Origin of the sequence: Campylobacter sp. RM5004 (assembly GCF_022369455.1) — a bacterium.
GTDB lineage: Bacteria > Campylobacterota > Campylobacteria > Campylobacterales > Campylobacteraceae > Campylobacter_E.
Genome location: NZ_CP059599.1, coordinates 919808 through 1035150, shown reverse-complemented (window position 1 = coordinate 1035150; position 115343 = coordinate 919808). Strand labels below are relative to the sequence as shown.

Here is a 115343-nt window from a genome sequence, read left to right as displayed (position 1 = left end):
TTAGCGCATGAGTTAGGGCATTTTAAGAATAAAGATATTTTAAAAATGCTTTTTATAAGTGGATTAAATCTTTTAATAACTTTTGCAATTTTTGGGTATTTTTCAAGTTTTTTTGAAAATCAGTTTAATTTAGAAGGCTTTGTTTCTAGCTCATTATTCGCCTTTATTATGGTAGGTTCAGCAATATCGTTTGTTTTAAGTCCTATTTTAAATTCTATTTCAAGAAAGAATGAATTTAATGCAGATAAACACGGAGCTTTAAAAACAAGTAAAAGCGATATGATAAATGCTTTAAAAGTATTAGCAATTCACAATAAAGCCTTGCTAGATCATAACGCTATTTATGAAGCTATATACAAAACTCATCCAAGTTTAAGCAAAAGAATAAGTGCTCTAAATGATAGTAACTTTTAATGAATTAAAAAGCTTAGTTGGAGATTTAATTGCTAAGCAAATCATTATGGAGTATTTTTCATTTTCATTGCTTGAATACTCACTTGCAAGGTCAAACACTATAAGCGAAAATGATAGAAAAAACTTAATAAATATTGCAAATTTATATTTAAATAATATGCCTTTGCAATATATTTTCAAAAAAACTTATATAAAAGATTTAGAATTTTTATGCGAAAACGGAGTGTTAATTCCAAGGTGTGATACAGAAATTTTAATTGATTTAGCGACTAATTATATAAAAGAACATAATGTAAAAAATGCTTATGAAATAGGCTTTGGTAGTGGAATTATTAGTATATGTTTAAAGCTTTTTACAAATATTAATATAAAAGCTTGTGATATAAATAAAAAGGCTTTAGAGCTAGCTTGTAAAAATGCTAAAAAACATAATGTAGATTGCGATTTTCATCTAGCGGATTTTAATGTAGTATCGTTTAAAAACTATGAATTAGTGGTATCAAATCCACCTTATATTAGCACAGATTATGCTTTAGATGAATATGTAAAAAAAGAGCCAAAAACAGCACTTTATGGCGGTAAAAAAGGCTATGAATTATTATTTAAAATTATTAAAAAATGTTATTTAGAAAATGTAAAATGCTTAATATGTGAGTTTGGATACGAACAGAAAGAAGTTTTGAGAGAGTATTTAAAAGAATATAATTTTAAAGCTAGTTTTTACAAAGATTTAAATGGATTTGATAGAGTGTTTATAGCAGAAAGGTTAGATTATGAGAAAAATTAATGATTTTTTATTAGCAGGAATAATTTTTATTGAAATTTTTATAGGAATTGTAGTTGCTCCTATTATATTTTTTCCAAGTGAAATTATAGGAAATGGGATTTTAAGTCATTTAGAGAGTGGTTTGCTAATGACCCAAGTATTTGTAAAATTTAATTATTTGTTACTTTTTGTAAGCTTTTTTAATATTTTTTATGAAATTTTTACAAATAAATTAGCTAGTTTTAGAATAATTTTAAGTTTTTTAATAGTAATTTTGGCTTTAATTTTTGTTTTTTATTACACGCAAAATGTTTTAAATATGCAAGAATTAGGCATAACTAATAGCGATGAGTTTAATGCAAACCACAAACAAAGTGAAATATTATTTAAAGTAATGGTAGTTTTACAATTTATTTTATTCTTTACTAAGAAAAAAGAAAAATGATGTATAATCGGCAAAATTTAAAAGGAGTTTAGCATGCAAATTAATAGTAGTATTCAAAGCAATGTGTTAATGGCTCAAAATAAACCTATTCAAAAAGTTGAAGATACTTCGGCAGAGCAAGTAAATGAGAAAAAAATAGGTGAAGAAAAATTAGGCGAGAAAAAATATCAAGAAATTTCAAATTTACAAGATGATATGATTTTAAAAGCCATGAATAATGCTAATAAATCTGATTTAAAAGAAGACTTAGCAAAAATTGAAGATAGCTTAAAAACTGCAACAAATAATGACAGAATGAAAAGCGAAGATTTTTCTAAGTTAAATGCTGATTTTTTAAAACAAAACGAAGAAAGTTTTAAAAACGCACAACAAGTTAGCTTAAATCAAAGTCAATTAGCTTCATTATTAGCTTAATCTAAAGGGCTTTTTGCCCTTTATAATTCCTATTTCAAATTCCTTATTATTTATATCTATTTCTTATTTAATGATACTTAAAGTAACACTTGTATTTAAAAGTTTGTATTTTAAAATTAATAATGTTTTATATTTTATTTTCGTTATATTTATATGACTAGAATTGTAAGAATTTTATATCAGGAGAAAAAATGAAAAGAGAAGAAATAAAAGAATTAATAGATATGTTTGCACAAGCAAATATAGGTAAAATCAAAATCAAAGAAGGAGATTTTGAAATAAGCCTAGAAAAGCAAGGAACTGTTGTTGAATGCGCTCCAATTCCTGCAGCTATGCCACATGCAGCACCTGCTCCAATAAATGTAAATGTAGTAAATGAAGCTCAACCGGTTAAAAATTCACACCCAACAATTACAAGCCCAATGGTAGGAACTTTCTATCAAGCACCAAGTCCAGGGGCAGCACCATTTGTAAAAGTTGGTCAAACAGTAAGAAAAGGCGATACTATTTGCATTATTGAAGCAATGAAGATTATGAATGAAATTGAAGCTGAGTTTGATTGCAAAATTGTAAGTGCATTAGTAGAAGATGGACAACCTGTGGAGTTTGGAACAGAATTATTTGCAGTTGAAAAACTATAAGTAGGTAATTATGAGAGAAATTAAAAAAATATTAATTGCAAATCGTGGTGAAATAGCACTAAGAGCTATTAGAACGATTAAAGAAATGGGAAAAGAAGCGATTTGTATATATTCAAGTGCCGATAAAGATGCTTTATACTTAAAATATTGCGATGCAAGTATCTGTGTTGGTGGTCCAAAGTCAAGCGAAAGTTATTTAAATATTCCATCAATTATAAGTGCTGCAGAATTATGTGGTGCTGATGCGATTTTCCCAGGTTATGGATTTTTAAGTGAAAATCAAAATTTCGTTGAAATTTGTGAGCGTCATAATATTAAATTCATTGGTCCAAGCGTAGAAGCTATGAATACTATGAGTGATAAAAGTAAAGCTAAGCAAGTTATGAAAAGAGCAGGTGTTCCAGTAATTCCTGGTAGTGATGGAGCTATAAAAGATGTTAATATGGCAAAAGAACTAGCAGAAGAAATGGGTTATCCTGTTATTTTAAAAGCTGCTGCAGGTGGTGGTGGCCGTGGTATGCGTGTGGTTGAAAAAGCTGCAGATTTAGAAAAAGCATACTGGTCAGCAGAAAGCGAAGCAACAAGTGCGTTTGGTGATGGAAGAATGTATATAGAAAAATATATCAAAAACCCACGCCATATAGAAGTGCAAATCATAGGAGATAGCTTTGGTAATGTTATTCATGTAGGAGAGCGTGATTGCTCTATGCAAAGAAGACACCAAAAACTAATAGAAGAAAGTCCTGCGAAGATTTTAACTCCTGAAACAAGAGCGAAATTACTTGAAACTGCAGTAAGAGCTGCAAAAGCGATAGGATATGAAGGTGCTGGAACATTTGAGTTCTTATTAGATGATTATCAAAACTTTTATTTCATTGAAATGAATACAAGACTTCAAGTTGAGCACTGCGTAAGCGAAATGTGTAGTGGTGAAGATATAATCCGCCATATGATAAATGTAGCAGAAGGAAAGGCTCTACCTAAACAAGAAGAAATAAGCTTTAAAGGTCATTCAATTGAGTGCAGAATTACAGCAGAAGACCCTAAGACATTTACTCCTTGTCCTGGAAAAATCACAAGATATTCAGCTCCGGGTGGTGCAAATGTAAGAATGGAAAGCCATATTTATCAAGATTATTCAGTTCCGCCGTTTTATGATAGTATGATTGGTAAGCTTGTAGTTTGGGCTCCAACTAGAGAAATGGCAATTCATAAAATGAAATGTGCTTTACAAGAATTAATTGTAGGTGGAATTAAAACTACAAAAGATTTTCATATTTCTATGATGGAAAATCCTGATTTTATTAATAATAAATTTGATACAAACTATTTATCAAGAAGATAATTCCTAAATGAAATTCTTTAAGAATTTCATTTAGCTAAACAACATGAAAGAAATCAATTTTTTTAAACTATCTTTAAATATCTACTTAGAAATGCTGCTAAGGTTTAGCTCGGTAGTTATAAATACTATTATGATTAGCAGATACAATGTATTTTTAATAGGAGCTATGAGTAGTGCGAATCAAATCTTTATAATAGCTACTACGATTTTTTCATTCTTATCAATTGGCTCTAGCGTATTAATCTCTCAAGCACTAGGAGCAAATAACAAAAATCTAGCAATAAAATCAGCTCATATAAGCTTATCTTTTAATGTGATTTTAGGAATATTTATATTTTTTATAATTCATTTTTTTGATTTTAAAATGCTTAAATTACTCAATGTTCCTGATGAGATTTTTAATTATTCTTTGATTTATTTACAAACTATTGCTTATGTAATCTTGCTTGATTGCGTAAATATAGCATTATCATCTGTAATTAGAACCTATGCAAAAGCAAAAGAGCTTATGATAGTTTCACTTGTGATGAATGCTGTTAATATAATTTTTAATGCGATATTTTTGTATAAATATGATTTAGGATTATTTGGCGTTGGAATTTCAAGTATTATTTCAAGAATTGTTTGCCTTATTATGCTTGTTTATATTTATTTTAAGATCGCAAAATTACGCATATACTTTAAGTTATTTTTCAATATTAATAAAGATATTTTTAAAAAGATTTTAACAATAGGTGGCTTTAGTGCAGGTGAAAACCTACTTTGGTCGGCTCAATATATGGTGGTTTTTGCTTTTGTTGGCTTGCTTGGAAAAGACGCAATGAGTATTCAGAGCATATTTTTTCAAATTTCAATGTTTATTTTTACAACAAGTTCGGCTTTAAGTGTTGCAAATGAGATAATCATAGGAAGATTAGTAGGGGCAAAAGAATACGAAAAAGCGTATAAACATAGCTTTGTAATTTTAAAAATAGCAATAATTTTAAGCTTTATTTTTGCTAGTTTTGTATTTATATTTCAAGATTATATTTTTAAAGCACTTGATTTAAATGATGATTTGATTAAGATTATTAAGCCACTTTTCATTATTTCTTTTGTTTTAGAGGCTTCAAGAGCTATGAATATCGTTATGGTAAATTCGCTTAGAGCGAGCAGTGATGCTGCATATCCGTTTTATATGGGAATTATTTTTATGTGGGGAGTTAGTGTTCCTTTGGCTTATATTTTAGGAATACATTTTGGCTTTGCAATGGTTGGGATTTGGAGTGCCTTTGTAGCTGATGAGTTCTTGCGTGGGCTTGCAAATACATATCGTTGGAAGAGTAAAAAATGGCAGAATAAAACAAGCTAAATAAGGATTAGATCTTGCAAAAAGAACAAATTATATACAATATTTAAAGCTTTGTTTTTATTAAAATATATTATTGTTGTTATGTTTTTTACGATAATTTTAAGTCTTTCAATAGGTGGTTTTATAGCATTTATTGCTTTTGTTTTACCAATTTTGCTTGTAATTCTTTATTTCCTAACTTATGTCACTTATAATAAGAAAAATTGTATGCTATGATGAATACTTTGAAATAATTAGGATTTTTAGAAAGACAAGGGTGAATTACTCTATTTTGTAAGTTGTAGAAAAGTTTTTTTAAATAAAGATTTGTATTTATGTTATAACTATGTAAAATTTGTTACTATTATCAATTGCTCTATATTTAATCCAAATGAGTTAAAAAAATTTTTAGAATTATTAAATAATAAAGGTATTAATGAAGAAATTTCAGACATTGATGATAGCTTATTTTATAGTCTTTTTGCTTTAATCAAAAAAGCTAATTCCTATTTTAAATTCCTTTGAAAATCACTAGAATTTGAAATAGGAATTTAAATATTAAAATTGATAATTGTTTTATTAAATGCTATGATACGAAAAACAATCAAGGTTATAGTATGAAAAAAACATTAGAAATCTTAAAAATACTTTTTATGATTTTTGTAATAATTGAAATAGTGATTGCTTTTTACTCAGTTTTTGCAGGTGTTATTTTTAGCATTGGCTCAGATGTAAATGTAATTTATTCAATTATTGTTTGTTTTTTTGCAGCTAATTATTTTATTTATGAAAATTTAAGTCAAATAATAATTTTATTTTACAAAGGATTTATACTTTATCCGCTAATTTATCTTCAAGCTTTTATAATCATATTTTTTATAATACTTTTCTTTAAATTAAGAAAGAAATTTAATAACAAACTTGCTTTTACTTATAGCGTAATACCTGTGATAATAATATTTGCTTTATATAATTATTTTTTTAGAACCATACCTGATTATTCAAGTAAAACTCATGAAAGAATAGTAACTCTAAGTGATTATAAAAAATATCAGCAAGGCTATTGCTTAGAAGAAAATAGGATATTACCTAAAGATGAACTTTATAAAAGAGTAGTGATTGATCATTTTGTAAAACAACAAGAATACAAAAAGATATATACGAAAATACGCTATAACAAAACTTGTGAGTGTGGATACTATATACACAAAGATATTAATTTAGCTAATTACAAAGATTACTTAAGAAAAAATGTTTATTCTAAAGAATATGTTAATTACGATGAATTAGAACCGGTTGATTATACTAATTATATAGTAGTTAAAAATAATATAGCAGGATTTACTAAGCCTATTATCTCCTTTGATAAAGGTGTTATTTTTTATACAGATATAGCTTTTGATTTTCAAGATGATACATATGGAATTTATAAATTATTTCTTCTTGATGAATTTGATGAGCGTGAAGATAAAGAAAAAGAGTATAAATATAGACTTAGAGTTTTTAATCATGAGTTTTTATCATACGAAGCTGATATAAAGAAAAAACGTAGTTATAGACGTAAATTTGATAATTGTGGTTATTCAAACCTAAACCCAGAAAAACAAGCAAAAGAAAGCTTAGAAGAAATAAACTTTAAATAAAAGGAGAAAGCATGGCAAATTTTAGATTAGATTTAAATGGTGATTTTATAAATATTAGAATTATATAAACAAAATAAATCTCATAACAAAGTAATTATAAAACTTCTAATTCCTATTTCAAATTCCTTAAAAAATTATGAGAATTTGAAATAGGAATTTAGGTTAATATAAAAAAGTTTTTATGGTGGTAAGATATCTTGGATCTTACTTTAAAGCTAAGAATAAAACATATAAAGCAGTCACTATAAATCTAATAGATGATAATATAAGGGGTGATTTTTCGCAATTACAGTTAATAGAAGAAAAGTTTAATAAGGAGAAAGTTTGAGCGAATATTTAACTTCTAGTAATTTTACGCCTTTATTTTCTTTAAAAGATAAAAACGCTTATATTACTAGCTTGGTTCATTGTAGTGCTTTGTTTATTTGCTTTTGTGTTTTTATGTATATTGGTAATTTTTGGTTTCTAGTATTAATTTATTTATTATTGCTGCATATTTTGATGAGCGATATTTGCATTGTAAGTTTAAAAAACCTAATATTATATATTTTCATAAGGATTTTATTCATTTTGTTAATCATAGTTGTAGGCAAAGAGATGAGCTTAATGAAGAAGAAAAAACAATATATTTAAAAAATGCTAAAATCTATAAAACCTGCCTTAATATTCAAAGCAAACAACAATTATATAAATTAAATAATTTTTTAAGTATATTTTATATTTTTATGAGTGTTTGTAATTTTATACTTTTAGTATTTTTTAAAAATATTTATAAAATTTTTACTTTAAATTATCAAAGATTTTATGATACTTTATTAATAGAAGATGATGAGAATATTATTTGTATTTATACGGACAAATCTAATTATTCGCTTTTGTATGAATATTTTTTAAATAATTTTAATATTGATATAACAAAGCTTGATTTTAAAATCAAGCCCTTTTTCTTTCATTCGCATTTGGTTTATAAATACACTAAAAGCTAAGCTTATGAAAGCTATTTAAAATCCAAATTCCTATTTCAAATTCTTTTAATTTTCTTCCATTTTTTTTGACATTCTATAAATGAATGAAAAAATTTCGGCTACTGCTTTATACATAGCAGGTGGGATTTCTTCTCCTAATTCAAGTTTACTTAAAACTTCGCATAATTCTTCATCTTCTTTAATTGGTATTCCGTTTTCGTTTGCTAGTTTTATAATGCGTTCGGCTATTTCGCCACTACCTGTTGCCATTACTTTTGGGGCGTTGTTTTTTTCTTTGTTATAGCCTAAGGCTAGAGCTTTTTTAATTTTATTCATATTTTTTTATCAAATCCTATATTCATTTTATATTCTTCTTCATATTTATTTTCTCTAAGTTTGCTAATGAAGAAATTAGAAACTATCAAATCCGCTTTTCTTAAGTCCTTTTTAAACATTTTTGCATGATTTATCAAAGTTTGCCTAAAAACATCATTTTCTATCATCATATTTATATCTAAATATTTATCTTTATTTAGTCCAAGCATTATATTTAAAGAGCCTAATTTTTTAAATTTTAATTTAATTTGAGCGTAAAATCTATCTTCACTATCACTTCTAAAACTTATATTTGATTCATCTAAATCATCAATAGAGTAGGGCAAATAAGTATTAACTTCGTTATTTGCTACTGAAATAATTTGGTTTAATTCAATTTGATTTAATAGTTTTTGGCTCATTTCATAAGCTACTTTATTATCCTTTGCTAAAGCCATTTTGCTAGTTTGAAGCAAAATCGCCTTTGCATCATTTGATACGGCTTTGCTTATATGCTCGTTATTTCTAGGGCTTATGTTATCCATATCTTTTTTTGCTTGATTTAGATGGGTTTTTAATCCTTTTAGCTCGTTTGTGCTTACATAATTTTTAAAACTTTCTTCGTTTTTTAGATTTGCACTAAGTAATCTTGTAAGGTTTTCAATTTTGTTTTGTAGGCTTAGATTTTCTGCATTTAATACATTGCTTATAATTTGATTTTGATTTATTACTTGCTTGATTTCTGGATTTGAAATTAGCTTTAATTCTTCTTTAATATCTTGAGATTTTGTGATTTCTTGCAATGCTTTTAAATCATTTTTAATCTCATCATTTGTTTTTATAATAGGTTTTTCGCTTGTTTTTATCTCTTCTTTGTTTTGTGGTAGTTTGATTTGCTCTTTAATATCTTCTTTTGTGATTGTATTTGTTTTATTTTCTTGAGTTTTATTTAAGGTATTTTCTTGTTTTATTTCTACTTTTTCATTTAGATTTTTATTAATATCGCTTAATTTATTAAAAATTTCGTGATTATTTTTAAGAATTTCTTTGATATTTTCAAGCTTATTTAAGATATTGTTTTCCCCATTTGGCTTTTTATAATTATTATGCATATTTGCTGGGTTATTTACTAATTCTTTCGCTATGTTTTTAATATCTTGCAAACTTGATTTTAGGCTTGCTAGTTTTGGCAATATTGTTTTTAATTTATCATTTTTAACTTCTATGTTTATTAGATTTTTTATTTCGTTATTGATTTTGCTCTCTAGCTTATTTGCTACTTCTATTAGCTTTAATGGTTCATTGTTTTTTTGCAAATACGCTCTTGCGTTTTTTAATAATTCAAATGTTTTTATAATAGAATTATTAGTATTTGTGCCTTTATTTTCTAGTTTTTCATTTATAAAATTTTCAAGTTTTAAAAGTGATTCTTTAGCGTCCATTTTCTCTTGTCCAAGCTTAAAAATCTCACTTTTTAACTCACTTGTTTTAATGTTTTTCATAAAAGAAATTAGCCTAAAGAAGCTTTGTGGCAATACTTGTTCGTTTAGATTAGCTCTTAATTTACTTTCTAAAAAAATACCAGAATTATTCAAGGCTTGAAATAATGCTTTTGAATCTTGCATTTTGGTATTTAATAAATTATCAAGCTTTTTTACAAAAACTTCTAAATCTTTATCCTTGCTAAGTATTGATTTTAATTCCTTTAAATCTTCGGCTATATTTTTAGAAATATTAATGTTTTTTGCATTTTCACCTAATTGATTTAAATCTTTACTAGCTTTTATGCTATCTAGTAATTTATTTACAATTTTTTTAATGCCAAGCTCAAGAGTTTCATCTTCGCTTATGGCTTCGTTTATTAAAGAACTTCCTTCTTTTATGGGTTCTTTTATATCTTTAGTATTATTCGGTTTTAGGTTTGCACCTTGTTGCTTTAGTCCTAAGTCGCTATTTACTAAAGAATTTAAAGTAGTGTTAATATTATTCATCATTGCCTAAATGAACGAACTGGCTAGGTTTTTGTTCGTATTCAATTCTATTTGCTGCATCTATTTTTGGCTGAGTTAGCGTAAAAACACCTAAGCCAAATAATAAGATGATATAAACTAAAATATAAGCATTTGCACCAAAAGTATTAATTGCATATCCTAAAATTATAGGAGATACAACAGAGCTTGATACATAAGCAAACATCAGCGTTCTTCCTATTTCAAGTATTTGTGAGCTTTCTTTTGCTCTATCGCTTGCTCTTGCAAGTGCTAATGCGTAAATGCAAAAAAGCCCCATTCCAAGAAAAAAGCAAAAAATAAAAATAGCTATTTTATTACTAGCTAAAAAATATAAACCAACACTAGAAACAAAAGCAAGGCTTACACAAAATAAAATAGCAATTTTTCTTCCATAAACATCAGATAATCTTCCCATAAATAACTGAGCTATAAATCCACCAAGCATAGCAGTAAAAATAAGCAATGAAATATCTTGAATATTATAATTTAGTGCTAGAAAATATGTTTGCGACATAGAAAAAAACCCATTCATCAAAAATCCACCAACAAAAGCAGCTATAAAAGCTAATTTTGATACATTGAAAATATTTGGAACGCTGATTTTTTTTCTTTCTTTTAGTTTTGGCTGCTTTATTTTTAATAAATTAAGTGGCAAAGAACATAATAAAATAACCAAAACCGCAATTATAAAAACATTATTATAACTAGGCTTTAAATACATTAATAATACACCTATGGCAAAGCCTGAATAAAATACTATTTCATAAATTGATAGCATTCTTGAACGGATTTCGTTTTTTGATTTTTGATTTATCCATGATTCAATGATGATTAATAATGTATAGTATGAAAATCCTATGATAAATCTTAAGATTGCCCATAAATATATATCTTTAATCACTATATGAAGTATGGTTGCGATTGCAAATAATGAAGTAAAAAAACCAAAACTTCTAATATGTCCTACTTTTTGAATTAAAGTATGAGATGCAAAAGTGCTAATTAATGCTCCTAAATATATGCAAGAACTAATTAAGCCTATGTAAAAATCGTTATAACCTAATTCTTTTAATAATATAGGATTAGTGCTAAGTAAAAACGAGTTGCCTACAAATAATAAAAGTGAAGCGAATAATAAAGCTTTTAAAGAATTTATAGTTTTAACCATTTTTAGCCTTTAGTATCGTAATGCTTAATAATATCAATATTGAGCTTACAAAAAATGCACTAACATGAAAAAGATTATTCTTAATTAAAATTCCAGTTAGAATTATAAAAATAATATATGCAAAAATTTTATATAAATTTATAAATACATTAAAATGTTTTAAATGTTTTAAGCTTTCTTTTATGCCTTTTTTTGGTAGTTCAATTTCTAAAGGATTATATAAAAAAAATCTTGGCATACAAGCTATTTGAAACTTTGGTAAAGATTTTTTTAGTTTTATATAGCTAATTAATGGTATTAAAGTATTTGCAAAAAATGCTAGTTGAATGCTAAAAAACGCACTCAAACTAGCAAATATTAAGCATAAAATTGCATCTAAGATTATTAAAGATATAAGAAATTTATACATAAAACATAAGCTTTGCACAAAGCACAATTAATATTGCTAAAGTTAAAGCTAATGGATGAATGATTTTATTTAAAGGATTTGGTTTTTTAAGAATAAATTTATAACTTAAACTAAGTGCAACCATGATAAAAATCAAACAAGCAAAGAAAACTTTTAGCATAAAAATTTGTTGAAAGGTAGTATCAAAATATCCGATTTGACTACCAACCCATTTACTCATCATCATTCCGCCTGTAAGTAGCAATAATAGCACACAAATAGGCATGATTTTAATAGCTTTTTTAGTAATTACTTCCTGAACTTCAGTTCTTAATTCCTGTTTTAAATTCTTTTTAGCTTTACTAAAAATAACAACATCAAAAAACAAATAACCAACAAAAATAATCGCACAAAAAACATGAATAATAAGTGCAAATGGATATAAACTTTCCATATTTTTCCTTTCGTAATTTTTAAATGAGATTATATTTGTCTTTTTTGTTTGTTTTATTGATTTGGCTTAATTATTATAAAAGTTTATTAATAATTATTCTAGGGCATTAAGCCCTAGAGTATTAATCTACTTTAAAGTTTTCAATTTCATTAAAGTTTAGGTATTTGTAGATATTTGCTTTTTTGCTATCGTTTAATTTATCATTTACAAGCTCTAAATATTCGCTTGGATTTGGTAAGCGTCCTAAGATAGCACAAACAGCGCCAAGCTCAGCACTTCCTAAATAAACTTTAGCTCCTATTCCCATTCTGTTATCAAAGTTTCTTGTGCTTGTACTAAACACAATTGCTCCATCATTTACACGAGCTTGATTACCCATACATAAGCTACAACCAGGAACTTCAATTCTTGCTCCTGCAGCACCATAGATTGAGTAATATCCTTCATTTGTTAGTTGAGCTTTATCCATTTTTGTTGGAGGTGCTATCCAAAGGCGAGTTTTAAGCATACCTTTACCTTTTATAATCTCACCTAAAGCTCTATAATGTCCTATATTTGTCATACAAGAACCTATAAATATCTCATCAATATTCTTAGGGCGATTGCTATCAGCTAAAACTTCGCTTAAAGTTGCAACATCGTCAGGATCATTAGGGCATGCTAAAATAGGCTCTTTTACTTGATTTAAGTCTATTTCAAAGATATGCTCATACTCTGCATCTTTATCAGCTCTTAATAAAGTAGGGTTGTTAAGCCATTCTTGCATTCTTGCTTTTCTTCTTAAAAGCGTATTTTTATCATTATAACCTGCTTCAACCATTGCGTCAATTAAGCTTATATTTGATTTTAAGTATTCAGCAATGCTTTCTTTACTAAGATTAACACAACAAGCTGCCGCACTTCTTTCAGCACTTGCATCGCTTAATTCAAATGCTTGTTCTACTTTTAGATTTTCAAGTCCTTCAATTTCTAAGATTTTACCTGCAAAAATATTCTTTTTGCCTTTTTTCTCAACCGTTAAATAACCTTCTTTAATCGCTACATAAGGGATTAGATTTACTAAATCTCTAAGAGTAATTCCAGGTTGTAATTCACCTTTAAAGCGAACTAAAATGCTCTCAGGCACGTTAAGTGGCATAGCCCCTGTAACAGCAGCAAACGCTACTAAACCTGAGCCTGCAGGAAAGCTTATACCTATTGGAAATCTTGTATGTGAATCAGCACCTGTTCCAACCTCATCAGGCATAGCAAAGCGATTTAACCAGCTATGAATAACACCATCGCCAGGCTTAAGCGATACTCCACCTCTTGAACTCATAAAACCAGGTAGAGTTTGATGAGTATTTACATCGCTTGATTTTGGATAAGCTGCAGTATGGCAGAAGCTTTGCATAACAAAATCAGCATTAAATCCTAAGCTTGCAAGCTCTTTTATCTCATCTCTTGTCATTGGTCCTGTTGTATCTTGTGAGCCAACGGTAGTTGTTTTTGGCTCAATATACATTCCAGGAACAACTCCATCTAAGCCGTAAGCACGACCTAACATTTTTTGAGCTAAGGTATAGCCTTTAACTTTAACTTCAGGTTGAGCTGGTTTTTTAAATATTTCTTCTTTTGGCATTCCTAGAACCTCTCTAGCTTTAGCGCATAATCCACGACCTACAATTAGCGGGATTCTACCACCTGCACGAACCTCATCTAAAAGTGTATTAGGTGTAAGTTCAAAAGTAGAAATTACCTTTCCTTCTTTTCTTATTTCGCCTTTTTCAATATCTATTATAAATTTATCATCCATTTCAAGGCTTGTTACATCACAAACAATAGGTAAAGCTCCACTATCTTGGGCAGTATTAAAGAAAATTGGAGCAATAGTTTGACCTAAAATAACACCACCTGTGCGTTTATTTGGAACTCCTTTTATATCTTTACCTAAGTGCCATTGAACTGAATTTATTGCTGATTTACGGCTTGAGCCAGTTCCTACAACATCACCTACATAAGCAACTTCAACTCCTGCTTTTTTAAGTTCTGCGATTTTTTCAATACTTCCTTCTTGTCTTCTTACAAGCATTGCTTGAGCGTGTAAAGGAATATCACTTCTTGTAAATGCTTCACTAGCAGGGCTTAAATCATCGGTATTTGTTTCGCCATTTACCTTAAAGCAAACGCATTCAATTTGCTTTGCAACTTCAGCTCTTTTGATAAACCATTCAGCATTTGCCCAGCTTGTAAGAACTTTTGTAGCGTATTTATTACCATTTTTATGTAATTCAGCAACTTTATCAAAACCATCATGAACGAAAATAATATCTTCTAAAGCATTTGCGGCAAGCTCAGTGATTTCATTATTTTCTAATGCTTTTAACAATACTCTTACATTGTATCCACCTAGCATTGTGCTTAGCATTGAAATTGCTTCAGCTTTTGATATACAGGTGCATTTGCTTTTATCAAATAAGATTTTTTCTAAAAAATCACACTTAATTAATGCCGAATCATCAACACCAACACCAACACGATTAGCTAATAAATCTTTTAATTTTTCACTATTGCTATCGTTATTTTCTAATAACTCACATAATTTCTTAGTTTGCTCTACATTTAACGCTAGTGCAGGGACATTTAAAGCCGCACGCTCATCAACTAATTTTTGATATTCATCTAAAAATGCCATGTTAACTCCTTTAAAATTTTTAAAAATTGTAGGTTATTTAAATAATGAATTAGTATAATTTTACGAAAAATGAATAGGGTCAATATCTATTGTTACTTTTTGTAACTTTTTATAATGGCTTGCTAATTTACTTAACAAAATTTTCTTACTTGATCTAATCAATACATAATATCTGTATTTTTTATCAATCTTTTCAATGGCACATTTTCCATAGCCAATAATTTCGTAATCATCGTAATTTTCTTTACTATTTTTTAGATGGTTTGCTAGTTCATCACACAAATTAGAAGCTTCCATTTCATTTGTTGATGATATTATTAGCCTTAATAATCTTTTAAATGGTGGATAATTATTTCTATATAATTTCTCATCTTCTAAGAACTCATCATAATTTGTTAGATATTTTTCAAAAAAATCTTTATTTTGAGTATTGATTAAAACTTTTGCTTTTTTGCTTCTTCCTGCACGACCTGCTACTTGAATAGCAAGTGCAAGTGTATTTTCACGAGCTTTAAAATCAGGATAGAATAAATACTCATCAAGACCTAAAATCGCACAAAATGTAACATTTTTATAATCATGTCCTTTTGAGATGAGTTGAGTTCCTACTAAAATATCTATATTTCCTAATTCAAATTCTTCTAAGATTTCTTTTAATTTTGTGTTTGAGCTTAGCTCATCGCTATCTAATTTAGCTATTCTTGCACTAGGTAGGGCGATTTTAAGATTTTCGCATAATTGTGCTGTACCTATTATTTTACTCTCAAGCATCGTGCTACCACAATTTTCGCAAGTGTTTTTTAAATATTCTTTTTTACCACAATAATGGCACTTATAAGTTTTATTGTGTAAGCTCATAGGAACAGAACAATTAGGGCAAATTTTTCTTGTATTGCATTCTTTGCAAACTACTTGCCTATAATTTCCACGAACTGGTAAGAAAATCATACTTTGTTCTTTTTTCTCTAAATTTTCTTCTAATAAATCTAGTAAATATGGACTTATTATTTCATTATCGCTATCAAAAAGAATTTCTTTTTCGCTTTTAAAATAAGTTCCTTTCAGTCTAAACTTATTAATATTAGTATTAAAAAAACTTTGAAGACTTGGTGTTGCAGAACCTAAGACTATTTTAGCATTTGAAATACTAGCAAGATAAATGGCTAAATCTCTAGCGTTATAACAAGGATATTTTGAAGATTTATATGAATTATCGTGTTCTTCATCTACAATAATTAAGCCTAGATTAGTAAATGGTAAAAAAAGTGCTGATCTTGCTCCGATTACTAAAGGCTTATTTCCTAATTCAAATTCTATTAAATCTTTTTGTTTTTTTGCCTTAGTTATCTTGCTATGCCAAGTTATGAATGAATCTTTAAAATATACTTTCATTCTTTTTTGCATTTGCGGAGTTAGGCTAATCTCAGGCATTAAAAACAAAGCTTGTTTGCCACTTTTTATACATTCATCTATTAATTTTGCGTATATTTCGGTTTTTCCACTGCCTGTATCTCCAAAAATTAAATTCATTTTATTTTCTTGAATACTCTTTAAGCATTGTTCTTGTTTTTCGTTTAGCTCTATGTTAATTTCGCTACAAATTTTAGTTGTATTTTTTTCTAAATTTTTACTAAAAACAAAGCTATCAAGACATAATGAAATATTAGCAGCATAGTATCTACTCATAAAATTAGCTAATTCAATTTGAGTAGGGCTTAGGCTATCATCGTATATTTTAATAATTTCTTTTGTTTTAAATTCAGGTTTTTCACATTTAGAAATTATAACTGCTTGAACTATTTTTTTACTAAGTTCAACTTCAACTTTAGTGAATAATTTTATTTCTAAAGAGCTTTCGTAGGTTAATTCTTCTAAATTATGACCTAGGATAGCTACTTTATAAAAATACATTATATTGTTGCGGGTTCAAAGCAAGGTATTAGATTATTAATTGAATCAATTCTACTTTTGTTACAACCATTGCAAGTTGCTTTTGCGCATTCGAATTTACCAGTTAAGCTTTTGTAAATTAAATTGAAATAAATATTGCTATTAACAGAATACTTATAGATTAAATAAATTCCATCTTGAGCTCTATCACTAACGCTTGTTAGATAGTTTCCGTAATCTAATTCAGGGTCATAAGTAGCACTAGGTGTACTTCCATCTAATATATACCAAGGTATAATTGTGGTGCTAGTTTTTTCTTTTAAACCAAGAAAAAACCAACCCTTATCCTCATCTCCTCTATCTAAACCATCTTTAAATAAATTTGTAAAAATTTTACTAGCATCTGCTGCTTTTTTTTCAAAATCGTTATAGCTTTCGTTTTGACCTATGATTATATTTTTAAGCAATTGATTATTAGCTTTAGAATTAATTGTATCAATTCCTGTTTTTAGGCTTGTTAATTCAGTTTTAAATCTTAAATCAAAGAATTTAGGTAAAGCAACTGCTGATAATACTCCTATTATTACAATGGCAAATATTAATTCAATCATAGTAAAAGCTTTTTTCACTTTATTTTCCTATTTTTAATTTATTACACTCACTAATATTATTACAAATTAAACTTTTATTAGTTTGTGAATATGCAAAACTTATGCTCTTTTTATTATTAAAATGAAATGTTATAGTGTTTTCTCCAGTGCCATTATTTACTGAAGTCCAACAAGGCGCATTTGATTTAGAAGAATTGCATTCTGCTAATTTATTAAACACCAAATTTTCACTATCCGTAACTACCCCAGTCTTATTTCCAAAATATATATTTTTAGGGAATTTTTTTGAACCTGTTTCATAAAGCATACTTTGAGAATATTGCTCTAAATTAGTGATAATTAAAGCGTGTTGTTCTTTTAGTTTTAAAGCATAAGCATCATCACGACCAGCGAATAATTTCGGTATTGCAACTCCTGCTAAAGTTCCTATAATTACGATTACGAAAATAATTTCTATCATACTCATAGCTTTTTTCATGCTTTATTCCTTTTTAATACTCGCTTTTAGCTTCTTCGTTTAAATCACTGCAAGGTAAAACTTTACCACCAAAATGACTATAACTTTTTAAGCAATTAAATTCACCTTTATAGTATTGAAATATATAGCCAATATTTGTTTTTTTAGGATTTGGATAGTATATAAAAACTTCCCCAGTATTTTTAGACCAACCATTCCAGCTTTCGCCTTTCCCACTTTTAACAGCACTTGCTACATTGCCAAATAAATTACCACTTGCAAAATTGCATTTTCCAGCCCAGTCTAAATTCGCCTTATCACAAAGTGTATTCGGGTAAGTTTTTTTGCCTGTTTCAAGATATTGATTACCAGCGTAAGCTTCTATTCCTTTTCTAATTGCTTCAACTTGTTCTTTTAGTTTAACTATTTGAGCGGTTTGTTTGTTTGCCATCATTTTAGGTATTGCAATCGCTGATAATATTCCTATAACTGCAATTGCAAAAATCATTTCTATCATACTAAAGGCTTTCTTCATCTGCTTTTCCCTTATTGTTAAGAATATTAAGTATATTTAATAGTTCTTCTTGTTGCTTTTTTAAACCTGCTTTAAGCTTTATATTTTCTTCTTCTAATTTCTCAAATTCTTGCATTAATTGAAAGTGTGAGTAACACTTTTTAAGGTATAAATTAATAAATTGTGGAATTTCAATATTGCCATTACTAGGATTAATTTTCTTAATATCATCATTTAAATAAGCTAAAAAATCCTTAGTCGGAACATTGAAATTATAACCCCTAGCTCCTAGGGTTATCGTAAACTTAGTTGTTTCCAAGTAGTTGCTCGATTGATCTTAATGTTTCTTCTTCTATTAGATTCTTATTCAATAATTCTTCTTCTAATTTGCTTATTTCATAAGCCTGTGCTTCACATTTTGCTTTTGCTTGTGTTAGTTCATTCATAAGTCTTTCATTTTCACTAACAAGGTATTTATATTTTTCCATTAATTCAACTATTTTTTGGCTTAATGTGTTTGTTATGTTATCGCTCATTTTGTTTATCCTTAGTAAAATTTTAAAGCTATGATTTTAATTATTTATAGTTAATATAATAAGAAAAAATTGTTTTTTAGGATAAAAATGTTAGAACTAACAAGTAATTACACACCATCACCAGATCAAAAACAAGCAATAGAAAAAATTGTAAAAGGTATAAAGAATGGTAATAAATATCAAACTCTTTTAGGAGTTACTGGCTCAGGTAAAACCTTTACTATGGCAAATGTTATAAATGAACTTAAAATGCCAACACTAATAATGAGCCATAATAAATCACTTTGCGCTCAATTATATAGCGAATTTAAGGGCTTTTTTGCTAAAAATCATGTGGAGTATTTCATAAGTTATTATGATTATTATCAGCCTGAAGCTTATATTCCAAGAACCGATACATTTATAGAAAAAGATAGTGCAGTTAATAGCGATTTGGAAAGACTTCGCCTAAGTTCAACTGCTTCGCTTTTAGCTTATGATGATTGTGTTTGCATTGCAAGTGTAAGTGCAAACTATGGTTTAGGAAATCCTGCTGAATATATAGGAATGGTAGAGTTTTTTGAAGTAGGTAAATGCTATAAACAAAAAGAATTATTACTTCATCTAGTAGCTATGGGATATAGTAGAAATGATGCGTTTTTTGATAGGGGAAATTTCCGTGTAAATGGAGAAATAATAGATATTTATCCAGCTTATTATGAAGATGATGCCATAAGACTTGAGTTTTTTGATGATGAATTAGAAAAAATCTATAGCTTTAATACATTTGATAATAAAAAAATCAAAGATTTTAATAATTTCGTTCTTTATGCTGCAAATCAATTCATCGTTGCAAAACCTACGCTTGAAAAAGCTTGTATAGATATAAAAAATGAGCTTGATGAAAGGCTTGAATATTTCAAAAAGCAAGGCAAATTACTTGAAGCTCAAAGGCTTGAGCAAAGAGTGGAATTTGATTTAGAAATGCTAGAAACTACCGGAATGACTAAAGGAATAGAAAACTATTCAAGGCATTTAAGTGGGCTTAATGCAGGGGAGACTCCTTATACTTTATTTGATTATTTTAAGATTAAACAAAAGCCGTTTTTAGTAATTGTAGATGAAAGCCATGTTAGTTTGCCACAATTTAGGGGAATGTATGCAGGAGATAGGGCTAGAAAGGAAGTTTTGGTTGATTATGGCTTTCGTTTGCCAAGTGCTTTGGATAATCGCCCATTGCAATTTGATGAATTTATTAATAAAGATTGCTTTTTTTTATTTGTTAGTGCAACTCCGGCTGAATTAGAGCTAGAGCTTAGTGGCGAATGTGTATATCAGCAGATTATGCGTCCAACGGGACTGCTTGATCCTGAGATTAGTATAGTTGATAGTGAAAACCAAATAGAGCATTTATACGATGAGATTAAAAAGGTAATCGCAAGAAATGAGCGTGTGTTAATTACAACACTAACTAAAAAAATGGCAGAAGAGCTGCAAAGATACTACACAGAATTAGGAATAAAGTGCAAATATATGCACTCAGATATAGATGCGATTGAACGAAATGAATTAATAATTGGTCTTAGAAATGGCGATTACGATGTTTTAATAGGTATTAACTTGCTTCGTGAAGGACTTGATTTACCTGAAGTTAGTCTTATAGCTATTTTAGATGCTGATAAGGAAGGCTTTTTACGCTCAACTACTAGTTTAATTCAAACAATGGGAAGAGCAGCAAGAAATGTCAATGGTAGAGTGATTTTATATGCTAAAAAAATCACAAAATCAATGCAAGAAGCAATTGATATTACAAGTGAGCGAAGAAGTCTTCAACAAGCTTATAATAAAGAGCATGGAATTATTCCAAGAAGTGTTGAGCGAAAATTAGAGCATACATTAAAACAAACTGATGAAACTCTTAAAAAGAGCAAGATAGAAAAAATGCCAGCAAATGAGCGAGCAAAATTAGTAAAAGAATTAAGAGAAAAAATGCACCTTGCAGCAAAAGAGCTTGATTTTGAACAAGCGGCATTTTATAGAGATGAGATAAAAAAACTACAAAAAATATAAAAGAATTTGAAATAGGAATTAGGCTTTTGGGATAGGGTATAAAGGAATGAAATGGCTTTTAAAAATGATTTTATTTTTTTAATTAAAAATATACTTTTTTATACAGCTTGGTTTTGCTTTTTTGTAGCTTTTTTCTATCTAGGTGATATTATCTATTGGTTTTGTACTTTTATTTTTTATAGAGCATATCTTTTTACAACTAAAAATGATGTAAAAAATCAAATAATCTTTAAAGATAAATTTTATTTAATTTTAAAAAATATTATGTTTTACATATCTTGCTTGTATTTTATGAAAATTATATATGTTATGTGTCTTTATAATGATATTGCTTATAAAAATGTTCAAATTACTGCTAATATTGTATATGTAATAATTTCTGGCATTGTATATTTATATCTTATTAGAGTTTGTAAGAACTATAAGATTTATTTTAAAATATATTTTATTTTATTTTTTGCTATATTTTGTGCTTATTGGTATTATAATGATTATATAAAACAACCAAATGCTTTTATAACAAAGATTTTACAAGCTAAGTTAGAACCTAGAAAATACGAAAATGGTTATTTTGTAAATGATAGTAGTATCTATGATGATATAAATAATCAAATCAAAGGCAAAAGTTATAGTGAAATAAAAGAAATTTTAAAGCAATATGATTTAGATACGAAAGAGCCAGATTATTTTTATTGCTATAAAATGATTTTAGGTGAAGTAATTTATATTTATTTTGTACTTGAAAACGATAAAGTTATTAATATCATAATACATAAATTATCTAAAAATTTAGCAAAACACAATAGGGTATAAGCTAGAAGGATATAGTAATGGCTTTTAAAAATGATTTTATTTTCTTAATTAAAAATATGCTTTTTTATCTAGCTTGGTTTTGCTTTTTTGTAGCTTTAGCTTTGTTTTATTTAGTTTATATAAATCCACTAAGCTTTAATAATCAATTAGATTTCATAATTTATTTTATAATTTCAAGCCTATGTTTTATGCTTTATTATATAATTTCTAAAAGATTAAAAAACTTTGAAATATATTTAACAGATAGATTTTATAGTGTTTTAAAGTATTTATCATTTTATGTAATGTTTATTGCTTTAGCTAATGCTTTGTTTAATCTTTATGTAAAAAATGATTTTATTTTAGATCTTATTTATGCGGTTTTGTTTTTCATAATTTATAAGCTTTTTAGTAAGAATGTAGTTAAAAATCAAGCATTTGCTTTGGCTTTATTATTGGTATTTTGTGCTTATAAATATTATGATTATTTTTTAAAACAGCCAAATGAACTTGTAATGCAGATTATAAAAGCTAAAAAGATTAATTTTGATGATTATTTATTGGTAGATGATATTAACTTAATTAAAACTCTTAATGAAAATATAAAGGATAAAAGCCCTTATGAAGTTTATGAATATTTTAAAGAATTTAAAATGCCAAGATGTTATAAAAACGCTAATATTTGTTATAAAAATGTAGTGTTTGGCAAGACAATTTTCATAACTTTAGTTTATAAAAATAAAAGAATTGAAGAGATTTTTTACAAAGCAAATTCCTAATTCAAATTCCTTGCAAAATCCTTAGAATTTGAAATAGGAATTTGATTAAATAATTTTAATAATTATTTTTAGATATATTATTGCAATTTAAATAAACGGAGCGATAAATGTATTCTAAGCTGATAGAGTTTATAAGAAAATCATTATATTATTTGTTTGTACTTCTTTTTGCATTAATAATTTTAATGATTGGTATTGTTTCTATGGCGATATATAATTTTTTTCAACCTTACGATCATAGTGATTTTGTTAAAGTAACAAAGGAATTAAAAAAAGTTGAAGAAATTTTATTAAAGCAAGGATATAAACCATATTATGATTTTGGTGACAGCAGAACATATAAGGTAAATTACAATGAACTTGGATATGGTTGCATTATTGATGAGTTGCAAAAACAAAAATACGCTATTCAAAATTTTTTTGTGAGATACCTACAAACGCATTTAGAAAAAATCAATAATTATAAAAGTATAGATGAAATAAAAGAAATAAAAAAATTTAGCAAAGATTTATTAAAAACTTCACAAATATATGAATTTAATTATGAGCTAACAATTGATGGCTTTGAGCATTTTTATGATAAAAATTCTTTTATTTTTAAAGATGGAAAATTATTTGTAAAATATTATTACTTTGATTTTAATAATAATTTACTTGAAGAAAATTATGAGTTTTTAATAGATGATTGTGGTTATATTGAGCGTATGTAATAAAAGAGATAATTTGAAAGTAATTAATAATTATTAGGATTTTAAATGTTTTTTAGAATAGTTAAATTAATAAAAACACTGATATTTGTTATAGGTTTATTATGTTTAATACTTGCTTTGTGTTATTTTGCATTAACTTATTTTATAAGTAATAACACCGACCCATTAAAAGAATTTAATGAGCTTAAATCAAAATTATATAGAATTGAAGCAGACCTAAGTGAGAATAATTTAAGCTATTATGATTTTAATACCGATAAAACTTATAAAATAGATTATAATAAATTCGGCTATAAGTGTAGAATTGAATACCTAGAACGACAAAAACTCGCTATAAAAGATTATTTTAATCGTCATGCAAATGTAGAAAAATTAGAAAAAGTTCAAAATTATAAAAACATAGATGAAATAAAAGAAATAAAAGAATTTAACAAAGACTTATTAAAAACTTCAAAAATAAATAATTTTAATAATGAGCTAGTAATAAAAAATGATAAATATTTTTATGATGAAACTTCATTTGTTTTTGAATCTGAAAGATTGTTTGTGAAGTATTATTACTTTGATGAAAATAATGATTTTAAAGAAATTAGTGAAGAGTTTTTTATAGATAGTTGTGGTTATATTGAAAATAGATATAAAGCAATAAGTTCTAAAGGTAGATTTAGATTATAAAAGATAGTTAATTCCTATTTCAAATTCTTTTTAAAATTAATATAAATAAGGAGCGAAAATGAAGAATGATAACGAAGCTATATTTATAATGACTAGAAAAAAATCGCTTTTTATTTATTACACACTTGCTATTATTGTGCATTTAACAATGCTATTATTTGGCATTGGCTCTATACTTTTAGAAAGTATTCTTGCAAAAATCGTTGGTATATTTTTAATATTTTTTACTTTTTATGGATTTTTTTACTTGTTTGATATTAAATTTATTGTTTGTTATAAAGATTATTTTGCAATTAGGCGAGCATTTTTTATGCAAAAATTTTATTATAATGAGTTTAAATCTTATTTGCCTAATTGTGGTGTTATGTGTTCTTTGATGTTAAAATTTAAAAAATTTAAATTACCTTTACATATAAATCAAGAATTGTTTTCTCAAGATGAGCTTAATAGTTTCATTGAAATTTTGCAAAACCACAATATCAAGCGTTATAATTGGTTTGATTAATAGTTAAAGGTATGGTTTAATGAAAATACTTAAATTATTTAAAACTGTATTATATATAATGATTTTTTTTAATCTTTTTTGTTGTTGGTTTTTTAGTTTTTTTAAGTTATGGCAAAGCTGATAGTGAGATTATAGATACTGTTAGTTTATCTATTGATAAAATACAAGAAATTCTTGTTGAAAATAATTATTGCAAATCTAAAGAAGATTGTGATAATAAAGCTTATATTTTATAGATTTGGCTTTTAATAATATTTATTTAGATATTTATAATAATGTAGATAAAGCTACAAGCAATGAAATTTGCAGTATGATGAAAAACATAAAAGCACAAAATAAGCATATAGATTTTTATCTTGAGTTTTTTGAATATTCTAAAGATGAGTATTATCAAGGATATAATAACAATAATCAAGCGATAAAACAAAAAGTATTTTATAAGTGCAAATATTAATTGAAATATAGATTTAATAAGAATTAGCCTAAAGCTAATTCCTAATTCAAATTCTTTAAGCTTTGATTAAAAATATCTTTAGCATGAATGTAAGTTGTATCAAATACCCTTAAATTATCAAAATCACTTTCGTTAATTAGTAGTGAAATCTCAGTGCAGGCTAGTAAAACTCCTTGAACTTTATGTTTATTTACGATATTTATAAACTTTTCTTTGCTACTTTGCATTATCAAATCTTTGCAAAGTTCATTAAAAATAATATCATTTATCGTATTCATATCATCATTATTTGGAGTGATAACATTCAAGCCCTTTAGCTCATTTTTATAAAAGTCTTCTTGCATAGTGTATTTAGTGCCTAGCAATAAAACATCTTTTATATTATTAAGGTTTAGCTCATCAAGGCTTGAATGGGCTATATGGATGAATTTTGCCTTTAAATCTTTTTGCAATTCATTTGCAACTTTATGCATAGTATTTGTGCAAAGTGCGATTATATTTGCACCAGCTTTTTCTAATCTTTTTGCTTCTTCGTTTAATAAACTTGCAGCTTTTTGCCACTCATTATTATGTTGATATTTTTCAATCTCATCAAAATCTACGCTTGATATTAAAATCTTTGCACGAGATAAAGAATTATGATGAGTTTGGCTAAACTCATTTATTAATTTATAATAAGTTATAGTACTAGCATAACTCATCCCACCGATTAAACCTATCAAATTAGCCCCTTACAGCAGCATTGATTAAATCTATAAAGCCATCTACATTAAGACTAGCCCCACCAACCAAAACACCATCACAAAGCCTATTAATCTCAGCAATATTGCTAGAATTAACACTACCACCATATAAAATAGGTTGTTTTGTTTTGCTTTTTAGATATTGCATAATTTTTTCAATATCTTCTAATTTTGCAGCGCTTTTGCCGATACTATAAATTGGCTCATAAGCTAGAATTAATTTATTGTATTTTAAATCAATTGCATTAAGTTGCTTTTCTAAAAACTCTATGCTTTTGTTTTTTTCATAAGTAGCAAAATCTTCTCCTATGCAATAAATTACTCTTAAATCATTTTCAGCACAAAAATCAAATTTTTGTGCCAAAAATTCATCATTTTCGCCCAAATTTCTTCTTTCACAATGACCTAAAATAATAGTTTTTATCCCAAATTCTTGCAAGTGAGATAATCCTATTTCTCCTGTAAATGCTCCATTATAAGCTGGGTATATATTTTGTGCAGCTTGAATGAAGCTAAACTCACTATCAATAAATGAAGTTGCGCTCGGAGCAACTATAACTTCTAGGTTTGAAAAGTCGCTAAATCTAAGATAAGCATTAAGCTTTTTTGCATATTCAGCAAAGCCTTTTCTAGTGTGATTACATTTAAAATTTGCAGCAATAATCATTAATATTCTTCCTTCAATATAAGTGGTTTTATAGCAGGTAATTCTTTACCCTCAATTAGTTCTAAGCTAGCTCCACCGCCAGTAGAAATAAAGCTAAAATCATCAGCATCTCCTGCACGATTTATAACATCGGCAGTATCTCCACCACCAGCAACGCTAGTTGCGTAAGAATCGCTTATATAGTGGCTCATTTTAAAGCTACCTTTAGAAAATTTATCAAACTCAAAAACTCCCATAGGTCCATTCCACCATATAGTTTGAGCATCACTTAAAATCTCTTTAAATAATATTGAACTAGCAGGTCCAATGTCAAGCCCCATCCAGCCATTTGGTATTTCTTGAACGCTAACTTTTTTAACAACACTATCATTTGAAAAGCTTTGAGCTGCAAGCACATCAACAGGTAAATATAGCTTAACTCCAAGTTCTTTTGCTGTTTGCATAATTTGTTTAGCGTCTTCAATTAAATCATCTTCTACGATAGAATTGCCTACATTTAAGCCATTTGCTTTAAGAAAAGTAAATGCCATTCCACCACCTATGATAATTTTATCTACCTTAGGAAGTAGGTTGTGTAAAGCTTGTAATTTTCCGCTAACCTTACTACCGCCAACAACAGCTACGAATGGTCTAGCAGGTGATTTTAATAAATCTTGAGCGAAATTAAATTCTTTTTGTAGTAAAAATCCAGCACAAATTTCTTTAGCAAATCTAGTAATTGCTTCAACGCTTGAATGCGCTCTATGACAAACCCCAAAAGCATCATTGCAATATACATCACACATTGAAGCCAAGCTTTTAGCTAGTTCTTCATCATTTTTTGTTTCGCCTTTAATAAATCTTAGATTTTCAAGCAATAAAACTTCACCTTGCTTTAATTCACTAGCTTTAGCCTTAGCATCATCTCCTATTACATCGTTTGCCATAATTACTTCAGTTCCTAGTAATTTTGAAAGTCTTTTTGCAATAGGTTTTAATGAATATTTATCGCTTACTTCTTTTGGACGACCTAAATGGCTTGCAAGAATTACTCTAGCATCATTATCAAGGCAGTATTTAATAGTAGGAATAGCAGATTTTATTCTTCTATCATCACTAATATTTCCGAATTCATCTTGAGGAACATTAAAATCACATCTAATAAAAACACATTTATTTGTTAAATCAACATCTTTTATGGAAATTAAAGGCATTTTACAACTCCTTGCTAATATGTTGAGCTAGTCTATTTAATTGATACGAATATCCGTATTCGTTGTCATACCAAGCTAGAACTTTTACAAAATCTTCATCAATTATTTGAGTTAAATCAGGAACAAAAACACAACCATAAGTGCTAGTGCAAAAATCACTTGAAACGCAACAATCATAATCAATTGCTAATATTTCGCTCATATTTTTACTAGCTTTTATAAAGGTTTCGTTTATTTCTTCTTTTGAAGTTTTTTTATCTAATAATAGTGTTAAATCTAGCATTGAAACATTTGCTAAGCTAGTTCTTACGCTTTGACCATCAACCTTACCTAAAAGATTTGGTATAACTTTTCCTATTGATTTAGCTGCGCCTGTGCTTGAAGGAACTAAGTTTAGTGCTGCTGCACGACCCCTTCTAATATCTTTAGGGCATTTTGTATCGCAAAGCTCTTGAGTTGCTGTATAAGCGTGAATTGTATTCATTAAGGCTTTTTTAATACCAAAATTTTCATCTAAAACTTTTGCCATTGGTGCAAGGCAGTTTGTGGTGCAACTTGCGTTTGAAATAATTGCTTCACCTTTATAATTATTATGATTTACATCCATTACAAACATAGGAGTATTATCTTTTGGTGGTGCTGACATGATTACTTTTTTAATACCATTATCCAAATAAGCTTTAGTTTTTTCTTGTGTTAAAAAAGCTCCCGTGCATTCAAAAACTAAACTAGCTCCGTATTTAGCAAAATCAATATTTTCAATCTCTCTACTTCTAATTATTTGAATTCTTTTATTTCCTACTATTAATACATCTTCTCCATCATTATCAATTTCTTGATTGAAATTCCCATGAACACTATCGTATTTTAGAAGATATTTAATATTTTTCATATCCCACGAGCAGTTAATTGCCACCAAATTTAGCTTGTTTTCGCTAAGAATTATTCTACTAAGACATCTTCCGATTCTTCCGAATCCATTTATCGCTACATTTACTCCCATTTTTAACCCTTTATTTAAAAAATTTGAGATAATACTAATAAAAAAAGGTTAAGAGATTTTGAAAATAGCAATTTTTGGCGGTAGTTTTGACCCTGTGCATTTAGGTCATGAAAAAGTAGTAAATGTAGCGTTAAATACATTAGATATTGATAAGCTTATAATATTACCTACTTATATTAGTTTGTTTAAAGAAAATTTTAGTGCAAGTCCTGAGTTAAGAATTTCATGGCTTGAAAAAATTTTTACAAAAAGTGACAAATTAATAATAAGTGATTATGAGGTTAGACAAAATAGACCGGTTCCTAGCTTTGATAGTGTAATGTATTTTAAAAATTTACTAAATCCTAGTTTAATTTATTTTATAATAGGAGCTGATCATTTAAAAACTTTACATAAATGGCATAATTATGAAGAATTATCAAAAAATGTTGTTTTTGTAATAGCAAGTAGGGATAATATTTTTATACCTAATGATTATTTAAAGCTTGATATTAACGAAGATATATCATCAAGTTTTATAAGAAATAATTTAGTTTTAGAAAAAGTTAATCCAAAAATAAAAGATGAAGTAAAAGAATTTTACAAAGGAAAAAAATGAGTAGAAACGAAGAAATAATAAAGCTTTTAGATGAGAAAAAAGCTGAAAATGTAGAGCTAATTAGCTTAAAAGGAAGTGAATATTTTGTAGATGAAGTAATAATAGCTACTATGATATCAAGTAAGCAATCTATTGCTTTAATAGAAGATATAAAAGAATTAATAAAAAAACATAATAGCAAAGTATATTATGAAGAGTGTGCTGATGAGTGGAGTGTTCTTGATTTAGGAGATTGTTTAATACATTTAATGAGTTCTGCATATAGAGATAGATATCAAATTGAAAAATTTTTGCTTGAGTTTAAGCGTTAAAAGTTTTTTTGTAGTATCGCGTTTATTATTCAAGGAGAAGTTATGGCTAAAAGAGTTTTAATTAAATTTTCAGGCGAAGCTTTAGCGGGTTCGCAAGGTTTTGGCATTGATACACATATTTTAAAATTTATTGCAGAACAAATAAAACAACTGGTAGATGAAGGCACACAAATAGGTATAGTAATCGGTGGTGGTAACATTATTCGTGGTGTTAGTGCTGCAAAAGATGGTATTATAAAGCGTGTTAGTGGCGATCATATGGGAATGCTATCTACTGTGATTAATTCTATTGCTATGCAAGAAGCGCTTGAAAGCTGTGGGATTAGTGTAAGAGTTCAAAGTGCTATTCAAATGGAAGCATTTTGTGAAACTTTCATTATGAGAAGAGCTCAAAGACATTTAGAAAAAGGTAGAGTTGTAATTTTTGCAGCTGGAACGGGAAATCCATTCTTTACAACAGATACTGCAGCAGTATTAAGAGCTATTGAAATTAATGCTGAAATGATTATAAAAGCAACAAAAGTTAATGGTGTATATGATAAAGACCCTATGAAATTTGAAGATGCAAAAAGATATGATGAATTAAGTTATGAGCTTGCAATGGGTGATGATATTAAGGTGATGGATGATACAGCAATAGCACTTGCAAAAGATAATAAACTTCCTATTGTAGTTTGCAATATGTTTGAAGAAGGTAATATTTTAAAAATTATTAAAGACGATTTTAGTAATTGCTCAATAGTAAAAAATCAATAATTTTAAAGGAATTTATATGAGAACAGAACAAATAGCAGCAAAAGCATTAGAAAAAGTAGGAAATGATAGATATATTTTATCTTTAATAGTAGCAAAGAGAGCTAGAGAGTTAAGTGATGGTGCAACTCCTTTAGTAAAAGTAGAAAAAGGTAAAATGAAGTTTAGCGATATTGCAATGTTAGAAGTTGCAGAAGAAAAAATAATTTTTGATGGTGTAATTAACGAATAATACAATGAAAAATATTCTAAGTTTTGAAACATTATTAGAAGATGTTAGATACTGCAATGATTTAAATAAAGCTAAGGAATTATTATATTCTTTATTTTCAAGCACTCCTATGCTTGAAAAGGCTTTAGATTTTTGTATAAAATCTCACGAAGGACAATTTAGAAAGAGTGGAGAACCTTATTCTATTCATCCTATTTTAGTGGCTTGTTTTGTAGCTTTCTTTTCAAAAGATGAAAGCATGATATTAGCTGCATTATTGCATGATGTTGTAGAAGATACAGAATGCACTCAAGAAGAACTTATGAATATGTTTGGTCATTCGGTTGGCATTTTGGTTGAAGGTATGACTAAAATTGTTGAAATTCGTGGGGATAATCTAGCTAGCTCAGAATCTAATGAAAAACTTAGAAAATCAGCAATGACTTTTAGAAATATGCTAATGGTAAGCATTGAAGATAGTAGAGTTTTATTAGTTAAATTATGTGATAGACTACACAATATGCTAACTCTTGATGCTTTAAAAGAAGCAAAACAAAAAAGAATTGCGGAAGAAACCTTAATGGTTTATGCTCCGATAGCTCATAGATTAGGGATTTCAAGTATTAAAAACTATTTAGAAGATTTAAGCTTTAAATACTTAATGCCAACTGAGTTTAAGGAGATTGCTGATTATTTAAAAGCAAATAATGTTCAATTACAATTAACCTTAAATGATTTTATAGAAAAAATCATAAATCTTATGCGTGATAATGGATATATTGAAGATGTAGATTTTAAAATAGAAAAAAGAATTAAGCATGTTTATTCAATATATTTAAAAATGCAAAGAAAAGGCGTTAGTATTGAAGAAGTTCTTGATTTATTAGGTATTAGAATATTAGTAAAAGATGTAAAAGATTGTTATATTGTTTTAGGACTTTTACATGTTCATTTTAACCCACTTGCTTCAAGGTTTAAAGACTATATTGCATTACCAAAACAAAATGGCTATCAGACAATTCATACAACTTTATTTGATGCCCAATCAATTATTGAAGCACAAATTAGAACTTATAAAATGCACGAAACTGCAGAATTAGGAATTGCAGCTCACTGGAAATACAAAAATGACAAAGAAGACTTTAAGGCTGATTGGGTTAGCGATATTGCTACAAATAATTCTTTAGAAGAAAAGGACAATGATTTAGAATTTTACGAATACGCAAAAGATAGTTTGTATGTAGAAGATATTGCAGTATATTCACCAAAAGGCGAGATTTTTACACTTCCTAGGGGCTCTACTGCACTTGATTTTGCTTTTGAAGTTCATTCACAAATTGGTCTTAAAGCAAGCCATGCTTATATTAATAGAGTTAGATCGCCATTACTTACAAGCCTTAAAAATGGAGATATTGTAAGAATAGAAATTGATGATAATGCAAAGCCAAGATGTTCGTGGCTTGATAGTGTTGTAACAGCTAGAGCAAAGGCTATGATTAAATCACATTGTAAGCAAAGAATTTCAAGTATAGATCAAAAAGTAGGCTTAAGATTATTGCAAACTATTTTTAGTGCTGATGAAGAAAAAATTAATACTTGGATTAATAATGAAAAATTATCAAAAATTGTTAAAAAATGTGCAAGCGATAATATAACTTTAAGCAAAGCAATTGATAGTTTAAAAAAATACGCAAAAAGAATTTGGCTTGTAAAAAACTATGATCTAAAAAAACAAAGAATTGAAAATCTTGTGGTTTATTCAAATTACAAAATCAATAATATAGATTTTGATTATTGCTGTAATCCAAAAAGAGGAGATGATATTATTGCTTTTAAGCATAATCATTCTGTTACTATACATAATAAATTATGTGAAAGAGCAAGTAAATTAATGGAAGATAATAAGGCAGAAATGGTTCTTATAAAATGGTCAAAACATGCGCCTAAAAATTACAAAATGATTTTTTCACTAGAAAACAAAAAAGGCACATTATTAGCTTTATTATCAGAATTATTAAAACTTCAAATTAATATAAGCAGTATTAATATTTCTAAAAATACCGATAGTTTATTAGAATATTTTGAAATAATTTTTGAAGTTCCTGATAATCAAAATATTGAAATAGCAAAAGAAAAAATTAAATCAAAATGTAAAATCTACGAATTTGTATCATTAAATGATGCTTATAGCGAATAAAGGATAGAAAATGAATTTAAATGAAATATATGAAGATTTAGAACGTGGAGTTTCTGAATTTATAGATTTAGAAAAAATAAAAAATTTAATCAAAAACTATTATGAAAAAGGCGAACATTTTTACGTAAAAGCAGGGTTTGATCCAACAGCACCTGATTTACATTTAGGTCATAGTGTGGTTTTAAACAAGATGAGATTTTTACAAAATCATGGAGCTATTGTTCAATTTTTAATAGGTGATTTTACAGCTCAAATAGGTGATCCAACAGGCAAAAGTGCAACAAGAAAACAACTAAGTAAAGAAGAAGTTTTAAAAAATGCAAAAACTTATGAAGAACAAGTTTTTAAGATTTTAGATAAAGATAAAACTGAATTAAAATTTAACTCAACTTGGTTAAATGAATTAGGTGCAGTTGGTATTGTTGAATTAACTTCAACTTTTAATGTAGCTAGAATGCTTGAGCGTGATGATTTTACAAAAAGATTTAAAGAACAAAGTCCTATATCTATTAGCGAATTTTTATATCCATTATTACAAGGGTATGATAGCGTAGCATTAAAATGCGATATTGAAATGGGTGGAACTGATCAAAAATTCAACCTACTAATGGGAAGAACTTTACAAAGAACTTATAATACAGGTAAAGAACAAGGTATTATAATGATGCCATTATTAGTTGGGCTTGATGGTGTGAATAAGATGAGTAAAAGCTTAGGTAATTATATAGGAGTTAGCGAAGAACCTAATACTATGTATGCAAAAGTTCTTAGTATTAGCGATGAGCTTATGAAAAATTATTATGATTATTTAAGTTTTAAAACTACAAAAGAAATTAATGAAATATTTGAAAGCATTAACAATAATTCTTTACATCCAAAAATAGCTAAAGAAAATTTAGCTTTAGAAATTGTTGAAAGATTTTGGGGTAAAGAATTAGCTCTTAAGGCTAAAGAAGAATTTGATAATATTCATAGCAAAAATGAACTTCCAAGTGATATTGCTGAGTTTAGCTTTAATGAAGAGCAATGGATTGTAAAATTAATGCAGGATACTAATCTTGCAAGTTCAGGAAGTGAAGCAAGAAGAGCGATAAAAGCTAATTCAGTTAGCGTTAATGGCGAAAAGATTAGTGATGAGCAATTAAAATTAAATAATGGTGAATTTATTATTCAAGTTGGAAAAAGAAAATTTGCAAAAGTAATGATTAAAGGATAAAAATGAGCTTACCAGAATTAAAAATAAGAAATTTTACTTTAAAAGTTCCTGTATTTCAAGGTGGAATGGGACTTGGAATTAGTTGGGATAGATTGGCTGGTAATGTTAGTTTAAATGGTGCTTTAGGAATTATTTCTTCAGTTGGAACAGGTTTTTATGAAAATAGAGCTCATATAAATAAAGAGCTAAATGGAAAGCCTTACGGAAGTGAAAACTTTTATTCAAGCAAAGGTTTAAAAGCAGTAATTACTAATGCAAGAAAGATTTGTAATGATGCACCACTGGGCTGCAATATAATGCACGCTTCAAATGAGTATGAAAGAATAGTAAAAGATGCCTGTAATGTAGGCTTTAATGCGATTATTAGCGGTGCAGGACTTCCTACAAATTTACCTGAATTTACAAAGGATTTTCCAGAAGTTGCACTAATTCCTATTGTATCATCAGCAAAAGCACTTAAGATAATTTGCAAAAGATGGACTCAAAGATATGATAGATTACCTGATGCTGTTGTATTAGAAGGACCACTTAGCGGGGGTCATCAAGGCTTTACCTACGAGCAATGCTTAGACCCTAATTATCAATTAGATAGATTAATACCTGAAGTAAGAGCAGAGCTTGATGAATGGGGAAATAATATTCCTTTAATTGCAGCGGGTGGAATTTGGAATAGGAATGATATTTTACATGCAATTAGCTTAGGTGCTAATGGGGTTCAAATGGGAACTCGCTTTATAGGAACTCATGAGTGTGATGCTGCACTAGAGTTTAAACAAGTATTGCTAAATGCTAAAAAAGAAGATATTGAATTATTAAAAAGCCCAGTAGGTTATCCAGCTCGTGGAATTAGAACTAATCTTCAAAAAATGATAGAAGAAGGCACAGCTCCAAAAATATCTTGTGTAGCAAACTGCGTTGCACCATGTGAGCGTGGTAGGGGAGCTAAAAAGGTAGGCTATTGTATAGCTGAAAGACTTTATGATGCTTATAGTGGAAAAGTTGAGAGCGGATTATTCTTTACAGGTGCTAATGGTTATAGATTAAATGAATTAATTAGTGTTAAAGAGTTAATTGAAAAATTAGTTAATGGCGAAGATGAATAAACTCTTTTTGCTAATTTTTAGTATTGCTTTATTTGCTGGAAGCTTTGATGAAGATTTAAAAAATTTTGATAAGAATTTTCTAGTTTCTAGCAAAACAGAGCAATTAGCAACTCATCAAAAACTTAAAACTATTTATATAAAAAGTATAATTTCAGGCGATTTAGATACTAAAAAAGAAGTTTTAAAAAGAATAGTTTTAAGTTCAAATATATTAAAACTTGATTCTTCTACTTATCAAAAAGAATTAGAAGAATTAGGGATTAATGCTAAAAAACTAAGTTTTAAGACAAACGATACCAAAAAGCCTATACAAAAGCCAACCGATACTGCAAAAGTTAGCGAAAAGATAGTTCAAACTAATAATAATTTTTATATTACAAAAATCATTAAAGAAGATAATAAAATTAATTTTAATATTAAAGGTGATATTGATGAAAAATCAATATCTTTAAGCACCTATAATACCAAAGAAATAAACAATAAAATCCTTGAATTTGATGGCATTTTAGATGCTAAAAAAGAAACCTTTATTGATAAAAATTATGAAATAAGTATAGTGCAATTTAATCCGAAAAGAATTAGAATTGTAGCTAGAAGTAAAGATGAAATAGATATAAAATATAATATTGATAATGGATTTAATATAGAAGTTTTATCAAAAACACAAAATATAGTAAATAAAAAAGAAGAAAAACCATCGGTAAAAAAAGAAGAAAAACCAGCAAATATTCAAAGCAAAAAAACTGAAGAAATAATCAAGTCTTCATTAAAAATAGAAGAAAAAAATCAAGAAAAAGCAGAAACAAAAGGCACTAATAACATAAGTAAAGTTACAAAAACAAATAATGGTATTAAATTTAATATAAGCTACGAAATAGAAAATATCAAAACAATAAACTATGGAACAAATCAAATAATTGAGTTTGATGGAGTGTTGTTAGGTGGTAGAAAAAACTATGATTTTAAAAATTATTCTATTAGTATTCTTCAATTTAACCCTAAAAAAACAAGAGTAGTTTTATATACTAAAGCACAGCAAAAGCTATTTTTTAATATTGATGATAATGAAGTTGTTTTTTCTACTGAAGAATTAAAATCAAGTAAAGCGAGTTTTAATAAAGCGAATTTATTAATTACAATTGATGCAGGGCATGGTGGGAAAGATACAGGGGCAAATGCTTTTGGAAGAAATGAAAAAGATATTACCTTATCGGTAGCATTAAAGCTTAGTAAAGCATTGAAAAATAAAGGCTATAAAGTATTTTTAACAAGAAATAAAGATATATATATAGGTCTTCGTGACAGAACAAAAATGGCAAATGATAAAAAGAGTGATTTGTTTATAAGCATACACGCAAACTCAATTGCTGATAAGTCAAAAACAGATAAAATTTACGGCATAGAAACATATTTTCTCTCACCAGCAAGAAGTGAAAGAAGCAAAAATGCTGCAGCTATTGAAAACAAAAGTGATATAGAAGAAATGAATTATTTTTCTAAGCAAACATTTTTAAACTTTTTAAATAGAGAAAAAATAATATCGTCTAATAAACTAGCCATTGATATACAAGGCGGGATTTTAAGTTCAATTCCTAAAAATTATCTTAAAAAAGATGGCGGGGTTAAAGAAGCACCATTTTGGGTGTTAGTTGGAGCTTTAATGCCTGCTGTATTGATTGAGATAGGCTATATTTCTCATCCTATTGAAGGGAAAAATATAGCAGATAGTAAATATCAAGATTTTTTAGTAAATGGTATTGTTAATGGAATAGAAAATTATTTTATTAAGAACAAATAAAGGAGAATTATATGAGAAAGGCTAATTGGGTACTAAAAAACGATGAAATTTTTTCTTTAGATTTTGATGATTTTTATTACAATATTAAAGAGCCTTTAAAAGAAAGAAATGGCATTTATGTTGAGAATGCTTTTTTAAATGCAAATAATAAATTAACTATATTAGAATTAGGTTTTGGTCTTGGGCTTAACTTTTTTTTAAGTGCAAAAAAAGCAATAGAACAAGGAATAAAACTAAATTATGTAGCAATAGAAAATCATTATCAAAGCATTGAAGATATTAAGTTTTTTTGCAAAAAATTTAATATAGAACTAAACAAAAGCTTCATAAACGACTATCCGCCTTGTAAAAATGGTATTTATAGAATTGAATTTGATGGAATTACTCTTGATTTGGTTTTTCAAGATGTTGATGTGGCTTTAGATGATTTGGATTTTTTAGCTGATGTTGTATATGCTGATGGATTTTCTCCTAGTAAAAATCAAGAAATGTTTTCAATCAATACTTTAGAAAAAGTAAAAAAACTTTTAAAACCAAATGGTAAATTAATAAGTTATAGTTCAAATTCTAATTTTAAAAAAGCTCTAATTGAACTAGGTTTTGAAATAAATAATATAGAAATAGGCATTAAAAGAGAAAGCACTTTAGCAATATTAAAAAATAAAGTTCAAAAAGAAGAGCTTGATGGTTATTTTCATAAAAATTACCTAGAAGTAAATAATATCGCAATAATAGGTGGTGGAATAGCTGGTGCAACTTTGGCTTATGAATTATCAAAATTAGGTAAAACTATAAGCGTATTTGAGCAAAGCCATACTTTAGCAAACGAAGGCAGCGGTAATAAAATCGGCTTATTAACAGCTCTTATACAAAATCCTTCAAGTTTATTAGGAGAATTTAGCCAGTTTTCGTTCTGGCATAGTTCAAAACTATACAAAAAATTAGGCTACAAATTAGAAGGGGTTTTAGAACATGCTTACACAAAAGAACTGCAAGATAGATTTAAAATGCAAAAGGATAATCCTTTAATTAAATTACATTTTGATTTTGCTTTTTTAAAAGACGGCGGAACGCTAGAGCCTTGTAAATTAGTTCCTAAAATATTTGCCTTATCAAATGCTAGGATATTTTTAAACTACAAGCTTAATGGCTTTAGAGAATTTTATGATAGAGTAGAATTAGATTTTGAAAACAAAACAATGACTTTTGATGCAGTGATTTTTGCAACAGGAGCTTATTCTAAAGAAATATTTAATAATCTTCCTTTATCAGTAGTAAGGGGTCAAGCAACTTGGCTAAAAAATCAAGTAAAATACAAACACCCAATAAGCTCAAAAGCCTATATTACAGGCGCTAAAGATGGCATTGTGTTATTAGGTGCTACTTATGATAGAAATCTTATCGCAGATGCTAGTAGTGTTTATGATGAAGTTAATATTAATAATTTTAAAGAGATTTTTAAAGCTGATTATTCTCATTTAATTATAGGAAATAGGGTAGGTTATAGAAGTTATTCATCGGATAGATTTCCTATCGTAGGAGCTTATTTTAATGAGAATAAATACAAAAGCACTTATAAAGCTCTTCAGTTTGATAAACACAAACCTCAGACTAACGCTCCAAGAAGTAGGGTGTTTGTTAGCACAGCTCATGGCTCAAGGGGACTTGCAAGTGCCTTAACATCGGCTAGATTAATTACTAGTTATTTTAATAATACACCTAGCGGAATGTTTAAAAGATACGAACACGCACTTCATCCTGCTAGATTTTTAATAAGAGATTTAAAAAAGGGCTTAGTAAAATAAGTCCTAATTCCTATTTCAAATTCCTTGCAAAATCCTTAGAATTTGAAATAGGAATTTGATTAAATAATTTTAATAATTATTTTTATATATTATTATAATTTAAACTATTTATTTATTAAGGCTAAATATGCAAGTAAATTACAAAAAATATTTAAAAATCATTTTAAAAAAAGTAATAGCTTTTATCTTTACTATAATTTTTCTTATTATAGGAAGTTTTTATGCAATGGTTAGCGAAACTCAAAAAGAAACTTTTGACATACAATATAGTAAAAACCCAGAAGCTTCTGCTAAATTTGTAAATGCGATGGAATATAGAATTGTTATTGAATTATTGCATACATATTTGAATTATGATAATTTTATAATGGTATTTCTTATAAATCAAATGAATGATAAATTTAAAGAAGGTAAAGAGCTTTTACCAAAAGATAGCATAGAAGATATTTTATGGTGGATGATTTTAAATAGAAATATGTTTTTTAAAAGTGATGATTTATCGTATGCTAAGTATGTTGCAAATACTTATAAAGATGAATTTTTTAATGAGATTTATTCAATGATTGAACGCTTACCATATGGGAAAAATTATTTTGATAATATTGAGCTAAATCAAAATCGCTTTGCAACTATGTTAAAGCTTGTTTCAATATATACAGATTTAGACACTGATAGATTTGTATATTATTTAAAAGAAGAATCAAATAAACATGATGAAGTATATAAATATTTAGATATGGCTTATAAAAGATACTTTGATTCGCAAAAGTCAAAGGAATTTTTTTATGCTTTATATATAAATACAGTGATTATGCTTCATGCTAAAGATATATACTTAAATTTACAAGGTGATGAAGACGGAAAAATGATTGAACCAGCAATAATCCCACAAGATATATGTTATAAAAAAGATATATTTGAAATATACGATAATTTTCAAAAAATTATTGATTATGTAAAAACTACAAAAAATTATTCTAGTTCTTTTACTGGAACAAGTTTAGAAATATTAGAAGTTTTAGAAAATTCTTGTCCTAATGAAAAAGAATTAAGAAAAAGAATAAGAGCAGAGATTGATGAAATTAATGAAAATAAAAAACATAATAAATAAAAGAAAGTAGGGTATAAAACTTCTAATTCCTAATTCAAATTCCTTGAAAAATCATGAGAATTTGAAATAGGAATTTGAGCTTATATAAAGGAGTTTAAATGTTTAAAAAGACTTGCTTATTGCTTATTCTAGTTTCGTTATTAATTGCTGGATTATTTGATATATTTCATAAAGATAAAACACCAAAAACTCCTATATATACTTTATTTGATTTAAGTAAAAAAGGCACTAAATTTGAAATAATCTTTAAGCCACAAAGAAAAGATATAGGAGAGCATTTAGGGTTTTATGCTTTTTATCCTTTGCGTTTTGAATATGGTGAAGTAGGTAAGGATTTTTATTCAGTTGATTTATACGATCAAAAAACAGAAAGCAATATACGAGATAATCCTTATTATCCACTTGCACTTGATATTAAAATTTATGAGCTTACTAAAGATGGTGATGAGATATTAGTATTTGATAAAATCGCTACGCCAAATGCAAATACAAATGTAGGCAGTCGTAGAACTATGAGTATAAAAAATGAAAAAGTTTTTATGGCGGTAAGATATCTTGGATTTTACTTTATACCTGAGAATAAAACTTATAAAGCAGTCATTACAAATCTAATAGATGATGATAATATAAAGGGTGATTTTACAAAAATCGCAATCACAGCTTATAGAAGAAAAGTTTAATAAGGAAAGTTATATAGCTAATCCAAAGCAGATTTTAAAAAGAATTTGAAATAGGAATTTTAAATAATTTATAACATTAAAGCCTAATGAAATTAAAGCTTTTAAAGCAAATAAGGCTATACAAAAACCTTTTAAGATAAAATAAATCCAAATTCCGTTTTTAAATTCCTTTAAAAATTATGAGAATTTGAAACAGGAATTTGCTTTAGTCGTTTTTTAAATTATTTGCTATTTTTGCAGCTAATTTGAGTTTATCATTATCAAAGTGTGTATAAATCCTAGAAGTATTTAACGATGCGTGTCCCAAAGCTTCTTGAACTAATAGCAAATCTTTTTCTTTTTTATAAAGTAGGGTAGCAAAGCTATGCCTTAGCATATGAGCTCCATTTTTTTCTTTTCTAATGCCTGCTTGCATTAAAACATTTTCAATTAGTCTTGAAATATATGCTTGAGTTAGCGGTTTGCCTTGCTTGTTTGTGAATAAATAATCATCAGGACTAGCAATTTGCTTGAAATATTCTAAATGCTCTTTTATTGAATTTACATTAAGCAAAACAACTCTATATTTATTACCTTTAGCATGAATCCTAAGGCTAATCAAATCATTTTCATAGCTAATATCTTTTAGTCTAAGCCTTAAAACCTCATTCACACGAACACCTGTAAATAATATTATTTTAATTGCAAGTTTGTTTCTATCGCTATTGCTTTTGTATTGAAAATCATTTAAAGTGCTTAAGAATAATTTCATTTGTTCTTCACTCATGTATTCAGGAAGTTTAGTTCCCGAGCTTGAGTTTAGTCCAGACCAGTTTTTAAGCTCAATTTCATAATAATGGCTTCCTTCTTCGTCTTTGTTTTGTGAGCTTAGGTATTTAAAGAAATTAACAATAGCTATTTTGTAATTTTTTTTACTTGCATCACTTAAACCTGCAGTAATAGTTGATAAAATTTCAATTACTAGTTCTTCATCAATTTGTTTTAAAGAGTAGGGCTTATAATGAATGATTTGCTCATAAAACTTTTTAATAGGGTTAAAGTATGTATTTATTCCTATCATTCCAATATTCCTTGCTTTTTTAGCTAGCTCATCTAATTCTTCAATATTATGTAAGGTATTTAATGCAATATTAATTTCTCTTAATTCTTCAGCTTTTTCTAAAAGTTTATTAGATAAGGAATTTAATTTATGTTTTAAATACCTTGCAATCCAAAACAATAATGAATTAGAAAAATTATCTTCACAATCAAGCGGGTGTTTCATATATGTCCTTTAAAGTATTTATTTTAAGATTTTATAATGATAATATACTTAGATTAAGATTATTAAAAATTTTTATTGTTTTCAATACTTTTTTAAATCATAAAATAATTTGAAAATTATAAGTATTTTAATATGATTATTTTACATATAATTATACATAAAATAATATGATAAAAATATGATTTATACTAATTTTCGTATTTTTAATACATAATTTTAAAAATACTGCAATTCTAATGAATATTTATTAAATTATTTTGAGCAAATATATTTGAAAATAAAATATTTGAAAATTAAAAAATATCTATTTGTAATTTAATTGCATTCATAATAAAATAGAATACTAATAAATCAATCTATAAATCAATTTAAATTATTTAAACTAAAAAACAATAAAGAGCACAAATAATACATCTTTTTCTTGGATCAAACCTATTAAAAGAGTAAAAAAGTTAAAATGTGAAAATTATAGTTTTCAATACTAATTATAATTTTAATAATAAATTCTAAGTTAGCCATTAAGCTAACTTATTAATCTTGCTTTTTGCTTTGATATTTTGCCAATTCGCTTTTTTGCATTTTTAAAATATGCTCTTCTGTTACTATTACATGAAAAACAGCTTCTAAAACACAAACATCTCTTATATAGGCTTTTACAACTACTTCTCTTTTTTTACTATTATCAAATTTAGCATTTGCTTCATAAGTTAAAACATCTCCAACTTTTGCTGGAGCATAAAAACTTGTCCTTGAGCCAATTACACAAGTATTTTTCTTATTAATTGCAGCTTGCGCTACATAAGCAGCAGATGAATAAATAAAACCATTATGTGCTAGACCTTCGCTATCGCATATAAGCTCAGAAGTTATTTTTAATTGTAGAACAGCCCTATTTTCTTCTATTTCTGTTATATATCCGCTTAATTCATTGTTAATAGAAGGACAAGCTTCAATATTTGTTTTTACTTCACCTTCTGTTGTTTCTACTTTTTCTTCTGCCATATCAAACCTTTAATTTTACATAAACTCTTTTTGGTGCAGGATAACCTTCTTTGGTAAAATCATCATCAGCTAAAAAGTCTTCTAGACTAAACCCATCTATCCATTCGGTTTTTCTTTGTTCTTCAATCGTTGTTTTGCAAGTTGTTAAAACTTCAAAATCTTTGAAATTAGCTTTTTTACACCAGTTTTTTAAAGCACTTATTGTCGGTATAAAATACACATTAGACATTTTTGCATAACTTGTATCAGGAACAAGTGCAAAAGGTTGCTCGTTTTCAATATATATAGTATCAAGAAACACTACTCCATCTTTATTTAAACTTTGTTTGATTTGTTTTAACATTTGAACTGGATCACTTCTGTGATAAATTACACCTAAGCAAAATATTACATCAAATTTATGTTTATAATTGGGAACATCAGCCACACCTAAAAGTTCAAAATCTATGTTTGTTTTAAATAAAGAATTTAAAAATTGAAATTGTTCATAACATCTTTTACTAGGATCAAAGCCAACGATTTTTGTAGGTTTAAAGTCAAGCATTCTAAACATATAATATCCATTATTACATCCTATGTCTGCTACTACTTTATTTTCAATACAGCCTAAATGATCTTTTAAAAGATTAAATTTTACATTACTTCTCCATTCGCTATCTATGAGTAAATCATTAATCTTAAAAGGTCCTTTTCTCCAAGGCTTTAAAGATATTGCTTTTTGCAATATTTCTTCATTATTTAAACTACCATCAACAATTTCAACAATATCACCAAAATTTAATTTCATTTTAGCCTTCATGTCCTAAAATTTTTGCACAAAACTCTATATAAACATCATTTGCCTTATCTTCTAATAATGCATCGTTTTCAAACATAAATTTTTCTATTTGATAGCTATCAATATTGTTTTTTTCTAATAATATTCTTAAAGCTACAATTTCTTTGCAATAATTTACAACGCTATTATGAACTGCACCTCTTGGTGCATTTTGTAATACATCAATTAATTTTTCTTCAGGGGTTGTTTCAAATAATTTATCAAATTCATCCATTTTATTACCTTTAATAATCACTATATATTTGATTTTTATGTTTGATTTTTTTATATTGATTTTGTTTTTTAATTTTTTCTAAATTGTTATACTTATTAATTAATTCTTCCTTACTTAATTCAGAAAAACAACATAAATTTACAAAATTTTCAAGCTCTTTAGAATAAGAAGAATCAAGATAAGTAGGTTCGCATTTATTGATTAATTTTATATTTTGCTCTATGCTTAATTTAAATAATTCTTGAGAAAAATTTTCTTTTTTTAGAGCTAAAACAAAGCGGTGAGCAACTTTTTCAAGTGCTCTTAAATATTTAACACGCTTTGCTTTATCATTCATATTACTTGTTAGCTCTTTCTATATACTCGCCTCTTTGAGTATCTACTCTAATTACTTCACCTTCTAAAACATGGAATGGTATTTGAACTACTGCTCCACTTTCTAAAGTTGCAGGTTTTTTATTTGAGCCTTGAGTGTCACCTTTAAAGTTTGGCTGAGTTTCAACGATTTTTAACTCAACAACTTGTGGAACTTCAACACCTATAGCTTTTCCGTTGTGGAATAATACACTAACATTCATTCCATCAATCATCCATTTTCTACTTTCACCTACATCTTCTTCACTGATCGCAACTTGCTCGTAAGTTTCAGTATCCATAAATTGGCAGAATTCACCATCATCATAAAGATATTGCATTTCTTTTTCTATAAGATTTGGAGATTCACACTTATCGCCTGCGTGGAATGTTTTTTCTAAAACCTTACCATTTACAAAAGACTTGATTTTTATTCTTACAAAAGCAGGACCTTTACCAGGTTTTACGTGTTGGTATTCAACAATTTTATATGGAATACCTTCTATTTCAATTTTTAAGCCTTTTTTTAAATCACCCATTGAATATGATGCCATTTTATTTCCTTTTATTAAATTAAATCCAAATTTCTTCAAAATTAGAATTGATATTATAACTTTTTAAGCTATCTACTAAGTAATGTAGCAAAGAAATGTTATTTGTATCAATCACTATTTGTGAATATTTTTTATTATTAATTAAAAAATATTTAAGGTTTAAATTAGATATTGTTTGCTTAACACAAAACATTGAATATGTGTCACTTTTATCAATATTTAACTTAAAAAATTTCTTTTTACTTAAATTTCCTGTATCTTGCAATTCAAAATGAATATAAAGCTCATTAGATATAGGAAAAAAATCATTTGAATTAGTATTTGCTAATTTCAAATACCAATCATTATTAGCAATAACCTTTTTAATACTCTCTACTTTTTCATCTATAATTTTAGAAATCTGTATATCTTTTGGATTTACAGATTTCAATACTAAAATAAGTGATATTATCAAAATACTTGAGATAATACCGAATATTAAATAAAGTAAATTACTTTTCATTATTATTGTAATTGGTCTTTAATAATATCTCCAATTGTTATTTTATCATCAGAATTAAATTTCTCTAAATCTTCGCGAGTTTTGATGATGTTTAATTTTTTCACACTTAGACGGATTTTTCCATTTCTTGTAAATATTAAAGCTCCTTCAATTTCATCTCCAATATTAGGTTTAGTTTCTCCTAAATCTTCATTTTTAATTAAAGCTTCTACTTTATCATTTACCTTAACAAAAACTCCGAAATCTTTAATATCACTTACTACACCTTTAATAATATCACCTAGTTTGTGATCTTTTGCAAATAATGCACTAGGACTTTCTTCTAGGTGTTTAACGCTTAAAGATATTTTTTGATTTTCTGAATCTATTTTTCTTATTTTTACTTTAATTTTATCACCAACTTTGTAAACTTTTTTGCAAGTTTCATTTTCTGTCCAAGAAATATCATCATTTAATAATAAACCTTCAACATTATCAATTTTTACAAATGCACCAAAATTAGTAATTGTGCTGATTTCACCTTCTACTATATCTCCAACTTTAAACTTCTCACTAAAACCATCAAATGGCTTTGGTAATAAGCTTTTTAAAGATACTCTTAAGCGGCGTTTTTCACAATCTATTTCAATTACTTCAACATCAATTTCTTGACCTTCTTTTAAATAATCTCTTGGATTTTTAACATTTTTATCCCATGAAATTTCACTAATATGTAAAAATCCTTCTATATCATTTCCTAAATCTACAAAAGCACCATAATTTTCAATGTTAGAAACAACTACTTTTAAAACATCACCTATTTCTAAACTGTCTTTAATTTCATCCCATGGATCACTAAGAGCTGCTTTGATTGATAATGATATGTGTTTTTTCTCTTCATCATAACCAACAATTTTTACAACTACTTTATCACCTTCTTTATAAAGAGTGCTAGGATTAACTGGCCCTTTATAAGAGATTTCACTATAATGCACTAATCCATCAACGCCACCGATATCAACAAACATACCATAACTTGTAAGTTTTCTTACAACACCTTCTTTTAATTCAGTGTCATTTACTATATTTGTAATTAGTTCTTTTCTTTTTTTGCGTTCTTCATCGTTCGCTTTTTTCTTAGAAACTACAATGCTTTGTGTTTCTTCATCAATTTTTAAAATTTTAACTTTAATTTTCTTGTTCATTAAAGTATTTAATTCTTTATGTGAGCATTGAGATTTTGGTAAAAAGAATTCTACCTCATTAGCATCTACTGCTACAAAACCACCACGGTTTTTACCTATTACTTTAACATCAAAAATTTCATTATTATCTTCATTATAATTTTTTATAAATTCAACAACTTTTTCTTTTCTAAGTGCTTTTTTGTAAGATAAAATTCTACGACCATTGCTACTACCAACGATAGTAACTTTAATAGTGTCATCTATATTGAATAATAATTTGTCATCTTTTGTTATTTCTGCTATATTTAAAACGCCTTCTGATTTGTCTTGAATATCAACAAAAACTTCATCACCTTCAATTTTAATGATTTTACCTTCAATAATTGCAATATTTTCAGGGTTTTTTTCGCTTTCAAACTCATCTAACATTGTCGCGAAATCAATGTTTTCTAAATCTTCTAAATTGTTATGAGCTCCATTTAACTTAGCCATTTTGGTCCTTTTGTAATAAAATTAATCAAATTAAGAAATGATTATGCCCTATTTTATCACTATTTAACTTACAAGTAATAAATATCTATGAAAAATTTTCAATTTTTTTTACTACTTTTTCAATAATCCAATCAGGCGTACTAGCTCCAGCACTTACTCCACATAGTTTTTTATTATTAAACCATCTATAATCTAATTCATTTTCATTTTCAATTAAGTAGCTATCTTTACAATGTTCTTTTGCAATTAAAAATAATTGTTTTGTATTAGAACTATTTTTCCCACCTACTATAATCATTACATCACTTTTCATAGCAAGCGACTTAATTGCTTCTTGGTTTTTAAAGGTTGCATCGCAAATTGTATTAAAAACTCTTACTTCTTTTACTTTTAACATCAAATAATTTGCAATTTGCATAAATTTTTCTACTTTTTTTGTTGTTTGACTAACCAAAGCTACTTTATTTTTAAATTTTACTTCGTTTAATTCGTTTTCATCTAAAACCACATAATTATTAGTAGTTGCGTAACTTCTAACACTTTTTACTTCAGGATGATTACTATCTCCAAAAATTACTATTTCATACCCTTCACTACTCATTTTTTCAACTATTTCTTGTGGTTTTTTAACAAAAGGACAAGTTGCATCAATAATTTCTCTGCCACTTGTTTTTAAATTATCTAAATCTTGTTTGGTAATTCCATGTGTTCTAATTATTGCTTTTTTTTCATTTCCTAATTCGCTAATATCATTTAAGGTATTAACATTAAAATCGTTCTTTAATCTTGTTATTTCATCATTATTGTGAATTAATGGCCCAATTGTTGCAGCATCTTTTGTTTTTTCTGCTTGTTTGATAGCTCTTTTTACACCAAAACAAAATCCATAACTTTTAGCTAATTCAATTTTCATTATTAATACCGAAATTATTTAAAATATCATAAAAATTAGTAAAAGACGCATCTACACATTTCGTATCATCTATATTAATTTCATAATCTTTTGCTAGTAAAGAAAAGCTCATAGCAATTCTATGATCCGCAAAGCTTTTTAAATTAAAATTGTTTCCTTTAACGCTTTTTCCAATAACGCTAAATCCGTCTTCAAATTCTTCGTATTCAACGCCTAAAAGTTTATAATTTTCAAGCACTGCTTTTATTCTGTCGCTTTCTTTTACTCTTAATTCTTTTGCATTTTTTACAATAGATTTTCCATTAGCGTATAAAAATGCTATTGAAAGTGCTGGTATTTCATCAATTAGCCAAGAAATATTTTCGCTTACTTCCACTGCTCTAAGCTCAGAGCTTTTGATTGTAATATCCCCTATACATTCATAATTATTTTCTTTAATTTCATATTTAATATTAGCTCCCATTTTTTCTAAAACAACAAAAGCTTCAATTCTAGTTTTATTTAACAATACATTTTTTAATTTCAATGTAGAGTTTTTGCTAATAGCACATAAAACTGCAAAGAAAAATGCTGAAGAAGGATCGTTTGGCACTTTTATTGAGTATGGCTTTAATTTTTGAACCATTGGCTCAACCCTAACTACATTATTTTCTACTTTTATAGGTGCATTCATTAGTTTTAATAGATTTTCAGAATGATCTCTACTTAATTCATCTTCGCTAACTTCACAACCATTACTTAACAATCCAGCTAAAATTAAAGCAGTTTTTACCTGAGCTGATTTTAAATAATTATGGTATTTAAAGTACTTTATATTTTTGCCTGCAATTGCCAAAGGTGCGTAATTTGCTTCATCTCTTCCGTAAATATTTGCACCTAAATCATTTAATATAGCACTAACTCTTTTCATAGGTCTTTTATTTAAATATTCATCTCCGCTTAAAACAAAAAAACCTTTAGAGCTAGCTAAAAAACCTATAAGTAATCTCATTAAAGTTCCTGAGTTACCGCAATCAAGAACTACATTAGGAGAAATTAATTCTTCAGGCGGAGTTATTATTAATTCATCTTCTTTAATTTGAACTTTTGCACCTAATTGCTTTATTACTTCTAAAGTATGCAAGCAATCTTGCGCATATAAATAATTAACCACCCTACACTCGCCGTTAGTTAGTAAAGAAAACAAAGCAGCTCTATGTGATATTGATTTATCGGCTGCTATATTTTCTAAAACTATATTAAATTCTTTTTTTATTGTTGGAATTTTCATCTTAACTTTAATCCTATTTTTTCTAATTCGCTGATTATTTGACTAATTTCATTATTTACATCATCATTTTTTAATACTTTTTCATCATCTACAAAACTAAAATTAATACTTAAACTTTCAAAATCTTTTAAGCTTTCATCTTGATATAAATCTATGATTTTAAACTCTTTTAGATTTTTAATATTTAGATTATTAATTAAGTTTTTAATAATTGAATAATCATAGTTTTTAGGTACTAATATGCTTAAATCTCTTGTTGTTCCTTGGAATTTAGAATAAGATTTTGCTTGAATGAAATCATAAACTAAAGCATTAAAATCAATTTCACACAAATAAGTAATAGGTAGTTCTAATTCATTTTCTAAATGTAAATCAAGTCTTCCAACTACTCCGATTTTTACTCCATTTTTATAAATATCAGCTCTTTCAAATTCACTAAATAAATGAAAATCGCTAGTTCTTAATTCAAATTCTTTTAAAATTGTCTTTAATTCACTTAAAAATGTAAAGAAATCAATATTTTTTGCTTTTGCATGATTTTTAATATTTGAGCTTTCATTTAAACCTGAACTAATAAAAGCAATTTTTTTACTCTCATTACCTGCTTCATCAAAAGTGCTGCCGATTTCAAATAATTTAACTGATTTTCTTGAGTTATTAAAGTTAAATTGAGCTTGCTTTAATAAAGTAGCCATAATAGAACTTCTTAAAGTATTCATATCACTTGTAATAGGATTTATAATTTCATTTTTAATATATTTTAATCCTAATTTTTCTAAGAATTCTTTACTATCAAATACATAACCAACGCTTTCAAAATATCCACTCATTAAAGCTCTTTTTCTAAGCTCTAAAGATTTTTGATAATTTAAATAAGTTTTATTTGTTCTATTTGATTCATAAAATTCTAAAGGTTTTGGCTCTATATTATCAATTCCTATCATTCTTACAATTTCTTCGCAAATATCTGCCGAATTGCTTATATCGTGTCTATAAAAAGGAATTTTAAGATATATATTATCTTCTGCAATACTTAGCTCAAAGCCTAATCTTTTTAATATTTTTACAACATCGTTTTTCTCACAAGTTTGACCTATCATTTTTTCTAATTCTAAAATATTGCAACTTATTGAAAGCTTTTCTTTGGTTGGAGTGTTTTGGCATGAGCTTCCATAAATTTTAATATTTTTATCAAGCTGTAAAAGATTAAATAAATAATCAATTCCAATATTTAGCTCAGGCTCACTACCCCTAAAGCTTCTATAAATATCAGTATTTTTATAGTTTTTGTGAGTATTTGCTATAATGTTTGGATTTACATAATTAGCTACTATTAATATCTTCTTACTTTCATTGCTGATTTTAAATTCTTCATTTTGAGTAATTCCTAAAACAGCTAATTCTTTGTCTTTAAATCTAATTGCAAATTCTTTATTTTCTTTTGTTTTAACATCAAGGCTAATTTGTTCGCATTCATCACATATTTTGTTTAAATCAAAAGCATTAAATAATACACCGCTTGCATGGGTTGAATATGATAATAAATTTTCAATAGAATTTGATTTAAGCTCTTCAATGCTTGCTAATCTTAATTTTACTTTTAAAGAATTTTCAATATCTTCTAATAATTCAATGGCTTTTATACTTACATTACCATCTATTCCATCGCTAAAATGAACATTTAAAATTCTTCTAATGCCTTCTGCATTATCAATATCTTTAAAAGCTTTTCTTTCTTTTAGATTGATGTCTAATGCAGCACTTAAATCCCTAGCAACTCCATTTATACTAAGGCAATCCCCACGATTAGGAGTAAGTTCAATTTCAATTAATTCATCATTAAATAAAGAATATTCACGAAGTTCTTTTCCTAAAACAAGCTCTCCTATACTATCATCTAAAACCATTATTCCATCATTGATTTTTGCAAAACCAAGCTCGGTTGATGAGCATATCATACCATTACTCTCAACTCCACGTAATTTGGCTTTTTTAATAGTAATTTCACCTATTTTAGCACCTTCTAAACTAACTGCTACAAATTGTCCTGCTTCCACATTTTTAGCGCCACAAACTATTTGTAAAGTCTCATTACCAACATCTACTTGGCATACGCTTAATTTCTCAGCATCTGGGTGTTTTTCTTTGCTTAAAACTTTTGCTACTACTACTTTAGCAGGAGCTATTAGAGTATGAACGCCATCTACTTCTAATCCTATACTATTTAAAGTTGTTACTAATTCATCTGTACTTATATTTTTTAAATCTATAAATTCATTCAACCAATTTTTACTAATAATCATTTAAATTGCTCCAATAATCTTAAATCTCCTTCAAATAACGACCTTAAATCAGGAATTTTATGAAGTAACATAGCAAATCTTTCAACACCTAAACCAAAGGCATATCCACTAACATTTTTATAACCTACATTTTTAAATACATTAGGATGCACCATTCCACAACCCATAACTTCTATAAAGCCTGTTTTTTTACATACTCTGCAACCACAACCGCCACAAAATACACAAGAAATATCAACTTCAGCACTAGGTTCAGTAAATGGAAAAAAGCTAGGACGAAATCTAACTTTAACATCACCAAACATATATCTTAAAAACTCTTCTAATACATATTTTAAGTTAGCAAAAGATATTTTATCACCCTCTTCTACTACAAGCATTTCAATTTGATGAAACATCGGTGTATGAGTCATATCAAAATCTCTTCTAAACACAGCACCAGGTGCAATCATTCTAATAGGTGGATTTTGTTTTTGCATTGTTCTTATTTGAACTGGACTTGTTTGTGTTCTAAGTAGCATTTTATCAATGAAATAAAAAGTATCTTGCATATCTCTTGCAGGGTGAGATTTAGGTAAATTTAAAGCCTCAAAATTATGAAAATCATCTTCAATTAATGGACCTTCTTCTAAGCTAAAATTTTGTCTTACAAAATAATCAATGATTTTATCCATTGTGCTCATTACAGGATGAAGTGCCCCTGAACTTGATTTTTCATCAAAATAAGCAAAGTTAAAAGCATCTTTTTTTGCTTTTGCTTTTATAAACTCATCTTTTAAAACCTTTTGTTTTTGAGCAAAATTATCATTAAATTCATCTCTTAGCTTATTTAAAATTTCTGCTCTTTGTTTCTTTTCATCGCCTTCTAAGTCTTTTAACTTAGCAAATTCACTTGTTAAATATCCTTTTTTACCAAGAATTTGCACCTTAATTTGCTCTAATTCTTCAAGCGAAGAACAATTATTTAAACTTTTTAAAATATCTTCCAAGAGTTAGCCTTTTTGTTGATTTTTTACAATTTTAGTGTAAATTACATAAATAAACGATTAAAATTATTAAAAAAGGAAAGAAAATGAGTGATTTAAATGTTTTTGAAAGAATTGTTATCGGAGAGCTTCCTTCAAGTAAAGTATTAGAAAATGATGAATTTTTAGCTTTTCACGATATTGACCCAAAAGCTCCTGTTCATATTTTGATTATTCCTAAAAAAAGATTTACAAGTTTTCAAGAAGTTGATGGTGCTACTATGGCTAAAATGACTGATTTTATTCATGAAGTTGCAAAATTACTAGGCCTTGATAAGAGTGGTTACAAACTACTTACAAATGTTGGAGCTGATGCAGGACAAGAAGTATTTCATTTACATTTTCATATGTTAGGTGGGCTTAAATTATTCATACCTAAAGTAGAAGAAAATAAAGAAGCTTTATTTTAATTTCCTAATTCCAATTCCTAATTCAAAAAAAGAATTTGAATTAGGTTTATTATCTAAAACTATACAAAATTACAATAGCAAACAAATATAATAAACCTAAATAGCTTAAACAAGCTATATATAATTTAAAGAATTTGAATTAGGAATTATTTTCGTATTTTATTAAATCTTTAAATCCTGCTTCGCTAAAACCTTTTAATCTTAATTGACAAGATTCGCATTTACCACAAGCTAATTCATTGCTATCATAACAACTATAGCTAAGCTCTAAAGGTGCTTTTAAACTCATTCCAAGTTTTACGATTTCAGATTTTTTAAGTTTAATTAGTGGAGTAATGATTTTTATATTTTCTCCACTTCCTTCTTTAATAAATGCTGCAGTTTTTTCTACAAAATCTAAAGTAGTGTCAGGATAATTGCTAGAATCTTCGCTAACTAAGCCTGTATATATAGCACTTGCATTAAATCTTTGTGCAATTGCTGCTGCAATACTATAAAAAATACCATTTCTAAACGGCACATAAGTATTAGGCACTTTTCCGTTTTCTCCTAAAGTGCCTTTTGGAACTTCTAAACTAATATCTGTTAGGCTTGAGCCGCCGATTTGTTTAAAAAAATCCATATCAATTGCCATTTTTTGTATTTTATAAAAATCACAAATATCATTAAATGCTTTTAGTTCTCTTTGTTCTGTTCTTTGATGATAATTAAAGTGAATTGCAATAACCTTATAACCATCACGAATAGCACAAGCTGTGCTTACACAACTATCAAGCCCACCACTTAAAATACTTATAGCAATTTTACTCACTTATATTCCTTAACAAACTCAGCTATTTTTTCTATACCTGCTATAATATTTTCCATTGAAGTTGCATAAGATATTCTAAAATAACCCTTCATACCAAAACCACTTCCAGGAACACAAGCTACTTTTTTCTCATCTAAAAGCTTAGCACAAAACTCAACATCATCAGGATTAATGCTAGAGCAATCTATGAATAAATAAAATGCTCCACTAGGTTTTGAAAGTAATTTAAGCCCTTTAATATCGCTTATCATTTCACAAGCTTTATCTCTTCTTTTCTTAAATTCTTCTTTCATCATAGCAATATCACTATCAATTTCTCCTACTAAAGCAGGAATTGCAGCTGCTTGAGTAATACTGCAAATATTACTCGTGCATTGTCCTTGAAGATTTTTCATAAGTTTATTTAATTCTTTATTTTTACTTGCACTATAACCAAAACGATAGCCTGGCATAGCAGCACACTTGCTAAGTCCATTAATAGTAACGGTGCGATTTAGTGCATCTTCACTTAAACTTGCAAAAGCTACAAATTCTCCATCATAAACTAATTTTTCATACATTTCATCAGCTAATACTACAATATTTGTGCCTTCTAAAACTTTTGCTAAAGCCATTAATTCATCTTTAGTATATAAAGCACCGGTAGGATTGCTAGGGTTGTTTAAAATTAATATTTTTGTCTTAGGTGTAATAGCTGCTTTTAGTTCTTCAACACTTAATTTGAAATTATTTTTTGGAGTTATGATTACAGGAACTCCGCCAGAATACTTAACTTGCTCAGGATAAGTTACCCAGTATGGAGCTGGAATTATTACTTCATCGCCATCACAAACAAGAGCTTGAATGGCATTAAATAAACTATGCTTTGCTCCGACATTTGCTATAACTTCGCTTATTTCATAATCTAAATTATGATCTCTTTTAAGCTTGGTGCAAATTGCTTTTAAAACTTCAGTAGTTCCTGCAACAGGAGTGTATTTACCACAACCATCATTGATAGCTTTAATTGCTGCATTTTTTACTATTTGTGGAGTATCAAAATCAGGCTCTCCTGCACTAAAACTAATAACCTTAACGCCTTGTTCTTTAAGTAATTTTGCTTTAGCTGTGATTGCTAAAGTTATTGATTCTTCCAAACCTTTAATTTTTTGTGAAAATTGCATTCTCTCTCCTTTTAAATTTTCTTTAAATATCCATTATCGTGCATAAATATAAAAAGCTCTCCTAAAATATGCTTTTTAGTCTTTTCGTTTATCAATTCTGAAGAATTGATTTTATCTTGAATTTTTTCATCAATTTCACGAATATCATAATCTAAATCTTCTAAAATATCTCTAATTGATTGACTTTCAATAATGCTTTCAATCTCATAACCTTTTTCATCTATATCAATGCTTACTTGTGTTGGATGAGTAAATAAGTTATGTTTCATTCCTAAAACTTCTTGATAAGCTCCAACTAAGAAAAATCCTAAGAAATAATCTTCTTGCTCAACATCAACATCGTGTAAAAATAATGGTCTTTTATTAGCATCATAAGAAATCTCGCCATCACTATCACAAGTAATATCCCAAATACTAGCTGATCTTGTAGGCGGAGTGTTTAATCTATCAAGTGGCATTACAGGGAATTCTTGTCCTAAGCCCCAAAAATCAGGCAAGCTTTGAAAAATTGAAAAATTCACTAAATATCTTTCTTGAACTTCTTTTTGAGTTCTTAATAAGTGTTTTGGACTAAGCATAGAAACAGCTTTTTTGCCTATTAAATGAACTAAGATTTCAGCATTTGAGCGATCTTGTAAATCTACATAACCCAAGTCAAATAAAGTTAAAATACTATCTAAATGATCATAACTATCGTGCATATATTCTACTGCGTTGCTAGGTTTTATGTTTTTATACAAATCGCATAATTCATCTATTAATTGTGGATTTTTTTCTTTTAGTTGCATTTTGCTTTCTGAGTATTCTTGAGAAAAAAGCTCAAGCACAGGAGCAACTAAAACAGCATGAGAGCCACTTACAAAACGACCACTTTCTATGTAAATATTAGGCTCTATTTCTTGCTTTTGTGCTGCTAGAGTTTTTAGGATAAATACAATATCGTTTGCATATTCGCTTAAAGTATAGTTTCTTTGTGAAGTTTTTTGAAATTGAGAATATTCAATAGCTAAACCACCACCTATATCAATATTTTCAAGATTATTTGCACCCATTTTGCGTAATTCAAAATAGATATTTCCTGCTTCGCTTAGAGCTTTTTTAAGTGGATGAATATCATTTATTTGTGAGCCTATATGAAAATGTATCATGGTAAAGCAATCTAGCAAATCATTTTCTTTTAATAATCCTACTGCTTCAATTAATTCAGTTGAAGTTAATCCAAACTTAGAATTAATTCCACCACTTTTAGCCCAAGTGCCACTTCCTAAAGAGTGAAGCCTTACTCTAAGCCCTATTTTTGGTTTTATCCCAAAACGCTCTTTTGCTGTTTTAATAATTACTTCAAGCTCATTAATACCTTCAATAGTTAAAGTTATATTATGCCCCATTTCAGCAGCGATAAAACCCATAGTAATTAATTCTTTATCTTTAAAGCCATTAACGGTAATTGGAGCGCCTTCATTATTATAAGCCATAGCAAGAAGTAATTCACCTTTACTTCCAGCTTCAAGACCGTAATTTAGATTTTTTCCAAGCTTTACAAGACTTTTTACAAAGCCTGGGAATTGATTTACTTTTAATGGATAAACAGCATTAAAGCTCCCACGATAATCAAATTCTTTTATAGCGTTATTAAAATTTGTATAAATTTGTTCTATTTGTTTTTTGATTAAATGATTAAATCTTAAAATTATAGGACCTTTATAACCATCATCTAAAAGAGTGTTTACTATATCAATAATAGCAGGCTCACTTCCGTATTTTAAACAAACCTTTCCATTTTTTATAATAAAATTATCATCTCCCCAAATATCTATGCCATAATCGTTCATAAAATTTCCTTTAAAACTTCATATTTTATGCTTTTTTGTTCGCCACTTTCTAAGTCTTTAAAAAACACTTCATTTTTACTAGCTTCATCGCTACCGATTGCTATAAAATATTTATAATTTTGTTTATCAGCTGTATTTAAGTGTTTTATTAGTTTTTTTGCATCATAGCTTAGGTTTATTATTTTACCTGCTTTGCGTAGATCATCAACTAATTTATAAGCAAGTTCTAATAATTCTGTATCAAGCACACAAAAATAAGTATTTTGTGGTTTTTGCTCTGTTTTTTTGCTTTTTAAAATATCCATTACACGCTCAACACCCATAGCAAAACCTACTCCGTAACTCTTGGCTCCACCTAAATACTCAACCAAATAATCATATCTTCCACCGCCTGCTATTGCTGCCTTTGCACCTATTTCGCTACTTTCAAACTCAAAAGCTGTTTTTGAATAATAATCAAGCCCACGAACTAATCTTTCATCAATTACAAAACTAATTCCATTATCTTTTAAAATTTCTTGTAATTTAGCAAAATCAGCCCTACTCTCATCATCTAAAAACTCACTTAATTTAGGTGCATTAACTAAATGTTTTGAACAATTATCGTTTTTACAATCTAGCACTCTAATTACATTCGTAAGCCTTCTTTTTGCACAATCTTCGCAGAATTTAAAATCGGAATTTGATTCAACCTTTGTTAAATAATCTCTAAGTGCTGCTCTATAATTTTGTAAGCATTCAGGCGAGCCTAAAGAATTAATTTTAAGAGTATAAGCAATATCAAGCTTTTCAAAAATCCTAGCAAGTATCATAATAACACTAGCATCTTCATAAACACTTGCTATATTAAAACATTCTAAGCCAAATTGATGAAATTCTCTATATCTTCCACGTTGTGGTTTTTCATAGCGAAACATTGAACCATGATAAAACCATCTTTTAACAACTCCAGCTTTATCCATTTTACGCTCAATAAAAGCTCTTACAACCCCAGCAGTTCCTTCAGGTCTAAGACATACGCTATCTCCACCTTTATCTAAGAACTCATACATTTCTTTGCCTACAATATCGCTACTTTCTCCTACGCTCCTTTTAAATAAAGGAGTAACTTCTAAATGCGGCACTTCAATATAGCTATAACCATAAGTTTTTGCTACTTCTTCGCTAGTTTTTATAATCTTTTCATAAATTAACGCATCTTCATCTAATAAATCATTCATTCCTTTAATTGCATGTATCATTTATATACTCCTTAATAATCTTATTTATTTCTTCTATACTTAATCTTGCATCTATATTTAAAACATTAATATTTAAAGCTTTTATTATTTTTTCATAATTTTCTTGAACTTTTAAAAAGTATTCTATGCCTTTTTGCTCTATCATATCAAGAGATTTATTTGCTAATCTATCTTTTAATAAATCTTTATCGCCTTTAAAAAATATTATATGATTTGGCAAAATATTATTAGTTGCAAATAGATTAAAATCTAGCAATTGTTTATAATCACTATCAACTTCATAAGCTAAATGCGATATTAAACTTCTATCAGCTATTATAAATTCTTTTTTAAAATCAATCGTAGAAAATAACTCAGCTCTATCTGCTAAAAATAAAAACATTCTAGCTCTTTTGCTCATTTTTTCGTTTAATATCAATTCTCTTAATTTTATTCCTAGCTTAGTTTCGCCTGGCTCTTTTACAAAAATTGGCTGGAATTTAAAATAGGAATTTGGCAAAGATTTTAATAGCTCAATTTGAGTGCTTTTACCTAAAGTATCAATTCCTTCAAATGCGTAATAATTCATTTTAAATCCTTTAAAATACTTGCAGGAACTAGCTTTGAAATATCTCCACCATGAGCTTTTATACTTCTTACAATTGAGCTTGATATGAAAGCATTTTTAAGACTTGGCATTAGATAAATAGTATCTATTTCTTCGTTTAATTCAGCGTTTGCATAGTGCATTTGTAATTCGTATTCAAAATCACTAACCGCTCTAAGTCCTCTTACTATCGTAAAAATCTTTTGCTCTTTTGCAAAATCAACTAATAAATTATCAAAGCCTATTACTTCTACATTTAAATTTTTTGTAGCACTTCTTACTAAATTTAATCTAGTTTCTAAATCATAGCTAGGTTGTTTTTTATCATTTTTAGCAACTGCAATTACTAATTTATCAACTATCTTAAGTGCTCTTGTAATTACGTCTAAATGTCCGTTAGTGATAGGATCAAAAGTCCCTGGATAAATTGCTTTTTTCATTCGCTCTTCCATCTTTTAAATTTTTTATATTCAACACCAAGCAAGTCACACCATTTTCCTATTACAAATTCTTTAAAAGAACTCTTTGAATATTTAGCATAAATTGCAGGGGCTATTATACAGCCTAATTTATTTAATTTTAAAATATTTTTAAGCATTATTTCATTAAGTGGCATTTCTCTTGGTGCTATTATTATTTTTCTATTTTCTTTAAGATTTACTGCAAGACTTCTTAATATTAAAGTATCGCTAAAGCCATAACTAGCCTTTGCTAAAAAATCGCTACTTGCATAATAAAAAGCCGCATCAAGCTTAAAGCTTCCACTTGAAACAGAAGCAGCTAAATCATCGTTTTTTAAAAGAGTAATATTTGTATTTTTTATATATTTTTTTAATTTTTTATTGTTTTCTTCTTTTAAAACTTTTAAAGCACCTTTACTAAGGATTAAATATACTTCATTTTCTTTGCTTAAAACTTTTGCTAATTTTAAAGCAAGATTAACCCCACTAGCTCCATTGATTGCTACTAAAAATCTCATTTTATTAAAACCTGTTTTTCATTTATTATTTCGCCTGTTAGATTATGTCCTTGAGTATTTTTAAGGCGTATTTTTTGACCTTTTACACCACTTTGTAAAGCTATTAAGTCAATAAAAACACTCAAATCCCCATCATCTAAAATCCCCACAACATTATCATCTTTATTGATTAAATAATTTGGCATAAGCATTGAATACTTTACAATGCTTCCTGCATTTGCTTTGGTTTTAAATCTAATTTCTTGATTTAAATCCCTTAAAGCATTAAAAGGAACTTTAGAAAAATCAATCTTTTCACTTTTTAAATCAAGAATGCTTATAAGCTCATCTTTTAAAACATTCTTTTTAAGTATATAAACCTTACTTAAAGCTTGTAATTTAAAAGAAATTTGCTTAGTTTCTTCGCCGCAATTTACTTTAAAAAAGCCTTGCTTACTAAGAGCTGGGTAGCTAATTATTTTACAATTATTATTAAGTTCAGGTTTAAAACTAAGGCTAGTAACTTCTAAAAAACTATCTTGTTTTTTCCAATGTTTTATCAAATCTTCGCTTATATTATTTGCAAACAAGCTAAGGCTTAGTATAAATAGGCTAAATGCTTTGTTCATAAACTCTTACTTTTTCACCTTGTTTTATATCACAATCAATATCGCAAATTATATAATGAGTGCATTTACTTAGCGGACTAATTTGACCACTGCTAAGCTTTGCGTTATTAAAAGGCACAAAACAATCATCAATAATATTACCTATTACAATGTTTTCTTTAGCATTTTTAATGCTTAAATCTTGTGAAATAGGACATTCGTAAGATAAATTCCTAAATGAAATTCCAAGCATTTTATAAATAATTTTTCTAGCATAAATTAAAGCTCCTATATAAGCACTCATAGGATTACCTGGTAAAACTAAAATATATTTATTATCCTTATGATATAAGCTAACAGGGCCTGCAGGCTTCATTTTTACCTTTGTAAAAATAGGAGTAAAGCCTAATTCGTTTAAAGCCTTTTTGATAAAATCAGCATCACCTACACTTGCAGCTCCAATGCTTACTACTAAATCAAAATTATCAAAAGCACCTATTAAAGCATTTTTAACATACTCATATTCATCTTTTAAAATACCCAAATAAGTTGGCTTTGAAAAATCTTTAAATGCTGAAAAAATACCATAAGCATTAGAATTATATACTCCAAACCCTTTTGAATATGGCTCAATGATTTCTAAGCCACTTGCATAAATTCCTACTTTAATTTCTTTTAATACTTCAATATTAAAAACTCCGTTGCTAGCTAACATCATTATGATTTCATCAGTAATTACACCTTTTTTAATGATTAAATCACCTACTTTGTATTCTTCGCCTTCATATCTTATAGCTTCGCCTACTCTTAAACTATCGCTTGTAGCATACATTAAATCATCTTTAATGATTGATTTTTCAACCATCAAAACACTATCAGCACCTTTTGGTAACTTTGCTCCTGTCATAATCTTAACGCATTCGCCACTTTTAATTTCGCATTCACTCATATCGCCTGCAAAAATAGTTTTTATAACCTTAAGACCTTTGTTAAACTCACTTGATTTTAAAGCATAACCATCCATTGCTGAGTTTGTAAATAAAGGAGCATTGCATTTAGCATAAAAATCATTTGCTAAAACTCTTCCTTTTGCTTCAAATAAATTTATTATTTCGGTATTGTTTATTTCTTTAATTAATTCTATATTATTTAAGGCATCTTGAATTTTCATTCTTCTTCCTTTAACTCGGTAATATCTGCACCTAATTTGCTAAGCTTTTCGCATAAATTCTCATATCCACGCTCTAAGTGATAGATTCTGTGAATATAAGTTATACCTTCTGCTGCAAGTGCTGCTAGAATTAGTGCTGAACTAGCTCTTAAATCAGTTGCCATTACATGTGTGCCTTGTAAATTAGAGTTTTTCACATTAGCGATATGTCCATTTAGCTTAATGTTTGCTCCCATACGATTTAGCTCGCTTACATGCATAAAGCGATTTTCAAATAATCTTTCATCAATAATGCTTTCTTCTTTTGCTTTAAGACAAAGTGCCATAAATTGTGCTTGCATATCAGTTGGAAAGCCTGGATATTCAGAAGTTTGAATATTTGCTGCTTTATAATCTGATGAAAATATTTTTATAGAATTATTTAAGCTTTCGTATTTAATACCCATTTCATCAAATTTAGCAAGTAATGCACCTAAATGCTCAGGAATTATATTTTTAACTTCTATATTTGATTTTGTGATTGCACCTGCACAAAGATAGGTTCCTGCTTCTATTCTATCAGGAATAATTTCGCAAGTAAAATCGCTCTTTAAACTATCAACTCCATTAATTTCTAAAGTATTTGTTCCTATTCCTTTAATTTCTACGCCAGCTTTTGTTAAAAAATCGCATAAATTAACTATTTCAGGCTCACAAGCTGCATTTATAATAGTGGTTTTACCTTTTGCATAAACTGCAGCTAAAATTGTATTTTCGGTAGCTCCTACTGAGATTTTATCAAAATGTATTTTTGCCCCAACTAATTTTCCACTAGCTTTAACATAGCCATCAACTAATTCAATCTTAGCTCCCATTTTTTCTAAAGCACTTAAATGCAAATCAATCGGACGCTGACCTATCGCACAACCACCTGGAAGTGATACTTCGCAAGTATTAAATCTACTAAGCAATGGTCCAAGCACTAAAATACTTGCACGCATTTTGCGAACAATATCATAAAGAGCTTTAGTATTAAAAACATTGCTTGAATCAATTGTAACGCTATGATTATTTAATTCATAAGTTGCACCTAAATTCTCAAGTAATCTTAACATTGTTTTAATATCTGATACTAAAGGAAGATTTGTTAAAGTGCATTTTCCTTTAATAAGCAAAGCAGCAGCAAGTAGCGGTAAAGCAGCGTTTTTAGCTCCGCTAATCTCTACACTTCCACTAAGTTTTGCATTGCCTTGTATTTTTAAATATTTCATTCTTTATCCTTTTGTATATAAAATCCAGCCCAAGTTTGAGTAACAGGCATTAGTTCTATTCTATTTATATTTACATGATCTTTTAGATTAATTATACTCATAATAGTATCGGCTATATCATCAGCGCTTAAGTATTTTGTATTTTCATAAACCTTATCTGCTGCAATCTTATCGCCTTTAAAACGAACTTCGCTAAATTCAGTTTTGCATAAACCTGGTGCAATATCAGTAATTTTTATATTATTTTTTCTTACATCATTTCTTAATGCGTGAGAAAATTGTCCTACGAAAGCCTTAGTTCCTGCATAAACATTCCCACCAAAATAAGGGTTATTAGCAGCAACTGAACCAAAATTAAATATATGTCCGCCGTTTTCAAGCATTCTAGGTAAAATCTCATGAGTTATATATAAAAGACCTTTAATATTAGTATCTACCATAGTTTCCATATCTTCTATACTTAAATTATGAAATTCTCCAAGACCAAGTGCTAGTCCTGCTGAGTTAATTAAAACATCTATTGTTTTAAAATCATCAGGCAAATTATCAACAGCTTTTTTAATAGCTTTATAATCTCTTACATCACAAGCGATAACGCAAACATTATCTTTATAAGTTTTTTCTAATTCAACTAATTTTTCTTTGCGTCTTGCAAGAACAACTACTTTATAATTATTTTCTAAAAGTTTTATAGCACATGCCTTACCAAAGCCACTACTTGCACCAGTTACAAAAGCTGTTTTCATTCTTCTTTCTCCTTTAATCCTAGTTCTTTTAAATATTTTATATTTTCTTTATTATCGTAAATAATTGCGTAATCAAGAGCATTTAAACCAAAATTATCGCTAACTTTATAATCTGCATTATTTTCAATTAATAATTTTAGGGTTTTTAAATCAGCCAAAGATGCTGCATGAATTACTAAGGTTTTTGATGGATGAATATACGAGCAAAAAGAAATATAATAAGGAAGATTAGTTTTTAACTCTTCTTCGCTTTCAATTTGCTGTAAATTAAGATTTGCTCCATATTTGATTAATAATTTTATGGTTTTAATATCGCTTATTTCTACTGCATAAAAAATCGCACTTTTTCCAAAACCATTCAAATAATTTACATTCGCATTATTTACCAATAAATATTCTAAAGCTTCGTAATAATCAAGCGCATAAAAAATAGCACTCTCATAGCCTGAATTTATATTAGTATTATTTTTTGTTAAAAACTCAATTATTTTCATATCTTTTTTATCAAGCAATGCTAGTTTTAATAAAAAGTCTAATTGATAATAATTAGGGCTAATTTCGTTAAGATAAGCGATACTATCTTCAGCATTATCAATTTTTAAAAATTCTGTATAAATATCATCTAGTTTTATAAATTTATTTATTGAACCAAATGCTCTCATTCCAAATCTTTGAATGAAGTTTTCGCATGATTTTTCATAATTTGTTTTTGATAATTTTATGAAATGCTCTTTATGCAATTTACAAAAATTATTCGCTTCTTCATTAAACTCATCAAAAAGTCTTTTATTCCCTAAACTCTGATAAGCCCAGTATTTAAAATATTCATAATATTTATCATAATCTTTTATAGGTTCAAGATTTTTATCATTGTAAGCTTTGTTTAAATCATTTACATAATTATCTAAAATTACAAAATAATCATGTCCATTGCATTCAACATTTCTTCCGCTTATTGTTTCTGCTAGTTTAAACACCTTTTCATCACTTAATTCCTTTGAAAAAACAAAAGCACTAATTAATAAAAATATAATCTTTTTCAATGCAAATCCTAATAAATTAATGGCTAAAACTTTAGCATTATTAAATAATTATTTGGTAAGAATTTGAATTAGGAATTAGCTTTTAGTTTTTTTGTAAAAATATATTAAAAGTAAGCATGCAAACATAAAAGCCGAGCAGATAAAAAAGACTTTTGCTTCATAAATATTATAAAAATATCCACCGCTTAAGCTCCCTAAAAAAGCTCCTATTCCAAAAAAACTTTGATTAATTCCAAATATTCTTGAATTAATTTGCTTTGGGATATTTTTGCGAATTAGTGAATAGATACTAGGCATAATTGAGCAAAAACTAATGCCTGTAATAAAGCGAGTAATACAAAATAAAATATAATTATTACAAGTAAAATAATGTAAAATTAAGCAAATTAATAAGCAAAAAACACTTATTAAAATAAGATTGATTTCTCCATAGATTTTTGCTAATTTTGAAAGCCTTGGAGCAAATATTGCACTTGCAATTCCTGCAAGGCTAAAGCAAAATCCAGTTGCAAGTTCTTTATTTTCAACCAAATTTGATACAAAAAGTCCGATTATTGGACCTATGAAAGTTTGAGAATATTGAACCAAAAATGAAGCTATACATAAAATAATTACGAAAAAATATAAATTACGATCAAGGCTTATTTTTTCTTCTTTTTTAATAGGGCTAAATTCTTCTTTTACAAAAAATAATATAAGTAAAAATATGCTAATTAATAAAAATCCAGATATTGCAAACTGCACTCTAAAATCAAAAAAGTGCATTAAAACCCCACCAAACAAAGGTCCAAGCAGTGAGCCTGTAATTTGAGATGAGCTTAGTTTTGCTAAAGAATAATTAACTTCATCTTTAGGAGCACTAACTGCTATTAAGGCTATGCAAGCTGAATTAAAGCCTGAGAAAAAGCCCATTATAAATCTTAAGATTATAAATGATTCTGCTGTTTTTAAAAATACACTAACTAATAAACATAATCCCATTCCAAGACTTGCACGAAGTAGCATTTTTTTGCGACCATATTTATCAGCTAATATTCCCCAAATAGGTGCAAATAGTGCCATCATAAGTGTGCTACCTGCGTAGGCTAAGCCACTATAAAGACTAATTTTGTCTTTGCTAACTCCGTATTCTTGCATTATAAAAGGTAACAAAGGTAGGATTTGATTCATTGCTAAAGTGCTTAAAAATGAGCCTAAAGATACGATAATTAACATAAACTTAAAATTACTTTGCATAGCTTAATTATAATAGCTCTTTGTAATTTATATTTCCTATTTTAAATTCTTTTTATTTTGTGTATTTTTTATAAAAAATCAAAAAGAATTTGAATTCGGAATTTAGTTTTCAAACTAATTCCTATTTCAAATTCCTTAATTTTTATTCATCGCCAGGAGCAACTCTTTGTAAGTATTTTACCATTTGATAATATTCATTTTCATCTAAACTTGCATTATCTTGCATTGATTTTATTGTGCTTGGCCATACGTTTTTGCTAAATTCATCATAAGGATGCAGGGCATGGCAGGTGCCACAGCGTTCTTCAAAAAGCTCTTTACCTTCATTTATCACATCTTTTTCACCTAAATTAGCATTATCAATACTTGCAATTAATTCTACTACTTCCCACTCGTTTTCGTATTCGTCAGTTTCTACTCCTAAAACCTTAGCAACTTTTGCATCATTAAGATTTACGCTAGATGATAAAACTCCTAAGGTATCATAAATAATTTTTCCACCTTTAGGACGATAGCCTTTAAGCTTTATTTCACTATTTTTATTATCTTTTTTAACAATATCAACTTTTGTTCCGATGATTATTGTTCCTATTTCTTTATTTTTTTGACTTATTGATGAGTTTTGCATTACATAAGTATTTGCTAAAAGCGAGCTTGCAACTAAACTCATAATTATTAATTTTTTCATTCATTTCCTTTATAAAAATTACTCACTGCTAAAAAGCAGTGAGTTTAAATTATGCTTTAAATTTTGGTTGTCTAAATAAATCTAATGCTGGTATATCTTTAGTATATTTTTCAACTTCTACTAAAGCAGTAGCTTGGTTACCGCATGCAAGCTTAGAGCTAGGAATATCAGCTATAAGCACATTCACATCTCCGTGTAAGCATAAGCCTTTTTTATCAGGGTTATACCATGAGCCTTCTTGCATTCTAATTACACCAGGTTTAACATAAGGAGTTACTAAAACACCACCTAAAATCTCGCCCCTATCATTATAAATTCTAACAATATCGCCATTTTTAATACCACGAGCTTTTGCATCAACTGGATTCATCCATAAAGCTTCTTTACCATCAACTTCTTCAAAATCTCTTACTATTGTATTGTTAAGTTGTGAGTGTAAGCGATATTTTGGATGTGGTGTAACCATATTTAATTTATATTTTTTAGCATTGCCTAAATACTCTGCTGGTTCATAGAATTGAACTAAACCTTGACAATCATCTAAATTATATTTTTCTATTTTTTTAGAGAATATCTCGATCTTACCACTTGGAGTTCCTAAACGATTTGTAATAGGGTCATCTCTAAAATCTTTCATTTTTACGAAATTTTTTGCTTCTTCAGGAGCTTTAAATTCTACATAGCCAACTTTCCAAAATTCTTCAAAACTTGGCATATTTAAGCCACTTGCAGCTGCTTTGGTTCTTGATTGCTCGTAAAAATACTTAATCCATTCATCAGCGCTCCTACCTTCTGTAAATGCTTGATATTTTTCTTCGCCAAAATGCTTAATAATTCCGCAGAAAATATCATAATCATTTTTTGAATTATACATAGGTTTTACACACTCTTTCATTGCGAAAATATATTTATTTGTGTGTGCTTTTGTAATATCGTTTCTTTCAATTTCAGTTGTAGCAGGTAAAACTAAATCAGCATGTCTTGCACTAGCAGTCCAAAAACAATCTTGAACGATAAAGCTATCAACCTTAGCAAATGCTTTAAGCTGTCTGTTTCTATCTTGGTGATGATGCATAGGATTTCCGCCCGCCCAATAAATTGATTTAATTAATGGGAATGTTTTTACTTTTCCATCAAATATATATTCTTTATTAGGATTTTCAAGCATATCTACAATTCTTGAAACAGGAATTACTTCGTTTTCTCTATCACTCCACTCACCTTTTACTGAAGTCTTTGTGCTAATTCCTGCAAGTCCAGGGAAACCACTAAAATTATTCGCCTTGTCTTCAATATTTCCACTATTTGCATTTCCTGTAACTGCACCTGGAGTTGGAACCCCACCATCTGAATAATGATAGCTAAAGCCATATCCACCACCATCAAGTCCAATTTGTCCTAAAACTGATGCTAGAGTAATCATAGCCCAATGAGTTTGCTCTCCGTGATGAGCTCTTTGGAAACCCCAACCAGCCATAATCATTGTTCTATTTTTTGCCATTAATTCAGCTAATTCTTTAATCTTAGCAGCACTTACTCCTGTGATTTTTTCTGCTAATTCAGGAGTTTTAGGGTTTTTTTCATCAAATAATCTTTCTTTTAATTTTGCAAATCCTACTGTGTATTTTTTAAGGAATTTTTCATCATGAAGATTATTTTTAATTAAGTGATAGCACATTGCTTCAACCATTGCAACGTCAGTTGTAGGATTTATAAATACTTGCTCAGCCCCAAGGTATCTAGCTGTATCATTATAAACTGGGTCAATATTTATAACTTTAATTTTATTTGCTTTTACTAAAGCTTGTAATTTTTCTAAATATTCGTATGATTCATGTAATGGAACACCCCAAGCAATTTGATTAGTATTAATCATATCGTTAGACCATAAAACAATAACTTTTGAATGTTCTAAAACATTATCCCATGAAGTTTGTTTAGCACTTGATTCATCAACCCCACTAATATAAGGAGTAATTGCACGAATGCAGTGGGTTGAATAAGTAAGAGTTCTAGTAGTGCAACCTCCTGCGATATTTAGCATTCTTCCAAGTAAGCTTTGTGGGTTATTTACACTACCTACACAAAACCATCCGTAAGAGCCGCCATATATTGCATTACTTCCGTATTCTTTATAAACTCTTTTTAATTCATTAGCTACTAATTCGTAAGCTTTTTCCCAGCTAATCTCTACAAATTCTTCTTTACCTCTTAAGTTTTTAGGAGCTTTTGCGAAGCCTTTTTCTAAAACACTTTTTCTAACACTTGGATTTTTTATTCTATCTTGAGCATATACTCTATGAATTACCCCATTCATTAAGCTTGTAGGTTTAACATCACCTTTAAAAGCCTCAAAACCTTCTGCTTTTTCACTTCTAATAACTGGATGATAAGCTCCGAAGTGTGAAGCACTTATTAAACTTTTATCTGTTTTTGGCATTGCATCAAAACCAACAAAATCAACAGCACCAAGGCTTGAAGCGCTTGCGGCTACTCCTGCTGCACCTTTTAAAAAGCTTCTACGAGATAACTTTTCCATATTTTCTCCTTAAATTTAATTAAAACTTAATTTTTTAAGTTAATAGATATTATAAATAATTTTGCTTAAATTTAATTAATAGAATAATTAAAATTTATCTATTTTACAGGGCTTACTCCCCCCCATAAGAAAATTTTAAGAAATAATATAAAAAAGAATAAAATATCCCTATTTCAAAAAGAATTTGAAATAGGAATTTGAAATTAGAAAATAAATTTATAAATAGCTAGAATAATTAGAATAAAGATAAAACCTATAACTCCGATTAAAGTTTCTAGCATTGTCCATGTTTTAAGAGTTGTTTTTTCGTCAAGTCCAAACAATCCTTTAACAAGCCAAAAACCTGAATCATTAAAGTGAGAGCAAACTACACTACCGCAAGCAATAGCTAAAACAATTGCAACTTTATCAAATTCTTCTAAGCCTGTATAAGAAGCAATTACAGGTGCCATTAAACCTGCTGCAGTTGTTAGTGCAACGGTTGCTGAGCCTTGAGCTATTCTAATTGCAGCAGCTATTATAAATCCTGCTAAAATTACCGGAACACCTAAATTAGCTAAAGTTCCAGCTAAAGCATCGCCTATACCGCTAGCTCTTAAAACCCCACCAAACATTCCACCTGCTCCTGTAACTAAAACAACAGAGCAAATTGCAGGAAGTGATTTTTCGCAGTATTTTTCAATATTTTTTGCACCTAAAGTATTATAAAATGTAATAATACAAATTATTAATGTAATCATTAAAGCAATAGGAGTTTGTCCTAAAAGATTTAAAGAATTAAATAAAACGCTGCTTTTTGAAAGCACTTCAAGTTTTTGCATAGATGAGATTATTGCACTAATGAAAATTAAAACAACAGGAGTTAATAAAATCATTAAAACGGTTAAGAACTTAGGCTTTTTCTTAATTTCAATTTTTTCATCTTCAAATAAGTCAGGTGCTTTAAAATACATTTTCTTACCTGAATAAAGTCCAAATAAATAAGAACTAAAATACCATGTAGGCAAACCTATTACAAGACCTAATATTAATACCCAACCAATATTCGCATCAATAGTTGCAGCCGCAGCAACAGGTCCAGGGTGTGGTGGTAAAAATACGTGCATTACAGAAAACGCACCAACAGAAGGAAGTGCATAGGTTAAAATTGAGCCTTTTAGCTTATGAGCAACACTTAAAATAACAGGTAGCATTACAATAAGACCAGCATCAAAAAATATAGGAAATGCAAATATTAATGACGCTAAACCTAAAGCAAAAGGAGCTTTATTTATGCCAAAATATTCAATCAAAGTATCTGCTAAAACTTGAGCTCCACCTGATACTTCTAATATTTTGCCTATCATTGCACCAACACCAACTAATAAAGCAACACTTGCTAAAGTTGAACCAAAACCACCTAACATTACTCCTAAAATCTTATCTAGTGGAGTATTAGCTGCAAGAGCAGTTAAAAAACTTACGATTATTAATGATATAAAAGCATGAATTTTAAGCTTCATAATCATAAATAATAATAAAACAACTGCAATAGCAGCGACACATAATAAATAAGAGGCACTAAGCTCCATAACTTCTCCTTTTTAGAAATTTATGTAATATTAAGAAAAATAAGTTAAAAATAGCAAGATTTTTAACAAAGGATTAAAATGAAACATTATAACATTGTAGTAATGGGTGTTTGTGGCTGCGGTAAAAGCACGGTAGGAGCTATGCTTGCTAATAATTTAGGAGCTAGTTTTATAGATGGAGATGATTTACACCCAAGAGCAAATATAGAAAAAATGCAAAGCGGAACACCTTTAAATGATGAAGATAGAAAGCCTTGGCTTGAAAGAATTTCTGATGTGTTTTTCTCAATTTCAAGAAGAGAACGCTCATGTGTTATTGCATGCTCAGCTCTTAAGAAAAAGTATAGAGATGAAATAAGAAAATCAGGCAAAATCATTTTTATACATTTATATGGTGATAAAGATTTAATCATGCAAAGAATGAGTAAAAGAAGTGGTCATTATATGAAAGAAAATATGATTGATTCACAATTTGCAACGCTAGAATTTCCTAAAGATGAAGAGCTTGTTATAAATATAAGTATAGATGCTCCGATAGGTGATATTGTAGAAAATGCATTAAATCAATTAGAGTTGATTTAATTGCATTTCATTAAGGATTTTTATTATCTCTTCTTTGCTTAAAACGCCTATGTGATAGTAAAATTCCTTCTCATTCATAATAGTATTTTGAAAATCTAAACCTAAAGCCTCGCTAGGCTTGTAGCTTTTACCATCTTTTGTAAAAAAGAATTGAATAGGTATTAAATTAATAGGAAAATTATTCAATAATTCTGTATTTTCAAAGATATTAATATTAAAAATTTTAATATCATTCCCACTTAATTCATTAAATAAAATTTTTAAAGTAGGTTGAAATTTATTGCATATAGAATTATTACTGCTACAAAAATTAACTAAAGTATAAGCCTTTAAGTCCTTAATCATATCTAAATCTATATAAGATAGTTCAAAAGTATTAACTTCTTTATGATTATTTATAATATCCTTATATACAAATAAAAGAGATGAAAGTATTAAAATAATTAATAAAATTTTTAGTTTCATTCCTTGCCTTAAAATATTTTTAATCTATTTTAAGGCAAAAGGTTTAACTAACTTTATAAATTACTTAGATTTAAAGCTAAGAGTTGCAGTAAGTTGTAATGTATCGCCGTATCTATCAAGGTTATATGGTATTTTAATTCCTGCTGCAATTATTTGAAGTCCATCTTGTGGTTTTGTAAGAGTTAATGTAGCTTGACCATTTTTATCAGTTACTACACCATCAATATCATCATTTTGATCTTCAAATTCTACACCACTAACAGGTTTGCCATCAAGTAAAACTAAAACTTTTAGTTTATCTCCAACCTTTTTTACTAGTGGATTTTCTAAAGGAACAATTTCAAATTTTAAGCCAAGAGCTTTACTAGAAGCTTCATTCCATTCATAAATACTTTTACCTAGTTTATAAATTTTTCTAGTTTGGGTTACTTCGTTTGCTCCAGTAATATCTGTGATTTCATTTCTAGCAAAAGCATAATGCTTGCCATCTTTTGTAAAAGTATAATAACCAAAATCATAATTCATAGTAGCAACTGATGGATTTCCTTCTATAAAAATCTTATTATTTAAATAATCATATCCAGCTTTTAATCTCTTGCCATTTGCATCATAAGCACTAATTCCAAATACTCTATCGCTTTGATATTGACCCCAGTGATCATCAGCCCAAAAGCCTACTTTATAGCCATTATCTGTTTTCATAGGAAAAAATTGATGAGCAAATGCTGTGCTTGCAACAAATAAACTTGCGAATGCGATTTTACTTAATTTCATAGTGTATCCTTTAATTTTAATTTGATAGTGATTATTATAGAAATTCTAAATAAATTTTAGCTTAAAATGATTGTAATTTTAATATTTACTATTAAATATAAAAAAGTAAAAGAATTTGAAATAGGAATTTGAAAATAAAATAGGATAAATATTATCTTTTTATGTTATATTATCTATGCAAATTAATTTAAGGAGATAGAAATGTTTAAACTAAGAACATTAAATTATGCAACAAATGCATTTTCTGGATTTTTGAGTGAAGAAACTTTTAATTTTCACTATGGCAAACACCATCAAACTTATGTAAATAATCTAAATAATCTAATCGCAGGAACTGATTATGAGAAAAAAGATTTAGTTGAAATTATTCTAAGTTCTAAAGATGGTATTTTTAACAATGCTGCTCAAGTATATAATCATGATTTTTATTTTGATTGCATTAGCCCAGTAGAAAGCAAAATGAGCGAAGAATTACAAAAAGCTATTGAAGAAAACTTTAATACCTGTAGTAATTTTAAAGATGAGTTTGTTAAAGGTGCTACTGCTTTATTTGGTAGTGGTTGGTTTTGGCTTGTGCTAAATCTTGATACTAAAAAATTAGAATTAGTTAAAACTAGCAATGCTCAAACTCCTATTACAGAAAATAAAGTTCCATTGTTAGTAGTTGATGTTTGGGAGCACGCTTATTATATTGACCACAGAAACGCAAGAGCAGCTTATTTAGAAGAGTTTTATAAGCATATTAACTGGGATTTCGTAAGCAAAGCTTATGAATGGGCTTTAAAAGAAGGTTTTAATTCAGTTAAATTCTACGCTAACGAACTTCATAAATAATATTAAGCCCATTTATTTGGGCTTATCTTTTATAAACTTGTAAATTAAATTGAGCTTTTATCAAATCTTTTTCAGATTTTAAAATTATAGGAAAATGAACTCTTAAAATATTAGGATAGTTTTCTAATGAATCTATGAAATTATAAAAAATCGCTGGACTTGTAATCTTTGTGCTTACAAATAATTGATAACTTACATATTCTTCATTAAAATCTACATTTTTATCAAGCTTTACATCATCAAAGAAAGTTTTGCAATGATTTTTAAATTTCTCAATATCAAAATCATTATGAATTTTGTCTAAATTAGTTTTATTTTCTGCTAAATATTCATTTAATTGTCTATCTATATTATCTAATTTGCCCTTATTTTGGCTTAGTTTAGAATTAGAAGAGCTTAGAACTTCATTTGCGATTTTTAATTTATTTACACTAGGAATTATTAATAAAGCACTAAGGCTAAAAATAGCTATTAAAAATACACTAAGCCATAATAATAATTTTACTATATCAATTTTATTTGTGCTATTATCTTTATTCATTAAAACCCTCTGAATTTTCAATAGTATTTATGCTTACAAAATTATACCAACCTGATTTTAGTTGAATAAAATTTGTTTTTGTAGTTTCAAAAATACTTTGTAATGGAGTTTGCAAAAGATTATTATAAATTTCTTTAGTAGGTGTAATTCCCTTAATTAATAAACTTTTTTGCTCCATCAAAACTTCATTTAAAACAATGCTATCAGGAACTAAATCAAATAGATTTTTTATACTTTTTTTAAGATTAATATTTGAAGCACTTATATCATCAACTAAAGCTATATATTCTTTATTTAAAGCTAGTTCATTTTTATGCTTTAGCATTAATTCTATTGTTTTTTCACTATTAATTCTAGCTTCTTCAGCTTCATTATATGCTAAGCCTTGCTTTATTTTTATATAAACAGCAAAAAATAAAATAACAACAATTATGAATATTAAAAAATAAAAACATAATTTGTTAAATTTATTTAATATAGGTTTTAATTCGGCTTTTTTAAAACTATAAGTCAATTTTCACTCCTAAATCTAAGCAACTTAATTTAAGCATTTCTTTAAATACATCTATCTTATAAACAATAGGTTTTAACAATAATTCACTTTCTATATATGAATGCATAGCTTTTGAGCTTTTCTCATGCTCAAACATAATAATATTATTTATAAAATCGCTCTCATAAACTTCATTGTCATAAAACTCTTTAATAGCGCTATTTATGTATTCAAATATCTGCATATCAAGACTAAAAGTATTTAAACTTTCATCATTAACTTCCGTATTCAAATTCTCATCTAAATTAAAATCATCATCAAGCTTTATATTATCAAGCTCATCAAAATCAAGCTCTTCTAAAGCATCATCATCATTTTCTATTTCTAATTCTTCTTCTAGCTCAATATTTTCTTCTTCTTCATTTTCTTTATTTATCTTAAGTTCAAAATAACTTCCAAACTTAAACTTATTATTTTCATAAATCATTAAAGTTATAAATTCATTGTATTTTAAAACAAATAAATTTATTCCTTCATAAACAAAACCATCGGCTCTTTTATCTTTTATCAATTTACTCAATATTACAAATGGAGAAAATATTAAATCAACATGTAAATTATCAATAATTACATTTGAATTTTCAAGCTCAACTTTTGAAGCATATAAAAATGAATTATCAAAAGTTTTTAAAGTTATAGCACTATCATCTACTCCGTATCTTTGTAGTTCATTTTTATTTATAGTAGGAATCATTCCTTGTCCAATACTAGTAAATAATAAAGACACATAAGTAAAATAATGATTATCAATTAAATCTTTTATATGTTTTAATGCTTTTTGCTTTTCTTCATCACTGAAAGTTCTTTGCTGAGTTTTTATGATTTTTTCCTTCTTAACCGAATACGATTCAATCACAAAGGCTTTATCTTTTAAAACTACATTTATAAATACACTTGATAGATATTTTCTAATGCTAAACATAATATCCTTCTTGCTGTAATTTTTCTTCTAATATAGCAAAATTTTTACTTAATTCATCTTCAGGATTTTCAACGCTTAAATTAATAGGTTTTGAAATAATATAAGCTATGGTTGAAAATGGCTTTGCTAATATCATTTTATCCCAACTCTTAGCTCTATAAACCCTACTTGCAGCATTATCAAAAATAATGGTAGGAATGTTATATTTGCTAGCTATTTTATAAGAGCCTACCGAAATACTATGATAAGGTCCTCTAGGGCCATCTGGGGTTATAAATACATCATGACCTTCTTTTAATAAGATTTTAATTTGCCTTAAGGCTTCTAAGGCTGAATCATAAGTGCTTCCACGAACGGATTTAATGCCAAAAAACTCCATAACACTAGAAATTAGCTCTCCATCTTTATGTTTGCTAATTAATACATAAGGAGTTTTTGTATAGCCATTTTTTTTAATATAAGCAAAGATAAATGCCATCATAGTAAGTTTTCCATGCCAAAAAAGCACTACACAAGGCTCTTTTGGCAAGGTTTTTTCACCATAAAATTTTTTCTTACAAGTAAAATAAATTAAATTTAAAACTAAATATACAAAAAAAGCCAAAAGCTTAATTTTAAATTTCGCCATAAAGGGTTGTCCTAGAAGTTTTGGTGATTTTTACATCGACCATTTTTCCTAACAATTCTTCACTACCATTTACAACTACTAAGAAATTATTATCGCTTCTTCCTGCTATTGTTTGATTTTCTCTTAATTCTTCAAAATAAACTTTATAAGTTTTATTAAGTTGAGCAGCACTAATCTCATCTAAAATTTCATTATATAAACTTTGTAATCTAGTAAGCCTTGCACTTGCAATATCAACTGGCACTTGATTTGGCATAGTTGCAGCTGGTGTTAATGGTCTTTTTGAATATTTAAAAGAAAATATTTGCTCAAACCTAACCTGTCTCATCATATCAAGTGTAAGTTCAAAATCTTCATCACTCTCACCTGGAAATGCTACGATAATATCTGTTGAAATACTAGCATTTGGAACTAATTCTCTTAATCTTAATGCTCTATTTAAAAACCATTCTCTAGTATATCCACGCTTCATTGCTTTAAGTATTGTTGTGCTTCCACTTTGAAGCGGCATATGCATACTTTTACACACTTTAGGATTATTTGCAAAAGTATCTAAAAATTTATCATCCATATGCAATGGATGTGGGCTAGTAAATCTAATTCTTTCTAAACCACTAACTTCGCTAATCTCATTTAAAAGGTCTGAAAAATCCATTTTAGAATGATTGCTTGAAAATCTTTTACCATAATTATTTACATTTTGACCTAGCAAAAATACTTCTTTAGCACCATTATCTACTGCTTTTTTTACTTCATTTAAAATAATATTTTTAGGAATACTAAGCTCATCTCCTCTAGTATGTGGAACTATACAATAAGCACAATGCTTATCACAACCTATCATAATATTTACATAGCTTTTATAAATACTATTTCTAAAATCAGCAAAAGCATAATCGCTCTCATCATAATTTATATCATTACTTATAAATTTAGGAGTTTTAATAGCTTCTGTTATACGACTAATATTTCTTGCACCTAATACAAAATCAACTTGTGGAGCACGCTTAAATATTTCGCTACCTAAATGCGAAGCCGTGCAACCACAAACGCCTATTTTTGCACCTTCTTTTTTCTCTTTTAAAAAGCCCCCTACTTCGCTAAATAATTTATGAACCGGCTTTTCACGAACACTGCAAGTGTTTATTAAAATTAAATCAGCTTCAGCTTTATTCGTAGTAACTTCATAACCTTCTTTAGTAGTAAGCTCTGCAATCATACGCTCGCTATCACGAACGTTCATTGCACAGCCAAGAGTTTCTATATATAATTTTTTACTCAAAGTATATGTACCTCGTAAATAAATTCATCTTCTACAAGACCATATTTAACAGTATTTACATAAACTTTATAATTATTTAATTTTTCTACTAATTTAGTAATATCTTCGCTTGAATTTGAATGATCTAAAAATATTACCTTTTTTTCTTCAAGTGTTTTAATAACTTCTTCAACACTAATTTCTTTTGGTTTTGAATTTAAAGTTTGTTTTGCTAATTTAAATTTCATTTCATATCCTTTTTTAAATTAAAAAAATAAATCATAACAAAAAGTTCTTTCATTAAACTTATTAAAAGTTATTTTTTGTATTATAATAATCTTCAAACTTCAATTAAAGGTAAAATCTTGGAAAGAATAGTAGATATAATAGAATCAATAGCGAATGAAAAATCATTGCCAATAGAAGAAGTTAGCGACAAAGTTGTAAAGGCTATAACTAACACTGCAAAAAGAATTTTTGGTGATGATAAAGAATTTAGCGTAGATGTTAAAAAAACACTTTGTGTTTATCAAAATCTTTTAGTAGTTGCTGATAAAGATGAATTAGCAAATGATGATAGTAAATATATAAGTTTAAGCAAAGCAAAACTAGAATCAAGCGAAGTAGAAATCGGAGATACTCTAAAATATGAAATATCTTTTGCTAACCTTGATAGAACTGCAATCAATTGGCTTTATAAAGAGCTTGAATATAATGTTCAAAGACTTGTTGAAGAAAAATTATTTGAAAAATATCAAAGTATGATTGATAAACTAATCTTTGGAACGGTTGTATTTATTGATCATGAAGAAAATACTTTCATAGAATTTGATGAAATTAGAGCAGTTTTACCTAGAAAAAATCGTATAAAAGGTGAAAAATTTAAAGTAGGCGATGTTTTAAAAGCTGTTATTAAAAAAGTTAGCGTTGATAAAAAATTAGGTCTTAAAGTAGAAATTTCAAGAACATCTCCAAAATTTTTAAATGCACTTTTAACCCTTGAAGTGCCTGAGATTAAAGATGGAGCTATTGAAATTATAAATAGCGCTAGAATTCCAGGTGAAAGAGCAAAGGTTTTATTAAGAGCAAATTCTATAAATATAGATGCAGTAGGTGCAAGTGTTGGAACAAAAGGCGTTAGAATTAATGCAATTAGCAAAGAATTAAATGGAGAAAATATAGATTGTATAGAATATTCTAACGAACAAGCTATTGTGGTTTCTCGTGCTTTAGCTCCTGCTATTATAAACTCAGTTACAATTGATAATGATGTAGCAAAAGTTGTAATTAATCACGATCAAAAAAGCAAAGCAATAGGAAAACAAGGTATAAATATTAGACTTTGTAATATGCTAACAGGTCTTAGTATTGAATTAATTGAAGTTGGCACTGAAGCAGAAAATCATATAAGCTCAGTTGAAGCTAAAGCAAATCTTGAAAATCTATTTAAAAATATATGATTGATTTAAGCAAAAACGAAAATACTTGCAATATCTTAGATGTAAAAGACATAATTAGTAAAATTGATTTTAATAGGTATTCGTTTGATAAAAATTATAAATTACTTGATGAATTAGCAAGTTTTTATTATTTAAATAATAATAATTTTGTTTTAGGTAATGGCTCTAGTAATGTTATTTATATGAGCCTTTTAGCTCTTTATAAAAAAGCTAATGCAAATATTAAACTAATAGCTCCACTTCCAACTTTTGAGCTTACAATAGAATATGCAAGAAATATAGGTTATAGCATTGATACATTTTATGAAGAATTTGAAATAGGAATTAGCAAAATAAATTTGGATTCAAATAAAACTAATGTTATATATATTGCAAATCCTAATAATCCAACAGGTTTAACCTTAAATAAAGAAAAATTAGAATACTTCAACTCAATTTGCAAAGATAATACTTATATGTTGTTTGATGAAGCTTATTTTGAGTTTGCTAATGATTATGAAGGTTTAGAATTAGCTAAAAATCCAAATATTTTACATATTAGAACTTTTTCTAAAATGTATTCTTTAGCAGGAATTAGAATAGGATATGGAATATCGCATAGTGATTTTATAAATATTATTAAGCCTTATTTTAGTATAGATGCGATTAATTCTATTGCTCTAAATTGTGCTATTTATGCACTAAAACAAAAAGATTTTGCAAATACTACTAGAAATATAATTAATGAAAATAAAAAATATTTAGAAGAAGTTTTTAAAGAGCTTGATATATTTTATTATAAATCACAAGCTAATTTTATATTACATAAAATCAAAGATATTAATTATGCAAATTATATGAAAGAGCAAGGAATAATAGTAGGAAGAAATATAGATAATTTCCCATTATTAAATAGAATTAGCATAGGTAATATTAATGAATTACATGAATTTACAAAAGCTTTAAGATTAGCAAAAGCTAAGAATTTAGTTTAAGCTTTTGTAATCACGCATTTATTTTTACCTGTATTTTTACCTACATATAAGTTTTTATCAGCTATTTCAAACATTTGCTTATATTCTTTTGGATTAAAACTAGATATGCTAGCTCCTATCGTAACGCTTATTGTTTCATGTAAATCACTTATTTTTAATCTAAAAATATCTTCTCTTATTTCATTTAAAAACATATTAGCAATATCAGTATCGTTAATATCAGCAATAATTAAAAATTCTTCCCCACCCCATCTGCAAATATCAACATTATATTTAGCATATTTTTTATTTTTATTAATTAATACAATCGCTAACATTTTTAAAACAATATCACCGGTTTGATGTCCGTAAGTGTCGTTAATATGCTTAAAATTATCAATATCTGCAATTGCTACTAAAATATTTTCTTGATTATATTTAGACAATACTACATCTTCAATATATTTTCTATTATTAAGACCTGTTAAAAAGTCTTTATAAACAATTTTTGTTAAATCATTAATTCTTTTGCTAGGAATAACAGTTACTAAAACCCCATAAACTATTAAAAATACAAGCAAAACCGCTAAATTTATAGGATATAAAATAATATTTGAATTTTTATATATATCAATAGTAAAAAGCTTATTGCTATGCAGTAATAAAGAATCTGCTTGAAAATAACTAACATAAATCAAACAAATAATCATTATTGTAGATAAAAAACAAGTGCTTTTCTTAAAGAATAAAAATTGAACTAATATCAAACAACAAAGTAGCAAATCAAATCCGCTAGCACTTCCGGTATAATATATTGCAATTAACTGATGGATTAAAACTTCAAAATAAACTATCATATAATATGTTCTAGCATATTTCGTTTTAAAATTTATTGTAATTGTAATATATATTAAAACTGAAACTATGTTTAAATAAAACAATTCATTGATATTCATAAAATAAAAAAGAATTAAAAATGAAATATGTAAAAATGCTGCCAATAATATTATTAAATAAACATAATCTTCAAGATTAATAACTTTATTAACCAATTTTTGTAGATGTATTTTCATATTTTTCCTTGTTTAATGAGCCTAATACCTGAATAAAAGTTTTATCATCTATTTTATTAACGCTCGCTTTTACTTCATAAATTTCTTTAATTAAATCAAGATTTATAATTTCATCAATCTTGCCTTTTTTATATACTTTTTGATTATGTAAAAACACTGCTTCATCACAAAACAAACTTGCTAAATTTAAATCATGTAAAACCACTATGCTTATTAGATTATTTTCTAAAGTTATTTTTCTTAAAGCTTCTAATAAAATACATTGATGTTTTAAATCTAGCGCACTTACAGGCTCATCAAGTAATAAAATCTTTGGATTTTTAAGTAAAACTTGTGCAAAAGCAATCATTTGCCTTTGTCCGCCCGAAAGTTCTTTTATGTTTAAATTAGCTAGATGAGAAATCTTAAACTGCTCTAAAATCTTAGTAGCTTTAGCTAAAATCTCATCGCTTATTTTTAAACCTAAATCATTATAAGCGCCTAATAAAACTACTTCTAAAGCACTAAGATTTGTATGAGTATGAAAGCTTTGAAGCATATAGCCGATATTGCTTTGCCAAGCCTTAATATCTTTTGAATTAGTATCCTTATAGGTCATATCAAATTTATTATCTAGTTCAAATATGCTATCAAGCAAAGTGCTTTTTCCAACCCCATTTGCTCCCAAAATTGCATATATTTTTCCTAATTCAAATTCTAGGTTTAAATTATCTAATATTACTTTATTTGCCTTTTTTACATAAAGATTATTTATTTTAAGCATTTTTATTCCTTAGAATTATAAAGAAGAAAAACGGAACTCCTATAAAAGAAGTTACTATACCTATCGGAAACAATGCTCCCGGAACTATTATTTTTGATACACTTGAAGCAAGACTTAAAAATAAAGCTCCTATTATCATAGATGCGGGTAGGAAAAATCTTTGATCTTCTCCTATTATTATTCTTGCAATATGTGGTGCAACAAGTCCGATAAAGCCAATAACCCCTACAAAAGATATTGCAACCGAGCTAACCAAACAAACGCAAAATAATACCTTTATTCTAAGATAAACCAAATTAACACCTAAAACCTTAGCATTCTTTTCGCCTAATCTAAATACGCTTAAAGCCCAATTATCCTTTAATAAAAACAAATAAACAAATATAGTTACAGCAAATACTATTAAAATATTTAAGTAAGTTGCTTTTGATAAACTACCAAATAACCAAAACAAAATCTGCTGTGATACTTCAGGGCTTGATAAATACTGAACTAAAGATAAAAAAGATTGAAATAAGAATAATAAAGCTATTCCGACCAACACAAGGCTTTGGGTGTTATAATTATTGTTTTTAGCAAACATAAATAATACACTTGAACTTAACAAGCTTGCCAAAAATGCACCTAATGGAATGCTAAAAAACGAGCTAATAATACTTACATTAAAAGCAATCATTAAAGACGCTCCAAAACCAGCAGCAGCACTAAGCCCTAAAGTATATGGACTTGCTAAAGGATTGTTTAAAATAGTTTGCATTAATGCTCCACCAAGACCTAGTGCAGCACCAACTACAACAGCCATTAAAGCCATAGGTAGTCTTAAATTATAAACAATATTAACATGGATTTTTTGAATATCAATATCAAATATTTTTGATAATAAAGCTTTACAAACTACAATTAAATCAAGCTGAGCAGGACCTGTGGAAATATCTATGATAAAAAATAATATACATAAAATAAAAGAGATTAATAAAAAGCTTAATCTCTTTTTAATTATTAGCTTGTATGTAAGAATTTCTTCGTTAAAATTTCTCATCATCAAGCTTTAACATAAATGTTCCATCAGGAATAATAGGTAAGTATTTTTTATGATAATTTATATAATCATCACTTGGATTAATATCACTGAATAATTCAGGATAAGCTGCTTTTGCAATAAATTCAAGCATAAAAATATCGCTTAGAGTTCTTAACATACTATGATAACCACCGAAAATTCTTTTATTTTTAACTGCATTTAGATCTTGCCAAGTAGTTCTTGCAGCAAAACCTCTTAATCTAGTATTTGCCTCTTCATAAATAATTTCATTTCCCATTACCATAGAAGTTTTATTTTTCTTAAGCTCACTTTCACGACCTGCAATTATTATAATCTCAGGATCTTGCAACAATACTTCTTCAGGATTAATTGCACCCCAAGTCTTAATAAGCCCATCGGCTACGCTTTTAGCATTTGCCTTATCAATCAATGCTCCCCACATATAATGTGAATATGTAACTCCATTATCAGCAGGTCCATTTATTCCGTATTCAATATATACTTTAGCTTTATTTTTGATATCTTTTGTTCTTGTTTGAATTAATTCTAAACGCTTTTTATAATCATTCATAATTTCTAAAGCTCTTTTTTCTTCACCTGATAAAATACCAAAGATCTTAGTGCTAATCTCGTGATTTTCAAGTTTTCCTTCATGATAATCTACCACAATGATAGGAATATTTGCGATTTTTATAGGATTTAGAGTATCTTTTAAAGTATCGTATTGCCATTTTGCTAACACTAAAACATCAGGCTCAAGCGCTAAAATCTTTTCAACCGATAAAGTCCCAGCTTCAGCTTCTCCAAAATCAGTTATCTTATCTAAGTTAGGCATTGCATTTAAATACATTTGCCAAGAAATCGGACTCCATTCACTCCAAACAGCTTTTGAAAATCCAACTACTTTATCAAAAGCCTTCACACCACCAACTGCTAAATAATCAGTATAATAAAATCCTAAAGCAATTTTTTTAACTGGAGTATTTAAGGTAATTTCATTACCAACTACATCTTTAAAAGTGATTTCTTTAGCAAAAATGCTAAGAGAAAATAAAATAAGTAAAATAAATCTCAATACATCCCCTTTAAATTAAAGAATTTGAAATAGGAATTTGCTTTTGCAAATTCCATTCAATTAAAATGCAGGGATTATAGCACCTTTAAATTGCTCTTCAAGTAAGTTTTTAATTTTTGGAGTTTTTATAACTTTTATTAAAGCTTTTACTCCTTCATTATTTTCATTGCCTTTTTTAACCGCAATAACATTTACATAAGGGCTATTTAAATCTTCTAAATAAATAGAATCCTTTGTAGGATTTAGCTTTGCAGCTAGTGCGTAATTTGTATTAATCACAGCTAAATCACATTCATCTAAAACCCTTGGCACTTGTGCAGCTTCAAGCTCTTTTATATCAAGATTTAAAGGATTTTCAGTAATATCAATAACACTTCTAAACTTTACTTCTTTATTTGTCTTAATAAGCCCAGCTGCTTCAAGAATATCTAAAGCCCTACTTTCATTCGTAGGGTCATTTGGAATATAAACTAAAGCGCCATTTTTTAGCTCTTTTAAATCCTTAATCTTTTTTGAATATGCTGCCATTGGAGGCAAAAATACATTTGCAACTGCTACTAAATCAGTGCCTTTACTTTCATTAAAGTCTTCTAAAAAAGGCTTATGTTGATACATATTAGCATCTAATTCGCCATCGTTTAATGCTAGATTTGGCAAGATATAATCATTAAATTCAACGATTTTTAATTCATAGCCTAATTCTTTTAAGTCATCTTTAACATTTTCTAAAATAGTTGCATTTGGATAAGGAGTAATTCCTACTCTTAAAACTTGCGCACTTGCATATAAACAAAATGCTAAACTTAAAGCTAATTTTTTCATTTTTTCTCCTTAAAAACTAGGGATTATTTCGCCCTTATATCTTTCTTCTATAAAAGTCTTAATTCTTGCATCGTTTATAGACTCAACCAAAACCTTAGTCTTTTCACTATCAATATTGCTAGTTTTTACAACTAGATTATTAGTATAAGGACTATCTTTGCTCTCAATAATTACTGCATCTTTTGTAGGATTTAGCTTTGCTGCTAATGCATAATTTGAATTGATTACAGCTAAATCGCATTCATCTAAAACTCTTGGCAATTGTGCAGCTTCAAGCTCTTTTATCTCAAGATTTTTAGGATTTTTTACAACATCAAGTGGAGTTTTTAACTCAACATTTTTATCAAGTTCAATTAAACCAGCTTGCTCTAATATATCAAGTGCTCTACTTTCATTCGTAGGATCATTTGGAATATAAATTAATGCCTTATTGCTTAAATCTTTAATATCTTTTATCTTTTTAGAATATGCTCCCATAGGCTCAAGATGAACAGGTGCAACTGCGCTTAATTTTGTTCCTTTTTGTTTATTAAACTCATCTAAATATGGTTTATGCTGAAAAAAGTTCGCATCTAATTCATCATCATCTACAGCAAGATTAGGCAATACATAGTCGTTAAACTCAACTATTTTTAACTCATGACCTTTTTCTTTTACAATCTTTGCAACTTCTTCTAAAATCTCTGCATGTGGCACAGGTGTTGCACCAACACTAATAACATCAGCAAATAAATTTGCACCTAAAGCCACACAAGCAGCTAAACTAAACAACTTTTTCATTTTTTCTCCTTAAATAAAATTACCTGAATAAACAAACAATAAAATTAAAGCTAATATTGAAATATAAAGATATTTATCCTTACCTTTTCTTAAAGCCTTTTCTACTAAATCGCCCCAAATCTGAACTATTTGAACTAGGACAATCAACACTATAACCGTTTCTATCATGATATCTGTTTTAAATCTTTGATAACCATAGCGATTAGCGACATCTCCAAGTCCGCCACCGCCAACAATACCTGCCATTGCACTATAACCAATCACAACTATTAAGGTAAGCGTTGCAGCATTTATTAAAGCTGGTAATGCTTCATATAAAACAACTTTAAAAATAATTTGCACCCTACTAGCTCCATAACTCTTAGCAGCTTCAATTATTCCGTAATCAACTTCATTTAAAGCGTTTTGAACTAATTTTGCAATAAATGGAGCGATTCCTATTGTAAGTGGCACAATTGCAGCTGTTGTTCCTATGCTTTTTCCAATTAAAAGCTTTGTAAAAGGAATTAGAGCAATTATTAGCACTAAAAACGGAAAAGAACGGAAAATATTTACTAAAAAATCAAGCACTCTATAAAATGTAAGATTTTCATATAAACCACCCTTTTTACTAACAAAAAGAAAAATCCCTAAAATAAGCCCTAAAACAAAACCAACAATGGTTGCACTTATACTCATATATAAAGTCTCTTTTAAAGCAGGATATAAAATCTTGTCAAAATGTTTTAAAAAATTATCAAAATAATTCATACTTCCTCCCATAAAACACCACTTTTATTAATATATTCACATACTCTTTGCTTATCATTTGGATTAATATTAATAATCAAAGAGCCTAATGCAATATCGTTTAATTTCTCTATCTTTCCCCAAACTATTGAAAAATCAATATCAAGTTCTCTAGCCATTTTAGAAATTACTCCATCTTGAGCCACTTCTTTAGGAAAAATTAACCTAATATTAAGGCCACTTTCAGGCACACAATCAGCCTCATCTAAAAACTCTCTCATTTTTCTACTAGGCTTTAAAAATATTTCGCTAATTTCTCCATTTCCAATAATCTCTCCACCACTTAATAAACACGCTTTATCTGCCACTCTTTTTACTGCATCCATTTCGTGAGTTACTAAAACAACGCTAATTCCTAAATCTTTATTAATTTGTTTTAATAAATCTAAGATTTGATTAGTTGTAGCAGGATCAAGCGCACTTGTTGCTTCATCACTTAATAAAATCTTAGGATTAAGCGCAAGTGCTCTTGCTATTGCAATGCGTTGCTTTTGACCACCACTAAGATTGCTTGGATATGAATTAGCCTTATCACTTAAGCCTACTAAATCAAGCAATTCTTTAACCCTTTTATCAATATTGTCCTTTTTATGTAAGATTAAAGGCATTGCTATATTTTCATAAGCTGTTTTTCTTCCCATTAAAGCAAAATGCTGGAAAATCATTCCAACTTCACTTCTTAATTTTCTTAGCTCTTTTTCTTTAAGGTCTTTTATTTCGTTTCCATAAACTTTTAGCGAGCCTGCTTGATAACTTTCAAGTGCATTTATACATCTTAAAAGTGTGCTTTTGCCTGCTCCACTTTGTCCTACAATTGCGTAGATTTCGCCTTGATTAATTGTAAGGCTAACATCATTTATAACACAAGTATTACCATAATATTTCTTAAGATTTTTTATCTCAATCATAACTTTCCTTAAAATTTAATTTTAAAGAAAAATAAAAATTTTTGATTTTTAAGTTAAAGAAGCAAAAATGTTTTATCTTTCTTTTTTAGCTTGCTTGCTTTTGGTATGAAATTATTTGCGTCTAGCTAAAAAAGAAAGTTTTTTAAGCCAGACGCTATCGCATCTGCATCATCATTTATAATCCTTTTTTTAAAATATTTTTTGATTAAAGCAAAAAATATTTTTTATGTCAAGGAAAAATTTAAATATTTGCATTAAATTTGTTACATTTAGTAACATTATTCTTTAAAAGCAATAAAAGAGCAAAAATTCGCCCACCTAAAAAAGCAATCAATTTGCCTAAAATTAGCATTTTTTAAAATATTTACATTCTCATCGTAAGTAAAAGGTATCAAAACATTTTCTAAAGCTGCTCTTTTTTGAGCTATTTCATATCTTGAATATCCTTGATTTTCTTTATAATTTTCGTAAATATCTATTATGTTTTTTTGTAAGACTTTATTATCATATAAAAGCTTTTCGCATAGTATAAAAACTCCGTTTTTATTAAGCTTTTTATAGATTTTATTTAGCAATTCTTGTCTTAAAAGAGGTCTTATAAAATGAAGAGTATAAGAGCAAATTATCGCATCAAAACTCTCATCTAGACTTAAAACATCTTCTATATTTTGATTATAAAAATTAATTTTTACACCTAAATCATCAGCTTTAATTTTTGCTCTTTTTAACATCTCATCTGAATTATCAAGCCCAAATAATTCTAAATCATCTCTTTTAGAAAGTGCTAAAAGAGTATTTGCAGTAGAACATCCTAAATCTAAAACCTTTGCATTCTTTGGCAAAATTGCACTCAAAATACTAAAAATTAATTCTTGATTTTGCAAATAATACGGCACACTGCGAGTAACCATATCATCAAAAACCCTTACAACTTTTTCATCAAATTCAAATTGTTTAACTAAATTATCATTAAAAACTTCATCTCTCATTTTTTGCCTTTAAGCTTAATGCCTTAATATCCAAATCAATTTGAGCCTTTAAGCTATTAAAATCATCAAACTTTTTATTTTCTCTAAAAAACTCTAAAAATTCTATTTTAATTTGCTGGAATTTGAAATAGGAATTTGAATTATTTAAAATATGAACTTCTAAAGCCTCTTTTTCATCGGTTGAGCGTTTGCCTAAAAATACAGCTCCTAAGTATTCATTTTCATCTAAAAATACTTTTGCATAATAAACCCCAGCTTTTGGTAAAAAATAATTCTCATAATCTACATTAATAGTTGGCACGAAAAATTTAGCCCCTAAGCCTTGACCTTTGATTTGTTTGCCTTTTATATAGTAGTTTCTTCCTAGATAAGTTTTCACATCTTTTAAATTAGCATTTAATAGGCATTCTCTAATTAAGCTTGAATGAACGCTAACACCATTGATTTTATACTCATCTACAACAATGCAATCAAGCCCTGAAAAGCTCTTTAGTTCTTTTGCATGAGCTGCTCTATTTTTGCCAAAATGAAAATCATATCCTGCTACAAAATACTTAAGTTGTGTAAAATTATACATAATATTTTGTGTAAAATTATACGCACTTTCTTCTTTTATCTCATCAAGATTTACAAAAAATACCTTGCAATTTAATAATTCTTGCTTGTAAAAAATAGGAACTATTTCTTTAGTTTTTTTATAAATTATAAGCAAAGCTCCATTTTCATCGAGTCTTTTTATAAGCTCAAAATGACCTAAATGAAGTGCATCAAAACAACCTATCGCAAGACTTGCAACCGAACTTAAATCTTCTTTTGTAGCTTTTAAAATCTTATTTTGTGTAAGCGTAAAAATATTCATAATTTCCATCTTTTCCACTTAAGTTTGATTTAGCTTTTTTAAGCAATCTTAAGCCAAGTCTTGCTAAATTAGTTTCAAACTCTAAACAAGCCTTATTAATAGCTTTTTCATCTTTTACTACGCCAGTTTTGCTTCGTTTTACAGCCTTGCCTACTTCAAATTGTGGCTTAAATAAAAGTATTAAATACTCACTACTAAGTCTTATTAAATCATTAATTATTAGATTAATTGATATAAAACTAACATCACAAACAACTATTCTAAAACTTTCATGATTAAAATCTCTTATATCGGTATTTTCATAGACTTTTACTCTTGAATCTTGCCTTAAACTCTCATGCAATTGATTACTACCAACATCAACGCAAGTAACGCTTCTAGCATTATTTTCCAATAAAACTTGAGTAAATCCCCCTGTACTTGAGCCTACATCTAAGCAATCTTCGCCGCAAATTCCTAATTCAAATTCTTGCAAAAATCCCTTTAATTTATATGCAGCCCTACTTACATAAACATCACTAAGCAAAGTGCATTTTGCATTCTCGCTAATATTAGCACTTGGTTTTTTTATCTCATCATCTATTAAAACTTTACCTTCTAATAAAAGCTCGCTGGCTTTGTTTCTGCTAATATTAAGCTCGTTTGCAACAAATAAATCAGCTCTCATAAACTATTAAACTCATCTTCATTAATTACTTTTACACCTAATTCAAGTGCTTTATTTAGCTTACTTCCTGCATCGCTTCCACATAAAAGATAGCTTGTTTTTTTACTAACACTTGAGCTTACTTTTCCGCCGTTTTCTTTTATTATTTTTTCGTAATATTCTCTTGCATTACTTAGTGTTCCTGTGATTACGAATGTTGTATTTGCAAATTTATCACTTGATTTAATATTAGTATTTTTAAGCCTTAAAATTTCATAAAATCTTACAATCAAATCCTTATTAACACTACAAAATCTAGCAAGTGATTTAGCCATTTCTTCACCAAATCCATCAAGCTTTAAAAACTCTGCCTCATCTTTTAAATACCATTCATAAGCAAATTCACTAGCTATTTTACTAGCTGCAACTTCTCCTATATTATCAATCCCTAAAGCATTTATAAAGCTACTTAATTCACAATCTTTTGAGTTTTCAATTGAAGTTAAAATATTTGAAATCTTTTTGTTAGCAAAACCTTCAAGACCTTCAAAGTCTTCATATTTTAGCTCATAAATACATTCAAATGTGCTGATTTTGCCTAAATTAAATAAAAGTTCAATGATTTTATCGCCTAATCCTTCAATATTTAAGCATTTTTTACTTGCAAAATATATTAATTGATTTAGCATTTTTGCCTTACAATTAAGATTAATACATTTAATTAAAGCTCCGTCATCTAATAATTTTTCATTACAAGACGGGCAATTTATAGGTTTTTTTATTTCAATTTCGCTTCCGTTTCTTCTTTCTTTATAAACACGAGTTAATTTTGGAATAACATCGCCACTTCTAATAATGCTAACGCTATCATTAATTAAAAGATTTAATCTAGTAATCTCATCATAATTATGCAAGGTTACTGATTTTACTATCGCTCCATCAATATTTACAGGCTCAAGTGTGCCAACAGGAGTAATTACTCCGGTTCTTCCTACTTGATAAGTAACATCAATTAATTTTGTGATTTGCTCTAATGGTTCAAACTTATAAGCTGCCATATATTTTGGAAATTTAGCAGTGTATTCAGTGCATTTGCTTAAATCATTTATCCTTAAAACAAAGCCATCTAACATCATTTTTTTATTTGCTCTATCGCTTTGTAATTTTTCATATTCGCTTTGTAATGAACTTGCTTTTACAACCTTACAAAAATCATCTTTTAAAAAGCCTAAATTTCTTACAAATTCCATTGCTTCGCTATGAGTTTTGTATGTTAATGAGTTTTTACCAATTCCATGTGGATAAAATTGAAGATTTCTCTTAGCAACTTCACTTGGCTCTTTTAATCTTAGCGAACCACTTGCAGCATTTCTAGGATTAGAAAACAAGCTTTCATTATTTGCTAGTTTAATCTCGTTTAATTTGTCAAAATCATCTTTTAATATAACGATTTCTCCCCTTATTTCAATAAGTTCTTTATAAGAAATTATTTTTGGAATTGAGTTAATTACTAAAGCATTTTGAGTTATATCATCGCCAATTTGCCCATCTCCACGAGTAATAGCATGAATTAATTTACCATCTTCATAGATTAGATTTAAACTTGCGCCATCAAACTTTGGCTCTATAAAAAACTCTTCATTTTCAGCTTTTGCTCTTTTAATCCAAGCTTTTAATTCATCTTCATTAAATACATCTTCCATAGAATACATTTTGCTTAAATGTGCTAATTTGTTAAAGCCATCATTTACTTGCATTTGGCTAATCGGAAATACTCTTTGAGTAGGTGAATTAGCGTCAATTTTATCTGGATTTTGCTTTTCGTATTCTTTTATTTTTTTTATTAGTTCATCATATTCTGCATCACTTGCTAATGGGTTTTCTCCTAAATAATAAGCTTTTGCCCAAGTATTTGCTAATTTTATATTTTCTAAATATTCTTTCATATTTCATCCATTTTTTTAAGATAATTTATAACTGCGTTTTGCTCAGCAACATTATGCACTCTAATATAATCAGCATTTGAGTTTGCATGTGCTAAAAGACTTAAAGGCTCTTTATATGTGCCAAAAAGTTTTTTATTTGAAGCTGCTAATAAAATAGGTTTATTTAAAGTCTTGAAATGATTTAAATATTTTATTAAAACTAAGTTTTCATATTCGCTTTTACCAAAGCCAATTCCAACATCAATCATAACCTTACTCTCAATCTCGCTTAATTTTTCTAAAAAGAACTCATAAACGCTATTTAAAATAAAGAATTTAGAATCGGAATTACAAATTTTTAAACCTGATTTATTTATATAATTATCAATATAATTATTCTTTGAATGCATTAGAATATATGTTGCATCATAGCTTAATGCTAGTTTTGATAATTTAGTATTTGCACTTATATCATTTACATATTTAAAGCCTAAATCAAGTGCATTTTTATGGCATTGCTCATCAAAGCTATCCAAGCTAAACTCAATTTTTTCATTTAATTTATGTTCTTTTATAAGCTTAAAAATAGGCTTTAATCTGTTTAACTCTAATTTGGCTCCTAAGTAATTTGAATTAGGTCTTGAACTCATTGCTCCAATATCAATTATACTTGCGTTATTTTCAATAAATTCATAAACTTTTTGCAAAAATATTTTTTCGTTAATTCTTGAGCTTTCATAAAAACTATCATCATTTATATTCATAATACCCATAATTTTTGGATATTTTTTGCTAATTTTTAATTCATCTAAAAATTTAGCAAGTCTTTTACAAGAAAATTGCTGTAATTTAAGCTTATTTGATAAATCCTTTGCATTAATTTCATCAACTAATAAAATACTATCGTATTTATAATCTCCGCCCAAAATAGTGTTTTTATGATTTAATACCACAGCGCCAACGCTTATTGCGTCTTGCTTTAAAATATTTGCAGCAGTTGTGCTTATATTTTTAATATAAATTATGTGTTTATTTGCTCTTTTTAAAAACCTATCTAGTGCAAACTCACTTGAATTAATTTCTTTAGCTGAGTTTTCATCTAGTATATAAAAACTAGCTTCTTTCACGCATTATTCCTAATAATAACCTTGAAGTAATAATTTTTGGATTTGAATTAACCTTTGATAATTCATAACATTTATAAAATTCTTCTAACAAATCTTTGCTTAATTTGATATTATTTTTATAACATTGTTTTATTAAAGCACTTATAAAATCACTAAGATTTGCCTTATCTATATTGTAATTTGCAATATCTAAATAATTCATATTTTTTAAATCAATTTTAATTTCAAAATCATTTTTATAGCTATCAAGTTTTCTTGAAATTAATCTTGATTTTATAGTGGGTAATAAGATATTTTTTGAACTTACTAAGATTTTAAAATAAACCTTAGCAGGTGGTTCTTCTAGTAGTTTTAACATATAATTTTGAGCTTGAATGCTGTAATCTTTATAAGATAATACAAAATACTTATCGTATTCTTCTATCAAATAAGCATTTTGCATAATGCTTTTTGCATCATCTAGTAAAAAATCATCATCTTTATAAATTTTACAAATTTTTACCGATTGTTTTAGCTCATTAATATATTCATCAGGATTTTGAGTAATTATTATCTCGCTTCTCAAATCTTAACCTTTGCAAAAACTATTGCATCTAAACAAGCATTAATTAATTGAGCTATCGTAATTAGTTTAATATCCAAATGCTCATCACTAGACTTTAAACAAAAAGAATTATCGTATTCTTCATCTAAGATGAATAATAAACTATCTTTTTTGTTTTTAGCAAGTTTTGCCATTTTAGAATTATCCTTACCAAAATAAATATAAATATATCCATTAGGATAAGAAAGGCTTAAAACATCATCTAATAAATCTTCATTTTTCTCGTAATTATCAAGCTTAAAGCCTTTTAAACTAAAAAATGGTAATAATGGTCTAGCACTTTTAGCATTCACTAAGCTTAAAAAATAATCTTCAAACCAAGCTCTCTCATCATCAGTAACTACAATAAAAGCTTTTCCATCTAATAAGGAGCTAAGCCTTGAAGATAGCAAAGGGCTTATTTTAAACCTTTCACTATCTAGCCAGCTATATTGAATGCCTTTTTTTTGAATAAAGTCTTTTACAAAGCCTAAAAAATCTTGCATTAATTATCCAGCTTATAAACTTTATGTAGAGTTCTTACAGCAAGTTCAGCATATTTTGAGCTTACTATCATAGAGATTTTAATCTCACTTGTTGAAATCATTTGTATGTTTATCCCTTCATTTGCTAATGCTTCAAAAGCTGCACTTGCTACGCCTGAATGAGTTTTCATACCAACACCAACAACAGAAACCTTTACAATATCACTATCGCTTTCAATCACAACATCACTACCTAAAAGCTCTCTCATAGCTTCACTAGCATTTTTTAGTTCATTTTGTGGAACGGTAAAACCTAGATTTGTAGTTCCATCATGACCTACATTTTGAATAATCATATCAACATTTATGTCTTTTTTCGCTAAAGTTGTAAAGATACTTGCTGCAATTCCTGGTTTATCTTCTATTCTTCTTAATACAATTCTTGCTTGATTTTTATCTAATGCTATTCCACTTACTAATGCTTGTTCCATTTTTTCCTCGCTTGTTATTATTGTTCCACTATTATCATTAAAGCTACTTCTTGTAACTAATTTAACATTTAATTTTTTTGCTAATTCAACACTTCTATTTTGAAGAACTTTCGCTCCTAAACTTGCAAGCTCTAACATTTCTTCATAAGAAACTTTGTCAAGTTTTTTAGCTTTAGGCTCAATTCTAGGATCAGTTGTATATACTCCATCAACATCAGTGTAAATCTCACATAAATCAGCATTTAATGCACCTGCAAAAGCAACCGCACTTAAATCACTTCCACCACGACCTAAAGTAGTTGTATTGCCATTAGCTGCATATCCTTGAAAACCTGCAACCACTACGATTTTGCCTTCACTTAATTCTTTTTTAATTCTAGTTGAATCAATATCTATAATTTTTGCATTTGTATAATCATCAGTAGTTAAAAGTCCTGCTTCTTTACCACTTAGCGATATTGCATTATAACCCTTAGAAATCAAAGAAATTGCTAAAAGTGCTGCAGTCTCACGCTCCCCACAAGAAAGCAACATATCTAATTCTTTTTTATTCGGAAATTCTGAATAAAAATTAGCGTTTTCAATTAATTGATTGGTTCTTCCACTCATAGCAGAAACTACCACAACTATATCTTTATAAGTCTTTTTTGACTTAATCACCCTATTTGCAACATTTTCTATGCGTTCAAGGTTGCCAACGCTTGTGCCTCCATATTTTTGAACAACTAACATCCTATAAATCCTTCTTTTTGAAAATACTTTAAAACTTTAGTATAAAGTGGTCTTTTAAAATGATTAATATAAGGATTTAAGTCCTTATAATCAACAAAAAGATGCTCTTTAAACTCAGGCTCATTGGTATTTAAATTAATCAAGTTATTATCCCTTATTTTAACTAAAAAATACCTTTGAGTTTGTCCGTCAAAATTATATTTTTTCTTAACAGCCTCATTAGGAAATTCATAGCTTAACCATTCAGGATATTCTGCAATTACTTCAAATTCTTTAGTCCCTAATTCTTCTTCTAATTCTCTTAGAAGTGCTTCTTTTGGGCTTTCTCCTTCATCAATTCCGCCTTGTGGAAACTGCCAAACATCAATATCTAGTCTTAAAGCCACTAAAATCTTACAATTTAGTGGGTATTCTTGAGACAAAACAATAGCTGCTACATTTTTTCTGTAATTTTTCTTCATCTAATAACCTAAAATTAATTTCATACGATACTATCAAGAAAAATTTAATTGAAAGCAACATTTTGCCTAAAGAATTAATTAAATTTATCCGATATAAAATCATAATTTATTTAAGGAGTTTGAATGCAAATTAGTGCAAAAAATATTACCCTATCTTATCAAGCAGCAGGAAGCTTTAAAAGTAAAGATGAAGCACAAAAAAATATAAAAGAAAATTTAAAAAATTACGGAGTAGAACTAAACGACAAAGAATTAGAAAAACTAACAGCAAAAGGAGAAAATGACAGCTTTTTTGCTTTAAGTTTTGAAATCAGTATTACAGAAATTAGCATTCAAGGTAATCTTCATGAAATAGCGAACAATAGGGGAAATATCAAAAACTTTTTAAATGATTTTAAGGATTTAACTTTAAAGAATTTGAATCAGGAATTAGCAAAAGACTTAATAAGCGAAAATGGTTTATTTGGAGCTAAAAACTCAGGTCAAAAAATAGCAAATAGTATTCTTGAACTAGCAAATAACGATGTTGATAAATTAAAAACAGCAAAAAATGGTTTGCTAGATGGCTTTAATGAAGCGTTTAAAAAGTTTGGCTTTAAAGATGATTATATGAGCTTAGCTAATAAAACCTTAGAAAATGCCTTTAAAATGATAGATGAACAAATCGCAAAATTAGGCGAAAATATATTTAATTTAAAAGCTTAAGATGAGAATATATATCCACATTCCTTTTTGTGCTAGCAAATGCTCTTATTGTTCTTTTGCTAGTTTTACAAATAAGCAAAAAATAAATGAGTATTTTAAGGCTTTAGAATTAGATTTATCAAGGTTTTTGCCTTTTTCTAAAGACATAAAAAGCATATATTTTGGGGGTGGAACGCCTAGTTTTATACCTGCAAAGTATTATGAAAATTTATTTAAATTACTAAAGCCATTTTTAAATGCAAATTGTGAAATAAGTGCTGAAGCAAATCCAAATTCTTTAAGTCTTGAATGGCTTAATACTATGAGAAATTATGGACTAAATCGCATTAGCCTTGGGGTTCAAAGCTTTAATGATGAAAAGCTAAAATTCTTAAATAGAAGCCATTCATCACTTGAAGCACTAAATCAAATCGCCCTACTTAAAAAAGAAAAAATAAATTATAGTATTGATTTAATATATGGAACTTTTATGGACGATTTAACTATGTTAAATAATGAGCTTGATGTATTAAAAAGCTTAGAATTAAATCATCTAAGCGCTTATACTTTAATACTTGAAGAAAATACTCCATTTGCTAATAAAATAGAATTTTTACAAAAAAACGATGAGCTAAACTGCTATTTTTACGAACAAATCAACAAAATAGGCTTAAAAGCCTATGAAATAAGCAATTTTGCAAGTTCAAGTGATTACGAATGCTCTCACAATAAAGCTTACTGGAATAAAGATGATTATATCGGCATTGGGCTTTCAAGTGTAGGAACGAGCAAAAATATTCGCTATTATGCAAGCTCTAGTCTTGCTGAATACATAAATAATCCACTAAAAAGAAGTAAAGAAATATTAAGCTTAGATGATATTAGATTAGAAAGCATTTTTTTAGGTCTTAGATCAAAAGTAGGGGTTAGCTTAGAACTTATTAAGGATTTATCAAAACTTGATGATTTAAAAGAATTAGTTTATATTAAAAATGGAAGATTATTTAATAAAAACTACTTATTAAGTGATGAAATAGCATTGTTTTTAGAATAAATTTTATTTAAACTAATTTCAATATATTTCCTTTATTTTTATTTTCATTTTTATTGATTAATTCTTCTAATTTTTCTAAATCGCTTTTATTAAATTTATTAAACGAAAGCTCATAAGATATATAAAAAATCTTAAATCTTTTTCGCTTTAAAAAAATTCTTATAGTATTTTTAAAATTTGTTTTAAGAAAATAATATTCCTTAATATCATCATATTTTATTCTGCTAACTCCTAAGCCTTTTACAAATACCAAGCAATCTTCATAGCAAATCACTCTTTTAACACCACAAAATATAATTAAAGTGCATAATATAATTACTACTCCGATTATTTTATAAATAATTAATTCATCTTTTAAAAAGCTTACAATACTAATAAATGAAAGCAGCATTAAAAATCCAAAAGTTATATGGGCTAAATCAAATCTTTTTGGATTAATCACATAAATTGCATTGCTTGTATCAACTTCTCTTAATATATAAATTACAAGGATATAAATAACAATAAAAATCATAAAATATAGCCAATTTTCTACCATAAAAATAAGTGAAATTAAACTAAACAAAACAATAGCAAAAAGTTTTGATTTATCATAAAAATACTTCATTGATAAAACAAAATAATGAACAAACATATAAACAAACATTAAAAACAAATAATTTTCAATAAAACAAGATTTAATTGCAAGATATACAAAAACAGCATTTATAGGAGTTAATGCAAGTATGATTATAAATTTTAAATTCTCTTTAATCATTTAATATTTCTTATCTAATAATGTGTATTTTACTTGTTTATCTTGATTATAAATGTCTAAGATTTCTTTTAACAAGCGAACCACTTCTTTTTCGCTAAGCAAATTATTACCGGTAATATCTATGATTGCAAATATAGCATTATCATTTGATAGGCGTTTTTTATGAACAAGAATTATTTTTATAATATCTGTTTTATAGTTTAAAATCCAAATTATTCTATTTGAATTTAGATCACAATCTATGAAAAAACATTCAAGCTCTTTATCAATTAGCATTGTTTTTGTATTAAATATAGTATCTTGTGTATTAAAATTAGAAAGCACTTCATTTATTTTATACTTTTCATAAATTTCGTTATTAATTTCTATATTTTTAAAATCTAATTTAAGTTGCGTATTGCCTATAAAGCTTGATTTGTTTTTAAGCAATTTCTTACATAACATTACTAGCAAATAATAATACACAAATGGCAAAATCAAAGCTATTATTGCACCTATTGACAAGGTCAAAACAGGGATATAAGATAAGCAAAACACAAGAGTTAAAAACGCTTTGCATAATTCTTTTGATACAGTGAAATATATTATATGAGTTAAAAAACATAAAGGTATAATAAATATTGAACCAATTAAACTTCCATAAGGTGCTTGTAGAATTGATAAATTAGACATATCATGAGCAGAATATCCAAAAATAACCATCATAAACAAAAAATAATAAATAGGCGATATTGCAATTAAAATTACAATTTTTATCACAATTTTTTCCATTATAAAATCTCCTTTTGTTATAAGTATTCTCCTAACACTTCATCTATTATATATGCTTTAAATTCTTTATCATTATTTAAGCTTCCATTCCATTTATAAACAGTTAATATTTCTCTTAATAAATCTATTATTTCTTTTTCATTTAATGTTTTATTATCTCTTATAGAAAGGATTTTATAAACTCTATTATAAACTACATTATCAATCTCTTGTTTGATATCATAATCTAAAATTATCCTTATATGCTCGCCTTTATAATATAAAATCCACAAAGACTTACTAAGCTTTGCATGGTCTAGCTCAGGGTCATCAAAATTCATACATCTTATAAACCAGCAGTCTAATTCTTCATCTATTACAATGCGTTTTTCAAAAGGAAATTTATGATGTTGTCTGAGATACCAATCATTAGAATATCTAATACAAATATCTACAAAAGAATATTTTTTCTCTAACCTATCATCAATAATTGCATTTTTAAAAGCCATTATTTCTCCTTTTTAATAAGAACATATTTATCAATAATTAATATATGAAATACATGCATAAAATAACCATACAAAAATAATAAGATAAAAAAACATATAAGTTCGTTAGCTATAACACAATAAAACACATACATTAAAATAATACTAAAAATAAGAGCAAAAACATTGCAAGCAAAAATCAAAATTCCTAAAATATCTCTTGTTTAATGTTTATAAATAGCTTCACAATAATCGCATTTCATTATATATCCTAAATCTTCATCAAAAACATGTGTTTTAGGTAAGGGAATTTTATTTTTACAAACTTCACATTTTTTATAAAAAACATTTAAATGCCCTAACTTGCTAATAAATTTTTTATATATTATAAAGTCATAATTAGAATTCATAAATTTACAAGCAGTTATTAATATGTGTTGTTTTTTTTTGAAAGTTTTATATTAAAAATATCTTTAATTTTTAAGTTTAAATTCCTAATCCAAATTCTTAAAGAATTTGGATTTAGATTATAAATATACTTGAATAGTATTGTTTTTATCATCTGTATATAAAATAAATCCAGATGAATTAGGTGCGTAAGCATTTGTGTCTTGGATTAATTTTTCTGAATTTTCTAAATAAGATGATAAATCAGGCTTAGTTACTTTATCTACTAAATCCTCATAGCTTGGTAACTCTTTTTTAGCTGTATTTATAAAATCATCGTAGCATAAAGTTTTATCACTAAAAACAAATTTTTCAATCTTATTAAACCCTATTCCAAAATTGCCTAATATTGTAACGCTATCTTTATTATTGTTATACTTAATGATTAGGTTATCTACATCTTTTTTTAACACAACTTCACTAAAGCTAATATCGTTAAATTTAATAGTATCATATCCTAAAGCATCTTTTATATAATCATTACCATCGCCTCTATTAAAAATATATGTATCATTTCCAGCACCGCCATCTAAATAATCATCTCCTTTACCGCCAATTAGAGTATCATTACCAAATAAGCCATATATTTTATCGCTATATTCGCTTCCGATTAAAGTATCATTACCCCAAGTAGGAGTTAATACCATTTGTCTTAATTCATCAGCGCTTAAAGTCTTATCCTGCATTACTAAAGCAGATATATCATAATCTTTTTTGAAAAAATCTACAACTTTTATAGATGAACTATCATCAACTACTTTTCTAAACCAACCAGCACTTTTTAGCTTATTTATTATTAAATCATCATTATCTCTAGTGATTTTTACAAATGATGAGCTAACATCTAGGATTATTTCATCATAAGCATTATCATTCCTAAGATTAATTATCCTATCATGCCCCCAAACTCCTTTATAAATATACTTATCATTCCCCATACCGCCTTGCAAGATATCATCTCCTGCTCCGCCTATTATGATATCATCACCATCTCCTGCATAAATATCATCATTACCATTGCCACCATTTATAATATCATTTCCTGCTCCACTTCTTATGATGTCATCTCCATCTCCACCGTCAATAATATCATCTCCATTATGTGTGATTATGGTATCGTTGCCATCTAGCATAGTTATTACATAATCTTTATTTGTAAAAAACATTGTAAAGTTATCATCACCATTTGTAGGTGTATAAACTCTATTAATTATCTCATCCTTATTTATACTTGTATTATTAGCAAATTTGATTTCATCAATAGTATTTCTTAAATCTTCATATGCAAAAAAGTCTTTAACTCTAATGCTATTACTATCATCTTTAATTAGCATTAAATCATTATAATTTCTTACATATTTTAAATTATCAGCATTTATACTTGCATCGTTAAATTGAATACAATCTATATCATTTAGATTTGATTTATAGTTTATGATAGTATCGTGCCCGAAATCTTTATCAAAAACATAAGTATCATTACCATTACCACCCACTAAAGTATCATCGCCAATTCCACCGATTAAGGTGTCATCGCCATCAAGTCCATATAAAACATCCTTGCCATTTAATAAATTTGTCCCTACTAATGTATCATTAGCATTTGTTCCTGTTTGAGTTGATAGTGCATTGATAGTGTCTTCATCTAAAAGTTTTAAATAATCGCTTAAAGTATTGCTATCCATTGTTTTTATAAAACTACCTAGTAATATTACACAATCATTTAAAGAATTTATATCTTTAAAGCTTGTTATAAACTCAGCTAAATCAACGAAGGCTTTTTTAGGATTTGTTTCATTAATAGCCTTGAATTTCTCTATACTTTTAGAAAAATCTAATTTAAGCTCATAAGAGCCATTGTTTTCGTAGCTAGTAATGTTTATTTCATTATAGTATTCTTTTAATCTTGTTTGAAATAACAATCCCTTATAAACATAAGTTCTTAAACTATCATAAGTATTATTAAAGCTATTTCTAAGCTCGTTAAATTCATTTAAACTAGCTACATAAAAATCTTGATTATTAACGCCTAAAAATGAATTAATAATTGATATTTTTTGCTTAAGCTCATTAAACTCATTTTTTAAACTTTCACTAATAGTAAAATTAGCATATTCTCTAGCTTGTGATGGCGTAAGCCATAAATCCCTTATACTATCAGTATTGTTAGGATTATCGCTATCAAATTCTTTAGTTTTAGATAGGTTAAAGTCTTTGTTTAAAGCTTTATTAGTATTAGCCCAAGAATAAATTAGACTATCAAGCTTGTTTAATTGCTCTTCTTTGCTATTTGCTAATGAATAATCTTTAAGCAATGCTTTTAATTCTTCATCTAAACAAGCAGCATCCCTTAAATCTCTTAATACTCCATAGCCTTTAAGATTTGCTAGATTTAATTCTTCTTCTGAATATATTATCTTGTCTTTAAATACTCTTTCTATACTACTAACGCTAAAATTAATATCAGCTAATAAGCTTTCTTTACCATCCTTGATAAAGGTAGCTGTTTGAGTGATAGTATTATCATTATCAAGCTTTTGATTTGTATCTTTATAGTTTAGATTTATACTAGTTATGTTTAAATCTTTTAAAGACTTTAGCTCATTTATTTGCGTTATGCCATCTTCGTTTAAGTCTTGCCATACTTTAAGATTGTTAAACTCTTTATCGTTTATATCAATTACTCCATCTTCATTGCTATCTAAAAGTTTTAATGCTTCAAAGCCGTTTAGAGCATAAGAATTTGAACTAATTTCAGTAAAGTTTCCAAATAATTCATTGCCATTATCTATTAGATTATTATTGTTTTTGTCTAACACTAATAATCCATCATCTTTGCTAATCCAAGATGATTTATAAGCTATGTTGTCGTTGTTGTGGTCAAAAAATGCCTTAGAATTATTAAGAGTGATTGTATCTATTCTTCCGTTGTTGTTTAGGTCTAGGACTAGTGGGTCGTATTTTATAACTTTAGCTGTTGGATTATAGAAAATGTTTAAAGTCTTATTTTTATATAAGCTATTTTTAAAATCACCATTAAAGTCTTCTTTTAGCGCATTACCAAAAGTATTTGAAACGAAATCTTTATAATCAAATATTTTTGCCAAATCTCCGTTTGCTTCAACCAATACTTTATCTTCTAAAAATTTCACTCTTCCTTGTTCTATTAAATTTGGATTTAGTTTGATTAAAGATTTAACACTCATCTTATTTGCTTTTGCAATATCTATGATTGTATCGCCTTGTTTTACTACATATTTCTTATTATCTCCTAATAAAATCTCTTCTCCTACTAATATCTTAATATTAGTTAGCACAAATGATTTGCTAGGTATATAATCTATAATATCTTTTAAAGTATCATTATCTAATTGTTTTATATCATATTTAACATTATTGATACTAGCCTTATTTGCCCCACTAAATAGTGCTAAATCAAATAAATCTTCATCAGATAAATTAGAATTATTATCAGTGCTTATTGTGATAAAATTATTGCTTTTTTCAACTTGAACTGAATTATTATAATCACTTAATGCAATATCATAATTATTAAATTTATAATTGTTTATAAAATCAATCCCATCATTAATATTATCTGCTTTAACGATGATATTATTATCTTTAACTTCTGCTTCTAATATAGGCTCACCTTTTTTCTCATACGCTTTTGGTGTAAATAAATCTATAACATCACTAAACCATTTATCAAAAGTTACATTAGAATAATAATCCTTTATCAAATCAAAATCTAAAACTGACTTGGCATTTTCAAACATTTCTTTTGCAAACTCTCTATCATTCAGCATTCTTTCGTAAAATTCAACAGCTTCAGGTAATGCCTTTTCAAAATAATTAGCTGCACTATAATCTGTAGCTAATTCATAAGTTGCAGCACCTATTCCATTGTCAAAAACTTTTATGTAATTCGATATTTTTAGAGCTTTAAAAATAGTATTATCGATTATATTGCCAAATATGTTTCCTGCAATTTCAAATTTCGTTTTATCTTTTAGATTACCTACATATGCTGAAAACAATCCTGATTTAATATCATATATTATACTAGGTTTTAAACCTAGTTTAGTTCTACAAATCTGCGTTACTCCTTGAGATACAGAAAACCACCAGTTAATATAATCACCTAAATCTCTTTTGTTAAAATCAAACATTTACTCTCCTTTTACTTAAAATCTTTTCAATTTTATTTTGTTGTTTTGTTATGTATTTTTCACCTAGTGGTTGTATGTCTTTTTTGTTATCTAATTCATAACCACCTTTGCTAATAGCAGCTGAATTTCTTCTATATTCTGTATATAAAAAATAAACCGATAAATCATCAACAAAAGGCAATGAAACTAGCTTAGTTTTAGTTTGATATATTGTATAGGTTTTAAGTTTTATGCCGTTTTGACTAATCAAAATAATATAACTAACTAAAACATTTATTATAAAAAATATAAAATGAAAAGGAGAATAAAGTATTTTAAGAATAGGTTCATCCATTCTATAAGTCCAGCTTTTATCTTCTTCATTTTGTGTTTTAAACATTTCATACTCAAATATGAAAGAATAACTCAATGCTGGACGCTTGGTTTTTAACCTAAAAACTATATCGCTTTTATTTATAATTGCTGTTACTTTTTTAAAGCTTTTACCTATACCTAATACACCGATATCATCTATTTCGTAGGTTTCAAAATATATATTTTCGTTATCTACACTAATATAAAAATCATTATTTTTAACAAATCTAAGTCTTTTTATCGGTCTATTAATAAAACATTCAAGAAGTGCATAAATAAAAAACGGCAAAACAAACAATAGCTTATTTTGTTTTATTATCTCGCTAGTTGTTGGGTCTTGAATAGTAAATAATACACCTGCTTTATCTAAAAGAAAAATAATAATGCTAATTATAAAAAAAATCATAAAATAATCATAAAACAATCTAATAAGCTCTAAACTATATAAATAATCGTTTTTTATTTTATAATCTTTTAAATTATCTATATTCAAATTTATCCTTTAGTTTAAATAAATATTAATATAGCAAATAAACAATAAAAAATTCATAAAATTTAAAAATAATTATTAAAATTATGTTACTTTTCGTAATAAATAATATTAAAAAATATTTTTAATTTAATTTCAAATTCCTAATTCAAATTCTTTTAAAACTATAAATAATATTTATTAAATTATTTATAGTTTTAGTGTTTATAGATTTTGCTGTTTATATAAGTGTGCGTAGTATCCATTAAGCTCCATTAGTTTTGTATGATTTCCACACTCAACCAAATTACCCTTATCAAGGACTAATATCTCATCACAATCTTTAACCGTGCTTAATCTATGTGCTATTATTATAAAGGTTTTGTTTTGTTTAATTAGTGATAGATTTGATGTGATGATTTTCTCACTTTCATAATCAAGTGCTGAAGTAGCCTCATCAAATATCAAAACCCTTGGATTATGTAGCAAAGCTCTTGCTATTGCTATTCTTTGTCTTTGACCGCCACTTAATGCAGAGCCTCTTTCTCCTACTAAAGTATCATAACCTGCACTAAGTTCGCTTATGAAATCATGTGCTCCTGCTATTTTGCATACATTTATTATTTCTTGCATTGATGCACTTGGCTTTGATAGGCTTATGTTTTCTTTGATGCTACCGCTAAATAAATAATTTTCTTGTAAAACTACGCCTAAATTACTCCTTAAAACATAAGGATTTAAATGTCTTAAATCTATTCCATCTATATAAATAGAGCCTTCGTTTGGGATATAAAGTCTTTCTATAAGTTTTGTTATGGTGCTTTTACCACTGCCACTGCGTCCTACTATTCCTATGCTTTTATTTGCTTGTAGGTTAAAGCTTAGATTGTTTAAGACATAGTTAGAATTTGGGCTATATTTAAAGCTTACATTATCAAATTTTATATTACCTGATACTTGATTTAGCGATATAGGTTTATTTGTAGTTTGCTCTTGCGGTGTATTTAAAATATCTCCTAATCTATCTACGCTTAAAATAGCTTGTTGTAATTCATTCCACAAGCTTACAAGTCGCATAATAGGAGCGCTAAATTGATTAGCAAACATCTGAAAGGCTATTAATTGTCCTACGCTTAAACTCCCATCAATTACTAATCCTACTCCAAAATATAAAATCGCTAATGTCATAAGCTTTTGTAAAGAATTAGCAAAAGTGCTTGCGATATTGCTTAGATTGCTTAAATTAAAAGATGATTTTAAATATTTTGCTAAATAATCTTCCCAGTATTTTTTCATACTACCTTCAATGGCTAGGGATTTTATGGTTTGCATTCCTGTTATGCTTTCTACTAGATATGAATTAGATGCTGCTCCCATTTGGAATTTATCTTCAAGCCTTGCTCTTAAAATAGGCGTTATGAAAAAATAAATCAAAGCAATGCAAATCACAAAAGCTAATGAAACAAATGTTAGCTTCACGCTATATAAAAGCATCATCAAAATAAAAACTATACTAAATAATAAATCTAAAATCACGCTTACTGATTTGTTGGCTATAAAATCTCTTATATTATCAAGCTCTCTTATTCTAGCTGCTATGTTGCCTACTTTTCTATTCTCAAAATACACCATAGGTAACAATAATAAATGTGTAAATAACTCACTGCCTAATTTTGCGTCAATTTTTGTGGTAGTATGAGTAAAGATATAATTTCTACTAAGGCTTAATAAACTTTCAAAAACAATAACGCTAAAAAACGCAAAAGCGATTACATTAAGTGTGCTTATACTATGGTGTAACAAGACTTTATCAAGGACTACTTGGGTAAATAAAGGTGTAACTAAGCCAAATAATTGCATAACAAAACTTGCTAATAAAATTTGTAATACAATACCTTTATAGCTTAGCATTCTTTTATAAAACCAAGAGAAGCCAAACTTTACACTATCGTTTAATAATTTGTGTGCTAGGATTAAGATTTTATCACTTGATAAGCTATATAATTCTTCATAGCTAATTTGCCTTGCTTCTTTTCCACCATCAAAAATAAGAGCTTGCTGATTATTAAAATCAAGTTTTAAAACTACAAAATATGTTAAATCTTTTTTCAAAAATATAAAAGGTGCTTTATATAAATGAAGGTTTTTTAAATTAAGCTTTTTAATTTTTACCTTAAAATCATTATCTTTAGCGATTTTTGCTAGTTCGTAAATACTTGGCTCGCTATCTTTTAAAGCGTATTTGTTACAAATCGCATTAATATCTATTGATATATTTGCAAATTGCGCACAAAGTGATAAGCAACCTAAGGCTGTATGCATATTAATATCCTTTTTTACAATTATTAAATTGATTATTTATTAAATTAATTTTAATAGCGTTTGCATTTGCATTTATTATATATTCATTTAAATCTTGGAGTTTTTTATAGTTTTCTATACTTGCATTTATAACTTCAAATTTTGACTTTTCACCAGTTTTGTGTAGTTTGGTTACATTATGCATATTTGCATTTGCTTCTTTGCTTATTATTTTTAAGGTTTTTATTATTTCATCTTTGTTTTGGATAAAAAATATAAGCTCGTTTATTTGTTTTTCATATTCTAGCTTTGCTTGTATTAGCTCTTGATTTAACTTGTTTATTTCTAATTGTTTTAACTCTTTAGATGAATTTGTTTTAAATCCATCAAATATAATATAATTAATCCCAATTCCTACTAAATACCCGTGTTTTTTAGAGCTATCGGTAAGGTTTTGGTAATTATTTTTGGTTTTATCATAAAAATCATATCTTGAATAAAGGCTTATTGTAGGGCGTTGATTTAGGGATTTTAGTTCATACATTGAGCTTTTAATTTTAGAATTTAATTCTAAAAATTTATTTGTTTTTTCAAATTCTAAAAAATCTAAAGCAATTTCATCAATTTTACTAAAATCATCTATTTTATCAATGTTAAGATTTGATAAATACGATATATATGATAAATAATTTCTTAATTCAAATTCTAGTTTTAAAATCTGCGTTTTTGCCTCACTAAAGTCTAAAAAATAAGAATTTACATTGATTAAATCTAATTCTCCAACTTTATTTAATCTCTTTGATAATTTATATAAACTTTCATAAGCAAGGCTTAAATTTTTATATGTTTTTAATTTATTTTCACTCAATAGTGCGAGTTTGTAGTATTCTAATAAATCTAGTGATAATTGTAATTCCTTATAACACTTATTGTAATTACTTGTAGTGATATTTTCTTTAGCTGATTTGATTTTATAATAATCATTTCCAAATTTGAATAAATCATATTTTAATATAAGCGATATTGTGCTTTGATGATTGTTATAATCGCTAAAAAGCTCTCTTTTATAATCATTACTTTTTGTATTTGAATATCTAAAATCTGCATTAAATGATAATTCTGGATATAAATATGATTTATAAAAATCATAATTATAATTAGCACTTTTTATATCTATTTTTGCAATATTTATGATAGGAGAATTTTTAAGTGCATGTTCTAATATAGTGTAAAAATCTTTAGCCTTTAATGTGCTAAGCATTATAAGAAAAATAAAAATAATTCTCATCTAATACTAAGCCCTTCATCAAGATATCTAATAATAGGATATATAAAAAACTCTATCACTCTTCTTTTGCCAACCTTTACTTCAGCTATCACTTGCATTCCTGGTTCTATTTCTTTTATCTCACCATCTACTATCAAATGATTTTTTAAAGGTTTTACCTTAATTTCAAAAATATCTCCTAATTTTTCATCTTTTATAGCATCGTTTCCGATATGCTCTAATACTCCATCTAGTTTGCCGTATTTTTGAAAATTAAATGTGGTTATTTTGATAGCTACATTTTGCCCTTTTTTAAGATATCCTATATCTTGATTTAATACATTTGCTTTTATTATAAGTGGCTTATCAATTGGGATTATTGATATTAATTGCTCATTGCTTGATACTGAGCTTCCTTCAGTGTTTACGAATAATTTTCCTACATATCCATCAACTGGTGATGAAATAACTTGCCTTAGACTTTGAAATTCTATCGCATTTATATCTGCTTTTAATAATGCTATTTCATTTTTAGTTTTTAAAAGTTCATCGTAATTTTTAGCAATAAAATTTGCTTTAAAGCTCTCAAGTTCTTTTGTGAGTTCGTTTAATTTATTTTCTAATTCTAAAGATTTGTTTTTATTTACAAGTATTTGTAATTGTAAATCTTGCTTTGCTTTTAATAAATTTTCATAATCTTTATAAGCGATTATGTCTTTTACCTTGCTAAGTCTATTTAGTTTTGAGCTTGTGTATTTATGCTCTATTTCTAATCTTTTTAATTCTTCCTTATTAGCTTGTAATGAATTAATAGTTTGTTTGATTTTAAATTCATAAGTATTTATGCTAGTTTTAAAGCTATTTAATTGGTTTTGATATAGGCTTAATTCTGCATTGCTAACATCTCTTAATTCGCTCTCGTTACTTAGTGCATTTAATCTTTTTAGACTATCTTCTAAAGCTTTTAAATTCTCTTTTTTACTTTCTAAATTGACTTTAGATACACTTGGGTCAACCAATATTAAAGGCTCATTTGCTTTTATTTTGTCACCTTCTTTTACAAGGATTTTGTAAATTACTCCGTTTTCTAAAGGTTTGATTATTTTAATTTCTCCATCAGGCACTACTTTACCACTAGCACTTACTACTATATCAACCTTAGCTAGTATTAGCCAAGCAATACTAAAAACTATTACAAATAAAACTATATATAAAATACTTTTGCCTAATGGATTTTGCGGTCTATCTTCTAACTCTACTAAAAGTGGTTTAAATTCGTGTGTATCATCATCAAATTTTTTAAAAATTTTAAACATATTTTACCTAATTAATATATTTTTTAAATACTTAAATAATAATTACCCTAAATTAATTTAGGGTAATTTACTTAATTCCAAGCACTCATATAGATTTGATTTAATCTGTCATCGTTTATATGATTAATATTATGAATATCTATGCCGTTATTTTTAGCAAATGCGCTAGTTTGCTCTATTAATTTATCTATTGTTTTTGTATTGATGAATTTATTATCATCAAGTTCTATTGTGTTTATTTGATTGTGATAGCCAAATTTCCAAGCAAAGTGATGTGCTACTCTTATGCTATTTGTATCATCATCTTTAAACTTTATTAGCAGGTCTTTACCATCTTTTATCAAAAATATTTCATCAGCTTTTAAATTTTGTAATTTTAAAGCATCTTGCCCACCATCATCATAGATTAAATCATTTCCATCACCTTTTCTATAAACATATATATCATTACCAAATCCACCATACAACTTATCATCTCCTTTACCACCGATTAAAGTATCATTTCCTAATTTGGTTGATATAACATCGTTTTTATTACTACCTATTATTACATCATCTTTATAAGATGTGCTTATATTACTTGCATTATCTTGATAGGCTACTGCAAATGTTGATGTAGCAAAATTAGAAAAGCTAAAATCTTTTTCTTTTAAGAATATTATCGCTTCTTTGTTTGCTTGCATACTTACGCTTCTTTTGATAGCTAGTTCATCTAATGTAACATCACTAAAGCTTATGCTACTAATTTTACTTTCATTATTGGTATTATAAAAATCTTTTATTGTTACGCTATTATCTTTATTAAGTGTAATTTTTAAATCATTTAAATCTTTTTTAAATCTTACATCTTTATAGCTTACATCTTTAAAAATAATTGTATTTTTATCAATATTATTTAAATTGCTTTCTATTATGGTATCGTTACCAAAATTAAGCCCAGTAAATGTATAAGTATCGCTTCCAGCCTTACCTACTAGTGTATCATCTCCACCAAATCCATTAAGACTATTATCCTTATCATTGCCTTCTATCACATCATTACTTGAGGTTCCTATATTGCTTAATTAAAATAAAGCATCGCTAAGCTCTTCACTTGAATTTGAATTAAAATACATTCCATTAGTATTTTTAGCTAAATCTTTAAAATGCTCAAACTCATTACGAATAGCTATAAAATTAATTTTTACTGAATTATCTTCGTATTTATTGGTATTATTTGCATTTCTTAGACCTGCTACATAAAAAATTTTAGCTCTACCTTCTACTTCATCTCTTCTATGATTATCATCTCCAGGCTCATCTGTCATTACATACACTTCTTTACTCAAGTGATTATTTGGTGTAAAACGACTCATTCCTTCTAAGATAGCTGCCATAGTGTATTCTGTGCCACCATATTGCAAATTAACACTATTTATTCCACCTAAAAAACCTTGATAATCAGTGTAAGTTCCAATTGTTTTTATATCATTATCATTATAAGTAACTATTGATATTTTAGAATAAAAATTTTCTTTAAAGATATTACTAGCTATAATCTTTGCATTTGCTTTGCAAGTTGCTATATCATCTCCCATAGAACCTGTTGTATCTATTACTATAGCTACTTCTTTGCCTGGATTATCCTTTAAATTAATATTTAAAAATCCATCTTCGCTTTTTTTAAAATTGCGTATGGTTATACTACTATCGCCTTTAGTTACTATTAAATCATTATTGTCTTTAAGCTCATATGTAATACTTGTATCTTTAGCATCTATATATACTTTCCTATCTTCATCATAAGAGCCACCTTCTAATGTAGAGCCATTAAATATTACTTGACCTTTGCCATCCTTATCGTCTATTGTAACCTTACCATTACGAACATAATAAATATCATTACCGCTTATATCGCTAATTGTATGCTCTCCACCATCAATGATAATTAAATCATTTTTATCTAAATTTGTATTTTTACCTAATTTATTATGAGTATTATCAAGCAATACAATATCCCCGCTAATTTGATTTTCATTAGTAAAATGTTTAAGGGTTGTAGAGATTTGGCTTTTAAAACTATTTTCGTCTTGATAAGCTTCTCCTATTTTCTTACCTTTATTTCCACTAGGTTTTTCTATACTGGTTTCTTCTCCGATTATTTTACCTTTATAGTCAGCATACATTCTAACTACTTTCATATGATATTCTTCATCTATATCGCCATCAGGATAAAGTCCAAAAAGATTGGATTCATTTACTCTTCTTACGGCAATTCCATAACCGCTAGTTTTTCGTGAATCTCCGCCATTAGAATTATATCTTATCTCAAACCAAACTCTAGCTCTATCACCTTCTTCAATAGCTTTAGATAAACCAGATCCTATTATGTCAGAACCTCCATTGTATGCTAAATCAATGAGAGCTATAATTTCTTTGTTGTTTTTTAATTCATCAAATCTTTCTCTACTAATTTTCAATTTTTTAATAACTGCATCTTCATAAATAGGTATTTTATTTTTAAATAATTGCAACGCTACTCCATCTTTAAGGGTTATACTACTATTGAGTTTTGTATATGTATCAATAAAACCATCACCTTCTTTCTTGGTTTTTATTTTAGATAAAGCAAATAATAAGTTATTCATACTTTTCTCTTGTTCTTTAGTAATTATCATTCCAGCTTCTTTAAAATCTTTTACCCAAGTATTTTTATGAGCAAACAAATCATATCCAATACCGATTGCTGGTCTAAGCTTACTATCAAGATAAACCTTGCTTTTATCACCTTCATTGCTTTTAATAAACCCATATAGTTTTTCACTATAACCACCTGCATTATGCAAACCTGTAAGTTTCATTCTTTCTCCTTTTTTAAATTTGTTTCACAATCTAAATATTCTATTTTGGTTTTATGAAAAGAGCAGTTTTTATAATAAGCATAATATTCATCAGAAGTCATAGCAAAAATACTATTGAGATTTATGCTATAGCCTGTATTATTGTATATAATATAACTTAGAATATAATCTCTTTCTCTATAGTTTATCGCAAAAACATTTTTTGTATGTTCGTAAAAACGATATGACATTTTCATTTTATTAGATTTTTTTAAAAGCTTTAATAAATCCTTATTTTTCATAGGGTGATTGCAAAAATCTTTTTCTATAAACAATATATTTCCAAATTCTCCTGATAAGGCTAAGTAGTTTTTATTATCTAAAACCACATCACTTATAGTTATATTTTTGTGTTTTTCTATGTATTTTTTACCTTTAATTTTACTTGCAAAATAGAGCTCTCCATTTTTATCAACTTCTATAAAACGATAATACACATAATTTGGCTCTATATATTTAAAAACTTCTCTATCAAGCCCTAAATCCCAGCAGTATTTAAGAGTGTCCTTTACTTCTTGGCTTGCGTAAGGCTTAGCATCTACAATTTTTGGCTTTATTTTTATATCTTTGTATCTAAAAAAATCTTGCCAAAAATTATTTAGTGGTGATTCTTCACACTCTACAACATAATTGCCTTTATAACACTCAGTTGAGTTTTCTTGAATTACTTTTATATGTTCTATTAATTCTTTAGGATAGGTTTTTGAGTTTTCAAGACTAGTGCTAAGCTCTTTTATTCTAGCTTTATAAGAACTTATAATGCAATTATTGTCATCTTTGCAATCACTAATGTTTTTTAAAAAATTATCTTGGTCTTGTCTTATTTCTTTTGTAATATAAGGAAAGTTTTTATAAATACTATCTAGCTTTATTTTTAACTTATTTATTTGATATGAATAAATATTTGTAATTAGTAAAATAGCTAATATTTTAAACATAACTCTCCTTTATTTTTCATATCATAGCATTAACTTAATAAAAATATTAAAAATAATTATTAATTTTAATATTTATGTTACTTTTTGTAATATTTTTAAATTCCTATTTCAAATTCTCATAATTTTTAAAAGAATTTAAAATAGGAATTTAAATTAAGAATATATAAAAAAAGTTAGTGTATTTATGTTTTAATTTTTAGTATCCTTAAAGAATACTAAAAATCATAAGCCTTTTAAGCCGAATAATTTATATTGCCATTTTATCTCGGTAAATTTCTTTAAAACTTTTGCTAAAAAGCCACTAAAATCTCTACCTTGCACGCTTGCAACTGCGTATTTTTCACTTAAAGAACAAACACTTCCTTGGTCTTTATAACTAAATTTTTCTTTAAAACTTTGATTATTTAGTCTAGCGCTTAGACTTTTTGCTAAATAATTTCCTTGTTTGCAAGCAATTTGTGCTGTTGGTGCAAAAGGTCTATCATTATTCATAATCAAAGAACAATCTCCTAAAATATAACAATTATCATAATTTGGAGCTTGTAAATACTCATTAACTAAAACCCTATTGTTTTTGCTCTCAAACACACTATTTCCTATAACTGCATTTCCCTTAACTCCGGCAGTAAAAATAATGTTTTTTGAATCTATATAATTTTCTTCATTATTTAAATAAATTCTATCGCCTTGTTTTTTTATAATTTTATGTGAGCTTAAGACTTTTACCCCTAAATTTTCTAAATATTTTCTAGCAACTTTAGCTAATTCTTTGTTATACATAGGCAAAATCTCATCCATTGCCTCAATTATATAAATATTTGCATCTATATCTTTTGACTTACAAACTTGAGCAATAGAAGCACATAATTCAACCCCGCTAAAACCTGCTCCACAAATCACAACATTTTTATAAATACTTTCTGATTTCTCTAAGTTTTTATACAAATCTTCTTTTGTTTTAAGTGCGTTTTCATAATCGCCTATTTCGTAAGTTTCTTCTAGCCCTTCAATGCCAAAAGTATTTTTATTCGCTCCTAAACCTATATAAATTTCATCAAAATCATAATCAGTGTTTTTGCAATACAATTTATTAGGCTCTATTTTTATAGCTGTGTCTTGAATGATTACTATTTCTTCTGGAATGATTGATTTTAAATCAATTTTAATATTTTTTTCGCTTTCATCTGCTGCAATTTTATGTAATTCTGTTGTTTTGTAGTGATATGAATTATTATTTATTAATAAAAATTCAGCCTTTTTTAAATCTTCTTTACTAAGACTTTTGATTAAAGATAAATTCGCATATCCAGCGCCTAAAAAAATGATTTTTTTCATAACACTCCTTTTATTTTAATTTTATAATGTATTCTCCTACATTTTTTTGAATATCATAATCATAAATTCCATCTAATTTAATAACAAGTCTATAAAAATTTCTATGAACCCCTGAATATATCTCATCAACATAATCAGCCTCCATTTTAAAATGCTTGTTTTGTAGGACATAATTAGTTTTAAAATCCATTACAATTCTATTTGGATTTTTTAGGCTAAATTCTCTAAGTAAATTATTGTGAGTTTTAATATGTATATTTTTTTTATCAAGTATTACATTAAAATCATTTGAAAAAGTATATTCTAAAGGCTTATATTGCTTAACTTCTTCTACTATTTCTGGTGTTTTGATAGGCTGTTCTTTTTCTTCTTCTTTGTTTAAAGCTAATTTGATTTTATCTTCAACTTTAAGCTCTGTTTTTTGCTCTTTATCTTCTTTTATACTAAGTTCTCTTGCATCAAGCATCATATAAACCTTATGCCAATCAAGCCCTTGATTTACATCTATTTCGTATTCTTTTAAAGTCCCATCTACATTTGTATAAATTAATTTTATTTTATTTAAAATTCTTGCATCGCTTGGGACATTAAAGGCTATTTTTTGCAATTCTTTAATCTCTTCAATAGGACTTGGATTGTTAATATTTACAATAGGAACGAATGGATTTTCTCTTGCAAATAAAAATAAAGATATAAAAAGCAAAAAGCCCTTTTTCATAATCATAAATCCTTTCTAAAAAACGCCCTTACTAAGTCCATATTTATATAAAATTCTTTCATTAAAGTAAGTGCTAAATATTTGCCAAAAAAAGTATTTTGAATAATACCATTATTTATGTTAATTGCACCAACACTTTTCATTGCTTTTAATCTAAAACCTAAATGTTTTTCTAAATCGCAATTATAATTTTGATTAAAATTATTAATATTTAAATTATCCTTAAAAAATTCTGTTAAAAATATATAATTAATCACATCTTCATCGCTAAAATCAATATGAGCTAGTTTTTTATTCTTGCCTTCTAGCACCTTAGCCTTATAATCATCAAGCTTAAAAGCATTTACCAAAAGCTTGTTTTCTGTGAAAGAAAACGCCCCACTTCCAGCTCCAATATATTCATGATGAGTGCTTACATATTCATCATTAAAATTAGTCCTATCTTTAGAAAAACTCCATGAATTATTTTGCTCATAATCACTAAAATAATCACAAATTATCTTATAAAACTCATATTCATTGTCTTGCTTATCTATTCCTAATTTTGCAGCGATTATTTCTTTTGTTAAATTAGATTTCATTAATGGATACAAAGTTATTTGCGATGGAGCAATGCTTTTTGCTAATTCTATATCTTTAATTAGCATTTGCTTAGTTTGTGATGGGAAATTAAAAATCAAATCAATGCTAAAAGTAGGAAGTATTCCGTTAGCTAATTCTAATTTTTTTACTAATTCTTTTTGCTCGCCAAATTTTTCTAAGCGATTAACCTTTCTTAAAATATCATTATCAAAGCTTTGAACCCC

Annotated in this window: 117 protein-coding genes (2 of these 117 running past the window's edge); 34 read left to right on the top strand and 83 right to left on the bottom strand. The window is 27.4% G+C overall.

The genetic code is table 11. The annotated features are described in order from the left end of the window. From AVANS_RS05200 to AVANS_RS05160, 9 genes are all read left to right on the top strand, one after another. A protein-coding gene (locus AVANS_RS05200) for a M48 family metallopeptidase (RefSeq protein ID WP_239816830.1) crosses the window boundary here: on the top strand, positions 1-414 show its end. It extends 774 nt beyond the left edge of the window; 414 of the gene's 1188 nt are visible here — the last part of the coding sequence; its start codon lies beyond the left edge, outside the window; it ends in the stop codon at positions 412-414. Next, positions 398-1201 carry a HemK/PrmC family methyltransferase gene (locus AVANS_RS05195; RefSeq protein ID WP_239816829.1) on the top strand — a complete coding sequence of 268 codons (804 nt, stop codon included), beginning with the start codon at positions 398-400 and terminating at the stop codon, positions 1199-1201. Before AVANS_RS05200 ends, AVANS_RS05195 begins: the two co-directional genes overlap by 17 nt. Beyond that, entirely contained in the window at positions 1188-1625 is a 438-nt protein-coding gene (locus tag AVANS_RS05190; RefSeq protein WP_239816828.1) for a DUF4149 domain-containing protein, read from the top strand. The genes AVANS_RS05195 and AVANS_RS05190 overlap by 14 nt, the downstream gene beginning before the upstream one ends. A 33-nt stretch (positions 1626-1658) precedes the next feature. Continuing rightward, positions 1659-2039, top strand: a complete 381-nt coding sequence (locus AVANS_RS05185; protein WP_239816827.1) for a hypothetical protein — start codon at positions 1659-1661, stop codon at positions 2037-2039. Positions 2040-2230: 191 nt separating this feature from the next. Continuing rightward, the gene (gene accB, locus AVANS_RS05180) at positions 2231-2680 is read left to right on the top strand and encodes an acetyl-CoA carboxylase biotin carboxyl carrier protein (RefSeq protein WP_239816826.1); all 450 of its coding nucleotides are present in this window, start codon (positions 2231-2233) and stop codon (positions 2678-2680) included. Between the two features lie 10 nt (positions 2681-2690). Then, a complete protein-coding gene (locus AVANS_RS05175) occupies positions 2691-4025 on the top strand; it encodes an acetyl-CoA carboxylase biotin carboxylase subunit (RefSeq protein WP_239816825.1) in 1335 nt (444 codons plus the stop codon). Between the two features lie 43 nt (positions 4026-4068). Continuing rightward, on the top strand, positions 4069-5376 hold the full coding sequence (locus AVANS_RS05170; protein WP_239816824.1) for an MATE family efflux transporter: 1308 nt from the start codon (positions 4069-4071) through the stop codon (positions 5374-5376). 596 nt (positions 5377-5972) lie between these two features. Further along, positions 5973-6998, top strand: coding sequence for a hypothetical protein (locus AVANS_RS05165; RefSeq protein ID WP_239816823.1), 1026 nt, complete (start codon positions 5973-5975; stop codon positions 6996-6998). Between the two features lie 458 nt (positions 6999-7456). Next, a complete protein-coding gene (locus tag AVANS_RS05160; RefSeq protein WP_239816822.1) occupies positions 7457-7984 on the top strand; it encodes a hypothetical protein in 528 nt (175 codons plus the stop codon). 45 nt (positions 7985-8029) lie between these two features. Here AVANS_RS05160 and AVANS_RS05155 read toward each other — a convergent pair whose 3' ends face one another. From AVANS_RS05155 to AVANS_RS05100, 12 genes are all read right to left on the bottom strand, one after another. Further along, positions 8030-8299: a FlhB-like flagellar biosynthesis protein gene (locus AVANS_RS05155; RefSeq protein WP_239816821.1), complete on the bottom strand. Its 270-nt coding sequence runs from the start codon at positions 8297-8299 to the stop codon at positions 8030-8032. Further along, positions 8296-10269: a hypothetical protein gene (locus AVANS_RS05150; RefSeq protein WP_239816820.1), complete on the bottom strand. Its 1974-nt coding sequence runs from the start codon at positions 10267-10269 to the stop codon at positions 8296-8298. Before AVANS_RS05150 ends, AVANS_RS05155 begins: the two co-directional genes overlap by 4 nt. Further along, positions 10262-11458, bottom strand: a complete 1197-nt coding sequence (locus tag AVANS_RS05145; RefSeq protein ID WP_239816819.1) for an MFS transporter — start codon at positions 11456-11458, stop codon at positions 10262-10264. The genes AVANS_RS05150 and AVANS_RS05145 overlap by 8 nt, the downstream gene beginning before the upstream one ends. Beyond that, on the bottom strand, positions 11451-11867 hold the full coding sequence (locus AVANS_RS05140; RefSeq protein WP_239816818.1) for a hypothetical protein: 417 nt from the start codon (positions 11865-11867) through the stop codon (positions 11451-11453). Before AVANS_RS05140 ends, AVANS_RS05145 begins: the two co-directional genes overlap by 8 nt. Further along, positions 11860-12300: a copper resistance protein CopD gene (locus AVANS_RS05135; protein WP_239816817.1), complete on the bottom strand. Its 441-nt coding sequence runs from the start codon at positions 12298-12300 to the stop codon at positions 11860-11862. The genes AVANS_RS05140 and AVANS_RS05135 overlap by 8 nt, the downstream gene beginning before the upstream one ends. A 121-nt stretch (positions 12301-12421) precedes the next feature. After that, complete coding sequence (locus AVANS_RS05130; RefSeq protein ID WP_239816816.1) at positions 12422-14974, bottom strand: bifunctional aconitate hydratase 2/2-methylisocitrate dehydratase; 2553 nt, start codon at positions 14972-14974, stop codon at positions 12422-12424. A gap of 60 nt (positions 14975-15034) precedes the next feature. Next, a complete protein-coding gene (locus tag AVANS_RS05125; RefSeq protein WP_239816815.1) occupies positions 15035-16885 on the bottom strand; it encodes a primosomal protein N' in 1851 nt (616 codons plus the stop codon). After that, positions 16885-17493 (bottom strand): type II secretion system protein, encoded by a 609-nt coding sequence (locus AVANS_RS05120; RefSeq protein WP_239816814.1) that lies wholly within the window; start codon positions 17491-17493, stop codon positions 16885-16887. The genes AVANS_RS05125 and AVANS_RS05120 overlap by 1 nt, the downstream gene beginning before the upstream one ends. A 1-nt stretch (position 17494) precedes the next feature. After that, complete coding sequence (locus AVANS_RS05115) at positions 17495-17953, bottom strand: prepilin-type N-terminal cleavage/methylation domain-containing protein (RefSeq protein ID WP_239816813.1); 459 nt, start codon at positions 17951-17953, stop codon at positions 17495-17497. A 13-nt stretch (positions 17954-17966) separates the two neighbouring features. After that, complete coding sequence (locus tag AVANS_RS05110) at positions 17967-18467, bottom strand: type II secretion system protein (protein ID WP_239816812.1); 501 nt, start codon at positions 18465-18467, stop codon at positions 17967-17969. Beyond that, positions 18451-18765: a hypothetical protein gene (locus tag AVANS_RS05105; RefSeq protein ID WP_239816811.1), complete on the bottom strand. Its 315-nt coding sequence runs from the start codon at positions 18763-18765 to the stop codon at positions 18451-18453. The genes AVANS_RS05110 and AVANS_RS05105 overlap by 17 nt, the downstream gene beginning before the upstream one ends. Beyond that, positions 18752-18982, bottom strand: coding sequence for a hypothetical protein (locus AVANS_RS05100; RefSeq protein ID WP_239816810.1), 231 nt, complete (start codon positions 18980-18982; stop codon positions 18752-18754). The genes AVANS_RS05105 and AVANS_RS05100 overlap by 14 nt, the downstream gene beginning before the upstream one ends. A gap of 87 nt (positions 18983-19069) precedes the next feature. On the opposite strand from AVANS_RS05100, the gene uvrB reads away from it, so the two are divergent. The 7 genes from uvrB (at position 19070) to AVANS_RS05065 (ending at position 24946) form a co-directional block, all read left to right on the top strand. Continuing rightward, on the top strand, positions 19070-21031 hold the full coding sequence (uvrB, locus tag AVANS_RS05095) for an excinuclease ABC subunit UvrB (RefSeq protein WP_239816809.1): 1962 nt from the start codon (positions 19070-19072) through the stop codon (positions 21029-21031). 51 nt (positions 21032-21082) lie between these two features. Further along, positions 21083-21844 carry a hypothetical protein gene (locus tag AVANS_RS05090; protein ID WP_239816808.1) on the top strand — a complete coding sequence of 254 codons (762 nt, stop codon included), beginning with the start codon at positions 21083-21085 and terminating at the stop codon, positions 21842-21844. Between the two features lie 17 nt (positions 21845-21861). Further along, a complete protein-coding gene (locus AVANS_RS05085; protein WP_239816807.1) occupies positions 21862-22602 on the top strand; it encodes a hypothetical protein in 741 nt (246 codons plus the stop codon). A gap of 107 nt (positions 22603-22709) precedes the next feature. Further along, the gene (locus tag AVANS_RS05080; protein ID WP_239816806.1) at positions 22710-23312 is read left to right on the top strand and encodes a hypothetical protein; all 603 of its coding nucleotides are present in this window, start codon (positions 22710-22712) and stop codon (positions 23310-23312) included. A gap of 45 nt (positions 23313-23357) precedes the next feature. Beyond that, entirely contained in the window at positions 23358-23987 is a 630-nt protein-coding gene (locus AVANS_RS05075; protein ID WP_239816805.1) for a hypothetical protein, read from the top strand. 58 nt (positions 23988-24045) lie between these two features. Then, positions 24046-24492 carry a hypothetical protein gene (locus tag AVANS_RS05070; protein ID WP_239816804.1) on the top strand — a complete coding sequence of 149 codons (447 nt, stop codon included), beginning with the start codon at positions 24046-24048 and terminating at the stop codon, positions 24490-24492. 238 nt (positions 24493-24730) lie between these two features. After that, complete coding sequence (locus AVANS_RS05065) at positions 24731-24946, top strand: hypothetical protein (protein ID WP_239816803.1); 216 nt, start codon at positions 24731-24733, stop codon at positions 24944-24946. Positions 24947-24987: 41 nt separating this feature from the next. Here AVANS_RS05065 and AVANS_RS05060 read toward each other — a convergent pair whose 3' ends face one another. The 4 genes from AVANS_RS05060 to gap are packed head-to-tail and all read right to left on the bottom strand — an operon-like array spanning position 24988 to position 28552. Continuing rightward, on the bottom strand, positions 24988-25668 hold the full coding sequence (locus AVANS_RS05060; protein WP_275583440.1) for an amino acid racemase: 681 nt from the start codon (positions 25666-25668) through the stop codon (positions 24988-24990). A 1-nt stretch (position 25669) separates the two neighbouring features. Beyond that, positions 25670-26356, bottom strand: a complete 687-nt coding sequence (locus AVANS_RS05055) for a triose-phosphate isomerase (protein ID WP_239816802.1) — start codon at positions 26354-26356, stop codon at positions 25670-25672. Then, positions 26356-27549, bottom strand: a complete 1194-nt coding sequence (locus AVANS_RS05050) for a phosphoglycerate kinase (RefSeq protein ID WP_239816801.1) — start codon at positions 27547-27549, stop codon at positions 26356-26358. Before AVANS_RS05050 ends, AVANS_RS05055 begins: the two co-directional genes overlap by 1 nt. A 1-nt stretch (position 27550) precedes the next feature. Then, a complete protein-coding gene (gap, locus tag AVANS_RS05045) occupies positions 27551-28552 on the bottom strand; it encodes a type I glyceraldehyde-3-phosphate dehydrogenase (RefSeq protein ID WP_239816800.1) in 1002 nt (333 codons plus the stop codon). Between the two features lie 58 nt (positions 28553-28610). Between gap and nadD the strand changes: the two genes are divergently transcribed. The 11 genes from nadD (at position 28611) to AVANS_RS04990 (ending at position 40335) form a co-directional block, all read left to right on the top strand. Next, positions 28611-29150, top strand: coding sequence for a nicotinate (nicotinamide) nucleotide adenylyltransferase (gene nadD, locus AVANS_RS05040; RefSeq protein WP_239816799.1), 540 nt, complete (start codon positions 28611-28613; stop codon positions 29148-29150). Further along, positions 29147-29461 carry a ribosome silencing factor gene (gene rsfS / locus AVANS_RS05035; RefSeq protein ID WP_239816798.1) on the top strand — a complete coding sequence of 105 codons (315 nt, stop codon included), beginning with the start codon at positions 29147-29149 and terminating at the stop codon, positions 29459-29461. The genes nadD and rsfS overlap by 4 nt, the downstream gene beginning before the upstream one ends. 42 nt (positions 29462-29503) lie before the next feature. Then, positions 29504-30217 (top strand): UMP kinase, encoded by a 714-nt coding sequence (gene pyrH / locus AVANS_RS05030; RefSeq protein ID WP_239816797.1) that lies wholly within the window; start codon positions 29504-29506, stop codon positions 30215-30217. 16 nt (positions 30218-30233) lie between these two features. Continuing rightward, a complete protein-coding gene (locus AVANS_RS05025) occupies positions 30234-30446 on the top strand; it encodes a DNA-directed RNA polymerase subunit omega (RefSeq protein WP_239816796.1) in 213 nt (70 codons plus the stop codon). A gap of 4 nt (positions 30447-30450) precedes the next feature. After that, positions 30451-32622, top strand: a complete 2172-nt coding sequence (locus AVANS_RS05020; RefSeq protein ID WP_239816795.1) for a RelA/SpoT family protein — start codon at positions 30451-30453, stop codon at positions 32620-32622. Positions 32623-32632: 10 nt separating this feature from the next. Further along, positions 32633-33838, top strand: coding sequence for a tyrosine--tRNA ligase (gene tyrS, locus AVANS_RS05015; protein ID WP_239816794.1), 1206 nt, complete (start codon positions 32633-32635; stop codon positions 33836-33838). Positions 33839-33840: 2 nt separating this feature from the next. After that, complete coding sequence (locus AVANS_RS05010; RefSeq protein ID WP_239816793.1) at positions 33841-34941, top strand: nitronate monooxygenase family protein; 1101 nt, start codon at positions 33841-33843, stop codon at positions 34939-34941. Next, entirely contained in the window at positions 34934-36739 is a 1806-nt protein-coding gene (locus AVANS_RS05005; RefSeq protein WP_239816792.1) for an N-acetylmuramoyl-L-alanine amidase, read from the top strand. Before AVANS_RS05010 ends, AVANS_RS05005 begins: the two co-directional genes overlap by 8 nt. A gap of 11 nt (positions 36740-36750) precedes the next feature. Then, the gene (gene mnmC / locus AVANS_RS05000; protein ID WP_239816791.1) at positions 36751-38544 is read left to right on the top strand and encodes a bifunctional tRNA (5-methylaminomethyl-2-thiouridine)(34)-methyltransferase MnmD/FAD-dependent 5-carboxymethylaminomethyl-2-thiouridine(34) oxidoreductase MnmC; all 1794 of its coding nucleotides are present in this window, start codon (positions 36751-36753) and stop codon (positions 38542-38544) included. 127 nt (positions 38545-38671) lie between these two features. Beyond that, positions 38672-39655 carry a hypothetical protein gene (locus tag AVANS_RS04995; protein ID WP_239816790.1) on the top strand — a complete coding sequence of 328 codons (984 nt, stop codon included), beginning with the start codon at positions 38672-38674 and terminating at the stop codon, positions 39653-39655. Between the two features lie 98 nt (positions 39656-39753). Next, the gene (locus tag AVANS_RS04990; RefSeq protein ID WP_239816789.1) at positions 39754-40335 is read left to right on the top strand and encodes a hypothetical protein; all 582 of its coding nucleotides are present in this window, start codon (positions 39754-39756) and stop codon (positions 40333-40335) included. 205 nt (positions 40336-40540) lie between these two features. Here AVANS_RS04990 and AVANS_RS04985 read toward each other — a convergent pair whose 3' ends face one another. The 12 genes from AVANS_RS04985 to pheS all read right to left on the bottom strand — a co-directional run bounded on the left by AVANS_RS04985 (position 40541) and on the right by pheS (position 52196). Further along, positions 40541-41599, bottom strand: a complete 1059-nt coding sequence (locus AVANS_RS04985; RefSeq protein ID WP_239816788.1) for a tyrosine-type recombinase/integrase — start codon at positions 41597-41599, stop codon at positions 40541-40543. A gap of 531 nt (positions 41600-42130) precedes the next feature. Further along, a complete protein-coding gene (locus tag AVANS_RS04980; protein WP_239816787.1) occupies positions 42131-42601 on the bottom strand; it encodes a hypothetical protein in 471 nt (156 codons plus the stop codon). A 1-nt stretch (position 42602) separates the two neighbouring features. Continuing rightward, positions 42603-43388: a tRNA 5-methoxyuridine(34)/uridine 5-oxyacetic acid(34) synthase CmoB gene (gene cmoB / locus AVANS_RS04975; protein ID WP_345772308.1), complete on the bottom strand. Its 786-nt coding sequence runs from the start codon at positions 43386-43388 to the stop codon at positions 42603-42605. 1 nt (position 43389) lies between these two features. Beyond that, positions 43390-43653, bottom strand: coding sequence for a DUF2018 family protein (locus AVANS_RS04970; RefSeq protein ID WP_239816786.1), 264 nt, complete (start codon positions 43651-43653; stop codon positions 43390-43392). Between the two features lie 10 nt (positions 43654-43663). Then, positions 43664-43990 (bottom strand): hypothetical protein, encoded by a 327-nt coding sequence (locus tag AVANS_RS04965; protein WP_239816785.1) that lies wholly within the window; start codon positions 43988-43990, stop codon positions 43664-43666. A gap of 1 nt (position 43991) precedes the next feature. Further along, the gene (efp, locus tag AVANS_RS04960) at positions 43992-44561 is read right to left on the bottom strand and encodes an elongation factor P (protein WP_239816784.1); all 570 of its coding nucleotides are present in this window, start codon (positions 44559-44561) and stop codon (positions 43992-43994) included. Between the two features lie 19 nt (positions 44562-44580). Continuing rightward, positions 44581-45063 (bottom strand): hypothetical protein, encoded by a 483-nt coding sequence (locus AVANS_RS04955; RefSeq protein WP_239816783.1) that lies wholly within the window; start codon positions 45061-45063, stop codon positions 44581-44583. A gap of 2 nt (positions 45064-45065) precedes the next feature. Then, entirely contained in the window at positions 45066-46721 is a 1656-nt protein-coding gene (locus AVANS_RS04950; protein ID WP_239816782.1) for a 30S ribosomal protein S1, read from the bottom strand. 85 nt (positions 46722-46806) lie between these two features. Continuing rightward, complete coding sequence (locus AVANS_RS04945) at positions 46807-47634, bottom strand: 4-hydroxy-3-methylbut-2-enyl diphosphate reductase (RefSeq protein ID WP_239816781.1); 828 nt, start codon at positions 47632-47634, stop codon at positions 46807-46809. Further along, positions 47624-48904, bottom strand: a complete 1281-nt coding sequence (aroA, locus tag AVANS_RS04940) for a 3-phosphoshikimate 1-carboxyvinyltransferase (protein WP_239816780.1) — start codon at positions 48902-48904, stop codon at positions 47624-47626. The genes AVANS_RS04945 and aroA overlap by 11 nt, the downstream gene beginning before the upstream one ends. Next, complete coding sequence (gene pheT, locus AVANS_RS04935) at positions 48901-51207, bottom strand: phenylalanine--tRNA ligase subunit beta (RefSeq protein WP_239816779.1); 2307 nt, start codon at positions 51205-51207, stop codon at positions 48901-48903. The genes aroA and pheT overlap by 4 nt, the downstream gene beginning before the upstream one ends. Continuing rightward, entirely contained in the window at positions 51204-52196 is a 993-nt protein-coding gene (gene pheS, locus AVANS_RS04930) for a phenylalanine--tRNA ligase subunit alpha (RefSeq protein ID WP_239816778.1), read from the bottom strand. The genes pheT and pheS overlap by 4 nt, the downstream gene beginning before the upstream one ends. Before the next feature lie 83 nt (positions 52197-52279). Between pheS and AVANS_RS04925 the strand changes: the two genes are divergently transcribed. After that, positions 52280-52642, top strand: a complete 363-nt coding sequence (locus AVANS_RS04925; RefSeq protein ID WP_239816777.1) for a histidine triad nucleotide-binding protein — start codon at positions 52280-52282, stop codon at positions 52640-52642. Positions 52643-52781: 139 nt separating this feature from the next. On the opposite strand, the gene queC is transcribed toward AVANS_RS04925, so the two are convergent. The 16 genes from queC to AVANS_RS04845 form a co-directional block, all read right to left on the bottom strand. After that, positions 52782-53453: a 7-cyano-7-deazaguanine synthase QueC gene (gene queC, locus AVANS_RS04920; RefSeq protein WP_239816776.1), complete on the bottom strand. Its 672-nt coding sequence runs from the start codon at positions 53451-53453 to the stop codon at positions 52782-52784. Then, positions 53450-54616, bottom strand: coding sequence for a pyridoxal phosphate-dependent aminotransferase (locus AVANS_RS04915; protein WP_239816775.1), 1167 nt, complete (start codon positions 54614-54616; stop codon positions 53450-53452). The genes queC and AVANS_RS04915 overlap by 4 nt, the downstream gene beginning before the upstream one ends. An 11-nt stretch (positions 54617-54627) precedes the next feature. Then, positions 54628-56448: a biosynthetic arginine decarboxylase gene (gene speA / locus AVANS_RS04910; protein ID WP_239816774.1), complete on the bottom strand. Its 1821-nt coding sequence runs from the start codon at positions 56446-56448 to the stop codon at positions 54628-54630. Next, on the bottom strand, positions 56445-57689 hold the full coding sequence (gene hisS / locus AVANS_RS04905; RefSeq protein WP_239816773.1) for a histidine--tRNA ligase: 1245 nt from the start codon (positions 57687-57689) through the stop codon (positions 56445-56447). Before hisS ends, speA begins: the two co-directional genes overlap by 4 nt. Then, on the bottom strand, positions 57673-58257 hold the full coding sequence (tmk, locus tag AVANS_RS04900; RefSeq protein WP_239816772.1) for a dTMP kinase: 585 nt from the start codon (positions 58255-58257) through the stop codon (positions 57673-57675). The genes hisS and tmk overlap by 17 nt, the downstream gene beginning before the upstream one ends. Further along, positions 58254-58715 (bottom strand): pantetheine-phosphate adenylyltransferase, encoded by a 462-nt coding sequence (gene coaD, locus AVANS_RS04895; protein WP_239816771.1) that lies wholly within the window; start codon positions 58713-58715, stop codon positions 58254-58256. The genes tmk and coaD overlap by 4 nt, the downstream gene beginning before the upstream one ends. Beyond that, positions 58712-59254, bottom strand: coding sequence for a UbiX family flavin prenyltransferase (locus tag AVANS_RS04890; protein ID WP_239816770.1), 543 nt, complete (start codon positions 59252-59254; stop codon positions 58712-58714). The genes coaD and AVANS_RS04890 overlap by 4 nt, the downstream gene beginning before the upstream one ends. Beyond that, the gene (flgA, locus tag AVANS_RS04885) at positions 59251-59862 is read right to left on the bottom strand and encodes a flagellar basal body P-ring formation chaperone FlgA (protein WP_239816769.1); all 612 of its coding nucleotides are present in this window, start codon (positions 59860-59862) and stop codon (positions 59251-59253) included. The genes AVANS_RS04890 and flgA overlap by 4 nt, the downstream gene beginning before the upstream one ends. Beyond that, positions 59846-61012: a molybdopterin molybdotransferase MoeA gene (locus AVANS_RS04880; RefSeq protein WP_239816768.1), complete on the bottom strand. Its 1167-nt coding sequence runs from the start codon at positions 61010-61012 to the stop codon at positions 59846-59848. Before AVANS_RS04880 ends, flgA begins: the two co-directional genes overlap by 17 nt. Next, positions 61009-62262 carry a UDP-N-acetylglucosamine 1-carboxyvinyltransferase gene (murA, locus tag AVANS_RS04875; RefSeq protein ID WP_239816767.1) on the bottom strand — a complete coding sequence of 418 codons (1254 nt, stop codon included), beginning with the start codon at positions 62260-62262 and terminating at the stop codon, positions 61009-61011. Before murA ends, AVANS_RS04880 begins: the two co-directional genes overlap by 4 nt. Next, positions 62259-63008: an SDR family NAD(P)-dependent oxidoreductase gene (locus tag AVANS_RS04870; protein WP_239816766.1), complete on the bottom strand. Its 750-nt coding sequence runs from the start codon at positions 63006-63008 to the stop codon at positions 62259-62261. The genes murA and AVANS_RS04870 overlap by 4 nt, the downstream gene beginning before the upstream one ends. Then, positions 63005-64051, bottom strand: a complete 1047-nt coding sequence (locus AVANS_RS04865; RefSeq protein ID WP_239816765.1) for an ankyrin repeat domain-containing protein — start codon at positions 64049-64051, stop codon at positions 63005-63007. Before AVANS_RS04865 ends, AVANS_RS04870 begins: the two co-directional genes overlap by 4 nt. A 75-nt stretch (positions 64052-64126) precedes the next feature. After that, on the bottom strand, positions 64127-65266 hold the full coding sequence (locus AVANS_RS04860) for an MFS transporter (RefSeq protein WP_239816764.1): 1140 nt from the start codon (positions 65264-65266) through the stop codon (positions 64127-64129). Between the two features lie 163 nt (positions 65267-65429). Beyond that, positions 65430-65975 (bottom strand): hypothetical protein, encoded by a 546-nt coding sequence (locus AVANS_RS04855; protein WP_239816763.1) that lies wholly within the window; start codon positions 65973-65975, stop codon positions 65430-65432. Positions 65976-66024: 49 nt separating this feature from the next. Further along, positions 66025-68514: a molybdopterin-dependent oxidoreductase gene (locus AVANS_RS04850; RefSeq protein ID WP_239816762.1), complete on the bottom strand. Its 2490-nt coding sequence runs from the start codon at positions 68512-68514 to the stop codon at positions 66025-66027. Between the two features lie 203 nt (positions 68515-68717). After that, positions 68718-70085, bottom strand: a complete 1368-nt coding sequence (locus AVANS_RS04845; RefSeq protein ID WP_239816761.1) for a GntP family permease — start codon at positions 70083-70085, stop codon at positions 68718-68720. Positions 70086-70163: 78 nt separating this feature from the next. On the opposite strand from AVANS_RS04845, the gene AVANS_RS04840 reads away from it, so the two are divergent. After that, complete coding sequence (locus AVANS_RS04840) at positions 70164-70667, top strand: gluconokinase (protein WP_239816760.1); 504 nt, start codon at positions 70164-70166, stop codon at positions 70665-70667. On the opposite strand, the gene AVANS_RS04835 is transcribed toward AVANS_RS04840, so the two are convergent. Next, positions 70653-71132: a thioredoxin domain-containing protein gene (locus AVANS_RS04835; RefSeq protein WP_239816759.1), complete on the bottom strand. Its 480-nt coding sequence runs from the start codon at positions 71130-71132 to the stop codon at positions 70653-70655. The genes AVANS_RS04840 and AVANS_RS04835 overlap by 15 nt on opposite strands. A 60-nt stretch (positions 71133-71192) precedes the next feature. Beyond that, on the bottom strand, positions 71193-71906 hold the full coding sequence (locus tag AVANS_RS04830; RefSeq protein ID WP_239816758.1) for a DUF4198 domain-containing protein: 714 nt from the start codon (positions 71904-71906) through the stop codon (positions 71193-71195). A gap of 201 nt (positions 71907-72107) precedes the next feature. Here AVANS_RS04830 and AVANS_RS04825 point away from each other — a divergent pair, with 201 nt between their 5' ends. Further along, complete coding sequence (locus AVANS_RS04825) at positions 72108-72740, top strand: superoxide dismutase (protein ID WP_239816757.1); 633 nt, start codon at positions 72108-72110, stop codon at positions 72738-72740. Positions 72741-72762: 22 nt separating this feature from the next. On the opposite strand, the gene AVANS_RS04820 is transcribed toward AVANS_RS04825, so the two are convergent. From AVANS_RS04820 to AVANS_RS04795, 6 genes are read right to left on the bottom strand one after another with little or no spacing between them, the layout of a single operon-like run. Next, the gene (locus tag AVANS_RS04820; RefSeq protein WP_239816756.1) at positions 72763-73281 is read right to left on the bottom strand and encodes a hypothetical protein; all 519 of its coding nucleotides are present in this window, start codon (positions 73279-73281) and stop codon (positions 72763-72765) included. Further along, complete coding sequence (locus tag AVANS_RS04815; protein ID WP_239816755.1) at positions 73274-73795, bottom strand: hypothetical protein; 522 nt, start codon at positions 73793-73795, stop codon at positions 73274-73276. Before AVANS_RS04815 ends, AVANS_RS04820 begins: the two co-directional genes overlap by 8 nt. Continuing rightward, a complete protein-coding gene (locus AVANS_RS04810; protein WP_239816754.1) occupies positions 73785-74756 on the bottom strand; it encodes a hypothetical protein in 972 nt (323 codons plus the stop codon). Before AVANS_RS04810 ends, AVANS_RS04815 begins: the two co-directional genes overlap by 11 nt. After that, entirely contained in the window at positions 74749-75384 is a 636-nt protein-coding gene (locus AVANS_RS04805) for a lysophospholipid acyltransferase family protein (protein WP_239816753.1), read from the bottom strand. The genes AVANS_RS04810 and AVANS_RS04805 overlap by 8 nt, the downstream gene beginning before the upstream one ends. After that, positions 75371-76666, bottom strand: a complete 1296-nt coding sequence (gene miaB, locus AVANS_RS04800; protein ID WP_275583439.1) for a tRNA (N6-isopentenyl adenosine(37)-C2)-methylthiotransferase MiaB — start codon at positions 76664-76666, stop codon at positions 75371-75373. The genes AVANS_RS04805 and miaB overlap by 14 nt, the downstream gene beginning before the upstream one ends. Next, the gene (locus tag AVANS_RS04795) at positions 76663-76893 is read right to left on the bottom strand and encodes an HP0268 family nuclease (RefSeq protein WP_239816752.1); all 231 of its coding nucleotides are present in this window, start codon (positions 76891-76893) and stop codon (positions 76663-76665) included. The genes miaB and AVANS_RS04795 overlap by 4 nt, the downstream gene beginning before the upstream one ends. Before the next feature lie 117 nt (positions 76894-77010). Between AVANS_RS04795 and nusA the strand changes: the two genes are divergently transcribed. Both nusA and AVANS_RS04785 read left to right on the top strand, forming a co-directional pair. Next, positions 77011-78105 carry a transcription termination factor NusA gene (gene nusA, locus AVANS_RS04790; RefSeq protein ID WP_239816751.1) on the top strand — a complete coding sequence of 365 codons (1095 nt, stop codon included), beginning with the start codon at positions 77011-77013 and terminating at the stop codon, positions 78103-78105. After that, positions 78102-79079 carry a histidinol-phosphate transaminase gene (locus AVANS_RS04785; protein ID WP_239816750.1) on the top strand — a complete coding sequence of 326 codons (978 nt, stop codon included), beginning with the start codon at positions 78102-78104 and terminating at the stop codon, positions 79077-79079. Before nusA ends, AVANS_RS04785 begins: the two co-directional genes overlap by 4 nt. Here the strand turns inward: AVANS_RS04785 and AVANS_RS04780 are convergent. The 17 genes from AVANS_RS04780 to AVANS_RS04700 form a co-directional block, all read right to left on the bottom strand. Then, a complete protein-coding gene (locus tag AVANS_RS04780) occupies positions 79076-80131 on the bottom strand; it encodes a GGDEF domain-containing protein (RefSeq protein WP_239816749.1) in 1056 nt (351 codons plus the stop codon). The genes AVANS_RS04785 and AVANS_RS04780 overlap by 4 nt on opposite strands. Then, positions 80103-80894, bottom strand: a complete 792-nt coding sequence (locus AVANS_RS04775; RefSeq protein WP_239818520.1) for an ABC transporter ATP-binding protein — start codon at positions 80892-80894, stop codon at positions 80103-80105. Before AVANS_RS04775 ends, AVANS_RS04780 begins: the two co-directional genes overlap by 29 nt. Beyond that, entirely contained in the window at positions 80887-81933 is a 1047-nt protein-coding gene (locus AVANS_RS04770; protein WP_239818519.1) for an iron ABC transporter permease, read from the bottom strand. Before AVANS_RS04770 ends, AVANS_RS04775 begins: the two co-directional genes overlap by 8 nt. After that, entirely contained in the window at positions 81920-83011 is a 1092-nt protein-coding gene (locus tag AVANS_RS04765; protein ID WP_239818518.1) for an ABC transporter substrate-binding protein, read from the bottom strand. The genes AVANS_RS04770 and AVANS_RS04765 overlap by 14 nt, the downstream gene beginning before the upstream one ends. A 60-nt stretch (positions 83012-83071) precedes the next feature. Continuing rightward, on the bottom strand, positions 83072-83833 hold the full coding sequence (locus AVANS_RS04760; RefSeq protein WP_239818517.1) for a MetQ/NlpA family ABC transporter substrate-binding protein: 762 nt from the start codon (positions 83831-83833) through the stop codon (positions 83072-83074). 9 nt (positions 83834-83842) lie between these two features. Beyond that, positions 83843-84613, bottom strand: a complete 771-nt coding sequence (locus AVANS_RS04755; protein ID WP_239818516.1) for a MetQ/NlpA family ABC transporter substrate-binding protein — start codon at positions 84611-84613, stop codon at positions 83843-83845. A gap of 9 nt (positions 84614-84622) precedes the next feature. Continuing rightward, on the bottom strand, positions 84623-85363 hold the full coding sequence (locus tag AVANS_RS04750; RefSeq protein ID WP_239818515.1) for a methionine ABC transporter permease: 741 nt from the start codon (positions 85361-85363) through the stop codon (positions 84623-84625). Then, the gene (locus tag AVANS_RS04745) at positions 85360-86310 is read right to left on the bottom strand and encodes a methionine ABC transporter ATP-binding protein (protein ID WP_239818514.1); all 951 of its coding nucleotides are present in this window, start codon (positions 86308-86310) and stop codon (positions 85360-85362) included. Before AVANS_RS04745 ends, AVANS_RS04750 begins: the two co-directional genes overlap by 4 nt. A gap of 278 nt (positions 86311-86588) precedes the next feature. Continuing rightward, entirely contained in the window at positions 86589-87299 is a 711-nt protein-coding gene (gene cmoA, locus AVANS_RS04740; RefSeq protein ID WP_239818513.1) for a carboxy-S-adenosyl-L-methionine synthase CmoA, read from the bottom strand. Next, the gene (locus AVANS_RS04735) at positions 87289-88158 is read right to left on the bottom strand and encodes a bifunctional riboflavin kinase/FAD synthetase (RefSeq protein ID WP_239818512.1); all 870 of its coding nucleotides are present in this window, start codon (positions 88156-88158) and stop codon (positions 87289-87291) included. The genes cmoA and AVANS_RS04735 overlap by 11 nt, the downstream gene beginning before the upstream one ends. Continuing rightward, positions 88130-88825 (bottom strand): TlyA family RNA methyltransferase, encoded by a 696-nt coding sequence (locus AVANS_RS04730; protein WP_239818511.1) that lies wholly within the window; start codon positions 88823-88825, stop codon positions 88130-88132. Before AVANS_RS04730 ends, AVANS_RS04735 begins: the two co-directional genes overlap by 29 nt. After that, positions 88822-90750 carry an NAD-dependent DNA ligase LigA gene (ligA, locus tag AVANS_RS04725; protein ID WP_239818510.1) on the bottom strand — a complete coding sequence of 643 codons (1929 nt, stop codon included), beginning with the start codon at positions 90748-90750 and terminating at the stop codon, positions 88822-88824. Before ligA ends, AVANS_RS04730 begins: the two co-directional genes overlap by 4 nt. Then, entirely contained in the window at positions 90747-91856 is a 1110-nt protein-coding gene (gene folP / locus AVANS_RS04720; RefSeq protein WP_239818509.1) for a dihydropteroate synthase, read from the bottom strand. Before folP ends, ligA begins: the two co-directional genes overlap by 4 nt. After that, positions 91843-92421: a DNA polymerase III subunit delta' gene (locus tag AVANS_RS04715; protein ID WP_239818508.1), complete on the bottom strand. Its 579-nt coding sequence runs from the start codon at positions 92419-92421 to the stop codon at positions 91843-91845. The genes folP and AVANS_RS04715 overlap by 14 nt, the downstream gene beginning before the upstream one ends. Continuing rightward, the gene (locus AVANS_RS04710; RefSeq protein WP_239818507.1) at positions 92418-92945 is read right to left on the bottom strand and encodes a HobA family DNA replication regulator; all 528 of its coding nucleotides are present in this window, start codon (positions 92943-92945) and stop codon (positions 92418-92420) included. Before AVANS_RS04710 ends, AVANS_RS04715 begins: the two co-directional genes overlap by 4 nt. Beyond that, positions 92945-94147, bottom strand: coding sequence for an aspartate kinase (locus AVANS_RS04705; protein ID WP_239818506.1), 1203 nt, complete (start codon positions 94145-94147; stop codon positions 92945-92947). The genes AVANS_RS04710 and AVANS_RS04705 overlap by 1 nt, the downstream gene beginning before the upstream one ends. Then, positions 94141-94608, bottom strand: a complete 468-nt coding sequence (locus AVANS_RS04700; RefSeq protein ID WP_239818505.1) for an RNA pyrophosphohydrolase — start codon at positions 94606-94608, stop codon at positions 94141-94143. The genes AVANS_RS04705 and AVANS_RS04700 overlap by 7 nt, the downstream gene beginning before the upstream one ends. Positions 94609-94731: 123 nt before the next feature. On the opposite strand from AVANS_RS04700, the gene AVANS_RS04695 reads away from it, so the two are divergent. Together AVANS_RS04695 and hemW are read left to right on the top strand one after the other, a co-directional pair. Further along, complete coding sequence (locus tag AVANS_RS04695; RefSeq protein ID WP_239818504.1) at positions 94732-95313, top strand: hypothetical protein; 582 nt, start codon at positions 94732-94734, stop codon at positions 95311-95313. Position 95314: 1 nt separating this feature from the next. Then, the gene (gene hemW, locus AVANS_RS04690) at positions 95315-96346 is read left to right on the top strand and encodes a radical SAM family heme chaperone HemW (protein ID WP_239818503.1); all 1032 of its coding nucleotides are present in this window, start codon (positions 95315-95317) and stop codon (positions 96344-96346) included. 7 nt (positions 96347-96353) lie between these two features. On the opposite strand, the gene AVANS_RS04685 is transcribed toward hemW, so the two are convergent. The 14 genes from AVANS_RS04685 to AVANS_RS04620 form a co-directional block, all read right to left on the bottom strand. Then, positions 96354-97103 carry a hypothetical protein gene (locus AVANS_RS04685; RefSeq protein ID WP_239818502.1) on the bottom strand — a complete coding sequence of 250 codons (750 nt, stop codon included), beginning with the start codon at positions 97101-97103 and terminating at the stop codon, positions 96354-96356. Continuing rightward, positions 97104-97874, bottom strand: a complete 771-nt coding sequence (locus AVANS_RS04680) for a hypothetical protein (RefSeq protein WP_239818501.1) — start codon at positions 97872-97874, stop codon at positions 97104-97106. Between the two features lie 17 nt (positions 97875-97891). Beyond that, positions 97892-98362 carry a hypothetical protein gene (locus AVANS_RS04675; protein WP_239818500.1) on the bottom strand — a complete coding sequence of 157 codons (471 nt, stop codon included), beginning with the start codon at positions 98360-98362 and terminating at the stop codon, positions 97892-97894. Between the two features lie 506 nt (positions 98363-98868). Continuing rightward, complete coding sequence (locus tag AVANS_RS04670; RefSeq protein ID WP_239818499.1) at positions 98869-102960, bottom strand: calcium-binding protein; 4092 nt, start codon at positions 102958-102960, stop codon at positions 98869-98871. Next, the gene (locus tag AVANS_RS04665; RefSeq protein ID WP_239818498.1) at positions 102953-103807 is read right to left on the bottom strand and encodes a hypothetical protein; all 855 of its coding nucleotides are present in this window, start codon (positions 103805-103807) and stop codon (positions 102953-102955) included. Before AVANS_RS04665 ends, AVANS_RS04670 begins: the two co-directional genes overlap by 8 nt. A 201-nt stretch (positions 103808-104008) precedes the next feature. Next, a complete protein-coding gene (locus AVANS_RS04660; RefSeq protein WP_239818497.1) occupies positions 104009-106105 on the bottom strand; it encodes a type I secretion system permease/ATPase in 2097 nt (698 codons plus the stop codon). Between the two features lies 1 nt (position 106106). Continuing rightward, the gene (locus tag AVANS_RS04655) at positions 106107-107372 is read right to left on the bottom strand and encodes a TolC family protein (RefSeq protein WP_239818496.1); all 1266 of its coding nucleotides are present in this window, start codon (positions 107370-107372) and stop codon (positions 106107-106109) included. After that, positions 107369-108667 carry an HlyD family type I secretion periplasmic adaptor subunit gene (locus AVANS_RS04650; protein ID WP_239818495.1) on the bottom strand — a complete coding sequence of 433 codons (1299 nt, stop codon included), beginning with the start codon at positions 108665-108667 and terminating at the stop codon, positions 107369-107371. The genes AVANS_RS04655 and AVANS_RS04650 overlap by 4 nt, the downstream gene beginning before the upstream one ends. Positions 108668-108738: 71 nt before the next feature. Further along, positions 108739-109722: a hypothetical protein gene (locus tag AVANS_RS04645; RefSeq protein ID WP_275583462.1), complete on the bottom strand. Its 984-nt coding sequence runs from the start codon at positions 109720-109722 to the stop codon at positions 108739-108741. Positions 109723-109731: 9 nt separating this feature from the next. Next, entirely contained in the window at positions 109732-111507 is a 1776-nt protein-coding gene (locus AVANS_RS04640) for a VWA domain-containing protein (RefSeq protein ID WP_239818493.1), read from the bottom strand. Beyond that, positions 111504-112484 (bottom strand): hypothetical protein, encoded by a 981-nt coding sequence (locus AVANS_RS04635; RefSeq protein WP_239818492.1) that lies wholly within the window; start codon positions 112482-112484, stop codon positions 111504-111506. The genes AVANS_RS04640 and AVANS_RS04635 overlap by 4 nt, the downstream gene beginning before the upstream one ends. A 222-nt stretch (positions 112485-112706) precedes the next feature. Next, a complete protein-coding gene (locus tag AVANS_RS04630; RefSeq protein WP_239818491.1) occupies positions 112707-113819 on the bottom strand; it encodes an FAD-dependent oxidoreductase in 1113 nt (370 codons plus the stop codon). A 10-nt stretch (positions 113820-113829) separates the two neighbouring features. Further along, positions 113830-114537, bottom strand: coding sequence for an AMIN domain-containing protein (locus tag AVANS_RS04625; RefSeq protein ID WP_239818490.1), 708 nt, complete (start codon positions 114535-114537; stop codon positions 113830-113832). Between the two features lie 2 nt (positions 114538-114539). Then, positions 114540-115343 carry the 3' portion of a coproporphyrinogen III oxidase family protein gene (locus AVANS_RS04620; protein ID WP_239818489.1) on the bottom strand. The gene runs 447 nt beyond the window's last position, so the window shows 804 of its 1251 coding nt (coding positions 448-1251); the start codon falls outside the window, past its right edge; it ends in the stop codon at positions 114540-114542.

Coding starts and splice junctions, on each gene's coding strand:
- AVANS_RS04845 (WP_239816761.1), bottom strand. CDS start 70,085: ATGGAGCTTAGTGCCTCTTATTTATTATGTGTCGCTGCTATTGCAGTT.
- hemW (WP_239818503.1), top strand. CDS start 95,315: ATGAGAATATATATCCACATTCCTTTTTGTGCTAGCAAATGCTCTTAT.
- AVANS_RS04870 (WP_239816766.1), bottom strand. CDS start 63,008: ATGAAAACAGCTTTTGTAACTGGTGCAAGTAGTGGCTTTGGTAAGGCA.
- AVANS_RS04990 (WP_239816789.1), top strand. CDS start 39,754: ATGTTTAAAAAGACTTGCTTATTGCTTATTCTAGTTTCGTTATTAATT.
- AVANS_RS05165 (WP_239816823.1), top strand. CDS start 5,973: ATGAAAAAAACATTAGAAATCTTAAAAATACTTTTTATGATTTTTGTA.
- AVANS_RS04680 (WP_239818501.1), bottom strand. CDS start 97,874: ATGGAAAAAATTGTGATAAAAATTGTAATTTTAATTGCAATATCGCCT.
- AVANS_RS05090 (WP_239816808.1), top strand. CDS start 21,083: ATGGCTTTTAAAAATGATTTTATTTTTTTAATTAAAAATATACTTTTT.
- AVANS_RS04655 (WP_239818496.1), bottom strand. CDS start 107,372: ATGAGAATTATTTTTATTTTTCTTATAATGCTTAGCACATTAAAGGCT.
- AVANS_RS05175 (WP_239816825.1), top strand. CDS start 2,691: ATGAGAGAAATTAAAAAAATATTAATTGCAAATCGTGGTGAAATAGCA.
- AVANS_RS04675 (WP_239818500.1), bottom strand. CDS start 98,362: ATGGCTTTTAAAAATGCAATTATTGATGATAGGTTAGAGAAAAAATAT.
- AVANS_RS05010 (WP_239816793.1), top strand. CDS start 33,841: ATGAGCTTACCAGAATTAAAAATAAGAAATTTTACTTTAAAAGTTCCT.
- AVANS_RS04925 (WP_239816777.1), top strand. CDS start 52,280: ATGAGTGATTTAAATGTTTTTGAAAGAATTGTTATCGGAGAGCTTCCT.
- AVANS_RS05185 (WP_239816827.1), top strand. CDS start 1,659: ATGCAAATTAATAGTAGTATTCAAAGCAATGTGTTAATGGCTCAAAAT.
- AVANS_RS04730 (WP_239818511.1), bottom strand. CDS start 88,825: ATGAGAGCTGATTTATTTGTTGCAAACGAGCTTAATATTAGCAGAAAC.
- AVANS_RS04640 (WP_239818493.1), bottom strand. CDS start 111,507: ATGAAACTTACAGGTTTGCATAATGCAGGTGGTTATAGTGAAAAACTA.
- AVANS_RS05115 (WP_239816813.1), bottom strand. CDS start 17,953: ATGAAAAAAGCTATGAGTATGATAGAAATTATTTTCGTAATCGTAATT.
- AVANS_RS04890 (WP_239816770.1), bottom strand. CDS start 59,254: ATGAGATTTTTAGTAGCAATCAATGGAGCTAGTGGGGTTAATCTTGCT.
- efp (WP_239816784.1), bottom strand. CDS start 44,561: ATGGCATCATATTCAATGGGTGATTTAAAAAAAGGCTTAAAAATTGAA.
- AVANS_RS05145 (WP_239816819.1), bottom strand. CDS start 11,458: ATGGTTAAAACTATAAATTCTTTAAAAGCTTTATTATTCGCTTCACTT.
- AVANS_RS04630 (WP_239818491.1), bottom strand. CDS start 113,819: ATGAAAAAAATCATTTTTTTAGGCGCTGGATATGCGAATTTATCTTTA.
- AVANS_RS05190 (WP_239816828.1), top strand. CDS start 1,188: ATGAGAAAAATTAATGATTTTTTATTAGCAGGAATAATTTTTATTGAA.
- AVANS_RS05130 (WP_239816816.1), bottom strand. CDS start 14,974: ATGGCATTTTTAGATGAATATCAAAAATTAGTTGATGAGCGTGCGGCT.
- AVANS_RS04880 (WP_239816768.1), bottom strand. CDS start 61,012: ATGAAAATTCAAGATGCCTTAAATAATATAGAATTAATTAAAGAAATA.
- AVANS_RS04950 (WP_239816782.1), bottom strand. CDS start 46,721: ATGGCTAAGTTAAATGGAGCTCATAACAATTTAGAAGATTTAGAAAAC.
- AVANS_RS05085 (WP_239816807.1), top strand. CDS start 21,862: ATGGCTTTTAAAAATGATTTTATTTTCTTAATTAAAAATATGCTTTTT.
- AVANS_RS04760 (WP_239818517.1), bottom strand. CDS start 83,833: ATGAAAAAATTAGCTTTAAGTTTAGCATTTTGTTTATATGCAAGTGCG.
- gap (WP_239816800.1), bottom strand. CDS start 28,552: ATGGGAGTAAATGTAGCGATAAATGGATTCGGAAGAATCGGAAGATGT.
- accB (WP_239816826.1), top strand. CDS start 2,231: ATGAAAAGAGAAGAAATAAAAGAATTAATAGATATGTTTGCACAAGCA.
- AVANS_RS04710 (WP_239818507.1), bottom strand. CDS start 92,945: ATGCAAGATTTTTTAGGCTTTGTAAAAGACTTTATTCAAAAAAAAGGC.
- AVANS_RS04820 (WP_239816756.1), bottom strand. CDS start 73,281: ATGAATAAAGATAATAGCACAAATAAAATTGATATAGTAAAATTATTA.
- AVANS_RS05005 (WP_239816792.1), top strand. CDS start 34,934: ATGAATAAACTCTTTTTGCTAATTTTTAGTATTGCTTTATTTGCTGGA.
- AVANS_RS04855 (WP_239816763.1), bottom strand. CDS start 65,975: ATGAAAAAATTAATAATTATGAGTTTAGTTGCAAGCTCGCTTTTAGCA.
- AVANS_RS04785 (WP_239816750.1), top strand. CDS start 78,102: ATGATTGATTTAAGCAAAAACGAAAATACTTGCAATATCTTAGATGTA.
- AVANS_RS04670 (WP_239818499.1), bottom strand. CDS start 102,960: ATGTTTGATTTTAACAAAAGAGATTTAGGTGATTATATTAACTGGTGG.
- pyrH (WP_239816797.1), top strand. CDS start 29,504: ATGGCTAAAAGAGTTTTAATTAAATTTTCAGGCGAAGCTTTAGCGGGT.
- AVANS_RS04770 (WP_239818519.1), bottom strand. CDS start 81,933: ATGAGAAATTTTAACGAAGAAATTCTTACATACAAGCTAATAATTAAA.
- AVANS_RS05140 (WP_239816818.1), bottom strand. CDS start 11,867: ATGTATAAATTTCTTATATCTTTAATAATCTTAGATGCAATTTTATGC.
- AVANS_RS04970 (WP_239816786.1), bottom strand. CDS start 43,653: ATGGATGAATTTGATAAATTATTTGAAACAACCCCTGAAGAAAAATTA.
- pheT (WP_239816779.1), bottom strand. CDS start 51,207: ATGATTATTAGTAAAAATTGGTTGAATGAATTTATAGATTTAAAAAAT.
- AVANS_RS04915 (WP_239816775.1), bottom strand. CDS start 54,616: ATGCAATTTTCACAAAAAATTAAAGGTTTGGAAGAATCAATAACTTTA.
- AVANS_RS05025 (WP_239816796.1), top strand. CDS start 30,234: ATGAGAACAGAACAAATAGCAGCAAAAGCATTAGAAAAAGTAGGAAAT.
- AVANS_RS04805 (WP_239816753.1), bottom strand. CDS start 75,384: ATGGCGAAATTTAAAATTAAGCTTTTGGCTTTTTTTGTATATTTAGTT.
- AVANS_RS04660 (WP_239818497.1), bottom strand. CDS start 106,105: ATGCATACAGCCTTAGGTTGCTTATCACTTTGTGCGCAATTTGCAAAT.
- AVANS_RS05170 (WP_239816824.1), top strand. CDS start 4,069: ATGAAAGAAATCAATTTTTTTAAACTATCTTTAAATATCTACTTAGAA.
- AVANS_RS05070 (WP_239816804.1), top strand. CDS start 24,046: ATGAAGAATGATAACGAAGCTATATTTATAATGACTAGAAAAAAATCG.
- AVANS_RS05150 (WP_239816820.1), bottom strand. CDS start 10,269: ATGAATAATATTAACACTACTTTAAATTCTTTAGTAAATAGCGACTTA.
- AVANS_RS04685 (WP_239818502.1), bottom strand. CDS start 97,103: ATGATTAAAGAGAATTTAAAATTTATAATCATACTTGCATTAACTCCT.
- AVANS_RS04745 (WP_239818514.1), bottom strand. CDS start 86,310: ATGATTGAGATAAAAAATCTTAAGAAATATTATGGTAATACTTGTGTT.
- murA (WP_239816767.1), bottom strand. CDS start 62,262: ATGAAATATTTAAAAATACAAGGCAATGCAAAACTTAGTGGAAGTGTA.
- AVANS_RS05100 (WP_239816810.1), bottom strand. CDS start 18,982: ATGAGCGATAACATAACAAACACATTAAGCCAAAAAATAGTTGAATTA.
- AVANS_RS04810 (WP_239816754.1), bottom strand. CDS start 74,756: ATGTTTAGCATTAGAAAATATCTATCAAGTGTATTTATAAATGTAGTT.
- AVANS_RS04965 (WP_239816785.1), bottom strand. CDS start 43,990: ATGAATGATAAAGCAAAGCGTGTTAAATATTTAAGAGCACTTGAAAAA.
- hisS (WP_239816773.1), bottom strand. CDS start 57,689: ATGATACATGCAATTAAAGGAATGAATGATTTATTAGATGAAGATGCG.
- AVANS_RS04695 (WP_239818504.1), top strand. CDS start 94,732: ATGCAAATTAGTGCAAAAAATATTACCCTATCTTATCAAGCAGCAGGA.
- AVANS_RS05050 (WP_239816801.1), bottom strand. CDS start 27,549: ATGCCTTTAATTTCCATAAAAGATGTTGATTTAACAAATAAATGTGTT.
- AVANS_RS05055 (WP_239816802.1), bottom strand. CDS start 26,356: ATGATTATTGCTGCAAATTTTAAATGTAATCACACTAGAAAAGGCTTT.
- AVANS_RS04830 (WP_239816758.1), bottom strand. CDS start 71,906: ATGAAATTAAGTAAAATCGCATTCGCAAGTTTATTTGTTGCAAGCACA.
- AVANS_RS04780 (WP_239816749.1), bottom strand. CDS start 80,131: ATGAAAATACATCTACAAAAATTGGTTAATAAAGTTATTAATCTTGAA.
- AVANS_RS04955 (WP_239816783.1), bottom strand. CDS start 45,063: ATGAAAAGTAATTTACTTTATTTAATATTCGGTATTATCTCAAGTATT.
- AVANS_RS05135 (WP_239816817.1), bottom strand. CDS start 12,300: ATGGAAAGTTTATATCCATTTGCACTTATTATTCATGTTTTTTGTGCG.
- AVANS_RS04650 (WP_239818495.1), bottom strand. CDS start 108,667: ATGTTTAAAATTTTTAAAAAATTTGATGATGATACACACGAATTTAAA.
- AVANS_RS04995 (WP_239816790.1), top strand. CDS start 38,672: ATGCAAGTAAATTACAAAAAATATTTAAAAATCATTTTAAAAAAAGTA.
- AVANS_RS04980 (WP_239816787.1), bottom strand. CDS start 42,601: ATGGCAGAAGAAAAAGTAGAAACAACAGAAGGTGAAGTAAAAACAAAT.
- tmk (WP_239816772.1), bottom strand. CDS start 58,257: ATGAATTATTACGCATTTGAAGGAATTGATACTTTAGGTAAAAGCACT.
- AVANS_RS04850 (WP_239816762.1), bottom strand. CDS start 68,514: ATGGAAAAGTTATCTCGTAGAAGCTTTTTAAAAGGTGCAGCAGGAGTA.
- AVANS_RS04735 (WP_239818512.1), bottom strand. CDS start 88,158: ATGAATATTTTTACGCTTACACAAAATAAGATTTTAAAAGCTACAAAA.
- AVANS_RS05110 (WP_239816812.1), bottom strand. CDS start 18,467: ATGAAGAAAGCCTTTAGTATGATAGAAATGATTTTTGCAATTGCAGTT.
- AVANS_RS04705 (WP_239818506.1), bottom strand. CDS start 94,147: ATGTTAGTTGTTCAAAAATATGGAGGCACAAGCGTTGGCAACCTTGAA.
- coaD (WP_239816771.1), bottom strand. CDS start 58,715: ATGAAAAAAGCAATTTATCCAGGGACTTTTGATCCTATCACTAACGGA.
- ligA (WP_239818510.1), bottom strand. CDS start 90,750: ATGAAAGAATATTTAGAAAATATAAAATTAGCAAATACTTGGGCAAAA.
- mnmC (WP_239816791.1), top strand. CDS start 36,751: ATGAGAAAGGCTAATTGGGTACTAAAAAACGATGAAATTTTTTCTTTA.
- uvrB (WP_239816809.1), top strand. CDS start 19,070: ATGTTAGAACTAACAAGTAATTACACACCATCACCAGATCAAAAACAA.
- AVANS_RS04860 (WP_239816764.1), bottom strand. CDS start 65,266: ATGTTAATTATCGTATCTTTAGGCTCATTTTTAAGCACTTTAGCAATG.
- AVANS_RS05080 (WP_239816806.1), top strand. CDS start 22,710: ATGTATTCTAAGCTGATAGAGTTTATAAGAAAATCATTATATTATTTG.
- cmoB (WP_345772308.1), bottom strand. CDS start 43,388: ATGAAATTAAATTTTGGTGATATTGTTGAAATTGTTGATGGTAGTTTA.
- AVANS_RS04840 (WP_239816760.1), top strand. CDS start 70,164: ATGAAACATTATAACATTGTAGTAATGGGTGTTTGTGGCTGCGGTAAA.
- AVANS_RS04625 (WP_239818490.1), bottom strand. CDS start 114,537: ATGAAAAAGGGCTTTTTGCTTTTTATATCTTTATTTTTATTTGCAAGA.
- AVANS_RS05155 (WP_239816821.1), bottom strand. CDS start 8,299: ATGAATAAAATTAAAAAAGCTCTAGCCTTAGGCTATAACAAAGAAAAA.
- flgA (WP_239816769.1), bottom strand. CDS start 59,862: ATGAACAAAGCATTTAGCCTATTTATACTAAGCCTTAGCTTGTTTGCA.
- AVANS_RS04835 (WP_239816759.1), bottom strand. CDS start 71,132: ATGAAACTAAAAATTTTATTAATTATTTTAATACTTTCATCTCTTTTA.
- cmoA (WP_239818513.1), bottom strand. CDS start 87,299: ATGAGAGATGAAGTTTTTAATGATAATTTAGTTAAACAATTTGAATTT.
- AVANS_RS04700 (WP_239818505.1), bottom strand. CDS start 94,608: ATGAAGAAAAATTACAGAAAAAATGTAGCAGCTATTGTTTTGTCTCAA.
- tyrS (WP_239816794.1), top strand. CDS start 32,633: ATGAATTTAAATGAAATATATGAAGATTTAGAACGTGGAGTTTCTGAA.
- AVANS_RS05125 (WP_239816815.1), bottom strand. CDS start 16,885: ATGTATTTTTATAAAGTAGCTATCCTAGGTCATAATTTAGAAGAATTA.
- AVANS_RS04775 (WP_239818520.1), bottom strand. CDS start 80,894: ATGCTTAAAATAAATAATCTTTATGTAAAAAAGGCAAATAAAGTAATA.
- AVANS_RS05020 (WP_239816795.1), top strand. CDS start 30,451: ATGAAAAATATTCTAAGTTTTGAAACATTATTAGAAGATGTTAGATAC.
- AVANS_RS04945 (WP_239816781.1), bottom strand. CDS start 47,634: ATGAAAATTGAATTAGCTAAAAGTTATGGATTTTGTTTTGGTGTAAAA.
- AVANS_RS05075 (WP_239816805.1), top strand. CDS start 23,358: ATGTTTTTTAGAATAGTTAAATTAATAAAAACACTGATATTTGTTATA.
- AVANS_RS04795 (WP_239816752.1), bottom strand. CDS start 76,893: ATGAAATTTAAATTAGCAAAACAAACTTTAAATTCAAAACCAAAAGAA.
- AVANS_RS04635 (WP_239818492.1), bottom strand. CDS start 112,484: ATGTTTAAAATATTAGCTATTTTACTAATTACAAATATTTATTCATAT.
- AVANS_RS05195 (WP_239816829.1), top strand. CDS start 398: ATGATAGTAACTTTTAATGAATTAAAAAGCTTAGTTGGAGATTTAATT.
- AVANS_RS04985 (WP_239816788.1), bottom strand. CDS start 41,599: ATGAAACACCCGCTTGATTGTGAAGATAATTTTTCTAATTCATTATTG.
- aroA (WP_239816780.1), bottom strand. CDS start 48,904: ATGAAAATTCCAACAATAAAAAAAGAATTTAATATAGTTTTAGAAAAT.
- rsfS (WP_239816798.1), top strand. CDS start 29,147: ATGAGTAGAAACGAAGAAATAATAAAGCTTTTAGATGAGAAAAAAGCT.
- speA (WP_239816774.1), bottom strand. CDS start 56,448: ATGAACGATTATGGCATAGATATTTGGGGAGATGATAATTTTATTATA.
- AVANS_RS04755 (WP_239818516.1), bottom strand. CDS start 84,613: ATGAAAAAGTTGTTTAGTTTAGCTGCTTGTGTGGCTTTAGGTGCAAAT.
- AVANS_RS04825 (WP_239816757.1), top strand. CDS start 72,108: ATGTTTAAACTAAGAACATTAAATTATGCAACAAATGCATTTTCTGGA.
- AVANS_RS04750 (WP_239818515.1), bottom strand. CDS start 85,363: ATGAATTATTTTGATAATTTTTTAAAACATTTTGACAAGATTTTATAT.